Below are 115,343 nucleotides of genomic sequence, written 5' to 3'. Positions count from 1 at the left end.
AGTGTTTGCCACTGGTTATTGTGTAGTACCATAATTCCTTTTTCCTCATCGTGGGCAATTAATTGGTTATTATAAATACCCATATAGCCCCATGCAGACCAAGGAAGTAATACCGTTATTTTCCCATCATGGTATCGAAAAATTTTAGAGGTAGTTCTAAAAAAAACATCATTGCCAAGGTGCACAATGTTCCATACATCGGCAAATTTTTGATCTTCTGTATCCAGTAATTCTTTTAGTGAGGTATATGACAAATTGCCATATTTGTTAGTACCAAAATAGCCAATCTCATCTTGTCCGCCCACGTATAGTTTATTGTCATTCCCAAAATCGAAGGACCAAACTATTGTTTTGTTGGGTAAAGGATATAATTTCCAAAAGCTGCCATCAAAAATGAGCACCCCTTCATTATTGGCAAAATAGCATCGGCCCTGTTTGTCTTGTAATATTTTCCAGTTTTGACGCCCTGCATTATAGGCTTGTTTTGTAAAATTTACTACTTCGCGCTGCCCAATAAATGATTGTCCTTTGCTACAAATCATAAAAGCAACAAGGCAAACCATTAAACTAAGTTTTAGGGGCATACATCGTTGAAAATTGGTTTTTAGGAAAAGCATGATGTAGTATTGATGTACTCAAAATAGGCTTAAATATAGGCTTTTAATGAATAGATGTAGTATTGATGTGGCAAAAAATTTTTATATGGTAAAGGTAGCAATTAGTTTTACAAAACACTATTCAGTTTGGAATTTAATAACTATTTGCCATTTTATTGCTTGCTATGTTGCTGAACAAACTGCCCATATTACATTTTCAAATTACAGGGTTTGGTTTGCCTCTGTTTACTCATTCTAATTCCAATTTTTTATTCTATAAAAAAACAATACTGCCTTTTTGGCGTATTTTTTTGCTTTTTCATTTTTCATTTTTAATTACTTGCTTATGAAATTAAAATTGCCATTTTGGCTACTATTTGCCATTTTTTTAAGTGCAACATTCACGTTGCGGGCACAGGTAATAAAAATAACCGGAAAGGTTATTAATAAAGCTACCGGTGCACCCATTGCAGGTGCTAGTATTGAGGTGAGAGGCACCCCTATTGTAACAACTACCAATGAGGAAGGTAATTATACGCTTTCCATACCTCAAAAGGGTAAGCAAATTGTGGTAAAGCATGTGGGCATGCAAACGGTTACCAGAACTGTAGATGCCGGCGGAGTAGAAAATTTTGCTTTGGAAGAATCAGTGAATGATTTAAACGATGTGGTAGTGATTGGTTATGGTACACAAAAGGTTACGAATATATCCGGTGCCATTTCAACTGTGAAAGCTGCCGATATTGAAAAGGCTAATCCGGTAAGGGTTGAAGATGCCATTCAAGGGCGTGCTTCAGGTGTTAATATCATACAAAGTGGTTCGCCTGGTGTAACTCCCACCGTTTTAATTCGCGGTATTCCTTCTTATTCCGGATCTGACCCATTGGTGATTATTGATGGGGTTCAGCAATCATTGGTTGATTTTAACTCTTTAAGCCCTTCAGACATTGAATCTATTAACGTGTTAAAAGATGCCGCCACCACAGCTATATATGGTGTGAAAGGTGGTAATGGGGTAATTGTTGTTACCACAAAGTCGGGCCGTCGCAACCAAAAAACACAATTCAATTTAAATGCTAGCTATGGTACGCAAGAAGTAGCCAATACCATTGGTGTATTAAATGCTACTGAATATGCAGCTATAGTAAATGAAGGTAGTACAACATCAGGTGGGCCTGTAATTTTTCCTGACTTAAGTAAAGTTGGCGTTGGAACAAATTGGCAAGACCAAATTTTTAAAAAAGCACCATTGCAATTGTATTCTTTTTCAGTAACCGGCGGTTCTGATAAAGTATCATATTTTCTTTCTGCAAACTATGCTGATCAGGCGGGTATTGTAGGTGGTGGAAGTAAAAGTGATTATGCCAGAGGCAATTTTACTGCAAACCTCAACTTTCAGTTAATGCCTAAGTTGAAGTTTATTTTAAATACAACCGGGGTATTGCTAAACTCAAAGGGTGTTGCAGAAAATTCATTTAATAGCATTATTGGTGAAGCCCTAAACTTTGACCCCACTGTACCGGTATACAATACCATACCAAATACCATTGGAACTTACGGCTTCAGTAATTTATTGCTACAGGAAGTGCATAATCCATTAACCGATTTGGCCAATACTTATAATAAAGATGCAGGTAATAAAATTTATGGAAAGTTTGAATTGCAGTATGATGTAGTGAAGAATATTAAAATTACCTCTCGTTTTGGTTATACTGCTTATAATGATAATGCAAAAGCATTTTATCCATTAATATTTTATGGCCCTTTGAATGTTGATAATTCATTGAATGCGGATGGTAGTACTGTTACCGGAAGGCATAATTCAGTTTCGTCAACCCGTAACAGTAATTTTAATTATCGTTGGGAAACTTTTGCTAATTATAATTTTAAGTGGAGAAATGATCATCATTTTGAAACAGTTGCAGGTATCGTATTCTTGCGTAATTCAGGTAATCAAATAGGTGTATCAAGGCAAGATGTTCCATTCAATTCATGGACATTTGCCGATTATACTGCTGCAACAGGCGTAAATACAGCTACTAATACCAATGCACAAACCGGATATTACTATCAATATTTCGGAAAAAATATCTCCTATTTCTCACGTATTAACTATGATTATAAGGGAAAATACCTTGCTTCATTTAGTGCCAGAAGAGATGGTTCTTATGCATTTGGTGCTAATAATAAGTTTGGTAACTTCTTTGCGGGGTCTGCAGGTTGGATAGTTTCCAATGAAAAATTCTTCCATTCTAACTTTGTTAATTACTTGAAATTAAGAACAAGTTATGGTACTACCGGAAATGATGGTAATACCAGTCCGCAAAGTAATACTATTATTACCGGCGGTCCATATAATAATATAGGTAATAGTAATGGATACAGTTTTGGTAATATGTTTACACCCGGTTCTTCCTTGGGTTCGCAAGCTAACCCCAATTTGGCGTGGGAAAAACAAGCACAGTTTAATGTGGGTTTTGATATGAATTTCTTTAATAATCGCTTTTCAATTACTGCTGATTATTTTAGAAAAGATGTAAATGGTTTATTGTTCACACCTTCACAATCATTGTACTTGGGTACAATACCAGCCCCGTTAGCCAATATTGGTTCAACTACAAGCCGTGGAATAGATGCGATGCTTTCATATACTGACCATATTGGAAAATATTTCCACATCAATACCTCAGTAACATTTACCAGCTCTAAAAATTTGGTTACTGCTACTAACTCTGATAATACTGCTCGTTTAGTAGGTGGAAGTTATTTCAATGGACAATCACAAACTGTAACTGTGTTTGAAAAAGGCCAGTCTCCCGGATATTTTTATGGTTATAAAACTGCAGGTTTATTTCAAAGTGCTGCTGATATTGCCAAATGGGCTTCTCAACCAGGCGCCCAACCCGGCGATATTAAATATGTTGATATTAATGGCGATGGTGTTATTGATAGTAAAGACCAAACTAAAATTGGAGATCCTTTCCCCAAATTCACAATGGGTTGGGGATTAAATTTAGAATTTAAAAACTGGGATTTTTCTGCTTTCTTGTATGCATCAGTAGGTAATAATATTTATCGTGCCTATGAACGTAATGCCAGCTTTACTAATAAGTTCAGAAGCATATTGGCACGTTGGACGGGTCCCGGAACTACTAATGATGCCCGCTATCCTCGCTATTCATTTACTGACCCGAATAATAATGCCAGAGTTTCGGATAGATATGTGGAAGATGGCTCATTCGTAAAAATTAAAAATTTAGAATTGGGTTACACTTTCCCCAAATCGTTTGCAAAAAATGCATTTAATAAAGTGCGTATATATATGCAGGTTAAGAATGCGTACACCTTCACTAAATATTCCGGATTCGATCCAGAAATATCAGGTGGCATTTTAAATACCGGAGTTGACTTAGGCGCTTATCCACAAGCTCGTTCTTACAACTTTGGTGTTGATCTGCGATTTTAAAACTTTTATAAAATGCTAACAGTTATGAAAAAATATATAAAAATTTTTACGCTTTTTAGTATGCTAGTCATACTTGCTTCGTGCAAAAGATATATAGACTATAATCCACACGATGCATTTCTGGTAACTGCATTAGATTATTTGCAGTCTGAGTCTGATTATCGTACAATGGAAGTAAGTGTATACACTCCCTTGCAATGGTTAAATCAAGTTGTGCCCATTGGCGATATTGCTTCTGATAATTCTGTTGCAGGTGGCGAAAGCGCTTCTGATGTGTTAGATCTGCAACAAATTGATGATTATACACTAACTCCGGTAAACGGTACATTAACCCAAATTTGGCAATATGCTTATGAAGGGGTGAATCGTGCTAATTATTTGGTACAATATAAAGACAAGAATCCAGCAGGTAATACCATCAATTTTGCCGGTAAAGATGCTATGTATGGTGAAGTATACTTTTTACGTGCTTACTATTATTTTACACTTGTAAAAATGTTTGGTGATGTACCATTGTTTGTTGATAAACGTTTAGACTTCTCCAATTCCGGTACCTTAAAAAGATCGCCTAAAGCTGATGTGTATTTACAAATTGAAAGTGATTTGAACAGTGCCATTGGGGTTCTACCTACTGTACAACTACAACAAGGACGCATTACCAAATATGCTGCTCAGGCATTGTTGGGAAAAGTGTTTTTGTACCAAAATAAATACGATTCTGCAGCAACTGTGCTACAAAGTGTAATCAACGCTAATGCATTTGCGTTAGTAAATAATTTTGCTTCTATATTTTTAAAGTCTGGCGAAAATGGTCCCGAATCTGTATTTGAAATACAATACACCAATACCTCACCGTACTATCAATGGTCAAATGTTTTGCAAGGCCAGGGTAACTATTCCGTACAGCAGTGTGGTGTACGTAATTTAAAAGCTACCTCTCCCTTAATGCCCTATGCACCGGGATGGAGCACTAATTTGCCCACACAAAACTTAAACAATGCTTATGAAAATGGTGATCAGCGCAAAGCTGCCACATGTTTTGATATTGAAGCTTATGTTGCAGCTAATCCTACCTGGGGTATAACTTATCAGGTAGCACCTTATAAAAATACAGGATTATACAATCAAAAGTATTTGCCTCGTATTGGTGAAACCAGTGGTCAGCCTGAATTAAACTATTTGAACAATTTCCGAACCATTCGTTATGCCGATGTTTTGTTAATGGCTGCAGAAGCATTGAATAAAAGCACTTCACCTAATGATGCATTAGCTCGTCAATACTTAAACATGGTAAGAAGAAGAGCCTTTCAGGTAAGCGATGCCAGCCATGATGTTACTGCTTCAGGACCGGCTTTGTATAATGCTATTTTAAATGAAAGAAGATTAGAATTGGCAATGGAAGGTGAGCGTTTCTTTGACTTAGTTCGCACCGGGCAAGCAGCTACTGTATTAGGGCCAAAGTTTGTAGTGGGTAAAAATGAAGTATTCCCCATTCCGCAACAAGAAATTCTGGTTTCGGGTTTAACACAAAATCCCGGCTATTAAACACATAAAATATTTTGTTATGAAAATAATAAAACAAATAACAATTTTTATAATGCTGATTGTTGTTATCAGCGCTTGTAAAAAGGCGTTTACCGATACATCTTTCGTTTCAACGGCTGCAACAGCAAGTAATTTATCGGTAATGTTTAATATTACACAAGATAATACTGGGCTAGTAACCATTACGCCAAATGGTGCAGGTGCCGTAAGTTATGATGTTTATTTTGGTGATACTACTACAATTCCTGTTAGTATTAGGGCCGGCGCAAGTGTGCAGCACATATATAAAGAAGGGAATTACCAGGTTAAAATTGTAGGACACGATTTAAAAGGAGGCACTACTACCTTCACACAACCTTTAGTAGTATCATTTATAGCACCGCAAAACCTACAAGTAAATTTAACAACCAGTAACCTAACGGTTAATGTTAGTGCCACAGCTAAATATGCTACTTTCTTTAAAATTTATTTTGGCGATTCAACCAATGTTACTCCTGAACCTTATACATCAGCGTTGCCTGGGCAGGTTATTACCCACAACTATCTAAATGCAGGCACATATGTAGTAAAAGTAATAGCATTAAGTGGTGGTAGTGAAACTACTCAATATACAGATACTATTCAAGTTTCAAAACAAATAGACTTGCCGGTAACTTTCGAAGATCCAAATACCAATTATACGATGTCTGATTTTGGTGGTGATGTTTCTTCGTTAGCAGTTGATCCTGTGAATAGTAATAATCATGTAATGAAAGTGGTAAAAATTGCCGGAGCGCAAACTTGGGCAGGAACAACTATCGGTACTTCTTTAGGTTTCGCTAACCCTATACCGTTAACAAATAGTAATAAAAAAATGACGGTGATGGTGTATTCACCAGCAGCAGGGTTAGATATTAAATTAAAGGTAGACAATCACTCTAATCCCAACAATGGTCTTTCTGTTGAAACAGACGTTTTGACAACAGTAGCCAATCAGTGGGAGATGCTAACATTCGATTTTTCTAATCCTGCACCCGGTACCCCGGCATTTAAACCTTCCAATACATACGACCTAGCTTCTATTTTCTTCGATTTTGGTAATCCGGGAACAGGTTCCACATTCTATTTTGATGATCTTAAAATGGCACCTGCATCTTTGGCTCAAATTAATTTGCCGGTAACATTTGAAAGTACAACGGTTGATTATACTATGACTGATTTTGGGGGCAATGCTTCTGTATTAACAACAGATCCATTAAATAATACTAATCATGTTATGCAATCCACCAAAACGGTAGGAGCACAAACCTGGGCTGGTACAACCATTGGCACAACTGCAGGCTTTGCACAAAAAATTCCATTTACATCGGTTGCTACTAAAATGTCGGTAAAAGTATATTCACCTGCTGTAGGTTTGGATATTAAATTGAAAGTAGATAACCACGCCAATCCGAATAATGGTCTTTCTGTGGAAACCGATGTACCAACTACGGTAGCTAATCAGTGGGAAAGATTAATATTTGATTTTTCAAATCCGGCATCCGGCACACCGGCATTTAATCCATCCAACACTTATGATCTGGCTTCTATCTTCTTTGATTTCGGTAATCCGGGTAACGGCTCCGTATTTTATTGGGATGATGTTCATTTCTTAGCTCAAATGAATTTACCAGTTGATTTTAATAATCCTGATATGGACCCAACGGTAACGGATTTCGGTAATAATAGTTCTGTTTTAGCACCCGATCCTGCTAATACCGGACTTTGGGTAATGAAAACTACTAAACCTACAGGAGCGCAAACTTGGGCAGGAACAACAATAGGAACTCCGGTTGGGTTTGCAACACCTATTCCATTAAGTGCAACCAGAACTAAAATGACGGTGCAGGTTTATTCACCTGCTGCAGGTATTCCAGTTTTGTTAAAAGTTGAAGACCACAACAATGGCAATAATTATGTGCAAGTTTTGGTCAATACAACTTTAGCCAATCAATGGGAAACACTTACGTTTGATTTTAGCCAGCCTCAAGCCGGAACACCCGCTTGGAGTGCTTCAAATACATATGATAAGTGTTCTATATTTTTCGACTTTAATAATGCAGGTTCCGGTAAAACATTTTATTGGAACAATGTGAATCTTCAATAATAAATGAACTGTATATGAAAACGAATTTTAAATACATGATTGCTGCAGTGGTTGTAACCTTTTTTGCGGTTATAGCCTGTAAAAAAACTGAGTATAGTTTTGGAAGTATTAAAACCCCACAGGATTTGGTAATCAATGTAATTATTCAGGGGCAAGATGCTAATAACCCTACCGGTGATGGTTCCGGCAATGTTACCATTTCGGCTCAAGCTACCAATGCTTTGCAATATAAAATTTATTTCGGCAATGGCGATTCCGTTATGACTTATTCCGGAACTGCTACGTATAAGTACACAACCATTGATACCAATACTTATACCATAACCGTAAATGCCATTGGTACCGGAGGTGCTATTACTACCCTTAGTAAGCAAATTAGGGTATTATATAAGTTTCAAATACCTACCGATATAATGTCTTTACTAACTAATGGTACTTCTAAAAACTGGATAATTGCCAGCGATACTGTTGGGCACTTTGGTGTAGGACCTACCACATCTTTTTTTCCTGATTGGTATCAGGCGCAGCCTAATGAAAAGCCGGCTTGCGCATATGGTAGTGTAATTACATTTACACAGGCAGGCAGCAATTCCATTACTATGAATGATAATAACAATGGTTCTTCTTTCTTAATTGCCGCTGCTACTGCATTTTATGGACAATCAGGTGGTGATGGTTGTTATCCCATTGCAACCGGTGGTACTAAGACTCTTGGTTTTGGAACAGCCAACTCTGGTTCAAACAGTACTAATTCAACCGGCATTCAATTTACAGTTCCCGGTAATGGAATTATTGGTTTTGGAACAGGTGGTAACACATACGAAATTTTATCGCTAACTTCCAATGTAATGTGGTTAAGAAATATTGGAAGCGATGGTAATGCATGGTATCAAATTTTCAGAGCACAATAGCACTGATCTTATTTCAAAATAGTATTATGTTTAAGCTAACAATTTTTAGTGTATTTATTACGTCAATACTGGCGGGTTGTGGGGGTAGCAGTAAAAATCCTACCCCTCCAAACCAAGCTCCCGGTAGTGTAAAAATAACAGCTGTAGTAGCTACTGATAGTAGTGGTAACGTAAGTTTTACCGCATCTGCTACTAATGCAGTATCCTACGATTTTGATTTTGGTAATGGAGTAATTCAAACTATACCATCTGGGGTAACAACGTACAAATACACATCGTCAGGAACATATACGATTAATGTTATTGCGAAAAGTGCATCAGGATTAACTTCTTCTGCTAATATTCAAATTACGGTTGTGGTTAAAATGAATTTAGTTTGGTCAGATGAGTTTAATACACCCGGAAGCCCCGATCCTACCAAATGGACGTATGATTTAGGTGCCGGTGGCTGGGGTAATAATGAATTAGAATATTATACCTCTAGAACCGACAATGCTATTGTTTCTAATGGAACCTTAAAAATTATTGCCAAAAAAGAAAGTTATTCCGGAAGTAATTACACTTCTGCGAGGTTAAAAACTCAAGGTTTATATGCATTTAAATATGGACGAATTGATGTGAGTGCTAAGTTGCCGGCATCAATAGGAACTTGGCCTGCTATTTGGATGCTGGGTAATAATATTTCAACTGTAGGTTGGCCAGCATGCGGCGAGATAGACATTATGGAACAGAATGGCAATAACAAAAATATAGTTTATGGAACTTTACATTATCCCCAGCAAGTGAATCAATATGGCGATGGAGCTACTACTTCCGTTGCAAATGTTTCTACCACATTTCATAAGTATTCGGCTATTTGGTCGCCTGCTACCATACAGTTGCTGGTAGATGATGTGGTATATTACACTTTACCTAACAACAGCAACTTCCCATTCAATCAAAACTTCTTTATTATTTTGAATGTAGCAATGGGCGGTACGTTAGGTGGAACTGTTGATTCGAACTTTACTACTGATCAAATGGAAATTGATTATGTGCGCATTTACCAATAATTGAAACATTTTAAATAATTTAAGCAAGCAACCATTTTTTCATTCAAAACCTGACAATTAAATTATGCGGTCGGTATTCATTTTTATAGTATTTGCAATTGGTATTACGTCATTAGCAGTTGCACAGCCCCGTCAAAAAGGTAAAGTAATTTTTTTCGACGATTTTAAATCATCAAAATTAGATACCAGTAAATGGAATGTGGTGGTTACCGGATTTCATGTGAACAACGAATTACAAGCTTATGTTGATTCTAATGCAACTTTATATGTAAAGAATAATAAATTGGTTTTACAACCTTTGTATTCTCCGGGATTTGTTACACACGATGGGCAATATTTTGATTTTATTTCAGCTCGCATCAACACAAAAGACAAATTTGAATTTGAATATGGTCGTGCAGAAGCACGTATTCAAATTACTAATGGTGCAGGTTTATGGCCTGCCTGGTGGATTTTGGGGAACGATGAATGGCCTCAAACCGGTGAAATTGATGTGATGGAAAATGTAGGTGATGCTGCATGGAGTAGTGCTGCCATACATGGTCCGGGTTATAGCGGCGAAACACCCTTTGTACAACGCTATTATTATCCTAAAAATAACCATGCTACACAATGGCATATTTATGCAGTTAATTGGACACCCGATTCTATGGTATTTGAATATGATGGAAAACCGATGTACACTGTTACAAAAGCCATGACTACTAAATATGGTCCTTGGGCGTTTAGCAATAAAAAATATTTAATTCTCAATTTTGCATTAGGTGGAAACTATCCTGCCGGTGTAAATAAAGTGAAACAACCTTATTTGGGCCTTCCCGAAAAAACTGTGAAGCTCATTCAACAAAAGCAAGCGAAAATGCTGGTTGATTGGGTAAAAGTAACACAATACAATGCCCCCTAATTGTTTCAGTTGGTTTTTTAAGTAGTAAGAAGGATAAGCGTTCATCCAAAATATTTGTTCGGCATGTAGGGTTTTATTAATTTCCATGCCTGCAATATGAGGAAAAGCTTATCCATATTACTACTAACTGTACTTTTAATTTATATGGGTGGTTACCATTTATGGTATGCTTTGTATAAAGTACATCTTAAAGCTGAAATGCATCAATATATTGTTGCTCATCCTGATACAAAAGCAGCCTGTCATTTAGTTTTTAGTTTAAATAAGGCTGGCCATATTGTTCAAAATAATTTTTCATGGGAAGAAAAAAATAAAGAATTTACATGGAGGGGACTGCTATATGATGTAATAGCCATTACTTACAGTAAAACAACGGTGGCCATTTGCTGTTTACCCGATAATGCAGAAAATAATACAGACCTTTTACATTTAGCACTACAAAAAAGTAGAAATGATGCTGGTAAGCAAAATCGGTTAAGCTTTTCGCAAATATTTTCTTTCTTTTATGCTCCGCAGCATATACAAATTAACCTGTTATTGATAACTGAAAATGTTTGGGTTATTAATAATTTTTCCAAACATTCTAATCCGCCTATTTTTATTTTGCAGCCACCCCCTCGAATAGGCTTTTACCTCAGTTAACATTCTGTTATCAAAAATTTCTTATCAAATCTAATTTTGGTCAATGGCTAAAATGTTTATTTTATTTATACTAAAGCAACATGAAAAAGTTATATCTATTCATATTCTCAATGCTATTCATTATTCAACTGAAAGCACAAAACATTCAGGGAAGGGTGGCCGATAACCTTACCAATCAGCCTGTTGTTGGTGCTGTTATTGTACTTCCCAATCAGCAAAAATTAGTTACGGATGATAATGGCATTTTTGTTCTAAAAAACATTTCATCCAATATAACAATTACCGTTAATAGCTTGGGTTATGAGAGCCAACAAATATTGGTAAAACCTTCTAACAAAAATTTACTGATATTACTGACACCTACTACCGACAACTTAAATAAAGTACAAGTTACGGGTTGGGCAACAGGTAAGCGCGATAATCAGTTAACGGAAGCACAATCGGTGGGTGTATTAACTTATCAGGATTTACAGCGCGGTAATGGTTTGTTTCCCGAAACTCAAATGAATACCATTCCGGGTGTATTTATGCAAACACGAGGTATATCGGGTGGTCAACGTATTATTATTCGCGGCTATGGTAATACTACTAATTTTAATGGCTTAGGTTATCAGGTATATTTAAATAATATTCCATTAACCGACGCAACAGGCGTTACCATTTTAGATGATATTGATTTCTCAACCATTGGCCGAGTTGAGGTGTTTAAGGGGCCGGAATCAAGTTTATATGGATCGGGCATTGCAGGAGTGGTTAAATTGTATTCCATTCAACCAAAGCCCAACACAACAAAGTTTTTGGAAGAAAATACTGTTGGTAGTTATGGGCTTTATCGGAACAATACACGCATTGAGTCTGCCGGTAGTAATTCTGTTTTGTTTTTTAACTACGGTCATCAAACGTCAAATGGATACCGTAATCATAGTGCTTCTGCGAAAGATTATGCTTCTTTCAAAGGCGATTTTTATGTAGGCGACCAACAAACTATTTCTACTTATTTATCCTATAGCCGCTCGTACGAAGAATTGGCCGGAGAAATTCCGGGCGATACTTTATATAGAAGAATTACCTGGAGTGACCCAAAATACGTTAATAACAACGCTCATGTATTAATCGAAAGTTTTAGAGCCGGAATTACCGATGATATTAAAATAAACACGCACTTTACGAATCAAACAACTGCTTATACATCAGGTTATACTTTAGATCAGCCATTTGCTGCCGGCTTAAACTCTAATGCAGTTTTAACGTTTGGAGGCAGAACAGGTTTTGTGTATAATGGCAAATCCGGTTCCGTTGGTATTCATGGTATTATTGGCGGACAGTTCGAGAAAACACTTTCATTCAATAAAACTTATAATTTAACTAATGGCGTATTAGGCGGAATTAGAACTGATTTGCAAATTCAGGCACAAACATATAATGTATTTACAGAGTGGAAGCTAAATTTGCCCGCTAATTTTATGTTAAGCGCAGGCAGTAGTGTTAATTTTATAGAATATAGTATTCGTGATATGTTAACCAATACTGCTAATCCAACACATTTGGACCAGTCCGGTTATAAGCGTTTTATGCCTGTCGTAAAACCCAGAATTGCAATATTAAAAATGTTGAATAAAAATAATTCTGTTTATGTTGATGTTAGTACCGGATACACACCACCTACTACCAGCAATGTTGTAATTCCTGCAATTGGAAAGGTGAATTATGGTTTACAACCAGAAATGGGTATTCAGTATGAGGTAGGTGTAAAAGGCAGTTTGTTGAATAATAAACTATCTTATCAATTGGCTTTATTTCAGTTAGATGTAAGTAACAAAATCGTAAATCAATCAGTGGCAGCTACTCAAACAAATCCATTTTATACTTTTGCCGTAAATGTGGGTAAGCAACGCGATAACGGTGTAGAATTGTCGTTGAATTATTTGGCTGTTCAATCTAATACTTCTTTCTTCCGTTCGGTAAAACCATTTGTTACATATACTTATTCTAATTTTACTTATGTAGATTTTAAAAGCGATAATAACAATAATTCCGCAACACTCAATTTTTCAGGAAATAAGGTGGCCGGTGTAGCCCCTAATTTTTTAAATATTGGATTTGACGTTGTAACTGCGCCGGGTATTTACTTCAATAGTACTTTTCAATATGTTGATAAAGTGCCATATACTTACGATAATTTGAATTATGCCGATGCTTATCGATTATTAGGAGCCAAGCTTGGTTTTAGAAAAACATTCCATCAGCATTTTGATATAGATGCTTTTGTTGGCGCTGATAATTTATTAAACAACACCTACTATACGTTTTTATTTTTATCGCCTACTTTGGCTTCACAAACCGATCCTCATTTTATACCGGGTCCTTATACGGCCATGTGGTATGGTGGATTAAAGCTGGCATATCATTTCTAAACTAAGAACTATGAAAATTTTAAACCCAATAATTCTATCATTCACCCTGCTGCTATTAATGGCTTGTAAACAAAAGCAGCAGGATGAAAATTTTAATCCGGCAACAGCTAAAAGAATAGTTTCTGTTTCAAAGCAAATTACAGAAATGCTTTTTGCTTTGGGAAAAGGGAAAGATATAGTTGCATGTGATTTAACGAGTAGCTACCCCGATAGTGCAAAGTTATTACCTAAGGTGGGATATCACCGTTTGTTAAGTACCGAAGGTATTGTTTCTATGCGTCCTGATGTGGTAGTATACAGCCCTAATATTGGTCCGGCAACGGTTATTCCCCAACTACAACAAGTGGGTATCCGTTGTAAAGAATTTTTTGAATCAAATACCTTAGATAGTGCGCAACTTTTATTAACTGCATTGGCCAATTATTTTGGCGTAAAAGGTGTAGCCGACTCATTAAATAAACAGCTGCAACAACAAATGCAAATAGTGTATGCGGCACAAAAACAATGTACTGATACCCCTAAAGTAATGGTGATACAGTTTGGCCAGGCCAACAATGTATTTTTTGTAATGAGTGGAAGAAATGGGCCTGCCGATGCCATTATTCGGTTCGCTGTGGGTAAACCGGCCGTGTATCAGGCTAAAGGAGCATCGCAATTAAGTGCTGAGGCAATTGCCACGGCAAATCCTGATGTGGTAATTGTTACCGATTTTGGTTTTGACAAATTAGGCGGTGTTGAAGGTGTAAAAAAATTACCCGGTGTAGCATTAACCAATGCTGCTAAGAATAATAGAATATATCGTTTTAATGAACACGATATTGTTTATTTTGGTCCACGAAGTGCAGAAAATATTTTATTGCTCATGAAATTATTACACCCGAATCTACATGCTACGTTACCCTAAAATTGCCATAATAGTATTACTTTTTCTACTCGCCATCACCATGGTATTGGCTATTGCATGGGGGGCAGTTCCTATTTCTTTGCATGAAATGTATGAATCGGTTTTATTAGTTATTCAAAACAAAAGTTTGAATAATATACACGAGGCAATTTTTTTAGATATTCGTCTGCCTCGTGTTTTGCTTTGTGCAATAACAGGAGGAATTTTAGCGGCAGCAGGAGTAATGATGCAGGGGCTGTTTCGTAATCCTATTGTTGAGCCAGGACTAATTGGCACCAGTGCCGGGGCTGCTTTTGGGGCATCATTTATTTTCGTTTTATCAGGCACCTTGCCCTTATGGATGCAACATTTATCCGGTGTTTTTTTGGTACCTTTATTTGCTTTCATAGGTGGTATAATAGCAACGGTACTGGTTTATACATTAGCTCGTTCTGCATTTAAAGTTTCTGTTACCAATTTATTGCTTATTGGTATAGCCATTAATGCCATTGCTTTAAGCGGAACGGGTTTTTTAAGTTTTATTTCTCGCGATCCTCAGGCACGCAGTATAACTTTTTGGAACTTGGGAAGTTTTTCCGGGGCTTCATGGTGGCAGGTAATAACTGTTACAGCAATTACTTTGCCTGTTATGTATTTGTTACAGCGTTGTACCAATCAATTAAATGCACTGATGTTGGGTGATAAAGAAGCCGGTTTTTTAGGAGTGCAAACTGAAAAACTAAAGTGGCAAATTTTATTACTGAATACGGCTATGGTAGCTATTGCTACTGCATTTGTGGGCGTAATTGCATTTTTAGGATTGATTGTTCCTCATATTATGCGTTTATGGGTAGGGGGTAATAATAGAGTACTGTTGCCTTCTGCTTTTTTGTGTGGCGCCATTTTATTAACCATTGCCGATATGGCTGCTCGTTTATTAATTGCTCCCGGTGAAATTCCCATTGGAATTATTACCTCGTTGGTGGGTGCCCCTGTTTTCATTATTTTATTAAAGCAAACTCAGTTACTGCAAAAAGGAGGTGGTGGTTATGATTGAAGTGAAAAATCTTGAATTTTCAATTCATAAAAAGCAAATATTGCAGCAAATAGAATTGAAAATTCCCAAAAACAGTTTTACTGTCATCATGGGTGCAAATGGTGCAGGAAAGAGTACTTTATTACAATTATTAGCAGGAAGTTTATTGCCTACTGCCGGAAATATTTTTATGGATGGTGTAGATATGCAAACTATGAATGCCAGGCAGTTAGCACAAAAAAGAGCTGTTCTTTCGCAACAATATTATTTGCCATTTGCTTTAACAGTGCAAGAAGTGGTAATGATGGGGCGATATCCTTTCTTCAACAATCATCCAAAAGCAATAGATGAGAACATTGTAGATAAGGCGATGCAATTAATGGATGTGCGACATTTGAGTAATACCATTTATCAACATTTATCGGGAGGTGAAGCACAAAAAGTACAAATGTGCAGAGTATTAGCACAAATTTTAGATGCCAATGAACAAAATGAAAAATATTTATTGTTGGATGAGCCGGTTTCTCAATTAGATATTAAATACCAGTATCAGTTAATGCAAATTGCCAAACAGCTTACTCGTCAATCAGTTACCGTTATAGCTATTTTGCATGATATTAATATGGCACTGCCTTTTGCCGATACGTTGCATTTTATAAAAGACGGTTGCTTGTTTACAAGCTTATATCCGCCGTATCAAATAACGGATAGTTTAACAAAAGGTGTTTTTGGCATTGGTTCAATGCATCTTCCTATTCCTAATGCTAATTACCCATTCATTTATTTTCAACCCTAATTCTTCAATGCACTACTTATTTATGCAAACCATTGATATTTCTTCAACCGTTGGATTGATTGCCACAGTTGTATTAACCATTAATATTTTGTTAGGTATGTTGTTAAGTTCAGCTTACAAGCGTTCCATACATTGGAAACGAATGCCTGATTTTTTACAACAACTTAGTTTAACCGATCTACATAATTACACCGCATATGTGGCCCTGGTTTTGGTATTGGTACACATAATTTTAATACCATTAGATGCAACAGCACCATTTTCGTGGTTGCAATTATTATGGCCTTTAACCAATTCCCATCAACCTTATATGGCTTTGTTGGGGAGCATCTCTTTTTATGCTTTATTGCTCATTATCATAACTACCCAAAAAATAATAAAAAGCAAAATGGGTTTTAGATATTGGAAAAATGTGCATTTAGTAGCTTACGGTATGGCCTTGTTGTTTATTATTCATGGAATATGGATGGATCAGGAATTGAAAGACCGTACACCTGATTTCTTAGATGCAGAAAAGCTGCTATCAGAAATTTGTGGATTGGTTCTGATAGCAGCTTCTGTTATTCGCTTTCGCTATTATTTGAAAAAACAACTTTAATGAAAAAATTAATCTTTTTCATTGTCCTTTTTAAATAAATCAAGTTTTGCCGATTCAACATATTTGCGGAAGTTATTCCATTCTGAATTAAAAAAGTTTCCTGCTTTTTTAGCTACTTTTTGTACACTTTCTTCGGCTACTTTGTAAAGCTTTTCTTCTTGTTCACCCGGCACTGCATTTTTATATAAAGCTGTACTGCGGGCATTGGCAATATTGCTGTTTACGGTTACTTGCGGTATGGTGCCATAACCTTGTTTTTCCTGTGGTTTACCATTAATATCTTCTCGGATTAATTTAATGGATTGTTCTAAATGCTTCATGCTACGGCTAATGCTATCACGTTTACTGCTGTCAATATTTTGCAAGTTGTTTTTAATATTAGTCATAATGCTTTCTGCAGTAGCTAAACGTTCCGTTAATTCATTTACCTGAACCGTTAATGAATCAATCCGTGCATTAAAGGCCCGTTGTGCTTTTCTAACTTCCATTGAAACAGGGGCATTGGGATCATCATTAACCACAACGGTTGCGGAGTCTTTTAGTTTGCCCCATTGTAATACAACGGTGTATGTGCCCGGGTCAACCGGTAACCCGGGAGGTTCAGTGTTACTATTACCGGTATTTCTGAAACCACCTCTTCTTCCACCGTCGCTTCTTACCCCTTTGCCTTCAAGCCCCCAGAAAAAGCGATTAAAACCGGTATCGGCCTTTACCATTAAGTTTCTTACATTGTTGTGTTGTGCATCATAAATATGTAATTGCAAAGTATCCGGCATTTTTTGTTTGCCTGTATCATTTGCATTTCTTTCGGTATAGAAACTAATAGAAGCACCTCTTTTCCTGTTTTCACCCTCGTAAGTACCCCATATGCTATATTCAATACCGGAAGGGTTTTTCATTTTTGCTTCATAAGCAGTAGGAATGGGGAACGCTACAAGCTTCTGTGTAAAGGCCTTTCCGTTATTGGCAGCCAATTTACGTAATGGTCTTATATCATCTAAAATCCAAATAGCCCGTCCAAAGGTAGCAATGGCTAAATCACCTTCTCTTTCCTGAATGGCTAAGTCATACGTTGAAACAGAAGGATAGTTGTTTTTAAATTGTTGAAATTTTTCGCCATTGTCAAAACTTACCCATAATCCTTGTTCTGTTCCAACAAAAATTAAATTTGGCTCAACCGGATCTTGAATCATACACAAAGCATACCCCGTTACTTTCTTTTCATCAACCAATCTGGTCCATGTTTTTCCAAAGTCAGTTGTGCGGAAAATGTAGGGTTTAAAATCGCCTAAACGATAATTATTGCATACCACAAACGCTTCACCTGCTTTGTAACGTGATGCACGAATTTGCGGAATCCAGCTGCCTTCCGGCATGCCTAGAATTTTTCCACGGAAGTTGGTCCATGTTTTACCGCCATCTTGAGTAAGTTGCACGTTCCCATCATCGGTACCTACCCAAATTACCCCCCGTTGTATATGCGAAGGTTCAATACATAATATAGTGCAATAATTTTCTGCACCAGTAATATCAATAGAGATTCCCCCATTTTTACTTTGATCTTCCTTGGCGGTATCATTCGTTGTTAAATCGGGCGAAATAATACTCCATGATATTCCTTTATTGGTGCTTTTATTTACAAACTGGCTGCCAAAGTAAATGGTATTGTTGTCGAATGGGTCTTGCGCAATGGCGGCATTCCAATTAAATCTGTGTCTTAAAGTACTTCCAACATCCGGTGGTTTTATGCGCCATTGTTCTCCGGTAGCAACGTTATATCTGCCTAATTCTCCTTCCTGGCTCATTGAATATACCCAGTTATAATTATCAGGATCAGGTACTACATCAAATCCGTCGCCACCGCCTACTTCAGTCCAATAACTGTTGCGAATACCGGAATTAATCCAAACATAGGCAGGGCCATACCAACTTCCATTATCTTGTAAACCACCCATTACATGATAAGGTAAAGCATTGTCAACATTAATGTGGTAGAATTGACCAACCGGCAGCTTGCTTTCAAATTGCCAATTTTTTCCTTTATCGCGGGTAATAGCTAATCCGCCATCGTCACCATCAATAATAAATGAGGGATCATAAGGATGAATCCACCAGGCATGGTGGTCGGGGTGAATGCCACTGTAAGGAATTAGGATACGAAAAGTTTTACCGCCATCTTCACTTACACTCACCATTTGATTAATGTTATATAAACGGTTTTCATTTTCAGGGTCAACTCTTATATCTTGAAAATAAAAAGGACGGTTGGTAACGTCGGTTGGATTGCTGTTTACCAGTTCCCATTTAATTCCACCATCATCCGATTTATACAAACCATTTTTGGTGGCTTCCACCATTGCATAAATGCGACTAGGTAAACTACGGCAAATGGTTAAACCAATTCTACCATAATTGCCGTCGGGTAATCCATCAGCTTTGCCTAATTTTTTAAATGTTTTTCCACCATCATAAGTTACATACAATCCACTACCGGGCCCTCCACTGGTAAAGCTCCAAGGTGTGCGGTGATGTTGCCACATAGCCACTAAAAGCTTATTGGGATTACTGGGATCCATTACCATATCGGCAACGCCACTGCTGTCGTTGGTATGTAATATCAACTTCCAGCTTTGTCCGCCATCAGTCGTTTTATACAAACCTCTTTCGCCATGCACGCCGTATGGATTACCAATGGCGCCAACATAAACAACATCGGGATTGTTAGGGTCGATGATAATTCGATGAATGTTTTTTGTTTTTTGCAAACCCATGCATTGCCATGTTTTTCCTCCATCTAAACTTTTATAAATACCATCGCCTAAACTTACAGAGTTACGTGGATTACCTTCTCCTGTTCCAGCCCAAACAACCGATGGGTTGCTTTGTGTAATAGCTACTGCACCTATGTTTTGAATAGGTTCTTTATCAAAAACTGGTGTCCATGAAGCGCCTCCGTTTTCAGTTTTCCAAACGCCACCACTGGCACTTCCCGCATAAATAATGTTAGGATTAGTCCATACCGCATCAATGGCAGTTATACGGCCACTCATTCCGGCAGGGCCAATGGTTCGGGGTTGTAAATTTTTAAATTGGGTAGAAAGATTTACCAGTTGTGCCTTTGCCTGCCAGCAAAACGCTGAAGCCAACAACAGGCCATAGTACAATTTTCTCATGCTGCCAATTTTTTAAGATTTGAAAGGTAGCAAAATTTTTAAAGCTGCATTGAATTATTGGATGAACGTAATACAATTGCCATTTGTATAATTTTTTTGAAAGAATACCACTTGCGGCGTACCTTTTAATTTCAAATACAAAATATTTTTCAATCATGAATGCACAGATGTGCTATTGATTGTAAAGCTTACATACCTTTCAAAATACACCCACTATGAAATCGATTATCCGTATTTTTCTATTGCTATGTTGTATAGCAGAAGTTCCAAGTGTTTTTGCTCAAATTGCTCCTACTTTATTTCAGGAAATCCAATGGCGTATGATTGGCCCGCATCGTGGCGGAAGAACAGTAGGTGCAGTAGGTGTACCCCAACAACCGAATGTATTTTATATTGGGGTAAACAATGGTGGTGTATGGAAAACAAATGATTTTGGCCGAACCTGGACACCCATTTTTGATGAGCAGTCCACCGGATCCATTGGTGATGTTGCAGTTGCTCCTTCCAATCCAAATATAATTTATGTGGGTTCAGGTGAAGGATTGCAACGCCCCGATTTATCCGTAGGAAATGGCATTTATAAATCAACAGATGCAGGTAAAACCTGGCAACATCTTGGCTTAACCGATGTACAGCAAGTGGGTGCCGTTGTAATTGATCCGCTAAATCCGGATCGGGTATTTGTTGCCGCTATGGGGCATCCTTACGGACCTAATGCCGAGCGAGGGGTTTACAGAACTTTAGATGGAGGTAAAACCTGGCAAAAAGTTTTGTATGTTGATGAAAACACCGGTGCAGTTCAGGTAGCCATCGATCCAAAAAACCCGAATATTGTTTTTGCCGACTTATGGGCCGGCAGACAAGGTCCTTGGGAAAACGGCGAATGGAATGGTCCTAATAGTGGTTTATACAAATCAACAGATGGTGGGCAAACCTGGAAAAAAATAAACAAAGGGCTACCAACAACTGAACAAGGTTTGGGAAGAATTGGATTTTGTATTGCACCAAGCAATCCAAACAGAATGTATGCTACTGTTGATGCAGGCCAATATGGCGGTATGTTTAGAAGCGATGATGGTGGTGAAAGTTGGTACAGTATTAGTAATGATGGCCGCTATTGGGGCCGAGGCAGCGATTTTGCAGAAGTAAAAGTTGATCCTCAAAATGAAAATATTGTGTACACCGCCAATGTGGTTGTTTGGAAATCGGAAGATGGCGGTCATCACTGGACAGACTTTAGAGGCGCACCCGGCGGTGATGATTATCACCGTATTTGGATAAACCCAAATAACCCTGACATTATTTTAATAGCTGCCGACCAGGGTGCTATTATTACCGTAAATGGCGGCAAAACTTTTTCTTCATGGTATAATCAACCCACTGCTCAGTTTTATCATGTAAGTACCGATAATGCTTTTCCGTACAATGTATATGGTGGGCAACAGGAAAGCGGCTCGGTAGGCATAGCATCACGCGGCAATGACGGACAAATTACTTTTCGTGAATGGCATCCCGTTGGTGTTGAAGAATATGGTTATGTGGCTGCCGATCCATTAAATCCGAATATTATTTATGGCGGGAAAATAACAAGATACGATAAGCGTACTGGACAGGTTCAAAATGTTGCCCCCGAAGCTATACGCAGTGGTAAATATCGCTTTATTAGAACGGCGCCGGTATTGTTTTCACCCGTCAATCCACATACGTTATATTTTGCCGGCAATGTATTGTTTAAAACCAATAATGGTGGTAATAGCTGGGAAGTTATCAGCCCCGATTTAACCAGAAGTGAATGGGACATACCTGCCAGCGTAGGCATTTATACTACTGCTGCATTTAAAACCATGCCCCGTAGAGGTGTAATTTATACCATTGCTCCTTCCTATACCGATAGCAATACTATTTGGTGTGGCACAGATGATGGCTATATTCAAATAACCAGAAACGGAGGTAAAACTTGGACAAACATTACGCCCGCTTCTATTACATCATGGAGTAAAATTTCATTGATGGATTGCGGACATTTTGATAATAATACCGTTTATGCTGCTGTGAACAGAATTCGTTGCGACGATTTACACCCTCACATTTATATAACGCATGATGGTGGTAAAACTTGGCAGGAAAAAGTGAATGGGCTGCCCGATAATGAACCCATTAATGTTGTAAGGGAAGATCCAAAAGTTAAAGGCTTATTGTTTGCAGGCTCAGAAAATGCAGTTTATGTATCCTTTAATGATGGTGCCCATTGGCAATCTCTTCGTTTAAATATGCCGGCAACTTCAATTCGTGATTTGGTAATTAAGGATGATGATATTGTGGTAGGAACACATGGTCGTTCATTTTGGATTTTAGATAACATTACACCGCTTCGTCAAATTGCACAACAACGCATTACCGTTAGTAATCCTTATTTGTTTCAACCACAAAAAGCCCTGCGTATTCGTTGGGATATGAATACGGACACACCGTTGCCACAAGAAGAACCGGCAGGCCAAAATCCGCCCGATGGAGCAATTATTGACTACTATTTGCCCAATGATTATGCAGGGGCTGTTACATTAACCATTAAAGATATGGCTGGTAACATTGTTCGAAAATATGCCAGTACCGATACACCTTATCATATTCCAAAAGTAAATATTCCCAAATACTGGATTCGACCCCAGCAAATTTTGTCATCAAAACCGGGCATGCATCGTTTTTTGTGGGATGTTCATTACACACCTTTGCCATTACCACCTATTTATCCGATTGCTGCCATTTACGGCAATACAGCACCGTTAGAAACTGCTCCCTGGGTATTACCGGGTAAGTATATTGTTGAGTTGGAAGCCAATGGTAAAAAGTTACAACAAAATATGGAAGTAATTATGGATCCAAGGGTAACAACATCTAAAGCGCAATTGCATCAACAATTTACCTTGGCAAAACAATGTTATGAAATTGGGAAAACTTGTTTGAATAGATTGAATGCCATTCAAGAAAAATTAATGCAATCAAACAACAACGATAATGCTGCTTTAAAAGCTTTACAAGGTAGTAATGGCAGCAGACGAGGAATGGGCTCAGAAATCTCATATCATGCGCTTTTACAACAAAGTCAAAATGTGTTAAGCATGTTAGAAGATGCAGATATGCCGCCAACCGTAGCTATGCAAAATGCAGTTCAACAATTAACTCAGCAGTTGCAGCAATTAGAAAAAAAATGGCAATCGTTAGCAAATTTGTAAATAGTTCAATACTTAAAACCATATAACATGAGAAAATGCTTTGTTAGTTTACCCTTATTCTTGGGGATTTTTTTGGTAACCAATTTGCCTGCGCAGCAAACTAGAAAAGCAACTACTATTGCTCCGGCAATGAATGTAGATTCGGTTTATTTTTCTGCTTTAAAGTTTAGAGAAATTGGCCCTTACCGTGGTGGCCGAAGTGCTGCCGTTACCGGAAGTTTCAGTCATAAAACCACTTTTTATTTTGGCGCAACAGGTGGTGGTGTATGGAAAACAACCGATGGTGGCAGTAACTGGAAAAATATAAGTGATAAATATTTTGGTGGAAGTATTGGTGCTGTTGCTGTTGCACCCAGCGATGAAACAATTATTTATGTGGGTGAAGGTGAAAATTCATTACGTGGTAATGTTTCCGAAGGTTTGGGCGGTATGTGGCGCAGTGATGATGGCGGCAGAAGTTGGAAGAATATTGGATTAAAAGATGGCCGACACATTATACGCATTATTGTAGATCCTAAAGATCCGAACATAGTTTGGGCAGCCCTTATGGGGCATACTTTTGGGCCTAATGAAGAAAGAGGAGTGTATAAAACTACCAATGGCGGCAAAACATGGAAAAGGGTTTTATATGTAAACAATCTTACGGCTTGCTCTGATTTGGTAATGGAACCGGGTAATCCTAATGTATTGTATGCAGGCATGTGGCACGTAGAAAGAACACCATATAGTATGATTAGTGGCGGCGATGGAAGCGGATTATATAAAAGTACCGATGGTGGTGAAACCTGGACGAATTTAACAGAAAAAAAAGGTTTGCCCAAAGGAGTTTGGGGAATTGTAGGTGTTGCAGTAGCACCCTCAAACACCGATAAAGTGTATGCAATAATTGAAAATGCAAAAGGCGGTTTATTTGTAAGTAATGATGGTGGTGAAACCTGGAATTTACAAAGCAATGATAACAATATTCGCCAACGGGCATGGTATTATTCTAAGGTTTATGTTGACCCCAAAAACGAAAATACCCTTTATGTGCTAAATGTTGAAATGATGCGTAGCCGCGATGGCGGTAAAACTTTTCAAGCAATTAATACACCCCATAGCGACCATCATGATTTATGGATTGATCCCGAAGATGGTAATCGAATGATTGTTGCAGATGACGGTGGCGCACAAGTTTCTTTTAATGGTGGGCAAACATGGAGTTCTTTGATGAATCAGCCTACAGCTCAAATTTATAGAGTATCAACAGATAATTCTTTCCCATACAGAATTTTAGGAGCACAGCAAGATAATACAACATTGCGTATTAAAAGTCGTTCTAACGGACCTGGCATTGGCGAAACAGACTGGCAAGCAACCGCAGGGGCTGAAAGTGGCTATGTAGTAGCCGATCCACTTAATCCAGATATAGTGTATGGCGGAAATTATGGTGGTTATTTATCGCGCCTTGACCATCGTACTGGTGAAAATAGAGCAATTAATGTTTGGCCTGATAATCCAATGGGCGCAGGAGCAAATGTATTGAAGTACCGTTTTCAATGGAACTTTCCAATTTTCTTTTCACCTACCAATCCTAAAAAATTGTATGCTGCCGGTAATCATTTGTTTGTAACCGAAAATGAAGGAAGAAGTTGGGAAATGATTAGCCCCGATTTAACTACAAATGATAAAGCCAAACAAGCTTCCAGTGGCGGACCTATTACTCAGGATAATACATCAGTGGAATATTATTGCACCATTTTTACCGCTGCTGAATCAGCTACGGAGCCCAATGTTTTATGGACCGGGAGTGACGATGGATTGATTTATGTAACAAAGGACGGAGGAAAAAATTGGGAAAATGTAACACCCCCCGATGCAGGTAAGTGGATGATGTGGAATTGTGTTGAAGTTGACCCTCAGCAAAAAGGTAAAGCTTATTTTGCCGGTACTAAATATAAAATGGACGATTATACGCCCTATTTATTCAAAACAGAAGATTATGGTAAAACTTGGAAGCGCATCACCAATGGCATTCCGTTTAATTATTTTACTCGCTGCATCAGGGCCGACAAGCAACGGGCCGGATTATTGTATGCCGGTACTGAATATGGATTGTTTATTAGCTATAATGATGGTGAAAGTTGGCAACCATTTCAATTAAACTTACCCAAAGTACCAATTACCGATTTAACCATTAAAGACAATGATTTAATTGTTGCTACCCAAGGCCGTGGGTTTTGGGTATTGGATGATTTGGGTTTATTGCAACAGAAAGAAGCAAAAGCATTGCAACAAAATTTGCATGTGTTTGATGTAACTGATGCTTACCGATTTTCAACCGGTGGTCGCTTTAGAAGAACCTTTACAACACACAATGCTAACATGGGCACAAACCCACCTAACGGGGTTGTATTTAGGTATTTTATAAAAAATGCGGGTGACTCCGGAAAGGTACACATTACTATATTTGATAAACAGGGTAAGCCCATTGAAACATATGGTACAAAAAAATTACCTGTTGATATTACTACCGGAATGAATGAATTTGTTTGGGATATGAATTACCCCGGAGGCAAAAAAATTGATGATATGATTTTATGGAATGGCACTATTGGTAATGTGAAAGCTGCTCCGGGTAAATATATGGCCAGATTTAAATTCATGAAAGATTCCGTTGATGTGCCTTTTGTAATTAAAGGTATTCCTGATCAAAATATGACACAAGAGGATTATGATGCACAAGTGAATTTCTTGTTACAAATTCGAGATAAGTTTAATGAAGTGCAAACTGCCATACAAAATATTAGGACTTTGCGTAAACAAATGAACGATTTTGTTGCTCGGTTAGATACCGGAAAATCGAAAATGCTGAAACCTGTTACGGATAGCATTAATAAGCGTTTAACAAAAATTGAAGAAGCATTGTACCAAACAAAAGCCAAAAGCAGTCAGGATGTTTTAAACTACCCGATTAGAATAAACGATAAATTATCCGGATTATTTAATGTTGTAGCCAGTGGCTATACTGCACCCAGTAAGCAATCTCGCGAAGTGTATGCCGACTTAAGTGCACAAGCCGATGAACAATTGCATTTGTTAGATGCTATTTTGAAGAAAGATATACCTGCATTAAATGCACTAATTAATAAAGAACAGTTGCCTGTTATTGGCATAAAAAATGAAGATTAAATATTTGATTGTTTAATTTTTAAACACGTATGCAATTTTATTTTGCATACGTGGTTTTTGTTTAATAAGGGTATTCAGTTGAAAGGCTGCGGGATGGAAGCGTTAGCCCGCAAACGCAGTGCGGACTATAAGCGTACAGCCCGAACTACTGCTGAATAAAGCACTTTAGCCGATAGCCCATAAACTAACAACAGTTCGCAACGAAATACTTTAATTTTACTGCATTAATAGTTGCAATTAAAAAATTTCATGATAGCGCATTTACAAACATTACAACAACAATTGCAGGGCGAATTGTATTATGACAAAACCATGCGCACTTTGTATGCAACTGATGCATCGGCGTATAGAGAAATGCCGTTGGCCGTGGCTTTGCCCAAAACAGAAAGCGATATAAAATTATTAATTGCTTTTGCATTACAACACAAAACTTCTTTAATACCACGTACGGCAGGTACATCATTGGCTGGCCAAGTGGTTGGTAACGGTATCGTCGTTGACGTATCGAAATATTTTAATGAAATATTAGAGCTGAATGCTAATGAAAAATGGGTACGAGTACAACCGGGTGTAATTAGAGACGATTTGAATGTTTTTTTAAAGCCTTATGGATTGCTTTTTGGACCGGAAACATCAACTGCTAACAGGGCAATGATTGGCGGTATGGTTGGTAATAACTCTTGCGGATCGAATTCGGTGGTTTATAAAAGTACTCGTGAACATATTATTGAAATTAAAGCTATTTTGAGTGATGGCAGTGATGTGGTGTTTGGTGAAACAGACCTGGATTCATTTCATGCAAAATGTGAAATGGATACACTGGAAGGAAGAATTTATAATAACATAAGGCAATTGTTGAGTAATTATGATAACCGTGTTGAAATTGCCAAGCAGTTTCCAAAAAAATCTATTGAGCGTAGAAATACCGGATATGCAATTGATTTATTAATGCAGACGGCACCCTTTGAAGCCGGTGGTCCGAATTTTAATTTTTGCACCTTAATTGCAGGCTCAGAGGGTACTTTGGCTTTCATTACAGAAATAAAGCTAAATGTGGTACCGTTACCGCCTAAAGAAACGGGTTTATTGTGTGTGCATTTTAATACAATACATGAATCGTTGTTGGCTAATTTAATTGCTTTACAGTTTGCGCCTACGGCCAGCGAACTAATTGATCATTATATTTTAGAATGTACGAAAGGTAATATTGAACAGCAAAAAAATCGGTTTTTTGTAAAAGGAGATCCCGGTGCTATATTGGTAGTTGAGTTTAAGAAAAATACACGTGAAGAAATAACGCGGATTGCCGAACAAGTAGAGGCGGCCATGCGTGAAAAAGGATTGGGTTACCATTTTCCGTTATTGTTTGGCGATGATACTAAAAAAATATGGAATTTACGCAAGGCGGGATTAGGATTGTTGGGGAACATGCCGGGTGATGACAAAGCCGTTCCCGTTATTGAAGATACTGCAGTAGATGTGAATGATTTGCCTGATTATATTGCTGACTTCAATAAAATTTTAGAAAAATATGGTTTGTATTCCGTGCATTATGCACATGCAGGTTCAGGTGAACTACATTTACGACCCATTATTAATTTGAAAACTGCCGAAGGAAATGCTTTGTTCAGAACCATTGCAATGGAGGTGGCTGCTTTGGTAAAAAAATATAATGGTTCATTAAGTGGGGAACATGGTGATGGTAGATTGCGTGGAGAGTTTATTCCGAAAATGATTGGTGAGAAAAATTATGCATTATTAAAACAAATTAAAGAAACATGGGATCCACATCATATTTTCAATCCGGGTAAAATTGTTGATACCCCTCCCATGAATACTTTTTTACGTTATACCCCGGGGCAAAAAGATTCGAATGTAGCACCCGTTTTTCGTTGGGGAAACCAAACTGTTTTACAGCATGCAGAGCAGTGCAATGGCTCGGGCGATTGCCGAAAAACACATATATCCGGTGGAACTATGTGCCCATCATTTATGGCAACGCGAAATGAAAAAGATACTACCCGGGCACGTGCTAATATTTTGCGAGAGTTTTTAACGCATTCAACTGCTATTAACAAATTTAATCACAAAGAAATTTATGAGGTAATGGATTTGTGCCTGAGTTGTAAGGGATGCAAATCTGAATGTCCTTCGAATGTTGATGTGGCCAAATTAAAAGCAGAATTTTTACAACAATATTATAAGGCTAACGGAATACCCTTTAGGTCAAAACTTATTGCAAATTTTAGTGTTGTAGCAAAGATTGGATCTGTATGGCCCGGCTTGTACAATGGTATGGTTACCAATCGTTTTTCAGGTAGTTTGATAAAAAAAATGTCAGGCTTTGCTGTAAAGCGCTCAATGCCAACCCTTTCAAAAATAACGGTTAGAGAATGGATGCGTAAAAGAAAGCAACCTGCTTCCAATAATGGTGCTAAAAGAAAGGTTTACTTTTTTTGTGATGAGTTTACCAATTATAATGATGCCGGTATTGGCATTACTGCTATTCAATTATTAGAAAAGCTTGGATATGAAGTGGTAATTCCCAATCATGTTGAAAGTGGACGAGCCATGCTATCCAAAGGTTTGTTATTGAAAGCTAAAGCAATAGCACATCAAAACATTGATTGGTTAAGTGATATAGTGTGCGAAGAAGCACCATTGATAGGTATTGAACCGTCGGCAATACTTACTTTTAGAGATGAGTATATTGATTTGGCAGATGATGATCATTATGAAAAAGCCAAGCAGCTGGCAAAAAATGTTTTTTATATTGATGAGTTTTTAGCTGGAGAAATAGAAAAAGGTTTTATAAGTGCTGCTTTATTTACGAATGCCGACAAAAAAATTGTGCTACACGGTCACTGTCAGCAAAAAGCCTTAACTAATTTGAATGATACCGTAAAAGTTTTATCCTTACCCCAAAATTATACCGTCAATACATTACCGTCTGGTTGTTGTGGTATGGCCGGTTCATTTGGTTATGAAAAGGAACATTATGATTTATCCATGCAAATTGGTAATTTGGTATTGTTTCCGGCGGTTAATAAAGCCGATGCCACAACCATTATTGCGGCACCGGGTACTAGTTGTCGGCATCAAATTAAAGATGGAACAGGTAAACAGGCTAAGCATACCGTTGAGGTTTTATGGGAAGCATTATTGTAAATTTCTTTTTAATGAATGATATAGTACATGAGTATTCAACAAGCATATAATCAGTGGGCAGCACAATATGATACGAATGAAAATAAGACCCGAGATGCGGAGGCCATTGTTTTACAAACATTGTTAAATGATGTAGCTTTTGAACGCTGTTTGGAAGTGGGTTGTGGCACAGGAAAAAATACGATTTGGTTGCAGCATAAAGCCAAGCAATTGTTGGGGGTCGATTTTTCTGAAGCAATGCTGCAAGCGGCTCAAAGAAAAATCAATCATCCCAATGTGCAATTTTTGCAAGCCAATATTCTGGAACCATGGCATTTTGTTCAACAGTCGTTCGATTTGGTAGTTTTTAGTTTGGTATTAGAACATATTGAAGATTTAGAGGCAATTTTTAAAAAAGCAGCAAATGCACTGGTTTCGGGTGGTTATATGTATGTAGGCGAATTACATCCATTTAAACAATACAATGGTTCAAAAGCCAGATTTGAAGATGAAGCAGGTTTGCAGGTATTAACTTGTTACGTACATCATTTTGCTGAATTTATAAATGCCGGATTAAATGCGGGATTTTTCGTAAAAAAGGTGCATGAATATTTTGATGATGGCTTTGATTCTTATCAGCCAAGAATTTTGGGTGTTTTGTTTCAAAAATAATATAATAGTTTGCTTATTGGGTATGGCTTAAAAGTCATTAGCATAAAATTTGATTGCAACAACGAAAATTAATTTCTTATCTCCTTTTGGTAAAATTTGAGCGTGATGCTGTCAATCAATTTTCCCTTTTAAATGTGTATTTTATTTATTAGTTCTCAGCCCGATTAACTAAATATGATACATATATTATAATGAGTCTTTGCTGAGTAACACTACAATTGATATTCCATTGAATAAATGGCTAATTAATTTAGTTGAATTGTACTTTATGCACTTTGATAAAAAAAATCGTGCATTTATTAAATACCTCAAATAATTTTACAATCCATCTGCTTTTGTCGTTTGTCAAATAATTCTGAATGCTTTATTTCATTTTCAATCTACTCCATATTTTGTTCTAATTTGCTGTATGTAATTCTCATGATTTAGCTAAATGATAAATTATGTTGCTTTTTTATCGAAAAGTAAAGTTTAGTAAGCTTTTTGTTGTGTTTCTTTTCATACTTCCAAATTGGGCATTCGCTCAGCAACACATAAACATAGATAACAATTGGAAGTTCCATTTTGGAAATGCTGCTGACGCTTCCAAAGATTTTAATTATAGTATTTCAACTGTTTTTGCTAAAACAGGAGGGGCTGTAGGAACGGCAATTGATCCACAATTCAATGATAGTAGTTGGCGTACTCTAAATTTACCACATGATTGGTCTGTAGAATTACCTTTTGTAAATGTGAATAATTTCGATGTTCAATCGCATGGATATAAACCTGTTGGCGGATTATTTCCTGAAACCAGTATTGGTTGGTATAGAAAACATCTGTGGATTTCAGCAGCCGATTCAGGTAAACAATTTCAATTACAGTTTGATGGAATTTTTCGTAATGCCAATATTTGGGTAAATGGCATTTTTGTAGGCAATAATATGAGTGGATATGTGGGTGCTTATTATAATATTACCAACTTTTTAAAATGGAATAGAGATAATGTAATTGTGGTGCGTGTTGATGCTACGCAATATGAAGGTTGGTTTTATGAAGGTGCCGGTATTTATCGTCATGTTTGGTTGAACACAATGCAACCGGTACATTTTGCAACTAATGGCGTTTACATTCAAACCAAAACCGAAAATAATAATGCTAATGTTACTGTCGATGCCACTATTCATAATGACGCATTTCAACAACGCAATGTAGTTGCTTATAGTTATGTAACTGAGCGAAACGGGAAAATGGTTGCTTCAACTAACAAACAACCTATATCAGTTTCAGCTAATAATATCTTTCAAGTACAACAATCCATTCCTGTTAATAATCCCCGATTATGGAGTTTGACCAATCCTTATTTATATCGTGTAACTACCATCATTCAATCTGGTAATCAAGTATTAGATTCGGTTACCTATCGAATCGGAATTAGAACTATTCGATTTGATGCAGAGAAAGGTTTTTTTCTCAATAATGAAAATATAAAAATTCATGGAGCAAATAACCATCAGGATCATGCCGGCATTGGTACCGCATTGCCTGATGGTATGCAATATTATCGTATTAGATTATTAAAAGAAATGGGGGTAAATGCTTATCGCACCAGCCACAATGCGCCTACCCCTGAATTGTTAGATGCCTGTGATAGTTTAGGCATGCTGGTATTAGATGAACAACGATTATTAAATAGCAGCCCGGAGTATCTACATCAATTTGAAATACTCATCAAACGCGATCGCAATCATCCTTCCGTATTTTTATGGTCAATTGGCAATGAAGAAGGATGGATTCAAACTACTGACATTGGCAAACACATAGCCACTTCACTTATTGAAAAACAAAAACAACTCGATCCCTCACGTACCTGTACTTATGCGGCTGACTTGGGAAATGTATGGAAAGGCGTAAATGAAGTTATTCCGATTCGGGGATTTAATTACAGACAATTTGCTGTAGCCGATTATCATAAGGAGCATCCGCAACAACCCATTATTGGTACAGAAATGGGAAGTACCGTTACTACCCGTGGCGAGTATAGGGTTGATAGTATTCGAGGATATTTGCCTGATGAAGACGTTACTGCACCTTGGTGGGCCAGTACTGCCGAAGCATGGTGGAAATTGGCGGCCAATGCACCCTATTGGATGGGTGGTTTTGTTTGGACAGGATTTGATTACCGTGGTGAGCCCACTCCTTTTCAATGGCCAAATATCAATTCTCATTTTGGCGTAATGGATGTATGTGGTTTTCCTAAAAATATTTATTACTACTATAAAAGCTGGTGGAGTAATGAAGATGTGTTACATATTGCACCGCATTGGAATTGGTTAGGGCAAAACGGTAAACCTATTGACGTTTGGATTTATTCTAATGCTAATGAAGTTGAATTGTTTTTAAATGGAAAAAGTTTAGGAACTAAAACTATGCCTGTAAATGGACATTTACAATGGTCTGTACCATATGAACCCGGTATATTGAAAGCAGTAGCACATAAAAATGGAAGAATATGGAATACCTCTGTTGAAACAACAGGCTTGCCTGCTGAAGTGGTACTTTCTCCTTCAACTACTACTTTAGTAGCCGATGGTACATCCGTTGCCGTTATGAATATTTCCTTGGTTGATCATGAAGGAAGAGAAGTGCCTAATGCCAATAACATGATTCGCTTTTCTGTAGTCGGCGATGCAAAAATTATTGGCACCGGAAACGGTGATCCAAGTAGCCACGAACCTGATAAATGTATAGATGGTGCTTGGCAGCGCAGTACTTTTAACGGTAAATGTCAATTTATTATACAGGCAGGTACAACACCCGGGTTAATAAAAGTTACCGCTTCTGCTGAAGGGCTATGGCCGGGTTCTACAGAAATAATATCAGTATCACCCCAAGCATTAATTAATTTTTCTACCGATAAAAAGTACTCCTTATTTTCTACACAAATGCATTCGCGTAATATTGATAAAATAATTGGAGCTGATATTTCTTTTTTGCCACAATTAGAAGCAGAAGGAAAAAAGTTTTATGATGCTGATACTGCGAAAGATGCTATTCAAATTTTAAAGCAACATGGCTTTAACTACATACGTCTGCGTATGTTTAATAATCCGGCTAATGATAGTGGATATGCACCCGGTAAAGGCTTTTGCGATTTTGCTCATACCTTACAAATGGCTAAACGCATTAAAGCTGCCGGTTTACAATGGCTGCTCGATTTACATTACAGTGATACCTGGGCCGATCCCGGTAAACAATTTTTACCGGCAGCATGGAAAAACTTAAATTTTATACAGTTAAAAGATTCGGTTTATGCTTTTACTCGCAATACATTATTGGCATTAAAAAATGAAAATGCTTTACCTGGTATGATTCAGGTAGGCAATGAAATTAACCATGGTATTTTATGGCCTATAGGTAATATTCAACATCCGGATAGTTTAGCACAATTACTGAATGCAGGTATTGCTGCTGTGAAATCGGTTAATCCTTCTATACCAATTATGTTACATATTGCTTTGGGTGGTCAAAATGATGAATCGGTCTTCTTTTTAAACAATATGTTGGAACGCGGCGTTCATTTTGATGTGATTGGTTTATCGTATTATCCTAAATGGCACGGTACCCTAAATGATTTGGAATATAATTTAAACGATTTGGTACAACGCTATCAAAAAGATGTAATTGTTGTAGAATATTCAGCAAAAAAAGAAGCTGTGAATGATAAAGTTTTTCAACTGCCCAATGGGAAAGGCAAAGGAACATTTATTTGGGAACCTTTAAATACATGGGAATCTATTTTCGATAAAAGTGGGCATGCAAATCACTATTTACAATTGTATGATAAAATGCATGAGCAGTATTTAACAAATATTACCCAATAAACAAAACTGTTCTGCAATAATTTTGTTTTTATTAGTTATGGATTCATCGCTATGGATATTAATTATTTTTTGGATTGCCTTTGGTTTTATTCACAGCCTTACAGCAACCTTATGGTTCAAAGAATGGGTTAAAGCAAAAATGGGACATTGGTTTAAGTATTACCGCCTCATGTATTCATTTTTTGCTTTGATTAGTTTATTGGGAGTTTTATACTATCAATTTCATATTCCTTCTAAAATTTTAATACCGCATGCACAAATTTTATCTATTTCCGGCATGTTGATAGCGACTGCAGGATTGGTACTTATGGGATTATCTGTTCGAGGTTATTTTTTTAATATTAGTGGGTTAGATGTCTTTTTAAAAAAGGAGAAAGTTTCTGTTTTAAATACTGCCGGGATACACCAATTGGTTAGGCATCCATTGTATTTGGGCACGTTATTATTTATTTGGGGGTGGCTTTTTATTGCTCCATCAAGTAGCAATCTCGTTTCTTCTATAATGATTACCTTGTATACGTTTATTGGTATGTATTTTGAAGAAAAAAAATTGCTTAGGGAATTTGGGAGTGCGTATCGCATATATCAACAAAAAGTTCCTATGATTGTTCCTTTACTAAAAAAAACAAAACAAACATTCAATTAACTTTTTTTGCCATTCGTAAATAAAGTTTTATTCTGTAAAGTGCCTTTCGCAACTATGCAAAAGGAGCATCAATACTACTGGCAGGCTTTGAAAACCAATGAGGTCCATCTTCAGCTATATAAGCACAATCTTCCAATCTTAAGCCCATTTCACCCGGAATTACAATGGTAGGTTCAACACTAAAACACATACCCACTTGTATGGGTTGCTTATTGCCGTTTACCATATTACCCCATTCATGGCCATCCATACCTATACCATGGCCGGTTCTATGCGGACAACCGGGTAACTGATATCCCGGTCCGAAACCTGCATCAATTAATACTTTACGTGCAGCATGGTCAACTGCTTCACAAGGTTGTCCAATTTGTGCAGCTGCAAAACCTGCTGCTTGTGCCTTCTTTTCCAAGTTCCAAATACTACGCTGCCTTTCCGTAGGTGGTGCACCAAAAACAATGGTACGAGTAATATCTGAAGTGTAGCCCTCTACCAAACAACCACAATCCATTAACAAAATATCGCCTTTTTTTAAATGTTGGGGTTGAATACTACCATGTGGCAAAGCAGAAGCGGCACCAATAGTAACCAATGCCCCATCTGATGCTGCCCCCATTTTTCGCTGAGCCTGACCAATGATAGCCCCAATATCATTATTCGACATACCTTCTTTTACATTCGCTGCTGCAAACTTTATAGCGGATAATGTAATATCATTTGCTTTTTGCAATAAAGCAATTTCTGCCGGCGATTTAATTAATCTACAAGGAATACTAATAGGATCACCACTAACAAATTGCATGTTGGGTGCGGCTTTGCGCAAACCATCAAAAATAAAAAAACGCAAACGCTCTTCCATGCCAATATTGCCTCCGGTAATGCCATTATCATTCAGTACTTTAATAATTTTTTCATAGGGACTTTCATCTTCTTGCCAAATATGTACACCACTGCCAATGGTGATTAATTCTTTCAACCTATCGGCTTCAAATGCGGGACTTACATAGGTAACATCTCCCTTAACCGGAATAATTGCCACCATAGTACGCTCACTCGGCCACCAGCGAATTCCTGTAAAATAGTTTAAAGAGGTGCCGGCATCTAATATCAAAGCCTGCATATTGTTTTTTTGCAGTAGTTGTTGTGCTTTGGCAATACGTGCCTTTCGTTCACTAACGGTAATGGGTTTAACATCGCTAGTCATATTGTGTAAACTATTCCAGTCGGGGTCTGAATATTTACCACTTTTAACAAAACCTGTAATACCCGAAAAAATGGAAACAGCGGCAGCACTTCCTGCTGAATATTTTAAAAATTTTCTACGTTCTATGCTCATTGAATGGGGGTTTAATGATAAAAATGAATTGCTTATGTCTTAAAGATAGTAAAGCATTGCATTTAACGGCACTATTTCACAAAAAAAGTAAAAAGGCAAAACTGAAAAGTGTTTAAATGAAGTTAAGCTTGTTTTAATATATTTAAATATAATCAAGTGCTGAAAGCCAAAACTAATTCATCTTATATAATACCCCTTTTATGAAATGAAGCGTAAGCCAACATTTCTACTGTTACTTTTCTTTTTGGATTTTAAAAGCTACCATGTAATGGCTGCTTCGGCAGATGATAGTTTACAAATCATTCAATTGTGGAAGCAGTCTATGAAATTGAGTAGTGCACAAATAGCAACCAGAGATGCACTGCTTAATCAAGCTTCTTATATTGCCAAAAAACAAAATCAAATTGAGTTACTGATAAAGTTATATCATTGGAAAGCCAAGTTGTACCTCAACAATTTAGACTATAGAAATGCAATTGCTTTAGCCAATAGTGCAGTGCAGATAGCAGAATTCCACAAAAAATTGCAAACAGAGGCAAGCCGTGATGCTATTTCATTTTTAACTGTAATATATGGAGAATTTAAAGCTGACGATAGTTGTTGGTATTGGACTTATAAAAATAAATTGCTCTCAAAAGAAGCAAATGACTGGTTTAATTATAGTGTAAATCTAACTTTAGAAGCCATATTTCAGCGTGACAAGTTTGATCATTACAAAATTCTTTCTTTATATGATTGATTCTGCTAGGTTTTATGCAAAAAAAAATACACTTGTTGATGATAATATTTTAGCTGCTTACAATAATTCTTATTATCTTAAAATGCAAGGGAGCAAAGATTGGGTTGCTTCACTGGAAATGTTGCTTTCAATAAAACAATATTTTAATGATAAGTAGATAGGTAAACTTAATTATGCACCTTGGAAAAGAATGCCTTTTCAGTTTAGAAATCCTAAAGGTGCTACTTATACTCAAATAGCCAACACTTGTTAGTTGTACTTAGACTATATTATGTAAATAAAAATTTCTAAAACTTGCATAATGTTGATGAAGTTTTAGTTGAGGGGTAAATAGGAATACTAGGATGCTTTTCTAGGCATCCTTTTTTTATTGGGCATTTGTAACATTGGTTAAATTATTGAATTATTAATTGCTATATAATTTATGGGTGTATTAATCTGTACAGTTTTAGTAGTGTTACTATTAAACTTAAATAGCTTATTAAGCTACGGAACTGCCACATAAAATATAGTACGGCTAATCAGCGGCTTATGTGCGGCTTACTAGCGGCTTATGTATGGCTTAATTGGCTATTATTACCAGTTGCATAAATTGTAAATAGCCCCCTCCAAAAAAGTACTTATTTTGTTAATTTTTGCTTTACAAATACAGACCTATTTTGTAATTAATGACAAAAGCAGCGGCTATAAATGTTGTTCAATAGGGTACTTTCATTTCTTTATATTACCTGCAATGCGTATTTTTAAATCATTATTAGTTCATGAATAGTGACTCAAGTAACTCCAATACTATGCCAAAACCTAAATATTTTTGGAAGCTGGTAAATTACCGCAACTTTTACTTGTATGTGTGGATGGCACGGCCGGGGTAATGTAATTTTTGTAAATGGGCAATTAAAGGAGTATTGAAGTTGTAGTTTTTTTTGATGATATTATAGGTTGGCAGCCATAACAACAAAATCCTTCATTTTCTTCTGTGTTTTTTTGAATGCCAATTCATGTAAAAATTATAAAAAATAAATAAAAGGAATGCCAGGCTTTTCGGAAGTTTATGCACGGTAATTCCTAAAACAAACATTCTATTGATGGATAAACACTATAACTTATGCTTTTGAACGAGGTTGAACAGTTGTTGCATTTTGGTACTTGGCAATATGAAATTGGTACCCAAACTCTGCAATGGTCAGATGGATTATACCAAATGTTGGGCTATACCCCCGGCGAGTTCTGCTTAAGTATTAAGCGGGTGTTAGATTTAATACATCCCGACGATAGGGCTACTTCACTAGCGCAAATGTATGTATCTATTCAAAATGGTACTCCTTTTAACACCTTAAAAAGATATGTTCATAAAAACGGACAAATTATTCACGTAAAGTCAATTGGAAAAATAAAATATAATGATAATGGCAAACCAATTGCCATAATTGGGGTATTGCAAAATATAACGGAAAATGAACAATTAAAATCACTATTAAACGAATCAAATGAGTTGGCGCAAATTGGCAGTTTTGAAGTAGATGTGGTTAATAACAAAGTATACTGGTCGCCCATTACCAAACAAATTCGTGAAGTGCCACCAGATTATGAGCCGGATTTACTAACCGGTATAAGTTATTTTAATGGAGAAAAAAATCAGTCAGTTATTGCACAGCGTGTATACAATTGTATAGAAAAGGGAACTCCTTGGGATGAGGAGTTGGAAATTATTACGCATAAAGGCAATCCCAAATGGGTTCGAACTATTGGCCGTGGCGAGTTTAAAGATGGGAAATGTGTGCGGGTATATGGCAGCTTTCAAGATATTGATAAACGCAAACGAATTGAAATAGAATTACTAAAATTATATGAAGAAAGGAATACAATTTTAGAAAGTATAGGAGATGGCTTTTTTGCTGTTAATACAAAATGGGAAGTAACATATTGGAATAGAATGGCCGAGCAATTATTACAGGTTAAGAAAGAAAATATAATAGGTAAAGGTCTGTGGACTGTTTTTGAGAATTATCAACATTCTGATTCCTGGAAATACTATCATCAGGCTATGGCTGAAAAAGTGTCATTTCATTTTAAAGATTTTTATCATGAACTTCAAAAATGGTTCGATATAAGTGTATATCCAACGCCAATTGGTTTATCGGTCTATTTCAGAAATATTACTCAAGAAAAAATAGCCGAACAAGCCATTGTAGAAAGTAATGAGCGTTATGATTTATTAGCCAAAGCTACCAACGATTGTATATGGGATTGGGACTTGAAAAAAAATACCGTTACCCGCCCCGGAAAAATTTTAGAACAATTATTAGGCTATGAACCCCTGAAGCCCGAAGAAGTTGATCCTTTTTGGGCCACCCATGTTCATCCCGACGATTGGAAACGGATAAGTGATGACAGAGCTGAATTGTACAAGAATCCTAATGCTAATTTTTGGGAAGATGAATATCGCTTCATTAAACCAGATGCAACCTATGCTATTATTTATGATAGGGGTTATATTATTCGCGATAAAAATGGAAAAGCCATTCGTATAATTGGTGCATCACGCGATGTTACCCATGAAAAGCAGCATACCAATGAAATAAAAAGAATACAGAGAAACTTACATGCATTAATTAATGCTACTGATGATTTTATTTGGTCTGTAGATGTACATTTAAATTTAATAACAGCTAATTCAGCATTTGTTAATTATATAGAAATTATTAGCGGTGCACCCATAAATGAAGGTGAATATATTTTAAAAAGTGCATTCAATGAAAATGAATTGCAAAAGTGGGAAATGTATTATCACCGTGCATTAATGGGCGAGTCTTTTAGTTTCGAAGATTCATTTGCCGATTTTAAAGGAAATATTAATCACAATATAGTTACGTTAAATCCCATTAAGTCATCAAATGGTGAAATTACCGGGGTGGCTTGTTATGCCAAAAATATTACGGAAGTTAAAAAAGTGGGCATACAACTACAACTGCTAAATGATGATTTAAAGAAACAAACCTTGGCATTGGCGGCTTCTAATGCAGAATTAGAGCAATTTGCTTATGTTGCTTCACACGATTTGCAAGAGCCTCTTAGAATGGTTACCAGCTTTTTAACCCAATTAGAAAAGAAATATTCGAAGCAATTAGATGAACAAGCAAAAATTTATATACATTTTGCAGTGGATGGGGCTACCCGAATGCGCCAAATTATATTAGATTTATTGGCCTATTCACGTGTTGGACGTATTCATGAAAAGGCAGAAAATGTTGCCATTAAAGATGTTGTTGAAGAAATTAAGTTGTTATACCAACAGCAAATTCAACAAAAACAAGCAACCATTCAGTATAATAATTTGCCACAACTTTTTTTACCAAAAGCACCTGTTCGTCAAGTGTTTTTAAACTTAATTCAAAATGCTTTAAAGTATAGTAAAATCAACCAGCCGCCCATTATTCAAATTAATGCAACCAAACAAAATAATGAATGGCAATTTAGTGTACAAGATAATGGAATAGGAATTGACGAAGAATATTTTCAACAAATCTTTGTTATATTTCAACGATTACATACTAAAGATGAATATGGTGGAAGTGGTATAGGGTTAGCCATCACCAAAAAAATAATTGAAAATTTTGGGGGCAAAATTTGGATAACCTCACAACCGGATGTGGGAAGTACTTTCTACTTTACTTTTCCAAATTCGGTGAATGAATATTAAGACCAACTTCAAAGCAAATAACAAACTTTGTTCTTAAAAAATGATTAACTTGTTAATTGAACGCAAGTAACATATTACCGGCTTGGAACACAAAAAATTTTCATTCGAATGCAAAAGGACTCATTAAGTGTAAATAATGAAATGATTGCCCGTGAAAAACTGTTGCTGATGCAAACAGAAGAACTGGCTAAAACCGGAAGCTGGGAATTAAATCTTATTACTAATATATTATATTGGAGCGATGGGGTTTTTAAACTGTTAGAATTTGAGCCTAATGAATTTGAAGTAACCTATGAAAAAGGAATTGAAGTAATACACCCCGAGGACAGAGCATCCGCCATTCAAACAATGCAAGAAGCTATAAAAAATAAATCAGCTTATCAAATACAAAAGCGATTTATCACAAAAAGTGGGAACATTAAGCATATACGCTCTTTCGGAAAAATCATTTTCAATAAACAAAACCAACCTGAAAAATTAGTGGGTGTTTTTCAAGATATTTCTGATGAAATAACCTCTAAACTTCATTTGCAAGAATTAAATGAAAGATTGGAAATGGTATTTCAGGCGGGTTATGAAAGCGTTTGGGATTATAACCCCCTTACCCATGAAATGTTTTTAGGGGAAAGCTTTGCTGAAAATTTTGGCACATCAGCAAACAAAAATTTGAAAGACAATAATGAATACTTCAATTCTTTATACCATCCTGATGAGCGCGATGCTGTTTTGTCTGACTTTAGACATATGGCATTTAAAACTACCGAAACAAAATGGCTGAAGGAATTTAGATTTAGAAAATTAAATGGAGAATATGCATATGTTCGGGATAGGGCTATTATCAAGCGGAATGAAAAAGGACAACCTATTCGTGTGGTAGGTGCTATTCAGGACATTACAGCGGAATTCTACTATAAAGAGTTAGATAAAATTGAAAAAAATGCAATGACATTAAGCTTTGGCGAAAGCATAACGGTAGAGCATTTACTTTCAACATATTTAACCGATTTTGAAAAGATTTTCTCAAACTTAAAAACATCGGTAGTAAAAATTGAGGATGGAAAATTATTGAATATTGCTTCTCCTTCAATGCCTCAAAATTATATTAATGCTGTTAATGGAACATGGGTAGGCGATGAGTCGGGTATTCAATTCGAAAAAAATAGCTTTACGCATACTTCTGTTCATACGCAAAATTTAACGGAAGCTCGTTGGGCCAATTTCACCGGCCTTGCTCAGCAATTTGGCTTAGGTTCCTGTTGGGCACAACCCATCTTAAATTCTTCCGGCAAAATAATTGCTAATTTATTAGTTTACTTTAACAGTGAAAAAGGCTTGTCACCAATAGAAACACAGGCCATAACACGTGCTCAACGTTTGTTAAGTGTTTTATTGGTTAAGTTTGAATATATTGAACATATTCAAAAAAACAATGAACGGTACCAACTCATCAATAAAGCCACCAATGATGCTTTGTACGATTGGGATGTGTTAAACGATGTATTTTATTGGGGGGATAGTTTTTATAGAATATTTGGATTTGAAAAAACAAATAAAACATTTCGGTTAATTGATTGGGCAATTTTAATGCATCCTTACGATGCAGAAGTAAACCAAAAAAGTTGGGAAGATTTTTTAAACGATAAAGTCCAAAATAGCTGGAAAAAAGAATTTAGATTTAAACGTGCGGATGGTGCTTTTGTTTATGTAGAAGAAATTGGGTATTTAATTCGAAATGAAAATGGCCGGCCTGTTAGAATGATTGGCGTATTACGCGATATATCTGCTTCTAAGATAAATGAGTTACAGCAAAGTGTACAACAGCAGTTAGGGCTTTTCTTTAAATCTCAAGCGGGTCTGCAACAACAAATGCAGCAGGTTTTGAACTATTTAGCTAACTATGGCACTTTTCAAATTGCTGAGTTGTGGTTATTGAATTACCAAAAAAATGTATTGCAGTTAGCTTCTACCTATGCAAGTAATGATCAATTTGCTCAATTCCATACTCATTCAAAATATTTACAACAATTGCAAATAGGTGAAGGTATACCCGGTTTAGTTTGGAAAACCGAGCAGTGGCAGGTGCTAGATAATATAACTGAAAACAAACTTTTTATTAGAAGAGAAAGTGCTAAACAAGTACAATTGCAATCGGCTTTAGCTATTCCATTGTTCGATGTAAATGAATTTATAGGGGTACTAATGTTAGCTTCAACAAACAATATTCACATAAATGATATAAAGTATAAAATATACAAACCCTTAGGACAATTTTTGGGTGGGGAAATTAAGCGTAGGCAACAGGAAGAACAATTGGAGTTGTTTTTTGATACAGCAACTGATTATTTGGCCATTTTGGCACCTAATGGTTATTTCATTAAAGTTAATAAGGCATTTTGTACTGCGTTAGGTTATTCTGAACATGAACTAACAGCAAACCCTTTTACTGCATTCGTTCATCCTGATGATGAACAAACAACGCAACAGTACTTTTTACAAAACCCAATTACAATAAATCATAGCAGTAATTTCATCAATCGATATAGAACAAATTCTGGGCAATATATTTCTATATCATGGAAAACATCACTTGCATATGGAGAACAAGGTTTATTGTTTGTATATGGGCGCAATATTACCGAAATGTTGCAACTAGAAGAATTGTTGCAAACCGCTAATCAATTGGCAAAACTAGGTGCATGGGAATATGATGTAAAAAAACAACAATTAAAATGGTCTGAAATGACCAAATTAATTCATGAAGTACCCATTAGTTATGAACCTAATGTAAATGCAGCCTTAGAATTTTACCGCTCCGACTTTCGCAAATTAGTAAGTAACACATTCTATAATGCTATTCAAGATGCTCAATCCTATGATTTAGAAGTGCCCCTGGTTACTAAAAATGGCAACGAAAAATGGGTGCGAATTATTGGGAAATGCGATACCCATCATGGTAACTGTATTCGTGTATTTGGTAGTATACAAGATATTCATGAAAGGGTAATGATGGAAAGCAGGCTAAAGAATATTGCCAATAATACACCGGGTGTTATTTTTCAATACCATCTTAAACCGGATGGCTCTGATAATCTTTTGTTTGTGAGTGACGGTTCAAATAAAATATGGTATTTAACCCCACAGCAATGCATGGATAATATTGAACTTATTTGGGAGGGAATAAAGCAAGGTGGCGATTTTGAGTTGGTGAGGCAATCAATTATAGAGTCAGCAACAAATTTAACACCTTGGCATATAAGTTTTCGCTATGTTTTAAAAGATGGAAGCCTGCGCTATCATGAAGGGTTTGGTAATCCGCAAAAACGTGCAGATGGTTCAATTGTTTGGGATTCGATAATAATGGATATTACCGAGAAACACAATCTGCAAGAGTTGGCTAAACGAACATCCAGAATGGCAAAAATTGGAAGCTGGGAATTGAATTTGATAGACGAAAGTAATGAGCGAATGTATTGGTCATTAATTACCCGCGAAATATTTGAAGTGCCGGAACATTATGTGCCTGCTCTTACTAAAGGGTATGAATTTTTCAAAGGTGAAAATAAATTAAAAATAGAAAAGTGTGTGCAACAGTTAATACAAAATGCTGTTGATTTTGATGATGAATTTTTAATAACAACTTATACCGGGAATCAAAAATGGGTGCGTTGTATTGGGCGCTCCGAATGGGTTCAAAATAAATGCGTAAAAATTTATGGTAGTATTCAAGACATTCATCAACAAAAAATCAATGAACTTTCTTTACAACAACATATTCACGATTTAGCAGTAAGCAACCGCGAACTGGAGCAATTTGCATATGTGGCTTCGCACGACTTACAGGAGCCTTTGCGCATGATAACCAGCTTTTTAAGTTTGTTAGAACAAAAATATCAACACCAGTTAAACGAGCAGGGTAAACAATATATTCATTTTGCTACCGATGGCGCCAAACGAATGCGCCAACTAATTTTAGATGTATTAGAATTTTCAAAAATTGGGAAAACAAAAACCAAAAAAGAAACAATAAACATGAATCAATTGCTTCAAGAGGTATGCGCTATGCAAAAAAACCAAATTGAAGAGTCTGGTGCCATCATACAAATTGGTGAATTGCCTCAAATTTATAGCTACCGTAGCAGTTTAATTCAAATATTTAATAATTTAATTAATAATGCTATTAAATATCGAAAAGCAAATGAACCTCCTAAAGTTTTGGTAAATGCAGTTCCTGAAAAAAGCGGTTGGTTATTTACAATTGCTGATAATGGCATTGGTATTGAATCTGACTATTTAGAACAAATATTTGTTATTTTTCAACGATTACACACACAAGATCATTATTCAGGTACAGGAATTGGATTAGCCATAGTAAAGAAAATTATTGACCATTTAGGGGGTAAAATTTGGGTTGAATCAAAACCCGGTATAGGAAGCAATTTTTATGTTTGGTTGCCCGAACTAGCATAATTCATTAAAAGTTTTTATAAAAGGGATTAATTAAATTACTGACATATAGCTAGCTTAATTTTGTAAAAAAATAAATATCAAATATTACTTTTATGAATGGGCTTTATTCATTATATTTACTTATGATAAATTCATAACCATGAAAAATTTGCATGTTTTATTGGTTGAAGATAATGAAGGCGATGTTTTACTAACTACAGAAGCCTTGCGCTCAGGTAGCATTGTGAAAAAAATTAGTGTGGTTAGGGATGGCAAATCAGCTATTGATTATTTAGTAGATTCGGCCAGTTCGTCAATAGAATTACCCGACTTGATTTTGCTTGATATTAATCTTCCCAAAAAAAGTGGACACCAGGTTTTACAATTCATAAAAAATAGTGAGAACTTAAAACAAATACCGGTTATTATGCTAACTACTTCTTCTGCTGAGCGTGATATTGAAATGGCCTATAAAAATTATGTAAACTGTTTTATTACCAAACCGGTTGATGTACAAGATTTTATAAATGCCGTAAAAGAAATTGAAAACTTTTGGATGAACATTGTTACTTTACCATAGAAAATTTTTTCGGCAATTATGCAAAAACCTTTTAAATCCATTTCCCTTTTAGTCATTGAAGATAATTCCGGCGACTTTATATTATTGGATGAATACTTACGTGATAGGTTTGACGAAGTAATAATTACTCGCACCATTACCTTTAAACAAGCTGCTGATTTATTGCAAGCTGAAAACTCTTTTCAAGCAATTTTGCTTGATTTATCATTGCCGGATAAACATGGGGAACAATTGGTAAAAGAGGTAGTTAAATTAGCAAAAGATATTCCTGTAATAGTTTTAACCGGATATGCCGATATTCAGTTTAGTGTTACCTCACTTTCATTTGGTGTAGCCGATTATTTGTTAAAAGATGATTTGCAACCCGATACTATTTACAAAAGTATTGTTTACACTATTGAGCGAACAAAAGTTGTAAATCTGTTACAGCAATCTGAAAAAAAATACAGTAGTTTATTTCAGCTTAGCCCACAACCAATGTGGGTATATCATCCTCAATCTTTACAAATTATTGAAGTAAATGAGGCCGCTGAAAAAACATACGGTTACAGTCATGAAGACTTTTTGCAAATGGTTATTTCTAACCTGTTTGAAAAAAATGAATTTGAAAAGTTGTTAAACGGTTGCAAGGAAAAACTTTCTGATTGTGAAAAATCAAAACAGCAAGTAGTGTTTAACCACATTACAAAATCTGGCAACAAACTTTTAGTTAATATACTTTTAGCAGCTATTGAATATAATAATATTCCTTGTGTTTTAATGGTGGCTCATAATGTAACAGAACAAACATTGTTGAAACGATCGTTAGAGGAGGCATATGCCAATATTGTTTCAATAGAGGAACAGGAACGTGAAAGATTTGCAGCTGAGATACATGATGGCCTAACCCAAAATTTAATTGCAATGAAAGTATATTTTTCCTTTCTTAGAAACACAGTGGAAAAAGAAAATCAAGTTATTGCAGAAAGCATTAATAACTTGTTGGAAAAATCTATTCGCGATTGTAAAGATATTGTTAGCAATATTAGGCCCAAAGCTTTAATTGATAATGGGTTATTTGCAGGCCTTACAGATTTAATCAGAAATATTTCTGAGGCCAGTGGTATCAAAATAATTTATGATTTTGATTTTGCAGTTGAACCTTATTTTGATTTTAATGCACAACTTAACATTTATAGAATAATACAGGAATGCTTTAATAATTTGTTGAAACACTCCAATGCCAGCCATGCCGAATTATACATTTTTAATGAAAACAATAAAATGAAAATTGTATTTGCTGATGATGGGGTGGGAATTAATGAAGATGTATTACAACGACAAAGTAGTTTTTTGTCTATGAAGCGAAGAACTGCTTTGTTAAATGGCCACTTTCAAGTACAAAATAATACACAAAAAGGTGTGTCATTTACCTTCACTTTCCCCATTAACAATATCGTATCCTCTACCAAGTCGTTTTAAGTAAACATCAAAATACTGCTGGGCTAAATAACTTTTGTATTAATCAATAAATAAATCCGAAATATTAAGACAATTGAAGTTGGTGAAAATTTTGCTTTTCAGAATTTCATGTAACAAATGTCAATTGTACTAAGTTTTCTTTATCTTTTTCAATAACGGGAAAAAGGACACTAACATCCAAGTAAATTCTAAAATAACAAAAGGAATATAATGTATTAAAATACTGGCCATGCAAGAAAGTGCTGCACCAACAATATTTAAAACGATATACCAGTTGCTATCTTTTTTTATAATATTACTCAATTGCATAAAATATGCTAATAGTAACAATAATACTCCCGTAAAGCCTACAAAATCGGCAAAAGTAAAACTCATCATTAAGCTATTTTTTTTTAGGAATAACCAATTCTATCTCGCCAAAACTAAACAACTGGGTAGTTTCAATTCGTTTTGTAATTAATTGTCCTTCTGCATTCACGCCAATAATGTTGGTTTCAAACAACTCATTGTTTTTTTTCAAAGTAACTTGGCAGTTTTTTTTATACAAATTATGGTTGTATAATGCTAAAATGTGCTGAAAATTTTCAGTTTGGAGCAGTGCAAAATAAGTTTGTAAATAATAGCAAAGCTCAATGGCTAATGATTTGCAATTGAATGTTTTGCCGGTAATTTGTTTTAGCGCAACGGGATTCGGTAACCAATCAGGAAATTGGGTTTGATTAATGTTTAAACCAATACCTACCACAGCCCAATTCCAAATGCCTTTTTCAGAAATGCTGTTTTCAATTAAAATACCGCCTGCCTTCCTGTCATTCCAGTAAATGTCATTTGGCCATTTTATGACAGTTTCGTTGGCAGTATAATTGTTAAAAAATTGTTGAACTGCTAAGGCCATGGCTGCACTAAAATAAAATTGTTGCGGTAACGATAAGAAGCGCATATTTAAAATGGCCGATAAGGTTAAGTTGCTATTGGGTGCAGTTACCCAACTTTTGCCTCGTTGGCCTTTACCTGCCGTTTGTTCGTGCGCAAAAATTACTGTTCCGTGCTCCGCCAAATTGCTTTTAATGTACTGAAGGGCATAGTTATTGGTGCTATCAATACTGCTAAGTTCAATCAGACGTTCTCCAATGGTAGGTATAATGCTGTTAGATGACAAAAGATTGTTACTTTTGACACAAATATATAAATGAACAAGTTGGTGTATGCAAACAGCTATAAAATGCAACTTCAATTCAAGTAAAATTGCAATTTGCGTTAAACTGTTTTAAAGTTCAATTGTTTTATTTATATTCAACTAAAATTCATTTTTTCACTAAAATTTATCTGATTATTGGCACCTCTTTCAGCAATTAATAACCGAAAAACATCAAAGGTTTCGCGGCTTAACCGGAATTCAAAAATTTTTAAAACAATTATTAGCGCCATTCAGGAAAAAAAAGGTTCTAATATAACCAGCCTGGATTTGAGAAGTATACCGGAAGCGGTTGCCGACTTTTTCATTATTTGTGAAGCAAGCAGTAATACTCAGGTAAAAGCAATAGCTGACTTTGTTGATTACCAGGTAAAACAAATTTGCGATGAATTGCCTTATCGCCAGGAAGGTCAGCAGTTAGCTCATTGGATACTAATTGATTATGTAAGTATAGTAGTGCACATTATGCAGCCCGATGCTCGCAAATTTTACCGCTTGGAAGAAATGTGGAGCGATGCACCAGCTATGGCACACAGCGAAGAATAACCCTAATTTTGACAGAGAAAAACTTAAAATTGAAGCGCAAATTATATGGCACAAGAAGATAATAAACCTAAATTTCCATTTTCTGATAAAGGTGACGGTACCCCAAATAAAAAGACTCCTAAATTCAATATCTATTGGATTTACCTGATAGTTTTTGCCATTTTAATTGGTTCCACTTTTTGGGGAAGGTTTACACCCGAATCAGCAAAAATTAGCCAACAAGACATGGAGCAAAATATGTTGGCTAAAGGTGATGTTGAAAAATTAGATTTAGTTAGAAATAAAGAATTGGTCCGTGTTTACATTAAACCCGATAGTCTTACCAAACCCTTTTATGAAGAAAAATTCAAGCGTAAATTAAATCCTGCCGACTTTAAAAATGTGCCGGTGTTTGAATTTAAGGTAACCGATTGGAAAGTGTTTAACGATCAAATGGATCAATTCTATAAAGCTCATCCAGAAGTACAACAAGTTCCAACCTACCCAACCGATGATGCCGACTGGTTTGGCGGCCCTATTTTCAGCACGCTAATTTCAATGGCTTTAGTAATTGGGGTATGGATATTGTTTATGCGTAAAATGGGTGGTGGCGCCGGTGGTGCCGGTGGTGCCGGTGGTATTTTCAGTATCGGAAAATCAAAAGCTACTTTGTTTGATAAAGGCGCTAAAGTCAACATCAACTTTGGCGATGTGGCAGGTTTAGATGAAGCTAAGGTAGAAGTAATGGAAATAGTAGATTTCTTGAAAAATCCAAAAAAATATACTGCCTTAGGGGGTAAAATTCCCAAAGGTGCCTTGTTAATTGGTCCTCCTGGAACAGGTAAAACACTTTTGGCAAAAGCAATGGCTGGTGAAGCACAAGTACCTTTCTTTAGCCTAAGTGGTAGTGATTTTGTAGAAATGTTTGTAGGTGTGGGTGCAAGCCGTGTTCGCGATTTATTTAAGCAGGCCCGCGAAAAAGCACCTTGTATTATTTTTATTGATGAAATTGATGCTATTGGTCGTGCTCGTGGAAGAAATGCCATTATGAGCAATGATGAGCGTGAAAATACTTTGAACCAATTGTTGGTTGAAATGGATGGTTTTGGTGGTGATTCTGGTATCATTATTTTAGCTGCCACTAACCGCCCCGATGTATTAGATAGTGCTTTATTACGTCCCGGTCGTTTTGATAGGCAAATAACTATTGACAAACCTGATTTAAAAGGCCGTGAAGCCATTTTTAAAGTACACTTAGCACCTATTAAAGTATCAGAAAGTTTAGATATCTATAAATTGGCTGAACAAACCCCCGGATTCGCCGGTGCCGATATTGCTAATGTTTGTAACGAAGCCGCTTTAATTGCAGCACGCAAAAACAAAACTGCAGTTGAAATGATTGATTTTCAGGACGCCATTGATAGAGTTATTGGCGGATTGGAAAAGAAAAACAAAATTATTGCTCCACACGAAAAAGAAATTATTGCATACCACGAAGCCGGTCATGCTATTTGCGGTTGGTTCCTGGAATATGCTTATCCATTGTTAAAAGTAACCATTGTACCACGTGGTACAGCTGCTTTAGGATATGCGCAATACACACCCAAAGAACAATACTTATACAGCACCGACCAATTGATGGATCAAATTTGTATGACATTAGGCGGTAGGGCTTCTGAACAAATTTTCTTTGGTAAAATTTCAACCGGTGCCTCAAACGATTTACAACAAGTAACGCGCATTGCATACAGCATGGTTACTGTTTATGGAATGAATGATAAAATTGGTAATGTAAGTTTCTATGATCCTGCTCAGGAAAACACCTTCACTAAACCTTATAGTGAAGAAACCGGAAAAATGATTGATGAAGCTGTTCGCAATATTATTAATGAGGCTTACAAAAAAACACTCGATTTACTAACCGAGAAAAAAGCTGAAGTTGAAAAATTAGCCAAAGCTTTATTAGATAAAGAGGTGCTACACAAAAGTGATGTGGAAGAACTGATAGGTAAACGACCATTTGATGAAAAGAAAATTTTAGATAACCCCGTTGAACCTGATCCCATTGGCGGTGTTCCTCCTACCAATATACCCGCGGTTTCCGGTGATGGTATATCAGGTAATAACGAGGCAGAACAAAAAGATGCATAAACCATGAAGGTATCTTCTGCAAAAGAAAACATACTAAAAAAAATACGGCAGGCACTGGCGCAACCGGTGCCTGTTCCCTTTCCGGAAACAGAAGGCAGTGATCCGGAGTTTGTTAAACCCGATGATTTAGAATTATTATTTGCTGAAAACTTTACGCAATTATCCGGTCGCTTTTCATTTTGTGCCAACCATCAGGAACTGGTACAACAATTACAAACTTTAGTTAATACACGTAATTGGCCGCAACTGTTTTGTAATGAACAGCAATGGATAAACACCTTACAACAAAACGGGTTTAATCATCTTCAAAGTAACGACTTACATAATTGTGCAGCAGCCATAACAGGTTGTGAAAGTTTAATTGCCCGAACAGGCAGTATATTATTAAGCAGTGCCGGCGAAAGTGGGCGTACAGTAAGTGTTTACGCGCCTGTTCACATTTGTGTTGCATACACACACCAATTAGTGTTTGATGTGAAAGATGGATTGCAATTAATAAATACGAAGTATAACGGCAATTGGCCATCGTTGGTAAGCCTTGCTACCGGACCCAGTCGTACTGCCGATATTGAAAAAACCTTAGTTGTAGGTGTACATGGGCCCAAAGAAGTATTTTGTTTTTTGGTAGATGCGGCAGGTTAAACCCTTTTTATGCTCAACAACATGAACGATTTTCCCAATAAAAAAATATTCTTTCTTTCCGATTTTCATTTAGGAGCGCCTAATTATGCCGACAGTTTGGTGCGTGAAAAAAAAGTGGTGGCATTCTTAAATAATATTAAAGACGAAGCTGCTGAAATTTTTATTGTTGGCGATATTTTTGATTTTTGGTATGAATATAAAACGGTAGTACCCAAAGGTTATACACGTTTATTAGGTAAATTGGCAGAATTAACCGATGCAGGTATTCCGATACATTTTTTTGTGGGTAACCATGATATGTGGATGAAAGATTATTTTCAAACAGAGCTGAACATACCGGTTTACTTTGAACCCAAAGTATATCAATGGAATGGTAAAACTTTTTATATAGGCCATGGTGATGGCTTAGGTCCCGGAGATTATGGTTATAAGTTTATCAAAAAAATATTTCGTAACCGTTTATGCCAATGGTTATTTGGGCAGTTGCACCCAACCTGGGGTATAGGTTTAGCAAATTATTTAAGCAGAAAAAGCCGAGCTAAAACCGGTAGCAGCGAAGATCATTTTCTTGGTGAAGAAAACGAGTGGCTTATTACTTATTGTAAAGAAATGTTGACCAAACACCATTACGACTATTTTATTTTTGGTCACCGTCACTTGCCTATTGATTTTGCGTTGAATGATAATAGCCATTACATTAATCTTGGCGATTGGATTCAATATTTTACCTATGCTGTGTTTGATGGCACAAAGGTAGATTTAAAAAAATGGGAAGAATAATTGACGAAATACCCCACTATTACTTAACCTCATATTGAATTTAAATATTGTTAGCATATTCAAAATTTCATGCAATCAATATACTTGTATAATTTATTCCATGTAGTTTTACAATTACTATGAGGCAGTTTTTACAACAAATATTTTGGGGCAATAGCATACGCAGTTATTTGATAGTATTGGCTACCATTCTTTTTGCGTTGCTGATAAAACGATTTATTTCTAAATATTTAGCCCGTATTATTTATCGTATTTTTTCAAGAAAAGGCAAGGTCAATCACCGCGATGCATTCATCAGCCTGATTCTGCCGCCTTTAGAATTGTTTTTATTCTTATTCATTGCCTTTACAGCTTTTGATGCTTTAAACTTTCCGAAAGAGTTTGATTTTCACATTTATAAAGTTACCTTTTTTGAAGCGATTGACAGTTTAACCAATGCATCGCTCATTATTGTATTTATTTGGCTTTGCCTTAGGGTAATAGATTTTGTTGCTTTATTAATGGCTGATAAAGCACTCGTATCAAAAGAAGCCGCCGATCGACAAATTTTGTTCTTCTTTAAAGATTTTTTGAAAGTATTATTGGTTTTGGGGGGTATGTTAATGGTTTTGAAGTTTTCTTTTCATCGTGATATAAGCGGATTGTTAACCGGACTAAGTTTAGTGGGCGCAGCTGTTGCATTTGCTACAAAAGAAAGTATTGAAAACTTAATTGCTTCATTTATTATATTCTTTGATAAACCTTTTCGGGTAGGCGATTTTGTGAAAGTGCAAAGCTTTTCCGGAACGGTTGAAAAAATAGGGTTACGTAGTACTAAAATTCGTTCCGCCGGAAAAACACTGTTAACCATTCCAAATAAACAAATGGTAGATAGTGTGGTAGATAATGTTACCCTTACTACTCAACGTATGGCTGAATTGCGCATGGAGTTGGGATTAACCACCACTTCACAACAAATACAAGATTTATTAAATGCTATTCGTGCGTATTTACAACAAAATTCGCAAGTTGCCAGTTGTATGGTTAATTTGGTGGATGCCGGAAAAAAGGCCCACATTATTAGTGCATTATATTATGTAAAGATGCCACAGGAATACAGTGATTTTTTATTATTGTGTGAAGGAGTAAATTTGTTCGGTATTCAAAAAGTACAGGATCTGGGTATTGATTTGGCTGCAGCTAATACAGAGGTGCATGTAAAGAATATTAGCGACAATGCATCATGACTAACTTTCTAAATTGGTTTTAATTTCCAATAAAAAACTACGCATTTTTTCCAGTAATTGTACCAATTCAAATTGTTGGTTAGCTTTATTTTTATTGGCTTTTAAATATTGTTTAGCGCCTTCAATACTTAGTTTTTTATCGCGTAGTAAATAATAAATCAGGGCAATGTTTTTTATGTCTTCAAAACGAAACAACCTGTCTCCTTTTCGGGTTTTTCTCGGTTTTAAAATATCAAATTCATTTTCCCAATAACGAATTAAGGAGGTGGTAACATTAAACCACTTGGCAACATCACCAATAGGATGATATAATTTTTGCTGCAATGTAGCATCGTCAGGTAACTGAATGGCTTCTGCCGAAGTTAATAATACTTTATGCGATTTTCTTCCCCGTTTGGATTTATTGGTCTCTACCAACGGTAGGGCATTGGCGGTTGAGACTATTTCAGTATTTTGTGCATCCGTGGTGTTTGTTGTTTCAACAGCAGGTGAACTTACAGGAGCCGTTTTTTGTTTAATTTTTACCTGAATTTGGTTGTTGGCAAAAATTACTTTGCCTTTTCCGTTATTTTCAGGAACCGGGTTTCCAAATAAATCTAACTGTTGTGCAGCCATGCGGTAAAATTACCAACATTTCGTAAAAGCATTCAAGATGGGTTAATAAAATTATTGTATTTATCTTGCAAGTTCTATGCAAACAATTACAACCATAGCAGTTTGTGGTGCAGGTACCATGGGCAGTGGTATTGCACAGTTGTGTGCACAAAAAGGCATACAAACCATTGTGTTTGAGGTAAATGAAGCAGTATTAGCCAAAAGTCGTGATGGTATTGCTAAAAATTTAAACTTACTGCAACAAAAAGGCAAACTAGATGCACAACAAGTAACAGATATTTTCAATAGTCTACAGTTTACGCATGAAATACAAAACTGTAAAGCCCCTGTTATTATTGAGGCCATTGTTGAACAACAAGAAGCCAAGGCCTCATTATTTAATCAGTTGTTAGCAATAAATAGTAATAATTGCATTTTAGCAAGCAATACCTCTTCCATATCCATTAATGCACTAGCGAAGGCAATTAAAAAGCCGGAATTATTGGCAGGCTTACATTTCTTTAACCCTGCTACCATTATGCAGTTGGTTGAAGTAATAAAAGGCACTCATACACTTCCAGAAATTATAGATACCTTAATGGCGTTAAGCAAACAATTAGGTAAAACACCGGTACTTTGTAATGACGCTCCGGGCTTCATTGTTAACCGAGTTGCAAGGCCCTATTATTTAGAAGCATTGCGGTTGGTAGAACAAGGATTGGCAACAGTTGAGCAAGTTGATGAAATTATGGAAGCATCGGGCTTTAAAATGGGGCCGTTTAAGCTAATGGATTTAATTGGTATTGACATTAATTACGGTGTAAGTTGCATTGTTTGGGAGGCTTTGGGTAAACCAACCCGTTTGCAACCCTCTGCATTGCAGCAACAAAAACTAACATTGCAACAATTAGGTAAAAAAACAGGGAAGGGGTTTTACGAATATTAAAGTAGGCTAAGAAGAGTAAATCGGTAACTATGAAATGTGTGGCTTTAAATGCACTTTTTTTACAACCCAATGCAATGGAAGGGTATGGAAATTATGTGCATGAAATATTTAAGCGACTGGTGCAGCAACATCCGGAAACGCAATTCATTTATGTATTTGATAGGCCCTATGACGCGTCTTTTATTACTTCCGACAATATATTACCGTTAGTAGTTAGTCCAAAAGCAAGGCATGCACTTTCATTTAAATATTGGTACGATGTAAAAGTACCTTTGGCTCTGAAAAAATATGCGCCGCAAGTTTGGATACAGCCTTATGGATTTGCATCGTTAACCTCTAAAATACCACAATTATTGGTGGTACACGATTTGGCCTTTAAACATTATCCCGATTTTATTCCTAAACATCATTTGTATTACTATCGGTTTTATACCCCCAAGTTTTTAAAAAAAGCAGCAAAGGTTATTACGGTGTCAGAGTTTTCTAAGGCCGATATTGTTCAGCATTATCCTAATGCGGCAGCGAAAACATCAGTGATTTATAATGCTGCCAAGCCGGGTTTTCAACCGCTTTCTTTTGATGAAAAACAGCAGGTAAAAGCACAATATGCTGAAGGTTGCGAATACTTTTTATTTGTGGGGGGTATTCATCCCAGAAAAAACTTAATGAACTTATTAAAAGCCTTTACCATTTTTAAAAGATGGCAAAAAAGCAACATGAAATTAATTGTGGTGGGAAGGCTTGCCTGGGATTATGAAGCGGTAATGAATAAAATAGAAACTTACAAACACCGCAACGATGTGGTGATAATGAATTATGTATGTGATGAAGTATTACAGGCGCTAATGGCTTCGGCTTATGCATTGATATATCCTTCCTTTTTTGAAGGATTTGGTGTTCCTGTTATTGAGGCTATGCAAAGTGAAACACCTGTAATTTGCAGTAATGCAGGCAGTTTACCGGAAATTGCAGGCGATGCTGCTTTAATGGCTGCACCGGATAATGTGGAAGCACTGGCACAGCAAATGATTTTGATGTACAAAGATGAAATAAAACGATCTCAATTAATTGCAGCGGGTAAACAAAGGGCAGCTCAATTTAATTGGGATAATAGTGCCCAACAATTTTGGGAGGCTATGGTAAACATTGCAGCAAAATAGTTTTGTGGCTGCCGGCTATTCTATATGGCACTTCAAACGATTATTGTACTTTTGCGCTTTTAACTTCAATACAGTATTCGTATGCATCAATCCGACATTCAAATTCAAGTAAACTTAGATACCGATAAAATTCCTTCAAAGATTCAATGGCGGGCAACCGATAGTACTGCCGAAGATTGGCAACAAGCTAAAGCCATGATGTTGGCATTTTGGGATGGTATGGATAAAAGTGCCCTGCGTATTGACTTATGGACCAAGGACATGATGGTTGATGAAATGGCCGATTTTTATTATCAAAACCTAATGTCAATGGCCGATACTTTTGGTCGTGCTACTCAGCATAAAGAACTGGTAGAGGAAATGAAAACCTTTGCCAAAAACTTTTACCAAAAATTCCGCCAATTACAAATGGAACAAAATAAATTGGTTTAACGCATTAAAAACTTTTTTTATGAACTTGGAAGAAAAAATTATGGCTGAAATGAAAGAGGCCATGAAAGCGAAAGATGAGGCTTTATTACGTGGATTACGTGCCATAAAAGCTGAAATTATTAAAGCGAAAACGGAACCCGGCGCCAATGGTCAAATTTCAGCCGAAGCAGAATTAAAACTTTTGCAAAAATTAGTGAAGCAAAGAAAAGACTCATTAGAGATATACCAACAGCAAAACCGCGCTGATTTAGCCACCAAAGAGTGGGAAGAAATTACCGTTATAGAAAAGTTTTTACCCCAACAATTATCACCTGAAGCATTAAAAGCAGCAGTTCAGCAAATTATTAGTACAGTAGGTGCAACTTCTGCAGCCGAAATGGGTAAAGTAATGGGTGTAGCATCTAAGCAATTAGCTGGTCAGGCAGATGGTAAAGCCATTGCTGCTTGTGTAAAAGAATTATTACAATAACCAACCCATTCTCAATATGCTAGCATTGGCACATTTATTGGCTGTATCATGTATTAACAAGGATTAAATATGTATTTATGCTAATAGATGTGTTGATGCTTATTTTATGTTTATTGGGCATTTACAAGGGTGTAAAGCGTGGCTTTGTTTTAGCCATATTTTCAATCATTGCTTTAATAGTTGGTTTGGTTGTAGCATTTAAAACCTTTGAATGGGTGGCCATTTGGCTGAAAGCGCAAACTGCCTTAACAACACGTTGGTTAAGTTTCATTGCTTTTTTATTGGTACTTATAGCAGTAATTATTGTTATTCATTTGTTGGCGAATGTATTACAGCGCACTATGGAAATGCTGTGGATGGGTATGTTAAACAAAGTTTTGGGTGCAGCATTATACGTATTTATGTATGTTAGCATTGGTGCTATTATTATATTTTATGCCACGCAATTACCTATTTTAAATAGCCAGGTACGAGAATCTTCTAAAACATTAGGTTTTATACAGGCATATGTTCCCGCTTTGCTACATAAAGCAGCATCAGTTGTGCCGTTTTTGGAAAACAGTTTGCAAAGGTTACAATCCGTTTGGTAGGTGGTAATTATTCAGGTTTTCTCAAACTTTTTCAATTAAATTTTGTAAACTGCACAATACCAATAGGAATACAATAACTTAGCTGAATAATTATCAGCAAAAAACGGCATTCAAAACGGCTAAACTTGGTTTTTTCCATATAATTTGCTTTTATTTGTAAATAAACACGTAGTAGCATTTGGTTAAGAAAAGCAACATGAAGTACGAATTACATCAAATAGAAAAGTTTAAGTTTCTCGAAGAAGGCGAGGGTGAACCATTACTATTACTACATGGCCTGTTTGGTGCGTTAAGTAATTTTTCCGATTTAGTTGAACACTTTCGCAAAACCCACAAAGTTATTGTACCTATTTTACCCTTATTTGAACTGGATATATTCCATACCACCGTTCATGGCTTGGCCAAATTTGTACATAAGTTTATTGAAATGCGTGGTTATGAAAATATTAATCTTTTAGGAAATTCCTTAGGTGGCCACGTTGCCTTAGTGCATATTTTAAAACATCCCGAAAAAATTAAAACATTAACCCTTACAGGCAGTTCAGGACTTTTTGAAAATGGTATGGGCGATAGCTACCCCAAACGTGGCGATTACGAATATATTAGAAAAAAAACCGAGTTAACTTTTTACAATCCGGCAATGGCAACCAAGGAATTGGTAGATGAAGTGTTCGAAATTACCAATAACCGGTTAAAAGTTATTAAAATTATTGCTTTGGCTAAAAGTGCCATTAGAAGCAATTTAGGCGAAGAATTGAACCAAATTAAACAGCCCACTTTACTTATTTGGGGTAATAATGACACCATTACTCCTCCGTTTGTGGGCCAGGAATTCAATAAGCTGATACCCAATAGTGAATTGCATTTTATTGATAAATGCGGACATGCACCTATGATGGAAGTACCCGATGAATTCAATAAAATATTAGAGGCTTTTTTAGCTAAAACAAAACAATCTGCCGCTCAAATACGTTAGTTTCAGAAATAGCTTTTTTGGTTAAATTAATCGGTATGTTGGTTCAGGAATATAAACGCACATATTATCCCATTCTGCAATTAACCGATACGGCTAAACAAGCTGTTGGTTTAATGACAGATTATTTTGTTGAACATTGGCCGGTTTGTAGTAATGGCATATTTGTAGGCATTCTGAATCGCGATTCTTTGGCTTCAGTTTCAAAAGACTCTGAACTTACTGAATTAATAGATGAATTCATTCCGGCAGCTATTTTAAATACTGACTTTATTTTTACTGCTGTAAAGATTGCTTCTTTAAACCACCTTACTTTAGTTCCGGTAGTAACAACTGAAAATAATTTAGATGGAATTGTAACAACAATTGATTTGTTGCAGGCTACTGCCCATTATACCGGCATAGAACTTCCCGGTGGTATCATTGTTTTGCAAATGGAAAGAAAAGAATATTCCTTCGGAGAAATTAACCGCTTGGTAGAAACAAATGATGCATTTATTACGCAGTTAAACTCTAGCATCAATAGCAACAACGGGTTATTAGATGTTATCATTAAAATAAACAAAACGGAAATAAGTGATGTGGTAGCTACTTTTCAACGCTATGAATACAATGTGCTATATTATTTAGGCGATGAATGGTACACAAATGAGTTGAAGGACAATTACAACAACCTAATGAATTATTTAAATGTTTAGGCATCCTTTCTGCATTCATTTAAAACTGAACGGTGCCCCCTTGTTGTTAATTTTTCCTGCGTTTTCCAACAAATAGCAGTTAAACCTTACTTTTACCGCCCAAAAATCACATTTTTTGCTATTATGCGCTATTGGTGCCTTGTAATTTTATTATGCAGTTATTTACCTACGCAGGCACAAATTTCTGACTCCTTACAACAACCTATTGAATACATTATTGGCGGTATTTCCATTTTTGGGAATAAAAAAACCAAAGACTACATCATTTTACGAGAAGCTACTTTAAAAAAAGGCGACCGCGTTGCACCAGACCAATTGTCTCAAAAATTAATTGAATCGAAACAATTAATTTATAACACCGGTTTGTTTGTTGATGATAGTGTTTATGTAGATAGACTGCAAGGCAATGTTGCTTTTATTCATATTCGGGTGAAAGAAAGGCTGTATTTTTTACCCTTGCCTTATTTTAGATTAGTTGATAGAAACTTTAATGAATGGTGGGTGCAACAAAACCGAAGTTTAAGTAGAGTGAATTATGGTATAAAGTTTAATTACAACAATTTTACCGGACAAAACGATAATTTAAATATTTGGTTAATTAATGGCTACAACCAACAAGTAGCACTTCGTTATAACCTACCTTTTTTTGATAAAGGCTTGAAACAGGGTATTAATGTAGGTTTTGGCTATTCTAACCAGCGCGAGGTTAATTATGCTACCAGCTTAGCAAACCAGCAATTGTTTTTTAAAAACGATAATAACTACGCTCGAACATTTTACAGGGTTGATGCTACTTACTCCTACCGTCCCGATCAGTTTCAACGGCATTATTTTCGTGTTTCATATGATAGTGATAATATAGCAGATACTGTTGCTGCCTTAAACCCAATGTTCTTCCCTAATGGTGCAACTCAGGTTAAATACATTGATTTTACTTACTTGTATCAATACTTTAATACAGATTACAATGTTTATCCCAGCAAGGGATGGCAGGCACAAGCCAGCTTATATAAACGCGGTATTGACAAAACTACCAACATGTGGCAAGTGGGTTTATATGGATTATTTGCAAAACCTATTTTGCCCAAAACTTTTATAGTGGCCGATGCTTCTGCCACCATTAAATTCCCCTACAATCCTTATTTTTTTAGTCAGGCTTTATTAGGTTATGGCAGTTACCAAATGCCCGGGCTTGAATATTATGTGGCCGATGGAATGGCGGGGGGCTTAGCACATTTTTCATTAAATCACCAGTTTTTAAAATACATTTTTAAAAACCCGATTAAAAGCAAAACCCACGATAAAATTCCATTTCGTTTTTATGCCAAAATTTATACTGATGTTGGTTATGCTTACAACCCATACATTAACAACAATTTGTTGAACAATAAATTACTGCACACATGGGGTTTTGGTTTAGATATTGTGTCCATTTACGATTTTGTTTTTCGTCTAGAATATAGCTTTAATCAACTCGGGGGCAAAGGGCTATATTTGCATGCAAATAATGGTTTTTAAAAAAGTAAAGCAAAATTTAAAACCAATTCGGTATATCAAAATGCGTATACAAAGCGTTTAAGTAGCAATCTGTAAAAGTGCGCAAAATTGCTATTACAAACTAATTACACATGAAAGTAGCTATTTATAGCCGTGGTTTAGACATTGAGCAGGGTAATCCCTTGCAACAATTGGTTCAACTATTGGTGCAACATAAAATTGGCATATTAATTTACCGCCCTTTAATGAATAGGATTAATCTGCCAGACGATTTGTTGAAACACATTGCCGCCTTTGAAAGTGCTGAGGATTTTGATGCAGAAGTTGAATGTCTCATTAGTTTAGGGGGCGATGGCACCATGCTGGATGCGGTAACATTAATAAGAAATACCAACATTCCAATATTGGGCATTAATTTTGGTCGTTTGGGATTTTTGGCTAGTATAGGTCCCGATGATTTATTAAGTGCAGTTGATGCTTTGCTGAATAGAACATTTGTGGTAGATAAAAGAAGTTTATTGCATATTGACGCAAATGTGCCACTATTCAATAATGCACCCTTCGCTTTAAATGAATTCTCAATTCATAAACGTGATACTTCGCCAATGATTAAAATTCATACTTATTTAAATGGTGAGTTTTTAAATACTTATTGGGCCGATGGTTTAATTATTGCAACGCCCACCGGTTCAACAGGCTATAATATGAGTTGTAACGGGCCTATTTTATATCCTGATTCTCCCAGTTTTGTTATTACCTCTGTTGCGCCTCATAATTTAAATGTACGGCCCATTGTGGTTGCCGATACCAGTGTCATTTCATTTGAAGTGGAAGGCAGAACTGACCAATTTATTTGTGCCTTAGATGCCCGCAAAGAAATTGTTGACATTAACACACAAATTGCCATACGTAAGGAAAAATTTTATGTAAACCTTATTCGTTTAAATGAAAACAGTTTCCTTTCAACCCTGCATAACAAACTTACCTGGGGGCTTGATAAAAGAAATTAACACTTGATAAAGTTATTTTATGATAAAATGAAATACTTTGCATTTATATTTACATTCGGAAATACAACCACTTAATGATTAAAAGATATTGGCTGCTATTTGCCTTATTCATCTTCTTCGCCCTGCCTGTACAAGCTCAATTGTATGATAGCTTTGTGCATGATGGAGAATTTGGTGCATCAATTGGATTAGACCATTACTTTGGCGATTTAAACCCTACCGGAAAATTAAATAAACCCAAATTTGCGGCAGGTTTATTCTATCGCAAACAAATTAATAATTACGTTGGGGTTCGTCTTTCGGGTAACTACCTGTTTTTAGGTTATTCCGATAAGTATAGTGATAACCCTTTTCAACGCCGTCGTAACCTTAGCTTTAACACCGACATTTGGGAAATGGCAGTAAGTGGCGATTTTAACTTCTTCAAATTCATTCCGGGTGTGCCTGAATATAGTTTTACTCCTTATGTAAGTTTAGGTGTTGGCATATTTTCTTACAACCCCTATACCTATTTAAACGGCACAAAAGTTTATTTACGCCCATTAGGTACTGAAGGTCAAGGAAGCCCTCTTTACCCTAATCGTAAACAATATGGCACTACTGCTTTGTGTATACCATTTGGTATTGGTGCCAAATATGCTTTAAATGAAAAAATGAATGTTTTTGCAGAAGTAACCTACAGATTTACCTCTACCGACTATATTGACGATGTTAGTACTACGTATGCACCAGATGCCTTTCCGGCAGTAGATGCCAATGGAAATCCCACAACTTGGTTTTTATTGCAAGATCGTAGCTATGAAACCGGAACAGTTATTGGAATAAAAGGTCGCCAGCGTGGCACCAGTTTAAAAAACGACTCTTATGTTTCATTGCAAATAGGGGTATCTTTCAATATTCAATCCTATAAATGCCCAACCCATTAAAATTTTAATTGGCCCTTTAAAGCCAATAAAATTAAAATTTGCTGAAAATTTAAACTAAGAATTAGCAAATACAAAAACATTAACCGGGGCGCCATATTTTTATTTGCAATACCATTGCTTTCCATACATTTGCCGCTACAAATTGTAAAAGGTGTTTCATGCCTGCTTTGCTGCAACAAATTGATAAAACTAAATTACCCCGCCATATCGCTATTATTATGGATGGAAACGGGCGTTGGGCCGAAGAAAAAGGCCAGGAGCGCTTGTATGGTCATTTTCATGGGGTTGAAAGTGTTCGCAACATTGTAGAAGGCTGTGCTGAATTGGGAATTGAATACCTTACGCTGTATGCCTTTAGTACAGAAAATTGGGACAGACCTCAGCCGGAAGTAGAAGGCCTAATGACTTTATTGGTTGAAACCATTCGTAATGAAGTGCCCACTCTTTGTAAAAACAATATTCGATTGCATGTAATTGGTGAATTAAGCATGCTACCTGATTTTGCCCGAAATGCTTTACAGGAAGCGCTTGACCTTACTGCTGCCAATACTGGCCTTAACTTGGTTATGGCTTTAAGCTATAGCAGCCGCTGGGAATTGGTTAATGCGGTTAAAAACATTGCCAAAGATGTAAAAGCAGGTAAAATTGAACCGGAAACCATTACTCAAGATACACTACAACAATATTTAAGCACTAGTAATTTACCCGATCCCGAATTAATGATTCGCACCAGTGGCGAATACAGAATTAGCAATTTTTTATTATACCAGTTGGCTTATGCTGAATTATATTTTACCAATACCCGTTGGCCCGACTTTAGAAAAGAAAACTTATATGAAGCCATTATTGATTTTCAAAATAGGGAACGCCGTTTTGGAAAAATTAGCCAACAAATTAAAGCGGAAGAATTACACAAATAAAAATTTAATGCACTTTACTAATAAATTTTACGGTCAATTTAACAAACACTTACAATTATTCCCTTTAATTTGCTCCAATTAATATATGCTGAAACAACTGTCTAATGCTACTTTTTTATGGTACAATAGATCGGCAACCATACCAAAAAACCCTATTCGGATGCAGAAAACGCTTAAGCTTTTGACACTTGCTTTTTTTCTTAGTTGCTTTCACCTGTCTGTGTTTGCCCAACAAAAGGCTGATACGACTATTACATCTATTGACGCCGATTTGATTAATATTTTCAATCAAAAAACACCTAAAAAATATAAAATTGAATCTATAAAAGTAACCGGCAACAAATATTTCGATGAAAATTTGCTAATTTCCATATCCGGTTTAAATGTAGGCGATGAGGTAGTAATTCCCGGCGGCGATAATTTTTCCCGTGCTATTAATAAGTTGTGGAGTCAAAACTATTTTTCTAATGTAGAAATTTATATTACCAAACTGCATGGTACTAATATAGACATTGAAATTAATGTAACTGAGCGTCCTCGTTTATCAAAATTTTATTTTAAAGGCATTGGAAAAGGAGCTATTGACGATTTAAACTCTAAAACAGGTTTGGTACCGGGAAGGGTTGTAACCGAAAATATGAAGCGTACCGCTTCTGAAGCTATTCGAAAATACTTTTTTGATAAAGGTTATCAAAACGCTCATGTAACTATTCAGGAAATTAAAGATTCTACCCGCTCCAATTCCATGGATTTGGTATTTCTGGTTGATCGTGGCGGAAAAATTAAGATTAGCGATATTTATTTTGCAGGTAATGAAAATGTAGATGCTTCTAAACTGAAGCAACAAATGAAAGGAACCAAAGAAAAAGGGCATCTTACTTTATTTCCATCTATTGATACTAATGGTTTCATTAAACCCAAACCCTACTCTTTTCAACAATACATGCACGATAAAGGCTTCCTGAACTTTACCGATACGCGTAAAGTGCTCTCGCCCTACATCCGGGTAAAACCATTCGTTTCTGCCAAATACAACGAAAAAAAGTATAATGAAGATAAAGATGCCATTATAGACTATTATAACTCAATTGGTTATCGCGATGCGCAAATTACCCGCGACCAGGTGTTTAAAAACTCAAAAGGTAATTTAGATATTGATATTCAGGTAAGTGAAGGACATAAATATTATTTTGGCAATATTTCCTGGAGAGGGAATACCATTTATTCCGATTCAATTTTATCGGTAATTCTTGGTATTAAGAAAGGGGATACCTATAACATGGAAATTTTAAACAAGCGTTTGGGTAAAGGTGGTGGTGCACCCGATGGTAGTGCGGATATTAGTAGTTTGTATTTAGATAATGGTTATTTGTTTTTCCGTGCTGATCCTGTTGAAACTGCTGTTTATAATGACACTATTGATTATGAAATTAGAATGGTAGAAGGTCCGCAGGCTACTATTAAAAATGTACGTATTGCTGGAAATGATAAAACAAAGGAATATGTAATACGCAGGGAATTGCGTACCATTCCGGGCGAAAAATTTAGCCGTGCCGATTTAATTCGCTCTCAGCGTGAAATTGCCCAATTAAATTATTTTAACCAGGAAAAAATTGGCATTAACCCTGTGCCCAATCCCGATGATGGAACAGTTGATATCAATTATACTTTAGAAGAAAAATCGAGCGATCAGCTGGAGTTAAGTGCCGGTTGGGGGGGGGCTATTGGGTTAACCGGAACAGTGGGCGTTTCTTTCAATAACTTCTCAATTAAAAATATTTTCAGCAAAAAAGCTTGGGATCCCTTACCCATGGGTGATGGTCAAAAACTTAGCTTTAGGGTACAAAGTAATGGTCGTGCTTTCCGTTCTTATAACTTTTCATTTACTGAACCTTGGGTAGGCGGTAAAAAACGCAACGCCCTAACTTTTTCTATTTATGATACCAAGTTCGCCAATGCCTACGATCCGCTTACAGGAACGTATACTGCTGCAGCTGCCGGACGTTCTTTCTTAAAAACAACCGGTGCATCTGTTGCCTATAGTAAACAGCTAACTTGGCCCGACGACTATTTTTCACTTTCATTTTCTGTGAACTATACACGTTATCAATTGGTAAACTATGCTATAAGCCAACAGTTAAAATTACGCGATGGTACTTTGTTTAATAATGGTATTTCCAACAACTTTAACTTTAAAGTGGCACTACAGCGTTCATCGGTTAACCAACCCATGTTCCCAACTTCGGGTTCAACCTTCTTGGCTAGCTTAGCAGTAACACCACCTTATTCGTTATTTAACCCATCCGTTGTTTATCAAAACGATCCATATAATTTTATTGAATACCATAAATGGCGTTTTAACGGAGAATGGTACGTGCCTTTAAGCAAGGGTACCGGCGAAGACCACAACAAAATGTTTGTGTTGAAGTTGGCTGCTAAGTTTGGATTTTTGGGCCGTTACAACCCGCAATTACAAATTTCGCCGTTTGAACGTTTTCAGTTGGGTGATGCCGGTTTAAGCAACCAATATGCATTAATTGGATACGACATCATTTCGCAACGTGGTTACCCGGTTTATGAAAGTTCTAATCCTCGCATTAATCCCGACCAAACCGGAGCAAGCCAATACTTTACCATGTTTAACAAGTATACGGCCGAGTTGCGTTATCCGTTAAGTTTAAATCCAAGTAGTACTATTTACGCCGAATCGTTCTTCGAAGCAGCCAATGGTTGGTACGATTTGAAATATTATAATCCATTCCAGTTGCGTCGTTCAGTTGGTGTGGGTATGCGTTTCTTCTTACCCATGTTTGGATTGTTAGGATTTGACTATGGTATTGGTTTAGACCGTTATACACCAGGTGCAAGTCTTAAGGATATTTCTAGATTTACCTTTATGTTAGGATTTGAACCTGAATAACTTTCAAATGAATTCATTTAATTTGTGCGAAACCATTCAAACCAATTATTTTTTGGCATACAATACAATTAACCTGTTATGAAAAAAATATTGCTATTGATGATAAGTTGCTTTTTACTAAGCACCATGTTTGTAAACGCACAGCGCTATGCAGTAATTGATACAAAGTATATTTTAAATAAAATGCCCGAATATATTCAGGCTAACAAACAAATTCAATTAATTAGCGAGCAATGGCAAAAAGAAATTGATGATAAACAAGCCGCACTTGACCAAATGTATAAGAATTATGCAGCAGAGCAGGTAATGTTAAGTGATGAACTTAAAAATAAACGTGAAGCAGAATTATTTAACAAAGAAAAAGAAGTACGCGATTTACAAAAAAAACGTTTTGGTTACGATGGTGATGTATTTAAAGAAAGACAACGTTTGATTAAACCCATACAAGACAAAGTTTACAATGCTATTCAAAAAATTGCAGTGGAAAAAGCTTATGATTTTGTATTGGATAAAAGTGAAGGAATTACCGTTATATTTGTCGACCCAAAATTAGATAAGAGCGATGACGTGCTCCGCGTTTTGGGTATTAAACCATAAAATTTTTTACAAAAAGCAAACAAAAAACAACCTATAAAACAAAAAAAATGAAGAAAGTAATAGTATTAGTTGCCGCCTTTGGTTTGACTATGGTTATGGCGGGTACCTCAATGGCACAAAACATTAAAATTGGCATTTTTGACGAGCAAAACGTTTTAGCTTTAATGCCCGGTATTCAAAAAGTAGATACCTTATTGAATCAATACATGACCGATTCATTAAACGAGCAGAGAGATTATGCTATTAGTGAGTTTAAAAGAAAAGATAGCATTTTTAAAGCTGATTCAGCTAAAATGAATTCAAGCATGAAATCAATTATGCAACGCGATTTGGCTGATCAATTTGCAAAATTGCAGAACTGGCAACAATATCAAAACCAAATGATGCAGCAAAAACAAGGTCAATTATTGCAACCTTTTTATGATATTATTGGTAAAGCATTTCAGGAAGTAATGGCAGAGCAAAAATACAATTACGTATTTAAGCCCGATGCTTTGTTATATGCAGAAAAATCGGAAGAATTAACACTACGTGTATTGGCAAAAATGAAAATTCCTTTACCTAAAGAAATCCAAGATCAAATAAAAGCTTTGGGTATTAGCACAAGTGGTACTTCAAACCCGTCACCTGCTAAGGCTCCGGTAAAACATTAAAATTCGTCCATAAAAATATATTCAAAAAAGCATCTGCGCTGTAAGAAAGCCCAGATGCTTTCTTACTTTTGAACTATGCAAGATAAAAAAGGGCCCATTGGGGTTTTCGATAGCGGCTATGGAGGATTAACCATTTTAAAAGAAATTTCTGCTTTATTACCGCAATACGATTATTTGTATTTAGGCGATAATGCTCGAACTCCTTATGGATCCCGAAGTTTTGAAACAGTTTATCATTATACCTTGCAATGCGTAAAATGGTTTTTTGAACAAGGGTGTTCCTTGGTTATTTTGGCTTGCAATACAGCATCTGCCAAGGCATTGCGCACTATTCAACAAAAAGATTTACCTGTATTGGCTCCTAATAAAAGGGTAGTAGGGGTAATTAGGCCAACCGCCGAAATTATTGGCCAATTTTCTCTTTCAAAGCAAATTGGTATTTTGGGAACACAAGGCACAGTGCTTTCACAATCATACCCTATTGAAATACAAAAATTTTTTCCTGAAGTAACCGTTTGGCAGCAAGCTTGCCCCATGTGGGTACCTTTAATTGAAAATAATGAACACTTAAATGAAGGGGCTGATTATTTTGTTGAGAAATACATTCAACAACTATTACAGCAAAATGCCAATATTGATGCAATTTTATTAGCGTGTACACATTATCCTTTATTGTATCCGAAAATTAAAGCGGCACTTCCTGCACACATTCAGGTAATTATGCAGGGAAATATTGTGGCGCAAAGCCTGCAAAATTATTTGCAACGCCACCCTGAAATAGAAGCAAAATGTACCCAAAATGGGCGGCAAGCCTTTTATACAACAGATGATGATGGAATTTTTGAACAACAAGCTACTTTATTTTATGGCAGTGAAATAAAGGCACAACAGATTGATTTGGGTTAAAATAGTATGCAATTAAGCCTTTTTTACGGGTAGAAACTGTATAAAATTGAACGTTTGGATACTGAATTCAAAAAAAACTGCCTGAAAATTACCAATTTTAATCGGCTACCCTTACCTTTGCCATCCTTTCACAAAACGAGTGGTATGGTGGCCACAGTTGAAGTTGAAAAAATTATTTTTGGGTTAGCAAAACAAAATTATTATGAAACGTACATTCCAACCTCACAAGCGTCGCCGCAAATCGGTACATGGCTTCCGCAAGCGTATGCAAACTGCTAATGGAAGAAAGGTGTTAGCCAGTCGCAGAAGGAAAGGTCGCAAGAAGTTAACTGTATCTAGCGAAAAAGGTTTAAAATAGCAATTTCAAAATTCTTTATATCTTTAAAAGCCTCACCCAAAACACGGACGAGGCTTTTTTTATTGAAAACATGATAGCATGACTAGCGGGCTTTATTCTTATTCAAAACCCGAAAAACTAAAAAGCCGAAAGCAAATAGATGCTTTGTTTGCTAATGGTCAACAATTATATGCTTACCCTATTAAAATTTTTTACACCCTTACAATTAATGAAGCACTGCAACCAAACTTGTTGCAGGCAGGTGTAGCCGTTAGCAGCCGTTATTTTAAAAAAGCGGTTCATCGCAACTATATTAAACGCCTGTTACGTGAGGCTTACCGATTGAATAAAGTTGAATTAAAAACTACAGTTTATCAAAAGCAAGTACGGTTGAACTTGTTTATTATTTATGTGGGCAAAGAAATGCCTGAGAAAGATAAATTACCGCAGGTAGTGAAGAAGTTGTTGCTTCAATTAAATCAAAAATTGCATGAAATGGATATTGAACATACTTAGTTGGCCATTTATTTTATTGATTAAGTTTTATCAATATGTAATTTCTCCCAACATTGGACCCAAGTGTAGGTTTACACCTACCTGTTCGCAATATGCCATTGAAGCATTAAGAAAATATGGTATAATAAAGGGTGGCTGGCTTTCATTAAAACGCATTAGCAAATGCCACCCTTGGGGAAGTCATGGGCACGATCCTGTGCCGTAATTATTTTTTAGGCTGCTGTGTTTGTGGTGCAGTTAAGGCTTTAAGTTTGGCAAGTTGTTCCCGAATTTCGTTCAAAGTATAAAAACGGTAAACTTCCGGATCTTTATCACCTACTTTTTCAATAGAAGTCATTTGGTGAAATGGCGGAACCACAAATGCATCAGTATTGGTTGTAAGTTTTACGGCTGTATTCGGTGTAACAAAAAAGTTGCGATTGGCCGCAGATACATTTTTTCCTTCAATAAGTTGGCTTATTGAATCAATACCCTTTTCAAGTGTAGCTTGTTTAATGGTATCAACAGTTGTTTTTGGAGCAGCATAATTTTGATAAGCACCTGCGATAGTATCTTTTCTTGCATTTAGCATAAAAAAGCCATTATCATTTAAAGTAACAGGAGTGCTTGTACCATCTTCTGCTTTTATGGTAAGTGTTAATGGACCTGAACTGTTAAATTCTACTGTTTTATCAGTTGCACCTGAGCCCCCGGCCAAAGTAATGGTTTTACTATCTGCATTTACATTAATATCACCTGTAGCAACTATCATTACTTTTTTTGTGTTGTTCGATGAGCATGCTGCAAATAATACAGCAGAAAATGCAACGTAGGTAATTTTTTTAAGCATTGTTTCAATGATTTTGTGTGTTAAAAAAAGTATTTGCTTTTAATTATTTTCGGCATAAATTTTTTCAATTTCTGCTGCATATTTTTCCATGATAACTTTTCTACGCAGGCTCATTTTGGGTGTCATTTCGCCGGTATCAATTCCCCATTCAACAGGCAATAATTCAAACTTTTTAATTTGTTCTACATGGTTAAACAGCTGATTGTATTTATCAATAATTTTTTGGTATTGTTCAACCACTTTAGGTTCCCGAATGGCTTGTTCTTTACTGGAAAAAGGAATATTGTTGTCTTTCATCCATGATTGTAAAGTGGAAAAGGATGGTACAATCAGCGCCCCTACAAATTTTCTTTCGGGGCCAACAACCAATACTTGTTCAATAAAGCCGCTCTCTTTTAATTTATTTTCTATAGGTTGTGGTGCAACATATTTACCACCGCTGGTTTTAAATAATTCTTTTTTTCTGTCGGTAATTTTTAAAAAACCTTCATCCCATTCACCTATATCGCCAGTATGAAGCCAACCATCAATTACTGCTTCTGCTGTTAAATCGGGGCGTTTGTAATAGCCAACCATAACACAGGGACCCGATACCAAAATTTCACCATCAGGTGCCAATTTCACCTCAATGCCTGAAATAGGAGGTCCAACTGTCCCAAATTTTTTACCGCCTGGTGTTTTTCTGTTTACACAGATAACCGGACTGTTTTCGGTGGGGCCATACCCTTCATATACAGGAATTTTTGCAGCATTAAAAATGCGCAATAGTTTAACCTGGCAAGCGGCACCTCCGGTAACAATATATTTTACATTGCCACCTAATGCGGCGCGCCATTTGCTAAAAATTAAACGATTGGCTAATGATAATTGCATATTATACCACCAACCTTTATTAATACGATTATCATATTGAGTACCTAAAGCAACTGCCCAAAAAAACAATTTGCGTTTAATACCGGTAAGTTGGCTGCCGGTATGCATTATTTTTTCAAATACTTTTTCTAATAAACGGGGAACTGTGGTAAAACCGTCGGGTTGTACTTCTTTTAAATTATCACCTATAGTATCTAAACTTTCTGCGTAATAAATAGAAATGCCGCTGTATAAATAAATATAGGTAACTGTTTTTTCGAAAATATGGTTCAGTGGTAAAAAGCTTAATACTTTGGTTTCAGGAGCATCTTCAAACGGAAAACTTTCTTTACTAAACATTACATTGCTGTAAATATTACTATGGCTTAACATTACACCCTTTGGTGTACCGGTTGTGCCTGAAGTATAAATAATGGTGGCTAGATGAGAGGTTGGAATTTTTGAACGAATGTTTTGTATGGCTTGAAGTTGTGTTTCTTCTGTCACCAATAATTCACGCCAATTTCTGGCCCCCTCAATATTATTGAAAGTGAAAATGTGTTGTAAGGTAGGTACATTGGCTTGAACACCTTTAATCTTATCTAAAAGGTCGGCACTGCTAATAAATATGGTGGTAACTTTTGAATCGTTTAAAATAAATTCAATTTCAAGTGGGTTGGTAGTAGGATATAACGGAACCAAAATAGCACCACATTGTTGCACGGCCAAGTCGGTAATTACCCATTCAGGGCGATTGTTACTAATAATAGCCACTTTGTCGCTGCCTTCAGGTGTAAAATCGTTTCCACTAATACCTAACGAGTGAATGCCGGCGCTAAGTTGCAATGATAATTGCTGAATTTGTTGAGTGCTATAGCTGCGCCAATGACCGTTTTCTTTTGCAGCCAACATGGTTTCTTTAGGAAAATACTGTAATTGGTGGTCAATTACATCGAATAAGCGTTTGGGTGTAAGCATAATGGCAGATCGTTAATACTAAATGATTTTTTTGTTTGCAACAAAATACAATTTAAGAAAACCACATTAATTAAAAAAACAGAACCTGCTTTAATAGTGGTTTAGGAACGCAAACTTTATAAATTCTTAATTAATTTACTGATGATAAAATTGCCCCAAGGGTATTTTAAATATTCGATTGCTTTGATATTGTTTAAAAGCATTGGCTTCTGAAGCATGTTGCTGTACCCAGGTTTGGTATTGAGCGGGACTGGCAGCAGCACCAAATATCCATTGATTGTAGGCTTCAAACATACCATCTCGTAAAAAATATTGCCATTGATCAAATAAACGAGAAGGGAATTGTTGGTTTAGGCCGCCATTATACCAATCTAAAACAAATCGGGTTCGTACAGCCAATAAATTATCGGGTGTAACACCTGTAGCAATTTGATAAATACTGTTTTTTAAAACCTGCATATAAGCCAAAGCAAAGGGAGTTTTTTTATAATCACTTGTCCATTGTTCGGGTTTAAATTGCGTGTATAATTTTTTGTAAGCATCTAACAATGTACTTTTCATGCTGGCAGTGCGTGTTGTGTAGCTTTCGAGGTTTACAAAAATTTCGCCATAATACATTACCCAAAATAAATTGGTATTGCTTTGGCTGTAATACATAGCGGCATTGAAGTAATTGCTGCTATAATTAGGGTCGACTTCAATTCCTTTTTCCCAATATTGAATAGCTTTATCTAAATTTTTGTTCATGGCCAATAATTCGCCATACTCATTATATAAAACACCACTGTTGGGAAATTTTTTGATGCCTTTTTCATATAGGTCAGCACCTTGTTTGTACTCGGCAATGGCTTTATAACACATGCCTAAAATTTGATAGGCTTGTTCGTCGGCACCGGGTTGATCAATAATTTTTTTGCTAACATTAATTGCGCTGGCGTAATCGCGGTTTAAGAAATTAGCAAAAGCCAGATCTTTTTGAATGTCTAAATTTTTAGGGTCTTGTTGCAAAGCATTATTCAAAACCATAATGGCATTATCATAGTCGCCTTGTTGCAGCAATTGTTTACCATCTTTATACAATTGTGCGGCATCTTGTGTTTGCGCCAATGCTGCAATGCTAAATATGCCGAACAATAAAAATAAAGCAACACGTTTCATAAAAATACTTTTCTGGCTTTCGCGAAAATACATTTATTCATAAATTAAATGTGTTAATAATCCATCGCGTAACTTAGGCTCAAACCAAGTGCTTTTGGGTGGCATTATTTCATTATTGTCGGCAATGGCAAATAATTGGTCCATCGTAACAGGATAAAGGCTAAAGGCTACTTTCATTTCACCACTATTTACCCTTGCTTCCAATGCTTCCATACCTCTTATTCCGCCTACGAAATCAATGCGCTTATCGGTACGTTGGTCAACAATGTTAAAAATGGGTTCTAAAATGTTTTGTTGTAAAATACTTACATCTAAAATTCCAATGGGGTCGGTAGTAAAACTGCCGGGCAATGCATTTAATTCATACCAATTTTCGTTAATATACATGCCCATTTGGTGAGGCTTTGTTGGCTTAAATGCTTTTTTGCCTTTGAGTAGAACTGTAAAATTTTTTTGTAATGCTGTTAATAAACTCTCTTCATTGTGGTTGTTTAAGTCGGTAATTAACCTGTTATAGTCTAAAATAGCCAATTGATTGGCAGGGAATAAAGTAGTTAAAAAAAAGTTGGCGCCCTGAGGTATGTTACCGTTAAACGATTTTCTTACTTTGGCTGCAGATGCGGCACGGTGATGACCATCGGCAATGTAAGTAACGGGCACTTGTTGCTGAAACAAATTTGAAATAGTATTTATGGCAGTGTCATCATTTACAATCCAAATAGTGTGGGCAATTCCATCATCTGCAACAAAATCGTAAACCGGGGCTTTGGTATGAGTCCACTGTTCAACAAAAGCATCTATATCATTTACATTTCGGTAAGCTAAAAACACATTACCGGTTTGCGCACCGGTTTTGGTTATGTGGTTAATCCGGTCCTGTTCTTTATCAGGACGTGTAAATTCGTGTTTCTTTATAATGTTGTTATCATAATCATCAACAGCACTCGTACAAACAATACCGGTTTGACTTTTACCGTTCATGATTAATCGATAAATATAATAGCAAGGTTTGCTTTCGCGGAATAAAACTTCTCTTTTAATAAACGCATTTAAATTTTGTTTGGCTTGTTCATATACCTCAGGTGCATGCACATCAATGTTTTCCGATAAATCAATTTCACTTTTAGTAATGTGTAAAAATGAATGTGGATTGCCTTGTGCTTCTATTTTTGCTTCTGCACTGCTTAATACATCATAGGGTTTGCTGGCGACAAATTTTGAGTATTGCGGCTGCGGGCGAAGGGCTTTAAAAGGTTGAATAATGGCCATGCTATTGTTAATTGATTTAAAAAACTTGTTTATGAAATTATTTATCCGTGCTTTTGAGCAAAATATTGGGCTAATTCGCAAAATGCCTGAACGCTTTCTAACGGTAGGGCATTATACATACTTACTCTTATGCCACCAACGGTTCTATAGCCTTTTACACCTACCATTCCATTTTCGGAACAGGTTTGCAAAAATGAAGACAGTAAGTTTTCATCTTTCATAAAAAATACTGCATTCATTAAACTTCTATCTTCTTTGGCAATAGATGATGTAAAAATGGGTAAGCTGTCAATGGTATTGTAAAGCAATGCAGCCTTTTGTTTACTACGCTTTTCCATTTCAGTTAATCCTCCTTCTGCAACTATCCAACGAAGGGTAAGTAAAGCAACATAAATAGCAAATACCGGCGGTGTATTTAATAATGATTTTGCTTCAATATGTTTTTGGTAGTGCATAATGGGTGGAACAGGCTTTTGTATAGAACCTGCCCAATTCTTTTTTATTACAACCAAGGTAACCCCTGCAGCGCCCATGTTTTTTTGTGCGCCGGCATAAATAAGTGAACATTGGTTAAAAGGCATGGGCTTGCTAAAAATATCACTACTCATGTCGGCTACCAGTGGCAAGTTTGTTTCCGGTAAACTATGCCATTGAGTACCTTCAACCGTATTGTTGGTTGTAATGTGTAAATATTTGGCGGTGTTGGGTAGTGATAAGTTCTTGGGTATGTAAGTATGCTTTTTATCTTTTGATGAAGCTGCAATGTGCACATTGCCAAAAAAACCGGCTTCCTGAATAGCTTTACTTCCCCAAATGCCATTGTCGCAATAGGCAGCGGTATCGTTGGGTGTTAGGAAGTTCATTGGAATTTGCATGAACTGAGTAGTGGCACCGCCATGTAAAAACAAAACTTCGTAATCATCATTTAGTTGCATTAGTTGCTTTACCAACGCTTTGGCTTCTTCAATAACAGCAATAAACCAATCGGTACGGTGACCAATTTCCAAAATTGATAATCCAATTCCATTAAAATCGTGCAATGCTGCAGCAGCTTGTTCTATTACTTTTGCAGGCAAAATGGAAGGGCCTGAATTGAAATTATGTTTTTTCATGATTACTAAAAAGTGCTGCAATTTAATTAAATAGCGGCAAAGCAATGCGTTAATAAATTCATGAAAACAAATGGTAGTTAGTCGTGTTCGGTAATTCCGCCACTAATTATAAATTTCATAGCTTCGGCAGCATTCATATTATTTACAATACGAACTCTTTCTTTTGGAACAATGTAAGTAATACCACTAATGGCATAAGAGTGTGGTACATATACAACAATATGATCGGGCAAATTAAATCCTAATGCATCTTTGCTGGTTATAAAACCTAAACGCCATACATCATTGGCATCAACATTTACCATAACTGGTTTATCAAACTTCTTTTTATTACCCGAAAACGCTTCAAAAAAATCTTTTACTGAGGAGTAAATAAATTTTACGCCGGGCGTATGTTCTAAAATGGTATCGAAAGCTTCTACAATTTTTGAAAAGATGAATGACGAAGAGATACGGCCAACCAATAGTACAACTATAACTACAACAATAAAGCCAACACCCGGAATGCGTTTTAAGCTGCCATCAGGATTTTCCTTAATTAAATCGGGGAAAATACTATGAATAATATTGGGTAAAATGCCATCAATAAAATTAAAACCACTCACCACCAGCCAAATAGTTATACCTATGGGTGCTAAAACTGCCAGACCTTGTAATAAGTGTTTTAAAATATTACGCAGTAACAATTGAAAAACCAAAGAAATCCGGCTTTTTTTCATACCACAAGTTTACAATAAAATGGGTAATAAAGCACATAAATCAGTAAACAGATTTGTTTTATAAATATTCATATTCGGTTACTTGAATTTTTTTTCAATGTCGTTCATGCGGTTTTCTTTGTTTATAAGTAATACTTTATTCGTATTTATAAAAAAATGAAGAAAAATATTGATAGAAACTTTGGTAACATTAAAAGTTTCCATAGTTTTGCGCCCGTTATGGAAAATGAAATGCGGATGATTACAAAAGCCCATGAGCTATTTATGCGCTACGGCGTTCGTAGTATAAGTATGGATGAAATTGCCTCGCAGCTGGGCATGAGTAAAAAGACCTTATACCAATATTTTACTGATAAGGATAATTTGGTAGAACAGGTAATACAAGTTGAAATAAAAAGAAATGCAGAGCGGTGCACTTTTCAATGCCAACAAAGCGAAAATGCCATACACGAGGTTTTCTTGGCTATTGAAATGGTGGAAGACATGCTGAAAAATATGAATCCGCTGCTGTTGTATGAATTGGAAAAATATCATCCCAAAGCTTTTCGGCAATTTTACGAGCATAAAAATAAGTTTTTGTATCAGGAGATTACCCGCAATTTAAAACGAGGCATTGAAGAAGAGCTTTATCGTTCTGATATAAAAATTGATATTATGGCTGCTTACCGAATAGAGTCAATTTTCTTAATATTTAATCCTGCATTCAATCAATCTATAGGTAGTAAATACAGTTTGGCAGAATTGGCTGAAGCCATCACGCAGCATTTTTTATACGGAATTGCAACCACAAAAGGCCAAAAGTTAATTACAAAGTATCTCGAAAAGGAATTCAATCGCATATAAACTAAAATATCTAAAACGTAAACTTATAAATGAAGGGTATGAAACAAAAATTAATGATACTGCTATTTGTTACCATTAGCAGTAGTATTGTGTTAAGGGCCCAAACCGGTGAGGGAATACATGCATTCTCATTACAACAATGCATAGAATATGCACATAAAAACAATGCTCAAATTAAAAATGCATTATTAAATGTTCAAATACAGCAGCAAATAAACCGTGGGGTAACGTCGGCTGCATTGCCGCAATTAAATGGAGGGATTAGTACGAATTATTATCCCAATGTGGCAGTTCAGAGTTTTCCCAACTTTATTGCTGCAGCTACTTATGGAGTATTGGTACAGGAAGGAGTAAAAAATGGAGCAGGAAATCCAATCGTTGCTCCATCAGATTTTGGGTATGTGCAGGCGCAATTCGGTACACCTTACAATGCTACTGCAAGTGTTGCCCTCTCACAAATTTTGTTTGATGGTCAGGTATTTGTTGGGTTACAAGCACGTGCTACATCTATGCAATACCAACAAAAGAATGTTGAAGTAACCGAAGAAAATATTAAGGCCAATATTTATAAAGTATACTATCAGTTAGTGGTAAGTAAAACCCAGGTAGCATTGCTCGATGCTAATATTGAACGCTTTCAAAAGTTGTTACACGATACACAAGAAATGTATAAAAACGGGTTTGCAGAAAAACTAGATGTTGATAAAACTTCCGTACAACTAGCGAACCTGCAAACCGAAAAACAAAAAACCTTAAACAGTATTGCTGTTGGTTATTTGGGCCTAAAAATTTTACTTGGCATGCCGGTTAAAGATTCGCTTATCCTTACTGATAATATAAATGAAGATGCAATAAAAGATAATGTATTAAATGATACAGCTTATCAGTACATCAATAGAAAAGATTTTCAATACTTACAGTTAGTAAAAAAACTAAACCAATACAATGTAAAGCGATATCAAATGAGTTATTTGCCAACCGTAACCTTATCCGGTTCATTTGCGAAACAGGCTTTTCGTAGCCAGTTTAATTTTTTTGATAAAAAAGGTGATTGGTTTACCGCTTCGGCAATTGGTTTAAATATCAGTGTGCCTTTGTTTGATGGATTTGCAAAAGATTCAAAAATTAAGCAATCGCGATTAGAGCTTAAACAAACCGATAACTCTTTAGATGCCTTGAAACTTTCTATTGATAATGATGTGAAAACTGCTCAACTAAACTTTGCTAGTGCTTTAGAAACACTCGATTTTCAAAAGAAAAATATGCAGTTAGCAGAAACCGTTTACAACCAAACAAAAAAGAAATACGAGGTTGGAACAGGAAGTAACACAGAAATAACTTCTGCAGAAACAGACCTAAAAACAGCCCAAACCAATTATGTTAATGCATTGTACGATGCTGTAATTGCCAGAGTTGATTATTTAAAAGCAACCGGAAAATTATAATTCATTCAAAAAAATAAATTTATTATATGCAAAAAATATTTCAATACACTATAATTGCTACAACTGCTATTACAATGGCTGCTTGTTCGGCAAAGTCATCTTCTTCTGAAGTACAAAATGAAAAGCAGCAATTAGCAGATTTAAAAAAACAACAGCAAAAAATAAATCAACAAATTAGCGATTTAGAAAAAAAGCTAGCACAGCAAGATACCAGTTTTGCCAATACTGAAAAAGCGAAGTTGGTTGTTTTATCAACTGTTGTGCCTCAAACATTTATTCATTATATTAATTTACAAGGACGTGTTGATGCAGTTAACATTGCTTATGTAGCTCCCAAGGGTGCGGGGGGTGTTGTAAAAGCTTTATATGTGAAGAAAGGTGATAAAATTCATAAAGGGCAATTACTATTGCAATTAGATGACGCCATAGCTAAACAAAGTTTAAATGCTGCACAGCAGAATATTGCTACTGTTCAAACACAGCTTGATTTTGCTAAAACATTGTATCAAAAACAAAAGAACCTATGGGATCAAAATATTGGTACGGAAGTACAGCTTATTACTGCAAAAAACAACGTAGCAAATTTAGAAAGTCAGTTGGCTACTTTGCAAAAGCAATTAGATATTACTAAGCAACAATTAGAGTACACGAAGGTTTATGCAGATATTGATGGAGTGGCTGATGATGTAAATGTTCGTGTTGGTGAATTATTTACCGGTTTCTCCGGAACAACTCCACAAATTAAAATTGTGAATACCAGTGATTTAAAAGTTACTACACAAGTGCCTGAAAATTATTTGGGTAAAGTGATGGTGGGTTCGCCTGTTAAAATAACCTTACCCGATATTAATAAATCAATTGATGCCACTATTAGCGTTATTGGAAATTTAATTGATGCTAATAACAGAAGTTTTTTTGCTGAGGCAAAACTACCTTCCGGAAAGGAATATTATCCTAATCAAGTAGCTGTTGTAGCCATTCAAGATTATAAAGCTAACAATGCTATCACTGCACCTATTAATACTATACAAAATGATGAAAACGGAAAATATGTTTTAGTAGCTGTAAAAGAGGGCGGGCGTTTGGTAGCCAGAAAACATTCTGTAAAAATTGGCATGATGAATAGCGATAATGTAGAAGTTTTAAGTGGGTTACAACCTGGTGATCAAATCATTACCGATGGATATCAAAGCTTATACGATGGTCAATTAGTTACTACAAAATTGTAGTACTGCTATTTTATAGTTAACCTTATACATACAGCTTTAAAATAAGTTTATGAGTTTATTAGAAGATATAAACAGCAAGTTTAAAGAGTTTGCGCCAACTACATGGAGTATTAAAAACAAAACGGCCATGTATTTAATCATGCTCTTTGTAAGTATTGGCGGAATTTTTCAATTTATTACATTGCCTAAAGAGCAATTTCCGGATATTGTTATTCCCACTATTTATGTGCAAACTATTTATGTGGGTAACTCGCCTAAAGACATTGAGAACTTGGTTACCAGGCCAATTGAAAAACAAATTAAGGGTATTACCGGAGCAAAAATTAAAAAATTTACCAGTACATCTCAACAAGATTATTCTGCTATTACTGTTGAATTTGAAACGGATGTAAAAACTGAAGTAGCACTACAAAAAGTGAAAGATGCGGTTGATAAAGCCAAGCAAGATTTACCTACCGACTTAACACAAGAGCCTACCGTATTAGAAGTTAGTTTTAGTGATCAACCCATTATGTATGTAAACATTAGCGGCGATTATGACTTGCAACAACTAAAAAAATATGCTGATGATGTAAAAGATGAACTGGAAAATATACCGCAAATTAATCGGGTAGATGAAGTGGGTGCACCTGATCGTGAATTTCAAATTAATGTAGATAATTTTAGAATGGAGGCAGCCGGTATTACATTCGATGACATTACTAATGCCGTACAGCGAGAAAACCTTGATATTTCCGGTGGTTTATTAGATGTAGGAAATATGAAGCGCAATCTGCAAATTAAAGGTCAGTTAAAAACCGCTGCAGATATTTCTAAAATAATTTTACGTAACCAAATGGGTGCTCCGGTTTATTTAAAAGATATTGCCCACATTAAGGATACCACCAAAGAAAGTGAAAGCTTTGCCCGTTTAGATGGGAAAAATGTAATTACCTTAAATATTATTAAACGTTCAGGTGAAAATTTAATTGAAACAAGTGATGCGGTGAAAGCTGTTGTTGAAAAAATGAAAGCATCATCACTTCCAAAAGATTTAAAGGCTGTTATCACCGGCGATCAAAGTATTAAAACAAGAAGCTCATTCAATGATTTAGTGAACTCTATTGTAATTGGCTTTGTACTGGTTTTAATTGTACTCATGTTCTTCATGGGCGTAGTCAATGCATTCTTCGTTGCCTTATCTGTTCCGCTAAGTATGTTTGTGGCATTTGTATTTTTGCCCGGTGCAGATTTAATTGTAGGTTCACACGTTACCTTAAACTTTATAGTGCTTTTTGCATTGCTATTTGGTTTGGGAATTATTGTGGATGATGCAATTGTAGTAATTGAAAATACGCATCGAATATTTACGCAAGGAAAAGGTAAAATACCTATTCAAACATCAGCCAGAATGGCAGCTGGTGAGGTATTTGTGCCTGTATTAGCCGGTACACTTACTACATTAGCCCCCTTCTTTCCATTATTATTTTGGCCGGGTATTATTGGTAAGTTTATGATTTATCTGCCTACCATGCTCATCTTTACTTTAGCTGCATCTTTAGTAGTAGCATTTATCATGAATCCAGTTTTTGCAGTTGACTTTATGAATCATCCTGAAGGGGAAGAGAAGCCTCCCAAAAAAGAACTATTTAAAAAGAGTTCTTTTTGGGTTGCTATTGTTATTGGTATTTTGTTAGATGTTATTGGATTAACTTTCTTTGGCAACTTGTTACTCTTCTTCATGATACTGGTAGTGTTTAATCGGTTTGTATTAGATGATGCCATTCATTATTTCCAAAATCACGGCCTACCATGGATAATGAATCACTATGAAAACCTTTTGCGATGGGCATTGTACGGATGGCGTCCGGTAAAATTATTGTTAGCAACTATTGCCTTGTTTTTTGTTGCATTAATTGGTTTTGTTATTGCTATCAGTACAAACCATGTAGGTATAACATTTTTTCCGAAGGGCGATCCAAACCAAATTTATGTTTATTTGAAGCTTCCGGTTGGTACTAATGTGTTGTACACAGATTCTATTACACGTGTGTTGGAAGGTCGTGTAAATAAAGTATTGGGTATTGATGAAGCCAAAGGCAAAACGAACCCAATTGTAGAAAGCGTAATTAGCAACGTAGCTGTTGGTGCTGCCGATCCTATGAGTGGTGATAGAAGCACACGTAGTGAATTAGGTAGAATACAGGTTTCATTTGTAGAGTATGAAAAGCGTCACGGCATTTCTACGGCACCATATTTAGATGAAATTAGAGCTGTAATGAAAGGCATACCCGGTGCAGAAATTACAGTTGATCAGGAAAGCTCGGGGCCACCAACCGATCCTCCAATTAATATTGAAATTGCCAGCGAAAATTTCGATAATTTAATTGGTACTGCTACATCGTTGAAAAATTATTTAGACTCGATACAAGTACCCGGAGTTGAAGAATTAAAAATGGATGTTGATTTAAAAAATCCGGAACTTACTTTAACCATTAATCGCGATAGGGCTTTAACGGAAGGTATTTCTACTGCACAAATTGGGCAACAAATTCGAACTTCTTTATTTGGTCGCGAGGTTTCTAAAATTAAAGAAGGAAAAGATGAATATAAAATTCAATTACGCAGTCAGGATTATCAGCGTCAAAATTTAAACGACTTGTTGAATATGCGCATTTCTTTCCGCGACATAGCTTCCGGTGGTGCAATTAAAAATATACCTATTAGCGCATTAGTGAAAGTTGAACCAACCAATACTTTGGGAAGTGTAAAAAGAAAAGACCAAAAGCGTTTAATTACGTTACGCTCCAATGTATTAACCAATCAGGGTTACGATGCAACCGGAGTAAATCAGGTGTTGAAAAAATATATTGATCAATTCAAGCCAAAAGTTCCTGCTGGTGTTACCATTAAACAAACCGGTGAGGGGGAACAACAAGCTGAAACAGGTGCGTTTTTAGGTAAAGCATTACTAATAGCATTAGGTTTAATTTTAATTATTTTAGTACTGCAATTCAATAGCGTTAGTAAGCCAATTATAATATTAACAGAAATTATTTTCAGTGTAATTGGAGTGTTGTTGGGTTTTGCTATTTCCGGTTTACAAGTATCGGTGGTAATGACTGGCTTAGGTATTGTTGGTCTTGCAGGTATTGTAGTTAAAAATGGAATTTTAGTAATTGAGTTTGCCGATGAATTACGTGGGCGTGGAATGAAAACACGTGAAGCTTTAATTGCTGCAGGTAAAACACGTATTATTCCGGTATTATTAACTGCTTTAGCTGCTATATTAGCATTTATACCTATTGCAGTTGGTTTTAATATTAATTTCATAACGCTGTTCTCAGAATTAAACCCGCACATTTATTTTGGCGGTGATAATGTGGTGTTCTGGAAGCCTTTGTCATGGACCATTATTTTTGGTTTGGCTTTTGCTTTCTTCATGACATTAATTATTGTACCTTCTATGTACTTGATAGCAGAGCGTTTACGCAAACCTATGCGCCGCATGTTTGGTGGTAAATGGATTAGCTTTTTAGCTATACCGCCATTTACAATAATTTTCTTACTATTAATCATTATAACATTAATTAACCACAGGCGGCATGTTCAAAAAAGAAAGCGCCTGCAATTGAAACATGTTAATGAAGCTTTCATAGGAAGCTGGTTTTAATACCTCAGTTTTTTCAAAAAAGGTCGTTATGATATTTTCATAACGACTTTTTTGTTTTTAGTTCTATTCAAAATGCTGCAAAACCTTTTGTATTTTCACTCAAAATTTTGGTATGATTCAAAACCATAAAATTGATTACCGGATTATTGGTGAAGAAATGCAATATGTTGAAATTGAGTTAGACCCTAATGAAACCGCTGTTGCTGAGCCGGGTGCTTTTATGATGATGGAAGAGGGTATTGCCATGCAAACTATTTTTGGAGATGGCAGTAAACAGAATAACGGATTGTTAGGTAAATTATTTTCGGCCGGAAAGCGGATGCTGGTGGGTGAAAATCTGTTTATGACTGCCTACACAAATGTTAGTGCAGGGAAAAAGCATGTAAGCTTTGCTGCACCTTACCCGGGCAAAATTATTCCTCTCGATCTCAATCGATTGGGCAACAAAGTAATTTGCCAGAAAGATGCATTTCTCTGTGCAGCCAAAGGGGTAAGTATTGGCATTGAGTTTCAAAGAAAATTAGGAACGGGTTTGTTTGGCGGGGAAGGATTTATAATGGAAAAATTAGAAGGTGACGGTATGGCATTTGTACATGCGTGCGGACATGTTGAACAAAAAGAGTTGCAACCGGGCGATTTACTTAAAATAGATACAGGTTGTATTGTTGGGTTTACGGCAACGGTGCAATACGACATTCAGTTTGTTGGAGGTATTAAAAATACATTATTTGGCGGTGAAGGAGTTTTCTTTGCCACACTCAGGGGGCCGGGAAGCATATGGATACAAACTTTGCCGATTAGCCGCTTGGCAGGCCGTATTTTACAATATGCAACATTTAAAAGGAAAGAAGAAGGAAGTGTACTTGGCGGTTTGGGTAATTTATTGGATGGTGATGGCTGGTAAAATTATTGTTATGACTTATGATATTCAACAAGCATTGTTACAAACCTGCCTACATTACTGGCAAGAAAATGTAAAGAAAACGGAGTATTGCTTTACCTTATTGTCTGAACAACAGGTTTGGCAGCAATACAATAGCGTTAGTAACAGTATTGGAAATTTGGTATTGCATCTTTGCGGAAATATCAGCCAATATATACTGGCAACCTTAGGAGCGCAGGATTTTCAACGCAATCGGAATGCAGAGTTTGAGCAAAAACCCCAATTATCTAAAGCTGCATTGTTAACGCAATTGAATGCGGTTATAGCGGCAGCCGTTCAAGTAGCAAATAATTATTCTTTTGATTGCTTGTTGAAAAATTATTCCGTTCAAATTTATGAAATGAGCGGTATTGCCATTCTTGTTCATGTAACCGAACATTTTTCTTATCATACCGGTCAAATTGCTTTGTTAACCAAACAAATGACCGGAAAAGATTTGGGTTTTTATGCTTCCTTAACTTAAATCGAATTTCTTTTTCTTCTGTCAACATCATGTTGTATGGCTCAAGTGAAATGACTGAAATGTATTAAATTTATGCCTGATGAAAAAGATAAATGCAATAATAATTCTGTGTTGGATACTACTGCCCATTACAATAATGGCACAGCGCAAAAAAAGATGCTCTTGCTTTATATACTGATTCAGCACAGCAAATATATTTTCAGCAACAAGCCAATCAATTGAAACAAATTGAATTAGAACGGCAAGCTGATTCTTTAAAAAAGATAAACCTCTTTCTTGAATTACAAAATTTTTCCGCTACAAATCAACAACAAAAACAAGTCTTGCAGCAACAACTGGATTTGTTGAAACAAAAAGACAGTCTTCGTGTGGCCGTTCAAAAACAAAAAATTGATTCCTTAAAAAAAAATAATGCATGGTTTTGCTGTAGCTCCTTTTGGCGATACCTTGTTTACTGTTTATACTTCATTAGGTAGTTTTTCTGCTGCCGACAGAGCAAATGCTATTAACAATCGAATTCAGGCATTGGCCGATAATTATAATTTTGCTGTTGATTCGCTAGGTATTGTGGATAATGAAAGTACGGTAGATATAGTGTTTCATGATTTAGTTGTGATGAGTATTACAGAAAATGATGCGTTATGGGAGAATACGGGTAAACTGCAATTGGCAAATTCTTATCTGTTAAAAATTAAAACTGCTATTCAGAATTATCGTCAGGAAACAAGTTGGCAAAATATTCTTAAGCAAATTATTCTGGCATTAATTGTAATTATTGTATTGCTATTTGTTGTACGTTATGTTATAAAATTATTTGTAAAAATTGAAACAAATATTGCTTCAACGCATCATGCACAAATTAAGGGGGTTAAAATAAAAAACTATGAATTACTATCTGTTGAACAGGAAATAAATCTAATTAAGTCTGCGCTGCGTATCATAAAATGGATCATCATTTTTATTGCTATTTATCTTGCCTTTCCCTTAGTATTTGGAATTTTTCCATGGACAAAAACAATAGCTACAAGATTATTATCCTATTTTGTTGATCCGTTAAAAAAAATTTTATTTGGTATTTGGGATTATTTGCCAAACTTAATCACCATTATAGTTATACTGTTTGTATTTAGATTGGTTTTAAAAGGCATTCGTTACCTTAAAAAAGAAATTGAAAAGGGCTCTTTATCTATTCCGGGTTTTTATGCAGATTGGGCAAACCCTTCTTATCAAATTATACGTATTCTTTTGTTTGCTTTTTTGCTTATTGTAATTTTTCCTTATCTGCCGGGTTCAAACAGCCCGGTATTCAGAGGCGTTTCAGTTTTTTTGGGTGTGTTATTCACTTTTGGATCTTCCGGTTCGCTCAGTAATATTATTGCAGGGTTGGTATTAACTTATATGCGCTCATTTAAATTGGGCGATCGTATTCGAATTGCAGATATTACAGGCGATGTGATTGAAAAAACCTTGTTGGTTACACGCATCAGAACCATTAAAAATGAAATAATTTCTATTCCCAATGCTACTATTTTAAATAGCCATACCATTAATTACAGTAGCGATGCGCCGGAACGAGGTTTAATTGTGCATACAACCATTACCATTGGGTATGATGCTCCATGGCGGCAGGTGCATGCTTTATTAATTAAAGCTGCATTGGCTACAACGTATGTTGAAAAAAATCCCGAACCTTTTGTATTGCAAACTTCGTTGAATGACTTCTATGTAAGTTATCAGATTAATGCTTATACGAAACAACCCAATAAACAGGCAGAATTATATTCCCTTTTGCACGCCAATATACAAGATACTTTTAATGAAGCAGGTATAGAAATTATGTCGGCGCATTATACCAATTTGCGAGATGGAAATCAGACCACTATCCCTTCTGATTATCTGCCTGATAATTATACTGCACCGGGTTTTATAGTAAACACCAAAAATATGAATGCGGATAATGCTGAAAATATATCATAAATCCGTCAGAATTGCTATTCGGTATTTTTATAACTTTCTATTGAACTAAAGCCTAATTTCGTTGGCACAAAGTTGGTATGTACTATGGACCGTTTGACCCAAAAAATTTCTGCAACAGGCTATTTTTCTGAAGATAGTTTACAGGCTTTTTTACAACAATGGCAACAATGGAAATTGCCCAAAGATTATTTACTGCTAAAAGAAGGCATTGTTTCAGATTATATTTATTTTGTATCTTCCGGATTGGCTCGTATTTATTATTTTAAACATGGCAAAGAAATTACCGAATGGCTGGCCATGGATGGTACTTTTTTTCTTTCTATTACCAGTTTTTTTAAACGTACACCCAGCAAATTGAATATCCATACCATTGAGCCATCTGTTATCATGGGTATACATCATGATGATTTGATGCATTTGTGTGATGAATACCATGATGTGGAACGCTGGTTGCGTAAATTGTTAACCCGCTCCTTAATTTCTTCTCAGCAAAGAATGGATGCCATACAATTTGAAACCGCCTTACATCGTTACAGGCGTTTGGCCGATGAGCATCCTACTATTTTACAGCGGGTACCATTATCTTATATCGCTTCATTTTTAGGTATTACACAGGAAACACTGAGCCGTATTAGGGCGCATCGTTAGTTTTTTGATAATTGTCAATGAAACATGTTCACAATCAATTGAACTTTATATTTCATTAACAATCAATTATGAAATTTTCTACACTATTGCCTGCCCTTGCTATCCTTTGTAGCACACCCACACTATATGGCCAATCAGGTAAAGCTAATGATTTAATAGCACGGATGACCTTGGAGCAAAAAGTTGAATTAGTAGTTGGAATGGGTATGCGTTTACCCGGTCCTACTGCTGCATCCGATAAAAAAGATACGGCTAAACATGCAGCGCCTGGTTTTCAGTTACCACCATCATTACCACAAGATGCTTCTATTCCTGAAAAAGTACCTGGTGCTGCAGGACGTACACATGCTATACCAAGTTTAGGATTGCCTTCTTTAACCTTATCCGATGGGCCAGCCGGGGTACGTATTAACCCTCTTCGTCCCAATCATCCCAATCAAACCTACTATGCAACAGCATGGCCGGTAGGTACTTTATTGGCATCATCATGGGATACCAGTTTGGTGCAAACTGTAGGGAAAGCTTTTGGACGCGAAATTCAACAATATGGTATTGATGTAATTCTAGGACCGGCTATGAATATTCAGCGAAACCCTTTGGGTGGCAGAAATTTTGAATATTATTCAGAAGACCCAGTAGTTTCGGGGCATATTGCTGCTGCAATGGTTCGTGGCATTCAACAAAATGGTGTGGGAACTTCTATTAAACATTTTGTTGCCAATAATCAGGAAACTAATAGAAATAGCATAAATACAATTATTAGTGAGAGGGCTTTACGCGAAATTTATTTGAAAGGATTTGAAATTGCCGTAAAGGAGGCGCAACCCTGGACTGTAATGTCTTCTTACAACTTAATTAACGGCACTTATACTTCTGAAAGCCATGATTTATTAACTGATATTCTTCGGAATGAATGGGGCTTTAAAGGCTTGGTAATGACAGATTGGTTTGGTGGGAAAGATGCCGTTGCACAAATGAAAGCTGGCAACGATTTATTAATGCCGGGTACTATTTTACAATACAATGCTATTCTTAAAGCTGTAAAAGATGGCACATTAAGCGAAGATGTTATTAACAGAAATGCAGCACGAGTAGTGGATTTAATTCTCGAATCACCCACCTACAAAAAAATTCCTTATACCAATAAACCTGATTTAAAAGCAAATGCACAAATTTCTCGAAAAGCTGCTACAGAAGGAATGGTATTATTACAAAACAACAACGCACTGCCGTTAACAATTAAAAACAATAAACAAATAGCACTCTTTGGCAATACTTCGTATGATATTATTGCCGGGGGTACCGGTAGTGGTGATGTAAATAAAGCTTATACCATTTCATTGGATAAAGGGTTATTAAATGCAGGATATAGCATTGACAAAAACCTGATTGAAGCTTATACCACTTATATAACAACCGAAAAAGCCAAACAACCTAAACCAAGATTCTTTTTTGAATTAGTACCACGAGTTAAAGAAATGAATTTAGAGGAGCCTTTGTTGCAAACAGAAGCACAACATGCTGCCGCTGCAATAATTACTATTGGCCGCAATGCCGGCGAAGGAGCTGACAGAAAAGTAGAAAATGATTTTACTTTATCTGTAGAAGAAAAAAACATGATACAAAAGGTTTGTGAGGCTTTTCATGAACAAAACAAGAAAGTAATAGTTGTTTTAAACATTGGCGGAGTTATTGAAACAGATAGCTGGCGCAGTTGGCCCGATGCCATTTTATTAGCTTGGCAACCCGGTTTAGAAGCAGGCAATGCTATTGCTGATATTATTAGTGGCAAAGTAAATCCTTCAGGAAAATTAGCAGTTACTTTCCCCATTCGTTATGATGATGAACCATCTGCCAAAAACTTCCCCGGAAAAGAATTACAGCCTAATGAACACAAAGGGTTTTCTTTATTTGGTGTGCCTGCAGAGGTAATTTATGAAGAAGGTATTTATGTTGGATATCGCTATTTTACAACCTTTCATGTAAACACTGCTTATCCTTTTGGTTATGGATTATCCTACACTCAATTTAATATGAAGCCGCTTCAGTTAAGTGCTAATGTTATGAAGCAAAATGTTGTTGTTAAGGTAAATGTTACGAATACAGGTAAAGTTGCCGGAAAAGAAGTGGTTCAGTTATATGTTTCTGCACCCCATAGTAAAATCGGTAAACCTGCAGAAGAACTAAAGGCTTTTGCAAAAACACCATTGTTACAACCCGGACAGTCAACAACCATTTCTTTTTCTTTAACTTCCGCTGACCTAGCTTCCTTTGTAACTGATCAATCTGCTTGGATTGCTGATGCCGGAACTTATACCATTAAAGTTGGAAATTCATCAGCTAATATTTTGCAAACAGCTACCTTCCAATTACCGCAACAAGTAATTACCGAAAAAGTAAAACATTTAATGGTGCCCCAACAACCAATAAACGAATTGGGGAAAAAATAAATAAACCTAGTAAAGTTAATAAGTGCAATTCCCAACTTCAACCAATAATTGCAATATAAAAGGCAACGTTCAAGGTTGCCTTTTATTTTATAAATTCTTTGCATTGTTTCAGGCAAGTAAAATACATTTACCTTTAGAAGGTATTCTATAAACATACTAAAAATAATTTATGCAATTTTCGGCTCAACAAATAGCAGACATGCTTCAAGGTGTTATTGAAGGTAATAATATGGAAACGGTATCTGCCCTATCTAGAATAGAGGAAGGTAAGCCTGGTTCATTATCATTTTTATCTAATCCACTGTATACACAATATTTGTATACCACAAAGGCTTCTATAGTAATAATCAATAAAGATTTTGAAGTAAAGGAACCTGTTACCGCAACTTTAATTAGGGTTGAAAATGCACAAGCAGCATTTGCGAAATTGTTGGAATTATACAATCAAATAAAACTTAACAAAACTGGTATAGCCCCTAACTCCCAAATTGAAGATACAGCCACTGTAGGTGAAAATGTTTATGTAGGTGCATTTGCATATATTGGTGAAAACACAAAAATTGGTAATAATGTAAAAATATATCCGCAAGTGTATATTGGTGATAATTGCATAATTGGCGATAATACCACTTTGTTTGCAGGGGTTAAAATATATTCTGAAACGCAAATTGGCAAAAATTGCATCATTCACTCAGGAACAGTAATTGGTAGTGATGGCTTTCGGTTTGACCCACAAAATGAGGGTAATAAAAAAATTGCACAAATTGGAAATGTGGTTATAGAAGATGATGTGGAAATTGGTGCTAATTGTGCTATTGATAGAGCGACGCTTGGTTCTACTATTTTAAGAACAGGGGTTAAATTCGACAATTTAATACACATTGCACACAATGTGGAAGTAGGTGCAAACACTTATATTGCAGCACATGGTGTTATTGCAGGCTCTACAAAAATAGGTAAAAACTGCATGTTCAGTGGGCAGGTAGGTATTGTAGGCCATTTGCAAATTGCTGATAATACCATCATTACAGCCCAATCAGGTATCTCTAAAAATATAACAAAACCAGGCGAAGTATATATGGGATCACCTGCATTTGATGCAAACAAGTATCGTAAAGCTTACATTCATTTTAGAAATTTGGAACAATTAGCCCAGCGTGTAACTGCTCTTGAAAAAAGTAAATGATTTTGATAATTAAATCTTAAGTGAAACCATTGCATTTAATTCCGGATCCCAAACCTTTAAACGCAGACAGGCAATAATATCTTTTGGATGTAAAGTAGTTACTGTGGCTTTTTGAAGTGCCGGTATTTGTTGCATGGCCTCGGGTAAGCGGTAAAAAGGAATTTTACAATTAAGGTGGTGAATATGATGATAGCCAATATTGGCAGTAAACCATTGCCATAATTTGCCCATTTTCATATAGCTTGAAGATTCCAATGCAGCTGCTGCATAACTCCATTCAGTATTGGGCCGATACTTTGCCCCAGGGAAATTGTGTTGTGCATAAAATAAATATGCCCCCAACATGTGTGATAAAAAGAAAGGTAGAAAAAATACAAAAAACCAAATTTGCCAACCAAAGTGTACCCACAAAAAAATGGCAATGCTAAAATGAATAAGCAACACTACTGCGGAATCCCAATGTCTTTTCTTCGAACTCAAAAATGAGCGAACACACATACCAAATATAAACATTGTAAAATAGGAGAAGAACATATTAAGAGGGTTCCTTATGGCTAAATAAATTTTTTGTTCTTTTTTGTTTGAAGCATAAAACTTTTGTTTAGTCATAATGGGATAAGAGCCAATACTGGCACTGTATAACTTTGCATTATTATTGTGATGATGATTATGTGAGCGTTTCCAAATGCTAGGAGGGGTTATCATATAAGCACCAAAGATGGTAAACAAAATATTGGCGCTAAAAGATTTATTTAAAATTGTATGATGCTGAAAATCATGAAATATGATGAACATTCGTGACAACAGCAGGGCACTTAGTATGCTAAAAAATAATTTTACTATTATACCTGGCAGTAGAAAAGAAGCAACTAAACTAGCAATTAATAAAATTGTAGTAGAAAGGGTGAAATACCAACTTTTCCAACGAATTTCTTTGGAAAACGGTTTGGTGGATAGAATTAATTCCTTTTCGTAGGAAGTATGCATTAAACAAACGTATGAAAAGTGCGTTGATAAAACATAAAATTGCCGTTAATTCCTACACATATTTTCCTTTTATAAGTATTTTAATCTTTTGGCGGCCTCCTGCAGTGTGGTTTCTTTTTTTGCAAAGCAAAATCGCAATACTTTTTCATCGGTTTTATTGTGGTAAAATGCCGATACTGGTATAGCGGCTACACCTACTGTTTCTACCAACTCTTTTGCAAAAGCAGTATCACACTTATTAGAAAGTTTAGAATAGCTGTAGCATTCAAAATAACTGCCATGAGAGGGAATATAAACAAATCCGGTTTCTTTCATGAGAGATCTAAATAAATCACGTTTTTTTTGGATTTCAATACATAGTTGAACATATTTGTTTTTTCCCTGTAAATAACTTGCCAACGCGTATTGTTTCGGCGTATCACAACTAAAGCAATTAAACTGATGCACTTTTCTAAATTCTTTCATCAATGCCTCGCCAGCAATACAATAGCCTAATTTCCAGCCTGTACAATGGTAAGTTTTTCCAAAAGATGCAATTACAAAACTTCTTTCCAGTAAATCGGGGTAACGCAACATGCTTTGATGCATTATACCATCGAAAATTAAATGCTCGTAAACTTCATCGCTAATAATGATTATGGGCGTATTTGCTACCAAATTGCTTAGTTGTTGAATATCCGTTTCAGTTAATACGGCACCGGTAGGATTATGGGGCGAGTTGATAACAATTGCTTTGGTTTTGTTGTTTATTTTCTTGGCTACTTCATTCCAGGGAATGGCGTAGTTGGGATATTCTAAAGCAATAAATACAGGAGTAGCACCATTTAAAATGATATTAGGTACATAGCTATCATAAGCAGGTTCAAAAACAATTACTTCATCTCCCGGCTGTAAGATAGTGGTAAGGGCTGTATAAATGGCATAGGTGCCACCAGGTGTAATGGTTATAGAAGTTTCAGCATTTATATAAGTATGATATAAATAGTAAACTTTTTCGGCAATGGCTTCCCGTAATGCGGGTATGCCATTGGTATGTGCATATTGGTTAAAACCATCTTTCATTGCCTGGTTAACTGCTTCCACTAATGCTTCATCCATCATAAAATCGGGGAAGCCTTGCCCTAAATTTATGGCATTATGTGTATTGGCCAATTGACTCATTACAGTAAAAATGGTAGTGCCTACCTGAGGTAATTTTGATTGAATTTGCATAGCAGTAAAATAATAATGTAATTTAATAAACTTAAGGTGCTATGGTGCCGGCAACTCGTTTCAGTTCTATTTCCGCAGCTTTGGCCGCATAACTTAAATTCACCAGTTTATAACCAGCTTCTTCAAAACTTTGTTGCGCTGCTCGTACTTCCAAAATAGTGGCTTGGGATAAACTAAATCGTTGCAAGGTTAAATTAACTAACTGCTCTGATAAATGATTAATGGCATATTGGGCAGCAATTAAGTCTAATGTATGAATATACATTTGATAGGTTTTGGCCAAATCGGTTTGGTAGTTTAAAATAATGGCTTCTTTTTGTGTTTTAGAAATTTGGGTGTTAATGGCAGCTGTTTGTTGTTGCCTTTTTAAGATACTTCCATTATAAATTGGTACAGACAAATTTAAACCTACATAAGGCCCATACTGTTGGTTTAACAAAATTTGTCCACCATTGCTGGTACTTCGTCCATAGTTAATGCCTCCATTTAAACGCAATGAGGGGTAGCGTAATGCTGCTGTTTGCTTTTCAGCCAACTCATTAATGGTAATTTGTTGTGAGGCAGCAATAATATCAGGGTTTTGTTGTAATCGGGTTAAAATATCATCGAATTTTATATTGTTTTCGATGGCTATGGAGTCGGTAAGAACGATGGTTGAATCGGCAGTAAGGCTTAGTAGGTTTAGTAAATCGGCCTTGGTTTGTTCAACTACAATTTTTTGCGATTGGAAGTCTTGCTCCTTGCTATGTAAATCAATTTCAGCTTGAAATAAATCGGCATCATTGGCATAACCTACACTACGTTTGGCATTAATAATTTCCAGTTGTTTTTTTGAAACATCAATACTTTTTGAAAGTGTGATTAAATAACTATTTTGTCTTACGGCATCGAAATATTTCGTCATTACAGCAGCAATGGTATTTTGCACCTGCGAATTGAAGAATGATTCGCTTTGTGCTTCAATAGCTTCTAATTGTTTTTTGGTGGCAATTACTCGGTAGCCGTTGGATAGTAGTATGGAACCGGCTACACCTGCATTAAGGTTATTGCTAATGGCTCCATTTCGGGTTAAATCTCTGTCGCCGGTTGCACTGTTAATTTTTTGATTAATATTTACAATGCTTTCCTGATTGGTGGCAGTGCCCGTAACTGTAGGTAAACCACCTGCAACACCAATGTTGTTATTGACTTTTGCAATATCAATATTGCTTTTGGCAATTTGAATATTGTAATTCTGTTTCAAAGCCAGGTTTACGGCATCTAAAACTGAAAGTGGGTGTTGAGCCATTACCTGTAATACACCACAGCCCAAGGCCAATAAAAAAAACTTTCTCATAATGCATGAAATTAGCGTTGGTGCAGGGTTGTATCAAATATATTTTATGAACGGATGAGAGGCTTATTGTACCAATGTTCCCACATTCATGCCTTCTACCACTTTTAAAAGGTTACCGGGTTTATTCATATCGAAAACAATAATGGGTAATTGATTTTCCATACAAAGTGTAAAGGCTGTCATGTCCATTACTTTCAAGTTTTGGTTAATACATTCTTGGAAGCTAATGGTTTCAAAGCGTTTGGCATTTGGTTCTTTTTCAGGATCGGCATTATAAATACCATCAACTCTAGTACCTTTTAGAATAACATCGGCTTTCATTTCAATGGCCCTAAGTGAACCGGCAGTATCAGTAGTGAAATAGGGATTGCCGGTACCTGCACCAAATATTACCACTCTGCCCTTTTCTAAATGTCGCAATGCTTTACGACGAATATAAGGTTCAGCTACTTGTTCCATGTTAATGGCACTTTGTAAACGGGTATAAACACCAATTTTTTCAAGCATGGCTTGCATGGCCATAGCATTAATAACGGTGGCTAACATACCCATATAATCTCCATGCGCCCTTTCAATACCACTTTCAGCCTCATTCATACCCCGATAAATATTACCGCCACCAATAACAATTGCTACCTGAACGCCCAGGTTAGTAACCAATTTAATGTCTTGGGCGTATTGTTCGATAATTTTTGGGTCAAAGGGGTCGCCGTTTTTAACATCGCCAACAAGGGCTTCGCCAGATAATTTTAGCAGAATTCGTTTGTACTTAGGCAGCATATAAAAGGTTGTTGATTAAATGAATGCTATGTGCAACTATTACAATGCAAATAACCTGATTTTTTGTAGAAGTTACAAAACGAAAAAAGGGAACCTTTTTGAAAGTTCCCTTTTTTACTAAAATGGGTGGAAATATTTATCCTAATGCAACGCGTTTAAAAGCAATTACTTTTAAGTCTGCATCAACTGATTTTAAATAGTCGCCAACGCTTTTGCTACCATCTTTTACAAAAGCTTGTGCCAATAATGTTTGCTCTTTGAAGAAGGCGTTTAATTTACCCTCTGCAATTTTAGCAATCATTTCGGCGGGTTTACCGGCCATTTTAGGGTCGGCCGAAATTTGTTCGGTAACAATAGCTCTTTCTCTTTCAACTACATCGGCAGGTACAGAGTTAGCATCAATAGCAACGGGGTTCATAGCGGCAATTTGCATGGCTACATCTTTACCGGCTTCTGCAGCAGCTTTGTTTAAACCTACTAAAACACCCATACGGTTTGCTCCGTGAATGTATGAGGCAACATAAGGAGCTTCAACTCTTTCAAACTTTTGAATGCCAATTTTTTCGCCAATAGCAGCCAGTTTATCATTAATTAAGTCGGCTACTTTAGCACCATTAACGGTAACTTCATTTAATTCGTCAATGCTTTTTACGTTGTTAGCCACTGCTGCATCGGCAATAGATTGAGCAAAGGCAACGAAATCGGCATTTTTAGAAACGAAGTCGGTTTCGCAGCTAATGCAAACAATAAAACCTGTTGTATTATCTGCATTGGTTTTAGCAATAATTACGCCTTCTTTTGCCTCGCGGTCGCTGCGTTTAGCGGCAACTTTTTGGCCTTGTTTGCGTAACCAGTCAATAGCTGCTTCAAAATCGCCATTGGTTTCGGTAAGGGCCTTGCGGCAATCCATCATACCGGCACCGGTTGCTTGGCGTAGTTTATTAATATCGGCTGCGGTTATAGTAACAGTACTCATTGTAATAAATTTTGTTCGGTTAAAAATTGTTGCAAAACTACCTGTACCTATTTCAACAATTGCTAAATGTTTTGTTATGAAATGTTGAAGAATGTAAAGGAAGTTGCAGTGTGCGACGCAACGGAAGTTGAATAAAGTGGCAACAGCCGGGTTCATAAAAATAATGGCAAATGAACCCGGTTTTGTTACAATTTATTATCTACCACCACCAGCGGGACGGCGGCTATTGGGTACTCTGCGTTTGGGGGCGCCACCGGCTTCACCACTGCGGCCTCCTCCTTTACGTGCACGGGCAGCTTCGCTTTGTGCTTCGGCTTCCAGTCTGCGAGCTTTGATTTCTAATTCGTTGGCTTCTTCGTGCGTATCTTCTTCCTCTTTACTTGCTTGGCGTTCTGCTAATCCTTCAGCAATGGCTGCGGTTAAGTAATTGGTAATAATGGCTATGGATTTTGTAGCATCATCATTTGCAGGAATAGGGAAATCCACTTTATTAGGATCGCAATTGGTATCAACCATGCCAAAAGTGGTAATGCCTAAGCGTTTAGCTTCGGCTAAACCAATGTGTTCAACACCAATGTCAACTAAGAAAAGGGCTGCGGGTAAGCGGCTCATTTGTGCAATACCGCCTAACACTTTTTCCATTTTATCTTTATCGCGACTAAGGGTTAAGCGTTCTTTTTTGGTAAGACTTTCAGCGCTACCATCGTTCAGCATTTTTTCAATGCTCTGCATTTTTTTAACGCTTTTACGAACAGTGTTGAAGTTGGTAAGCATACCACCTAACCAGCGTTCAGTAGCGTAAGGCATGTTAACGCGTTTGGCGCATTCGGCTACAATTTCTTTAGCTTGCTTTTTAGTAGCTACGAACATTATTTTTTTGCCGTTTTTGGCAATTTGCTTCATAGCGGCGGCTGCTTCCTGTAAATGGTCAACAGTTTTATTAAGGTCGATAATGTGAATGCCTTTTTTTTCTGCATAGATGAAGGGCAACATTTTAGGATTCCATTTCTTTTTTAAATGGCCAAAATGTACACCGGCATCTAACAACTGCTGCTGTAGTGAAGTATTATTTTCCATTGTGTTTGTATAAATAGTTTGAATGATAAAGTTTTTTGTATCCAAAACCAATTAACGTTTACTGAATTGGAAGCTTTTGCGAGCTTTTTTGTGACCGAATTTCTTACGTTCAACACTGCGAGGATCACGTTTTAATAAGCCGGCAGCTTTTAATGCAGGTCTGAATTCGGGATTTACTTCCAATAGTGCACGGGCAATACCTAGCTTAGCAGCTTCGGCTTGGCCTTTTAAACCACCGCCTTGTGCATTAATAACAATGTCAAATTTATTGGTTACTTCGGCAGTTTTTAAAGGAGATTCTACCTGGTTTTGCAGGTAAACTAACGGAAAGTATTCTTTATAGTCTTTATCGTTCACGGTAATTTTACCTTCACCCTTACTAATAAATACACGGGTTACGGCTTCTTTACGGCGTCCAACTGCGTTTTTTTGTTTTTCCATTTATTTGGAATTGATGGTTGAAAAATGAGTTTAAAATTTTAATTCTTTAGGTTGTTGTGCACTATGCGGATGTTCGTTGCCTGCATATACAAACAACTTATTGAACATTTTACGGCCTAAACGATTTTTGGGTAACATACCTTTAACGGCTCTTTCTAAAACCGCTTCAGGTTTGCGTCTTAATAAATCTTTTGCGGCTTCTTCTTTTTTACCACCAGGGTAACCGGAAAAGTTGATGTACAATTTTTCATCCATTTTGTTGCCGGTAAATATTAATTTATCAGCATTAATAACAACCACATAATCGCCACAGTCTACGTGTGGAGTATAATATGCTTTGTTTTTGCCCCTTAAAACGGCTGCAATTTTGGAAGCAAGGCGCCCTACGGTTTGATTAGTACCGTCTACAACATACCAGTTGTGCTTAACGGTAGCCGCGTTTGCATGCTTGGTAGTGAAATGAAGATGACTCATAATAATGATTTGTTTTAATGATGCCGAAGCTATCCCTTCGGCGAATAGCCCAATTTTTGGGATGGCAAAGGTAGCATGAATGCTTTGAGATTTGCAATTTTATGAGCTCTTTTTTTATCGTGCGTTTATAACTAATTGATTTTCAATAAAAATTTTGTCTCTATTTTTTCTTTATGCCTTTCAACAGGCATTTTTCGGGCATTTTAAGTGGCCGATTAAGGGTAATAGGGCATTAATAGCAACTTTAGGCACTTTACTAAATTAGGATAATATTGTGGTTTTGAATTAGTGGGTTAAATTTTAAAAGTCAATTCCAATCCACTTTCGTTTGTTTTTTTCATATTTCTGAAAGTTGAACTTGTATAATTTGCCGGGGCGGTGTGGTACATCTTGCTCCATTTCACCAATATCAATGAGTAAACCCATTGTGGCAAATTTTTTGCGGAAGTTGCGGCGGTCTAATTGTACGCCTAAAATGGCTTCATATAAATTTTGCAGTTCGCGTAGGGAGAATTTTTCGGGTAATAAATTAAATCCTAAGGGATGTTCTTGAATGCGTTTTTGTAACCATTGGTGGCAGGTATCTAAAATTTCTTTATGGTCGAATGCCATTTCTTTGATTGAATTTACGCTATGCCAGTGCAATTCATTGTCTAAAGTTTTTAACTCGTGGTGTTGAATATTCAATAACGAGCAGTAAGCCACTGTAAGAACTCTGCCCCCCGGGTGGCGGCTGGGTTTACTAAAGGTACGTACTTGGTCAAGATAAACATTGGTCATGCCGGTTCGGGTTTTTAAAACCCTGTAAGCGGCATCATCTAACTCTTCATTGTCTTCTGCAAAATCGCCTAAAAGCGACCATTTGCCTTTATACATTTCAAGGTCACTTCTTATCAGCAATACTTTTAATTCTTCTCCGTCAAAGCCAAAAATTACACAGTCAACCGTAATGGGTACTCGAGGGTATGAATTAACTAGGGCTTTTACATCAGTAATTAATGGGCGCTGCACAGTTGGTTCGGTTAGAACACTTTTGGGTTTCATTGTTGGCAAGTATTAAGTTCATCTTCTAATTCAGAAGAAAATAATGCGGCGTTAAAGGTAATACTTTTAAACGACGTGTAAATTTTACATAAGCACAAAAACGTGTATTTATGGGTAAGCAAGTATTTTTGAGGCTAATTCCAAAAACAATGTACACTGCCGAAAATGTTCATGCATTAAATGCGTTAACTAGAAAATGGATGCAAGTTGAAGCTTTGCCCAATGCTATAGAGTTGGCTGCCGCCGATATTGAAAGCTTGCGCAATGTGTTGCGTTTTCATGAATATCAATACTATGTAGTTGATAACCCATTGATTAGTGATTTTGAATTTGATCGTTTATATAAACTTTTAGAGCGTACAGAAAAAGCACATCCTAATTTAATTTCTTCGGTTTCGCCAACCCAAAGAGTGGGAAATAGCCTGAATCAGAATTTTGTAACGGTACCCCATTTGGTGCCCATGCTTAGTTTAGAAAACAGCTATAATAAAGCCGATTTGTTAGATTGGGATAGAAGAGTTCAGGAAATTGCCCATCAGCCTGACATTGAGTATACCCTAGAACCCAAATTTGATGGGGCGGGCATTTCATTGGTATATGAAAATGATATTTTGGTACGTGCACTTACCCGTGGTGATGGAGTGGAAGGAGAAGATATTACCACTAATATTAAGCAAATACATGCTATTCCATTAACTGCACCATTTTCTACATATGGTATACAACTGATAGAAATTAGGGGGGAAGTTATTATGACGAAGCAATCATTTGCCTTATATAATGAAAAATTAGCCGAGCAGGGCATATCGCCCATGGCTAACCCTCGAAATGCGGCGGCAGGAAGTTTACGCATGAAAGATCCAAAGGAAGTAGCCAAAAGAAATTTGCAAGCTTTTTTATACCATGTTAGTTTTTATACCAAATTGCCCCAGGTAAGTGGCACAGCATCTAAATTATTAAACACACATGCAGGCATGCTGCAGTTGCTATGGGAATGTGGTTTGCATTCGCCAGTAAAAGAAAGGAAATTGGTTAAAGGAATTGATGCAGTAGTGCAACAAGTAGAGGCTTTTGAGCATTTGCGTGATGAGCTGCCTTATGAAATAGATGGCATGGTAATAAAGGTAAACAATTTGGCATTGCAAGAAACGTTGGGAATGACCAGTCATCACCCACGGTGGGCCATTGCCTACAAATTTAAAGCACGTCAGGCTACTACCGTTTTACAGTCGGTTGAATTTCAGGTAGGTCGTACAGGGGCGGTTACGCCTGTTGCCAAGCTGAATCCGGTGGCAATTGGCGGGGTAACGGTATCTAGTATATCTATTCACAATGAAGATTACATTAAGGAAAAAGATTTGAAAATAGGCGATACCGTTTTAATTGAACGAGCCGGCGATGTAATTCCACAAATTGTAAAATCAATACCCGAATTACGAACCGGACATGAAAAAGCAATTCATTTTCCAAAGCATTGTCCGGTATGCCATAGCCCCCTGTTTAAAGAAGAAGGGGAAGCTGTATGGCGTTGTGTAAATATTGAATGTAAAGCCCAAGTATTAGAGCGTATTATTCACTTTGTGAGTAAGGATGCAATGGATATTAAAAGCCTAGGCGAAGCCAACATAAGAAGGTTTTATGAGTTGGGTTTATTGAAAGATATTCCGGGCATTTATCGGTTAGATTTTGCAAAAATTGCGCAGTTAGACGGGTTTGGGAAAAAATCGGTTGAAAATTTGCAAAATGCCATTGAAGCTTCCAAAAAACAGCCTTTGCATCGGCTAATTTATGCTCTGGGCATTCGGTTTGTAGGTGAAACCACTGCTAAAACCTTAGCTAATGCGGTTACTCATTTACTTGAGTTGGCCAAAATGAGTAACGAACAATTACAACAATTGGAAGATATTGGCGTTAAAGTAGCAGGAAGTATTCAGCATTTTTTTAGCAATGCCCAAAATTTGGCTATGCTGAATGAATTAAACGGTTATGGGTTGCAGTTTAATAATGAAAAGCGTACACAAACCCATAACGGTAATTTGCAAGGGCAAACTTTTTTGTTTACCGGAACACTTACAAAATTCAAGCGTTCAGATGCAGAAAGTATGGTTGAGCAACGGGGTGGCATTATAGTTGGCAGTGTAAGCAGTAAGTTAAATTACCTGGTTGTGGGCGAAGATGCCGGTTCAAAACTGGAAAAAGCAAAAAAGATTAATACAATTAAGATAATTGATGAAAATGAATTTCTATCTTTATTGCAACAATAAACAACCTTAACTATGTTTGAACACCTACCCAACGAAAAGTGGCGTCAATTTGATTTCCCAAATTCGAATGCCCTTCAAAAAAAGTATATGGTAAGCAACATGGGAAGAATTGCCTCTTTTACTGAAAATTTTAAAAAAGATGGCACCCTGCTTAAAGGTTCAGCGATTGAAGGATATCGTATCATTCGCCTGAAAGTAAAAGATAGCTACACACATTTTCTGTTACACCGAGCCGTTGCAGAATTGTTTTTGAAAAAGCCTAAGGCCAATGAAAAATTTATTATCCATCTCAATCACAACAAAAAAGATAATAGGGCCGAGAATTTAAAATGGGCTTCACAAGAAGATGTAATTGAACACAACAAAAACAATCCACGTGTAAAAGCAGCTCGTAAAAAAATTCAGCAGCGTACTGCCGAGTTGAAAAAAGGATTGAAGTTGACATTAGCACAGGTAAAAGACATTAAAAAAATGTTGGCTAATCCAAAACGTAAACTTACTTATAAGCAAATGGCTGAAAAGTATGGCGTTAGTGAAATGGCTATTACCCGTATAAAACGTGGTGAAAACTGGGGTCATGTTAAAGTGTAACAACAGTATTTAGTTTATTTATAATTATAAAATCTGCGTTAGCGGAACACCATTGCTGTGCTTCGTTAACTTTTTTATTGCACTATGCTTAATAAATCAACACTTTTGTTTTTAAAGATTCTTGCCAAGCACAATAACCGTGAATGGATGCAAGCAAATAGGCAGGCCTATGAAGCTGCTCGTGCCGATTTTTTGCAATTTACCCAACAGATACTTACAGGTTTTGCAAAGTATGAAGCCGACTTGCTTCCCTTACAACCCAAAGATTGTGTGTTTCGCCAAAACCGTGATGTTAGGTTTAGTGCAGACAAAAGCCCTTATAAAATCAATATGGGTGCTGCATTTTCAAAAGGCGGAAAAAAATCAGTATTGGCGGGCTACTATTTTCATTTAGAACCGGGTAAAAGTTTTGTAGGCGGTGGTCTTTGGATGCCCGATAAAGTGCTCGTACAAAAAGTGCGACAGGAAATTGACTATTGTTGGGATGAATGGCAATTAATGCTAAAACATAAATCGTTTCAAAAATATTACGACGATTTTAGCCGAGAACCGGAAATGGTTTTGCAACGTGAACCCAAAGGGTATGATAAAAATAATCCGGCTATTGCTTATTTAAAAATGAAAAGCTGGGTAGCTGCACAACCTTTATCCGATGCATCCTTAACCGAACCCAACTTAGTTAAAAATGTAATTGATGCGTTTAAAGCATTACAGCCATTTGTGCATTTTATGAACAGAGCCATAGAGGGTTAATGTATAAACGCAACAGAAGGTTTTACATAGTTCCACGCTTTACCTAAATAGGCTATCACCTGTGTGGCAATTAAACTTTCTTCTGCTTCTGTCTCTAAAGCCAAATCAGCCGCAGTACCGTGCAAGTAAACGCCCAAGCGTGCTGCAATGCATGGCTCATATTTTTGTGCCAGCAAAGCAGTAATAATTCCCGTTAATACATCGCCGGAACCACCTTTTGCCAATCCCGCATTGCCGGTAGTATTAAAAAAGCCTTTTCCTTGATGGGCTATTAATGTATGGTGACCTTTTAACACAATGGTTAACGGATATTGTTGCGTTAGTGCTAAAGCCTTATGCAGGCGCTCAAAATCATTCGCACATTTTCCAAAAACCCGATCAAATTCTTTGGGATGCGGTGTTAAAATACTTTCATTAGGTAAAAGTCCCAACCACTCTGTATTTTCAGCCAATATAGAAAGTGCATCCGCATCTATAACCATGGGTTGTTTAAAATGTGATATTAAATTGAACAATATTTGCTGTGAAGCATCATTTACTCCCAAGCCTGGTCCAATTCCAATAGCGGTGTAATGATTAAGATTGTCAATTATATTACTGCGTAGTAATAGCATGGCCTCCGGATAACAGATGTTTAATGCAGTTGCTCCTGATTGGGGTATTTGTGCAGTTACTAAACCGGTCCCACTACGTAATGCCGCACCCGTTGCCATGATAGCTGCGCCCATTTTTTCTTCACTACCGGCAATAATTAGTGCATGACCAAATTGCCCTTTATGAGAAAAGGTATCTCTAGTGTGTATGCATTGCTGAATATCTTCCAGTTCGGTTAGTTGTAAGTTTGTATCTATGGTGCTTAAGTAAGCCGGATGTAATCCAATGTCTAATATTTGCACCTGGCCAAAAAAAGCTGCATTTTCAGGAATTAAAAAACAAAGTTTGGCGCATTGAATAGTAAGGGTATAGTTGGCTTTTACAATATTGGTACTTTCAGTATGTTGGTCAATATACATACCGGTGGGTACATCAATAGCTATTACTATAGCGTTGACTGTATTAATATGTGCTGCAATTAAAGCATATAAGCCTGAAAGGGGTTTGTTTAAGCCTACTCCCAATAAGGCATCAATTACAATAGATTCATCAGGTATAGGTGGTAATAAATTTTCCGATGAAATATATTGAATGGGTATTCCCAAAACATGTAATCGATGCAAATTTTCTTGAAAATTATCGGTACCCGGTTTTCCAAATTCTGCAATGAAAACTTTGGGTGTAAAGCCTGCTTCATGCAATAGTCTTGCAATAGCTAAACCATCACCACCATTGTTGCCTTTGCCACAAAAAATATAAATAGGTTGCTTTAAAAAAGGTTGTTTCAATATCCATTGTGTACAAGCTTTCGCTGCTATTTCCATTAAGTCAATAGAAGCAATGGGCGTATTGGCAATGGTATAAGCATCCCACTCTTGTAATTGCGCGGCAGATAATAATTTCATGCAATAAAGTTATTATAAAAAAACACCTTCTCGCAAATTTCTATTTTTGAGAAGGTGTAAAAAACAAGCACTAAAAAAAGCGCTACAACAAATGATTCGCCAATAAGTATTCTGCAATTTGTACTGCATTAGTTGCAGCACCTTTGCGTAAATTATCGCTTACTACCCACATATTTAATGTTTTGGGTTGTGTTTCATCGCGACGAATACGACCCACAAAAACCTCGTCTTTTTCATGTGCCCACAATGGCATGGGATACAATTGTGCTGCATCATCTTGTTGAACTACAATACCCGGTGCGTTGTTCAATAAATTAATAATATTGGGCAGTTCAAATTCTTTTTCAAATTCAATATTCACACTTTCACTATGGCCGCCAATTACAGGAATTCTTACAGTTGTAGCTGTAACACGAATATTATCGTCCTGCATAATTTTTTTGGTTTCATTCACCATTTTCATTTCTTCTTTCGTGTAGCCATTTTCTAAAAACACATCTATTTGAGGAATTACATTCAAATCAATAGGATATTTATATGCCATTTCGCCCTGTACGCCTTTGCGTTCATTCATTAATTGGTCAACAGCTTTTTTGCCGGTACCCGTAACACTTTGATAAGTGCTTACTACAATTCGTTTAATAGTGAAGGCTTTATGTAATGGTTGCAATGCTACTACCATTTGAATGGTTGAGCAATTGGGGTTCGCAATAATAAAATCATCTTTAGTTAATACAGCGGCATTTACTTCTGGCACTACCAATTTTTTGGTAGGGTCCATTCGCCAAGCACTTGAATTATCAATTACTTTAATACCTGCTGCTGCAAATTTGGGTGCCCACTCCAATGAGGTGCTGCCTCCGGCAGAAAACAATGCCACGGCAGGTTTTGCAGCAATTACTGCTTCCATGCCAACAACAGCATAAGGGTTTCCTTTAAACATTACCTGTTTGCCAACGGATTTTTCCGAAGCAACGGGAATTAATTCACTAACGGGGAAGTTTCTTTCTTCCAATACCTGTAACATTTTTGAGCCCACTAAACCGGTAGCTCCAACTACGGCTACTTTCATTTTTTGTTTTTTTGGTGATAGAATAATGTTTGCTTGCTCTAATTGGTTGTGTACATTTTACAATGAAGCATAAAAAAACCTTCCAACAATGGGAAGGTTTTTTATTTATGTTGTCTATACACAAAAAAGTACCTTCCCGTTAAACAGGTTTTTTGGTACGTTTGGTATAGATATTTGTATTCATTGCGGTTGCGAAATTAGAGCCAAAATTCATTTTGCCAAAATTATTTTCATGTACCTTCACTTTTAAATTGAAAATTATGATACGATCTGCAATTGCCGGTATTGGAATGTATGTACCAGAACAAGTAGTAACGAATAGCGATTTGTTACAATACATGGATACCAGTGATGCCTGGATTCAGGAAAGAACGGGAATTAAAGAAAGAAGATTTGCCCATCGTACCAAAGAAACTACCACAACAATGGGTGTTGAAGCCGCTAAAATTGCTATTGAGCGTGCTGGCTTAACCCCACAGGATATTGATTTTATTGTTTTTGCCACTCTCTCGCCCGATTATTATTTTCCCGGATGCGGGGTATTATTGCAACGTGGCTTAAAAATGAAAGAAATTGGTGCATTAGATGTGCGCAATCAATGTAGTGGGTTTGTATATGCGTTAAGTGTTGCCGATCAATTTATAAAAACAGGAATGTATAAAAATGTATTAGTAGTGGGTTCGGAAAAACATAGTTTTGGATTAGATTTTAGCACTCGTGGACGTAATGTGAGTGTAATTTTTGGTGATGGAGCCGGTGCCGTTGTGTTGCAACCTACTGAAGAAAACAACCGGGGAATTTTAAGTACGCACCTGCATAGTGATGGTGAATCGGCCGAAATACTGGCTATGTATAATCCAGGCACACATGCTAATCATTGGGGTACTCAAAACTATGCAACTTTTGATGAAGCCCCCATTGGTAAAATGTTTATGAGCCATGCCATGATTGACAATGCACAAAATTTTCCTTATATGGATGGTCCGGCTGTATTTAAAAAGGCAGTAGTAAAATTTCCTGAAGTTATCAAGGAAGCCTTGCAAGCTAATAACTATAAACCTGCTGATATTGACATGTTAATTCCTCATCAGGCTAATTTGCGTATTGCACAATTTGTGCAACAACAGTTGGGCTTAACAGACGAAAAGGTATTTAACAATATTCAATACTATGGAAATACTACAGCTGCCTCAATACCCATAGCCCTTTGTGAAGCATGGGAGCATGGTAAAATACAAAAAGGTAATTTAGTTTGCTTGGCTGCTTTTGGTAGTGGTTTTACTTGGGCTAGTGCTTTGTTAAAATGGTAATTCATTATAATGGATGCCTTGTAATTTCTCTTTGTTAAATCCCATGTAATACTTGAAAGCATGTCACGTAAAATCTTATACTTAATAAATCCAATTTCAGGTACTTCAAAAAAAGATGGAATAATACACTTGATTGAAAAAGAAACGAATGCTAGGAAAATTGCATTCGAAATTTTGCCTACTTCACCCATTGCAAACTATGATGTAGTTAAAGATAAAATTGAACAGGAAGATTTTACGGATGTAGTAATATCGGGTGGAGATGGTACTGTTAACCAAGTTACTCGTGCTTTGCGCCATTGCAAAGTAAATTTTGGTATTATACCATCAGGTTCAGGTAACGGGTTAGCCTTTGCGGCAAATATTCCAAAAAAAACTAAGGCTGCATTGTCCGTAATTTTTGAAGGAAAGCCCATGCCGGTTGATGCATTTACCATGAATCAACATTACTCTTGCATGTTAAGTGGGTTAGGCTTCGATGCTGAAGTGGCACATCGGTTTGCCATGAATTCCAAACGTGGTTTATTTACTTATACCAAAGAAAGTTTAATCAACTTTTTTAAAGCACAGCCTTTTCAGTTTGAAGTTGTATTGAATGACTTTTCTTTTTTCACGGATGCTTTTGCCATAACCATTGCCAATAGTAACCAATTCGGTAATAATTTAACCATAGCCCCTGCTGCCAGTTTAAATGACGGGCTGTTAGATATTGTAATTATTCAAAAAATGAATAAAGCAAAAATACCTTTTGCACTATTAAAACAAATTAAAGGAAATAATAAATTGCAAGAACTGGTAAATGAAATTACACATAAAAATGTTATTTATTTTCAAACTGCTTCTATTACCATTCACAATTTAAAGCATGCTCCTTTGCACATTGATGGAGAGCCAATAGAAACAAGCGACTCGATTTTTGTGAATACTATTCCAAGTGCTTTTTCATTGATTCAACCAAATAGATTAAATTAATTTTTATGCATTTTTTTGCATAAAAAATGTAACTGCTTTGTTGATTTTTTTTATCTTACCATTTTATTACTCTACACTTTTAAAACAGTGTGATTAAGTAATTCATTTATTCACTTATAATAAAATCAATATGAAAAAAGTATTAGTTGCTCTTGATTACAATCCTTCTGCTGAGCAAATTGCCGAGAAAGCTAATGAGTTGGCCCAATCTATGAATGCAGAATTGTGCTTAGTGCATGTTGTTGCAGATGCCAGTTATTATGCAGTTGATTATTCACCCATTATGGGATTTGGTGGTTTTAACACTGTGAATAATATTGAAATGGTAGAAGAGTTAAAAAAACAAGCTGAACATTTTTTAACTGCTGCAGCAAAACACTTAGGCAATAATAATATTAAAACAATGGTATTAGAAGGCGATACTGCCTCTGCTATTTTAGATTATGCAGATGAGTATAATGCCGATGTAATAGTTTTAGGCTCGCATAGTTTAAGCGCAATTGATACTTTGTTACTAGGTAACGTTACGGCAAAAATTTTAAGGCAAACCAAAAAGCCATTATATATTGTTCCCAGCAGTAAATAATTTAAAATAGATATATATGGCTGAAATAACCCTGCAAGAACAACTACAACATTTCGGCACCAACATACAATCAGGCCTTACTAACGAACAGGTAAACGGCTTGCAGCAAAAGTATGGATGGAATGAAGTGAAAGAAAAGAAAACACCAGCCTATCTACTTTTTTTAAAACATTTTTGGGGTTTAACTGCCTGGATGCTTGAAGCTACAGTTATTGTTTCATTTTTATTACATCGAAATTTTGATGGGTGGTTAATTGCAGGGTTACTGCTTTTTAATGGGATTGTTGGTTTTTGGCAGGAAATGCGTGCTGCAAAAACGGTAGAATCGTTAAAAGCAAAGCTTACTGTAACGGTTAGGGTTTTGCGTAATGGCTATTGGGTGAGTTTACCCTCAAAGGCTATTGTTCCCGGCGATATACTCCGCATTCGTACCGGTGATTTTTTAGTAGCGGATATGTTGGTGATAAATGGACACTTACAGGTTGACAAATCTGCGTTAACCGGTGAATCTGCTTTAATTGACGCAAAAGAAAATGAAACTATTTATGCAGGGTCCATTGTTAAAAATGGTGAGTGTACTGCTTTGGTTATTGCTACTGCAACGAATACGCTGTTTGGGAAAACAGAAGGTTTAATCATGTCGGCCAAACATAAAATGCACATGGAAGAAGTGGTTGGGAAAGTAGTGCAAATTTTATTTTCAATTGTGGTAGTTGTATTGGGTATAACTGTGGTAAATGCATTATTGGGTGGTGAATCGTTTATAGCTACTTTGCCATTAATACTAATATTGTTAGTGTCGGCAGTACCTATTGGTTTACCGGCTATGTTTACCATTAGTATGGCCAAGGCTTCGCAAGAATTATCTGAAAAAGGTTTATTGGTTAGCCGATTAAGCGCTACTGAAGATGCCGCAACGTTAACTACTTTGTGTATTGATAAAACCGGAACTATTACTGAAAACAAATTATCTCTACAAGATATTAAACCTATACCCAATTTTACTGATAAGGATGTTCTACTATATGGCACTTTAGCTTCGGTTAAAGCGAATAATGATGCCATTGATGATGCTTTTTTTAATCGGTTGAGTAAAGAAGGCATAAGTTTATCGGATTATCAACAACAATCTTTTGTGCCCTTTTCTGCGGCCAATAAAAGAACAGAAGCAACCATTCAGCATTATAATGAAACCTTTGTTATACTGAAAGGAGCTTATTTAACTATACAAGAATTATGTACTCATCCTGAGCATATATTAGATAAAACTGTTGATGCCTGGGCTACAAAAGGTTTTAAAACCATTGCAGTGGCCATTAAAAAAAACAATACAACTGAATTAGTAGGTATTGCTGCTTTATATGATCCTCCTCGTCCCGACTCGGCCGAAATGTTGGCTGCCATTAAACAATTAGGTGTAACAGTAAAAATGCTAACCGGGGATGCCCTTCCGGTTGCTAAGGAAATTGCCTTACAGGCGGGCGTAGGTAAAAATATTGTTGCCATTAATGAGGTTAGGGTTATGTTGCAGCAATCCGGTTCCGTTATTGCTCAATATGATGGTTTTGCGGAAGTTTTGCCGGAGGATAAATACAATATTGTAAAAAGCTTGCAACAGCAAAAACAAATAACGGGAATGACGGGTGATGGTGTGAATGATGCACCTGCTTTAAAACAAGCTGAGGTTGGAATTGCTGTAAGTTCTGCTACCGATGTGGCTAAACAAGCTGCCAGTATTATTTTGTTACAAAACGGATTGAAACAAATTGTTGATTTATTAAGAGTAGGAAGAATAACACATACCCGAATTGCAAACTACACCGTTAATAAAATTGCTAAAACTTTACAAACCATTTTGTTTGTATGCATTGCTTATTTGCTAACAAAAAAATTTGTTGTCGGCCCCATTGATATGGTATTGATGTTGTTTTTAATTGATTTTGTGGTTTTGGCATTGGCAACCGACAAAGTGCAATGGAGTAAACAACCGGCTAATTGGAATATAAAGCCAATGGTAATGAAAGGCTTTGTATTAGGTATTTTACTTTTTGCGGAATGCTTGTTTTGGTTTTTATGGGCTTCTCATCAATTTAAAATCAGTAATGCGGAGCTTGCTCATTCTCTAGGTTTTGCTACACTTTTTTATTCAGGCATATGTTCAGTAATAACAGTGCGCACTAATGGGCGATTTTATAAAGAACCCATCAGTAAAACCTTACTATGGGTAATTATTGCTGATATTGTTTTGGTATTAATTTTATTGCCTATTGGCTTTACCGGATTTGCTGCTTTGCCCATTGTTCCTGCTGCATGTACACTGGCTTTCTTTTTATTTTGCAACTTAGTAATTAACGATTCAGTTAAAGTTATTTTGCTGAATTACTTTGCCAAGAAACAGCAGTAATGAAATAAAAAATTTTAGTTGCTTTTTTGTAATCTAAGCATTATCACATCATGCCCACCAACCGTGTTGCTATATGGCTTATTGGTATTCCCTTCTGTAGTGTTGGTCCATAAATTTTTAATATTATAAATATTGGTTACAGCGTTTAGCGTAGCTTTTGATAATGTATCAACAATGGGGTGTTGTTTCCAATCCATACTAAATTTTACCGGTTTATTGCTTCTATTCAAAAAACAAACAGCCCAGTCACCATTTTGCAAAGGTTTTAACCAGGTTTCAACACTGTCTTTTTCTGTATATGCAAAACCTTCAATACCTAAAGGATCTTGGTCAACAGCAATTACATTTTTATTGATTAACACATTTTTAGTGGCTACCGTCATCTTTCTTAAATCATTACCCGCCATTAAAGGTGCAGCCAATATGCACCACATTGAAAAATGAGCACGATTTTCCGCATCCGTTAAACCATTGCCCACTTCTAACATATCAGGATCATTCCAATGTCCGGGTCCTGCATATGCACGAAGTCCTTTTTGTAAATCAATAATTTTTAAAACACCTAAGGCTTGCCAGGTGCCCATGTTTTTAGTACCTGCAAAAACATTGGATATGTCACCGGTAGTTCGCCATAAATGGCCAACATTGCTTGCCCATTCCCAGGGTTTGTTTTGTCCCCATTCACACAAACTAAAAACAATGGGGCTGCCGGTAGCTGCCAAAGCCTTGCTCATGGTAGTGTAAGCCTCTTTAGCATTAATACCTTCCGTATTACACCAATCAAATTTCAAATAATCTACTCCGTGAGCTGCATAATAACGAGCATCTTGATATTCATACCCTCTGGTGCCGGGGTAACCCGCACAGGTTTTAGTACCTGCACAATTGTATAAGCCAAATTTTAAACCTTTGGCATGTACATAATCTGCTAAGGCTTTAATACCATGTGGAAATTTTTTGGGGTCGGCAACTAAATTCCCATCCTTATCACGTTCCATGGCCATCCAACCATCATCCAGCACTAAGTACTCATAGCCTGCATCTTTCATGCCACTACTCACCATTATGTCTGCAATATCTTTTACCAGTTGCTCATTTATGTTGGTTGCAAAAGTGTTCCAACTATTCCAACCCATTGGCGGTGTTAGTGCCAGCCCTTGCATTTTTTGAGTATAAGCTTGCAAACAAGAGATTAATCCCAAAAAGAGTAGGTATTTTTTCATAATAATTCTTTTAAATATTATTCTGCAAGTATTGCTTCTATTTGCTTCAACTCTTCATTGCTAAAGCTATAATGCTTTAATGCCTTTAATGAATCCGTTAATTGCTCCGGTTTACTAATGCCAACTATTACAGAAGTAATTCTTGGGTCTTTTAAAATCCATGCTAAAGCCATTTGTGCCAAGCTTTGGTTTCTTTGTTGTGCAACATTATTTAAAGCATTAATCTTTTTTATTAATTCAGGTGTAATGGTATTTTCTTCAATGGCACCATTGCCTCTATGACTGGCTGCTCTGCTGTTTTCAGGAATGCCATTTAAATATTTGTTGGTTAATAATCCCTGTGCCAAGGGTGAAAATGCAATACAGCCAACTCCATTTTGTTCCAGTGTTTGTAATAATCCATCTTCAACCCAACGGTCAAGCATAGAATATTTTGGTTGGTGAATTAAACAGTGTGTACCCATTTTCGCAAGTATATCAACAGCTTTTTGTGTTGTTTCGGGCGGATAGCTGGAAATGCCAACGTATAGGGCTTTGCCTTGTTGTACCATTAAATGTAAGGCAGCCATTGTTTCTTCTAAAGGAGTATTGGGGTCGGGCCGATGATGATAAAAAATATCTACATAGTCCAAACCCATTCTTTTTAAACTTTGATCTAAGCTGGCCATTAAATATTTCTTTGAGCCATAATCACCATAAGGGCCTTCCCACATTTTCCAGCCGGCTTTGGTACTTATAATTAATTCGTCGCGATAAGGTAAAAAATCAGTCTTGAATATTTTTCCGAAATTACTTTCGGCAGCCCCAGGAGGAGGACCATAATTATTAGCTAAGTCGAAATGGGTAATACCATTGTCGAATGCTAAACGTAAAATACTTTGTGCATTTGATAAAGGATCAATGTCACCGAAATTATGCCATAGGCCTAATGATAAGGCAGGCAATAATAATCCACTTTTACCGCACCTGCGATATTCCATTTGTTGGTAACGATTTTCATTAGGCAAGTAAGACATACGTATTGTTTTTATTTTAAAACTGATGTGTGAAAAATGTTCAACCGGTAAAACCTAAAGGTAAGATTCTGTATTTATTCACTAAGAAAAGAAACTAATTATTGACCTACATCAAATTGTTTACACCAATACACTTAGTTTTTTGTGATTCAGGGTTTTGTCAGTACCTTTTCTGCAATGTGAATTCCTAAATTGCTTGACAATGAAAAAAATGCTGATTCTGCTCTTTGTTATTTTACAAACCAATGTAACAATAGCAAATCGGAATACCTTTTCAGAACATCCTACTTTACCGATTGGTGCACCGGCACCGGATTTTAAACTGCCTGCTACCGATGGTAAATGGTATTCATTATCATCTTTTAAAAATGCAAAAATATTAGTGATAGTATTTACCTGTAATCATTGTCCCACTGCACAAGCTTATGAGGATAAAATTATAGCATTAACGAATCGATATAAAGACAAAGGCGTGGCCGTTGTTGCTATTATGCCCAACGATCCAAAATCAATTCGGTTAGATGAATTGGGTTATACAGATTTAAGTGATTCATTTGATGAAATGAAAATTAGGGCTGCGGAAAAGCATTTCAACTTCCCTTATTTGTATGATGGCGATAATCAAGAAGTTTCAAAAAAATATGGTCCGATAGCTACGCCTCATGTATTTATTTTTGATGCAGAAAGGAAACTGCGGTATTCAGGGCGCGTAGATGATACAGAAAAGCCCGGGAAAACGCCAAAACATACCGATGCAGCTAATGCTATTGATGAAATGCTTGCCGGCAAACCCGTTACCGTTAGTACAACAAAAGTGTTCGGCTGTTCCATAAAATGGGCTGAAAAAAGTAACTGGATTACTTTGGCTCAACAACAATGGGCTGCGGAACCGGTAAGTTTAAGCGCCGTTCCTATTGATTCTATTAAAGCCCTATTAAAAAACACCTCTAATAAATTACGGTTAATTAATGTTTGGGCAACCTGGTGCGGACCTTGTGTAACTGAGTTCCCCGAATTCATTACTATGAATAGAATGTTCCGAGGGCGCGATTTTGAGTTTGTTTCCATAAGTGCCGATGATCCTTCCAAACAAGCTAAAGCATTGGACTTTTTAAAATCGCAACAAGCTTCATCCAAAAATTATATACTCAATACAGATGATAAATATGCTTTAATAAATGCCATTGACCCAAAATGGCAAGGTGCTTTGCCTTACACTATACTTGTTGAGCCGGGTGGTAAAATTGTATATGCACATGAAGGTGCCATTGATCCTGCGGCATTAAAAAAAATAATTGTTGATAATGCATATATTGGGCGATACTATTAAACCAATAAACTTTTTGTAGTTAAAAAAAATAGAATGGGAAAAATAATAAAATGGGGCATCTTAGGTTGTGGAAAAATTGCCGTAAAATTTGCTTCTGATTTAAAATTGGTAAAAGATGCTCAACTGAGTGCAGTAGCTGCTCGTTCTTTGTCATCTGCTGAAAGTTTTGCGAAAAACTTCAATGCTGATAAAGCTTATGGCAGTTATTTAGATTTAGTAAATGATGCAGCTATTGATGTAATATATGTTGCTACTCCGCATAGCTTTCATTTTGAACATACAATGTTATGTTTACAACATGGTAAAGCGGTATTGTGTGAAAAACCATTTGCAATCAATACTAAACAGGCCAAAGCCATGATTGCATTGGCAAAGCAGCAAAAAGTGTTTTTAATGGAAGCTTTATGGACTAAGTTTTTGCCGCACTACCAACAATTAATGCAAATTA

At 36.3% G+C, this 115,343-nt stretch carries 92 protein-coding genes (1 of these 92 only partly in view); 67 read left to right on the top strand and 25 right to left on the bottom strand.

Annotated elements, in window-relative coordinates; all coding sequences use genetic code 11:
* A protein-coding gene (locus ACP5P5_RS06220; RefSeq protein ID WP_428285242.1) for a ligand-binding sensor domain-containing protein crosses the window boundary here: on the bottom strand, positions 1–617 show its 5' portion. Its footprint begins 2,365 nt before the window's first position; only the first 617 of its 2,982 coding nucleotides appear in the window; its start codon is at positions 615–617; its stop codon lies off the left edge, out of view.
* A 325-nt stretch (positions 618–942) separates the two neighbouring features.
* Here ACP5P5_RS06220 and ACP5P5_RS06215 point away from each other — a divergent pair, with 325 nt between their 5' ends.
* The 12 genes from ACP5P5_RS06215 (at position 943) to ACP5P5_RS06160 (ending at position 16,968) form a co-directional block, all read left to right on the top strand.
* Positions 943–4,062: a SusC/RagA family TonB-linked outer membrane protein gene (locus tag ACP5P5_RS06215; RefSeq protein ID WP_428285241.1), complete on the top strand. Its 3,120-nt coding sequence runs from the start codon at positions 943–945 to the stop codon at positions 4,060–4,062.
* 60 nt (positions 4,063–4,122) lie between these two features.
* Positions 4,123–5,607, top strand: a complete 1,485-nt coding sequence (locus ACP5P5_RS06210; protein WP_428285240.1) for a RagB/SusD family nutrient uptake outer membrane protein — start codon at positions 4,123–4,125, stop codon at positions 5,605–5,607.
* A gap of 19 nt (positions 5,608–5,626) precedes the next feature.
* Positions 5,627–7,732, top strand: a complete 2,106-nt coding sequence (locus tag ACP5P5_RS06205; RefSeq protein WP_428285239.1) for a hypothetical protein — start codon at positions 5,627–5,629, stop codon at positions 7,730–7,732.
* Positions 7,733–7,746: 14 nt separating this feature from the next.
* Positions 7,747–8,643, top strand: a complete 897-nt coding sequence (locus ACP5P5_RS06200; protein ID WP_428285238.1) for a PKD domain-containing protein — start codon at positions 7,747–7,749, stop codon at positions 8,641–8,643.
* A gap of 26 nt (positions 8,644–8,669) precedes the next feature.
* Positions 8,670–9,695, top strand: coding sequence for a family 16 glycosylhydrolase (locus tag ACP5P5_RS06195; RefSeq protein WP_428285237.1), 1,026 nt, complete (start codon positions 8,670–8,672; stop codon positions 9,693–9,695).
* Positions 9,696–9,759: 64 nt separating this feature from the next.
* The gene (locus tag ACP5P5_RS06190; RefSeq protein WP_428285236.1) at positions 9,760–10,599 is read left to right on the top strand and encodes a glycoside hydrolase family 16 protein; all 840 of its coding nucleotides are present in this window, start codon (positions 9,760–9,762) and stop codon (positions 10,597–10,599) included.
* 96 nt (positions 10,600–10,695) lie between these two features.
* Positions 10,696–11,241, top strand: coding sequence for a hypothetical protein (locus tag ACP5P5_RS06185; protein WP_428285235.1), 546 nt, complete (start codon positions 10,696–10,698; stop codon positions 11,239–11,241).
* Between the two features lie 80 nt (positions 11,242–11,321).
* On the top strand, positions 11,322–13,655 hold the full coding sequence (locus ACP5P5_RS06180; protein WP_428285234.1) for a TonB-dependent receptor: 2,334 nt from the start codon (positions 11,322–11,324) through the stop codon (positions 13,653–13,655).
* Positions 13,656–13,665: 10 nt separating this feature from the next.
* Positions 13,666–14,559, top strand: coding sequence for a heme/hemin ABC transporter substrate-binding protein (locus ACP5P5_RS06175; RefSeq protein WP_428285233.1), 894 nt, complete (start codon positions 13,666–13,668; stop codon positions 14,557–14,559).
* Entirely contained in the window at positions 14,543–15,595 is a 1,053-nt protein-coding gene (locus ACP5P5_RS06170) for a FecCD family ABC transporter permease (RefSeq protein ID WP_428285232.1), read from the top strand. Before ACP5P5_RS06175 ends, ACP5P5_RS06170 begins: the two co-directional genes overlap by 17 nt.
* Positions 15,588–16,370 carry an ATP-binding cassette domain-containing protein gene (locus tag ACP5P5_RS06165; RefSeq protein ID WP_428285231.1) on the top strand — a complete coding sequence of 261 codons (783 nt, stop codon included), beginning with the start codon at positions 15,588–15,590 and terminating at the stop codon, positions 16,368–16,370. The genes ACP5P5_RS06170 and ACP5P5_RS06165 overlap by 8 nt, the downstream gene beginning before the upstream one ends.
* Positions 16,371–16,377: 7 nt before the next feature.
* Positions 16,378–16,968 carry a ferric reductase-like transmembrane domain-containing protein gene (locus ACP5P5_RS06160; protein ID WP_428285230.1) on the top strand — a complete coding sequence of 197 codons (591 nt, stop codon included), beginning with the start codon at positions 16,378–16,380 and terminating at the stop codon, positions 16,966–16,968.
* Between the two features lie 8 nt (positions 16,969–16,976).
* Here ACP5P5_RS06160 and ACP5P5_RS06155 read toward each other — a convergent pair whose 3' ends face one another.
* Positions 16,977–20,141 (bottom strand): VPS10 domain-containing protein, encoded by a 3,165-nt coding sequence (locus ACP5P5_RS06155; RefSeq protein ID WP_428285229.1) that lies wholly within the window; start codon positions 20,139–20,141, stop codon positions 16,977–16,979.
* Positions 20,142–20,356: 215 nt separating this feature from the next.
* On the opposite strand from ACP5P5_RS06155, the gene ACP5P5_RS06150 reads away from it, so the two are divergent.
* The 6 genes from ACP5P5_RS06150 (at position 20,357) to ACP5P5_RS06125 (ending at position 34,873) form a co-directional block, all read left to right on the top strand.
* Positions 20,357–23,374 carry a VPS10 domain-containing protein gene (locus ACP5P5_RS06150; RefSeq protein WP_428285228.1) on the top strand — a complete coding sequence of 1,006 codons (3,018 nt, stop codon included), beginning with the start codon at positions 20,357–20,359 and terminating at the stop codon, positions 23,372–23,374.
* A 27-nt stretch (positions 23,375–23,401) separates the two neighbouring features.
* Complete coding sequence (locus ACP5P5_RS06145; protein WP_428285227.1) at positions 23,402–26,545, top strand: WD40/YVTN/BNR-like repeat-containing protein; 3,144 nt, start codon at positions 23,402–23,404, stop codon at positions 26,543–26,545.
* A gap of 249 nt (positions 26,546–26,794) precedes the next feature.
* Positions 26,795–29,713: an FAD-binding and (Fe-S)-binding domain-containing protein gene (locus ACP5P5_RS06140; RefSeq protein WP_428285226.1), complete on the top strand. Its 2,919-nt coding sequence runs from the start codon at positions 26,795–26,797 to the stop codon at positions 29,711–29,713.
* 27 nt (positions 29,714–29,740) lie between these two features.
* On the top strand, positions 29,741–30,364 hold the full coding sequence (locus ACP5P5_RS06135) for a class I SAM-dependent methyltransferase (RefSeq protein ID WP_428285225.1): 624 nt from the start codon (positions 29,741–29,743) through the stop codon (positions 30,362–30,364).
* A gap of 443 nt (positions 30,365–30,807) precedes the next feature.
* A complete protein-coding gene (galA, locus tag ACP5P5_RS06130; RefSeq protein ID WP_428285224.1) occupies positions 30,808–34,227 on the top strand; it encodes a beta-galactosidase GalA in 3,420 nt (1,139 codons plus the stop codon).
* A gap of 37 nt (positions 34,228–34,264) precedes the next feature.
* Positions 34,265–34,873 carry a methyltransferase family protein gene (locus ACP5P5_RS06125; RefSeq protein ID WP_428285223.1) on the top strand — a complete coding sequence of 203 codons (609 nt, stop codon included), beginning with the start codon at positions 34,265–34,267 and terminating at the stop codon, positions 34,871–34,873.
* Between the two features lie 52 nt (positions 34,874–34,925).
* Here ACP5P5_RS06125 and ACP5P5_RS06120 read toward each other — a convergent pair whose 3' ends face one another.
* The gene (locus ACP5P5_RS06120; protein WP_428285222.1) at positions 34,926–36,206 is read right to left on the bottom strand and encodes a M24 family metallopeptidase; all 1,281 of its coding nucleotides are present in this window, start codon (positions 36,204–36,206) and stop codon (positions 34,926–34,928) included.
* 205 nt (positions 36,207–36,411) lie between these two features.
* Here ACP5P5_RS06120 and ACP5P5_RS06115 point away from each other — a divergent pair, with 205 nt between their 5' ends.
* From ACP5P5_RS06115 to ACP5P5_RS06090, 6 genes are all read left to right on the top strand, one after another.
* Positions 36,412–36,945, top strand: a complete 534-nt coding sequence (locus tag ACP5P5_RS06115; RefSeq protein WP_428285221.1) for a hypothetical protein — start codon at positions 36,412–36,414, stop codon at positions 36,943–36,945.
* On the top strand, positions 36,938–37,102 hold the full coding sequence (locus tag ACP5P5_RS06110; protein WP_428285220.1) for a hypothetical protein: 165 nt from the start codon (positions 36,938–36,940) through the stop codon (positions 37,100–37,102). The genes ACP5P5_RS06115 and ACP5P5_RS06110 overlap by 8 nt, the downstream gene beginning before the upstream one ends.
* A gap of 948 nt (positions 37,103–38,050) precedes the next feature.
* Positions 38,051–40,645, top strand: coding sequence for a PAS domain-containing protein (locus ACP5P5_RS06105; RefSeq protein WP_428285219.1), 2,595 nt, complete (start codon positions 38,051–38,053; stop codon positions 40,643–40,645).
* A gap of 108 nt (positions 40,646–40,753) precedes the next feature.
* On the top strand, positions 40,754–45,112 hold the full coding sequence (locus ACP5P5_RS06100; protein ID WP_428285218.1) for a PAS domain-containing protein: 4,359 nt from the start codon (positions 40,754–40,756) through the stop codon (positions 45,110–45,112).
* A gap of 139 nt (positions 45,113–45,251) precedes the next feature.
* Entirely contained in the window at positions 45,252–45,671 is a 420-nt protein-coding gene (locus ACP5P5_RS06095) for a response regulator (RefSeq protein ID WP_428285217.1), read from the top strand.
* Positions 45,672–45,689: 18 nt separating this feature from the next.
* Positions 45,690–47,132, top strand: coding sequence for a PAS domain S-box protein (locus tag ACP5P5_RS06090; RefSeq protein WP_428285216.1), 1,443 nt, complete (start codon positions 45,690–45,692; stop codon positions 47,130–47,132).
* A gap of 129 nt (positions 47,133–47,261) precedes the next feature.
* Here the strand turns inward: ACP5P5_RS06090 and ACP5P5_RS06085 are convergent, their stop codons facing one another.
* The gene (locus ACP5P5_RS06085) at positions 47,262–47,510 is read right to left on the bottom strand and encodes a CBU_0592 family membrane protein (protein WP_428285215.1); all 249 of its coding nucleotides are present in this window, start codon (positions 47,508–47,510) and stop codon (positions 47,262–47,264) included.
* A 4-nt stretch (positions 47,511–47,514) separates the two neighbouring features.
* Complete coding sequence (locus tag ACP5P5_RS06080; protein ID WP_428285214.1) at positions 47,515–48,291, bottom strand: biotin--[acetyl-CoA-carboxylase] ligase; 777 nt, start codon at positions 48,289–48,291, stop codon at positions 47,515–47,517.
* A 174-nt stretch (positions 48,292–48,465) separates the two neighbouring features.
* Here ACP5P5_RS06080 and rsfS point away from each other — a divergent pair, with 174 nt between their 5' ends.
* The 5 genes from rsfS (at position 48,466) to ACP5P5_RS06055 (ending at position 53,651) form a co-directional block, all read left to right on the top strand.
* Positions 48,466–48,873 (top strand): ribosome silencing factor, encoded by a 408-nt coding sequence (gene rsfS / locus ACP5P5_RS06075; protein WP_428285213.1) that lies wholly within the window; start codon positions 48,466–48,468, stop codon positions 48,871–48,873.
* A gap of 45 nt (positions 48,874–48,918) precedes the next feature.
* Entirely contained in the window at positions 48,919–51,003 is a 2,085-nt protein-coding gene (ftsH, locus tag ACP5P5_RS06070) for an ATP-dependent zinc metalloprotease FtsH (RefSeq protein ID WP_428285212.1), read from the top strand.
* A gap of 3 nt (positions 51,004–51,006) precedes the next feature.
* Complete coding sequence (locus ACP5P5_RS06065; protein WP_428285211.1) at positions 51,007–51,645, top strand: LutC/YkgG family protein; 639 nt, start codon at positions 51,007–51,009, stop codon at positions 51,643–51,645.
* Positions 51,646–51,654: 9 nt separating this feature from the next.
* Positions 51,655–52,425, top strand: a complete 771-nt coding sequence (locus ACP5P5_RS06060; protein ID WP_428285210.1) for a UDP-2,3-diacylglucosamine diphosphatase — start codon at positions 51,655–51,657, stop codon at positions 52,423–52,425.
* 119 nt (positions 52,426–52,544) lie between these two features.
* The gene (locus ACP5P5_RS06055) at positions 52,545–53,651 is read left to right on the top strand and encodes a mechanosensitive ion channel family protein (RefSeq protein WP_428285209.1); all 1,107 of its coding nucleotides are present in this window, start codon (positions 52,545–52,547) and stop codon (positions 53,649–53,651) included.
* On the opposite strand, the gene ACP5P5_RS06050 is transcribed toward ACP5P5_RS06055, so the two are convergent.
* A complete protein-coding gene (locus ACP5P5_RS06050) occupies positions 53,652–54,266 on the bottom strand; it encodes a MerR family transcriptional regulator (protein ID WP_428285208.1) in 615 nt (204 codons plus the stop codon).
* 76 nt (positions 54,267–54,342) lie between these two features.
* Between ACP5P5_RS06050 and ACP5P5_RS06045 the strand changes: the two genes are divergently transcribed.
* The 18 genes from ACP5P5_RS06045 (at position 54,343) to yidD (ending at position 70,000) form a co-directional block, all read left to right on the top strand.
* A complete protein-coding gene (locus tag ACP5P5_RS06045; protein ID WP_428285207.1) occupies positions 54,343–55,191 on the top strand; it encodes a 3-hydroxyacyl-CoA dehydrogenase family protein in 849 nt (282 codons plus the stop codon).
* A gap of 29 nt (positions 55,192–55,220) precedes the next feature.
* The gene (locus tag ACP5P5_RS06040; RefSeq protein WP_428285206.1) at positions 55,221–56,351 is read left to right on the top strand and encodes a glycosyltransferase family 4 protein; all 1,131 of its coding nucleotides are present in this window, start codon (positions 55,221–55,223) and stop codon (positions 56,349–56,351) included.
* An 81-nt stretch (positions 56,352–56,432) separates the two neighbouring features.
* Positions 56,433–56,783: a gliding motility protein GldC gene (gene gldC / locus ACP5P5_RS06035; protein WP_428285205.1), complete on the top strand. Its 351-nt coding sequence runs from the start codon at positions 56,433–56,435 to the stop codon at positions 56,781–56,783.
* Between the two features lie 19 nt (positions 56,784–56,802).
* A complete protein-coding gene (locus ACP5P5_RS06030; RefSeq protein WP_428285204.1) occupies positions 56,803–57,252 on the top strand; it encodes a GatB/YqeY domain-containing protein in 450 nt (149 codons plus the stop codon).
* Between the two features lie 77 nt (positions 57,253–57,329).
* On the top strand, positions 57,330–57,842 hold the full coding sequence (locus tag ACP5P5_RS06025) for a CvpA family protein (protein ID WP_428285203.1): 513 nt from the start codon (positions 57,330–57,332) through the stop codon (positions 57,840–57,842).
* Between the two features lie 196 nt (positions 57,843–58,038).
* Positions 58,039–58,818 (top strand): alpha/beta fold hydrolase, encoded by a 780-nt coding sequence (locus ACP5P5_RS06020; RefSeq protein ID WP_428285202.1) that lies wholly within the window; start codon positions 58,039–58,041, stop codon positions 58,816–58,818.
* A 35-nt stretch (positions 58,819–58,853) separates the two neighbouring features.
* Positions 58,854–59,513, top strand: a complete 660-nt coding sequence (locus tag ACP5P5_RS06015) for a CBS domain-containing protein (protein ID WP_428285201.1) — start codon at positions 58,854–58,856, stop codon at positions 59,511–59,513.
* Positions 59,514–59,636: 123 nt separating this feature from the next.
* Positions 59,637–61,031 (top strand): POTRA domain-containing protein, encoded by a 1,395-nt coding sequence (locus ACP5P5_RS06010; RefSeq protein ID WP_428285200.1) that lies wholly within the window; start codon positions 59,637–59,639, stop codon positions 61,029–61,031.
* A 110-nt stretch (positions 61,032–61,141) separates the two neighbouring features.
* Entirely contained in the window at positions 61,142–62,020 is an 879-nt protein-coding gene (locus ACP5P5_RS06005) for an NAD kinase (protein ID WP_428285199.1), read from the top strand.
* Between the two features lie 74 nt (positions 62,021–62,094).
* A complete protein-coding gene (locus ACP5P5_RS06000) occupies positions 62,095–62,946 on the top strand; it encodes a DUF6089 family protein (RefSeq protein WP_428285198.1) in 852 nt (283 codons plus the stop codon).
* Positions 62,947–63,104: 158 nt separating this feature from the next.
* Positions 63,105–63,866: an isoprenyl transferase gene (locus tag ACP5P5_RS05995; protein WP_428285197.1), complete on the top strand. Its 762-nt coding sequence runs from the start codon at positions 63,105–63,107 to the stop codon at positions 63,864–63,866.
* 160 nt (positions 63,867–64,026) lie between these two features.
* Complete coding sequence (locus ACP5P5_RS05990; protein WP_428285196.1) at positions 64,027–66,786, top strand: BamA/OMP85 family outer membrane protein; 2,760 nt, start codon at positions 64,027–64,029, stop codon at positions 66,784–66,786.
* A gap of 78 nt (positions 66,787–66,864) precedes the next feature.
* Positions 66,865–67,383, top strand: coding sequence for an OmpH family outer membrane protein (locus tag ACP5P5_RS05985; protein ID WP_428285195.1), 519 nt, complete (start codon positions 66,865–66,867; stop codon positions 67,381–67,383).
* A gap of 47 nt (positions 67,384–67,430) precedes the next feature.
* Positions 67,431–68,036, top strand: a complete 606-nt coding sequence (locus tag ACP5P5_RS05980; RefSeq protein ID WP_428285194.1) for an OmpH family outer membrane protein — start codon at positions 67,431–67,433, stop codon at positions 68,034–68,036.
* A 75-nt stretch (positions 68,037–68,111) separates the two neighbouring features.
* Positions 68,112–68,942 carry a glutamate racemase gene (gene murI, locus ACP5P5_RS05975; RefSeq protein ID WP_428285193.1) on the top strand — a complete coding sequence of 277 codons (831 nt, stop codon included), beginning with the start codon at positions 68,112–68,114 and terminating at the stop codon, positions 68,940–68,942.
* A 202-nt stretch (positions 68,943–69,144) separates the two neighbouring features.
* Positions 69,145–69,300, top strand: coding sequence for a 50S ribosomal protein L34 (rpmH, locus tag ACP5P5_RS05970; RefSeq protein ID WP_074419624.1), 156 nt, complete (start codon positions 69,145–69,147; stop codon positions 69,298–69,300).
* Between the two features lie 78 nt (positions 69,301–69,378).
* Positions 69,379–69,795 carry a ribonuclease P protein component gene (gene rnpA, locus ACP5P5_RS05965; RefSeq protein WP_428285192.1) on the top strand — a complete coding sequence of 139 codons (417 nt, stop codon included), beginning with the start codon at positions 69,379–69,381 and terminating at the stop codon, positions 69,793–69,795.
* Positions 69,770–70,000 carry a membrane protein insertion efficiency factor YidD gene (gene yidD / locus ACP5P5_RS05960; RefSeq protein WP_428285191.1) on the top strand — a complete coding sequence of 77 codons (231 nt, stop codon included), beginning with the start codon at positions 69,770–69,772 and terminating at the stop codon, positions 69,998–70,000. Before rnpA ends, yidD begins: the two co-directional genes overlap by 26 nt.
* On the opposite strand, the gene ACP5P5_RS05955 is transcribed toward yidD, so the two are convergent.
* From ACP5P5_RS05955 to ACP5P5_RS05930, 6 genes are all read right to left on the bottom strand, one after another.
* Complete coding sequence (locus ACP5P5_RS05955; protein ID WP_428285190.1) at positions 70,001–70,624, bottom strand: hypothetical protein; 624 nt, start codon at positions 70,622–70,624, stop codon at positions 70,001–70,003. It lies immediately after the preceding gene.
* 39 nt (positions 70,625–70,663) lie between these two features.
* Positions 70,664–72,454, bottom strand: coding sequence for an AMP-dependent synthetase/ligase (locus ACP5P5_RS05950; protein WP_428285189.1), 1,791 nt, complete (start codon positions 72,452–72,454; stop codon positions 70,664–70,666).
* A gap of 135 nt (positions 72,455–72,589) precedes the next feature.
* On the bottom strand, positions 72,590–73,612 hold the full coding sequence (locus tag ACP5P5_RS05945) for a tetratricopeptide repeat protein (protein WP_428285188.1): 1,023 nt from the start codon (positions 73,610–73,612) through the stop codon (positions 72,590–72,592).
* Positions 73,613–73,645: 33 nt separating this feature from the next.
* A complete protein-coding gene (locus ACP5P5_RS05940) occupies positions 73,646–74,881 on the bottom strand; it encodes a DUF1015 domain-containing protein (protein WP_428285187.1) in 1,236 nt (411 codons plus the stop codon).
* 41 nt (positions 74,882–74,922) lie between these two features.
* Positions 74,923–75,993 carry a 3-phosphoserine/phosphohydroxythreonine transaminase gene (gene serC / locus ACP5P5_RS05935; RefSeq protein ID WP_428285186.1) on the bottom strand — a complete coding sequence of 357 codons (1,071 nt, stop codon included), beginning with the start codon at positions 75,991–75,993 and terminating at the stop codon, positions 74,923–74,925.
* 77 nt (positions 75,994–76,070) lie between these two features.
* Complete coding sequence (locus ACP5P5_RS05930) at positions 76,071–76,712, bottom strand: DUF502 domain-containing protein (protein WP_428285185.1); 642 nt, start codon at positions 76,710–76,712, stop codon at positions 76,071–76,073.
* 156 nt (positions 76,713–76,868) lie between these two features.
* On the opposite strand from ACP5P5_RS05930, the gene ACP5P5_RS05925 reads away from it, so the two are divergent.
* The 10 genes from ACP5P5_RS05925 (at position 76,869) to lpxD (ending at position 91,548) form a co-directional block, all read left to right on the top strand.
* On the top strand, positions 76,869–77,555 hold the full coding sequence (locus tag ACP5P5_RS05925) for a TetR/AcrR family transcriptional regulator (RefSeq protein WP_428285184.1): 687 nt from the start codon (positions 76,869–76,871) through the stop codon (positions 77,553–77,555).
* Positions 77,556–77,593: 38 nt separating this feature from the next.
* Entirely contained in the window at positions 77,594–79,000 is a 1,407-nt protein-coding gene (locus ACP5P5_RS05920) for a TolC family protein (RefSeq protein ID WP_428285183.1), read from the top strand.
* A 26-nt stretch (positions 79,001–79,026) separates the two neighbouring features.
* Complete coding sequence (locus ACP5P5_RS05915) at positions 79,027–80,229, top strand: efflux RND transporter periplasmic adaptor subunit (protein WP_428285182.1); 1,203 nt, start codon at positions 79,027–79,029, stop codon at positions 80,227–80,229.
* A gap of 49 nt (positions 80,230–80,278) precedes the next feature.
* Positions 80,279–83,881, top strand: coding sequence for an efflux RND transporter permease subunit (locus ACP5P5_RS05910; protein WP_428285181.1), 3,603 nt, complete (start codon positions 80,279–80,281; stop codon positions 83,879–83,881).
* A gap of 112 nt (positions 83,882–83,993) precedes the next feature.
* Positions 83,994–84,785 carry a TIGR00266 family protein gene (locus ACP5P5_RS05905; RefSeq protein ID WP_428285180.1) on the top strand — a complete coding sequence of 264 codons (792 nt, stop codon included), beginning with the start codon at positions 83,994–83,996 and terminating at the stop codon, positions 84,783–84,785.
* Positions 84,709–85,287 carry a DinB family protein gene (locus tag ACP5P5_RS05900; RefSeq protein ID WP_428285179.1) on the top strand — a complete coding sequence of 193 codons (579 nt, stop codon included), beginning with the start codon at positions 84,709–84,711 and terminating at the stop codon, positions 85,285–85,287. Before ACP5P5_RS05905 ends, ACP5P5_RS05900 begins: the two co-directional genes overlap by 77 nt.
* 411 nt (positions 85,288–85,698) lie before the next feature.
* On the top strand, positions 85,699–87,264 hold the full coding sequence (locus ACP5P5_RS05895) for a mechanosensitive ion channel family protein (RefSeq protein ID WP_428285178.1): 1,566 nt from the start codon (positions 85,699–85,701) through the stop codon (positions 87,262–87,264).
* Between the two features lie 84 nt (positions 87,265–87,348).
* Positions 87,349–87,912: a Crp/Fnr family transcriptional regulator gene (locus ACP5P5_RS05890; RefSeq protein ID WP_428285177.1), complete on the top strand. Its 564-nt coding sequence runs from the start codon at positions 87,349–87,351 to the stop codon at positions 87,910–87,912.
* A 68-nt stretch (positions 87,913–87,980) separates the two neighbouring features.
* Positions 87,981–90,362 (top strand): glycoside hydrolase family 3 N-terminal domain-containing protein, encoded by a 2,382-nt coding sequence (locus ACP5P5_RS05885; RefSeq protein ID WP_428285176.1) that lies wholly within the window; start codon positions 87,981–87,983, stop codon positions 90,360–90,362.
* A 169-nt stretch (positions 90,363–90,531) separates the two neighbouring features.
* Entirely contained in the window at positions 90,532–91,548 is a 1,017-nt protein-coding gene (gene lpxD, locus ACP5P5_RS05880; RefSeq protein ID WP_428285175.1) for a UDP-3-O-(3-hydroxymyristoyl)glucosamine N-acyltransferase, read from the top strand.
* 9 nt (positions 91,549–91,557) lie between these two features.
* Here lpxD and ACP5P5_RS05875 read toward each other — a convergent pair whose 3' ends face one another.
* Positions 91,558–92,343, bottom strand: coding sequence for a fatty acid desaturase (locus tag ACP5P5_RS05875; protein ID WP_428285174.1), 786 nt, complete (start codon positions 92,341–92,343; stop codon positions 91,558–91,560).
* Here ACP5P5_RS05875 and ACP5P5_RS05870 point away from each other — a divergent pair.
* On the top strand, positions 92,333–92,524 hold the full coding sequence (locus ACP5P5_RS05870; protein ID WP_428285173.1) for a hypothetical protein: 192 nt from the start codon (positions 92,333–92,335) through the stop codon (positions 92,522–92,524). The two genes, ACP5P5_RS05875 and ACP5P5_RS05870, sit on opposite strands and share 11 nt — an antisense overlap.
* Positions 92,525–92,604: 80 nt before the next feature.
* Here the strand turns inward: ACP5P5_RS05870 and ACP5P5_RS05865 are convergent, their stop codons facing one another.
* The 8 genes from ACP5P5_RS05865 to ACP5P5_RS05830 form a co-directional block, all read right to left on the bottom strand.
* Positions 92,605–93,747: a methionine aminotransferase gene (locus tag ACP5P5_RS05865; RefSeq protein WP_428285172.1), complete on the bottom strand. Its 1,143-nt coding sequence runs from the start codon at positions 93,745–93,747 to the stop codon at positions 92,605–92,607.
* 31 nt (positions 93,748–93,778) lie between these two features.
* Positions 93,779–95,083, bottom strand: coding sequence for a TolC family protein (locus ACP5P5_RS05860; protein ID WP_428285171.1), 1,305 nt, complete (start codon positions 95,081–95,083; stop codon positions 93,779–93,781).
* A 63-nt stretch (positions 95,084–95,146) separates the two neighbouring features.
* Entirely contained in the window at positions 95,147–95,863 is a 717-nt protein-coding gene (gene pyrH, locus ACP5P5_RS05855) for a UMP kinase (protein WP_111294816.1), read from the bottom strand.
* Positions 95,864–95,999: 136 nt separating this feature from the next.
* Complete coding sequence (gene tsf / locus ACP5P5_RS05850) at positions 96,000–96,839, bottom strand: translation elongation factor Ts (protein WP_428285170.1); 840 nt, start codon at positions 96,837–96,839, stop codon at positions 96,000–96,002.
* Between the two features lie 195 nt (positions 96,840–97,034).
* Positions 97,035–97,916, bottom strand: coding sequence for a 30S ribosomal protein S2 (gene rpsB / locus ACP5P5_RS05845; protein WP_428285169.1), 882 nt, complete (start codon positions 97,914–97,916; stop codon positions 97,035–97,037).
* Positions 97,917–97,967: 51 nt separating this feature from the next.
* Complete coding sequence (rpsI, locus tag ACP5P5_RS05840) at positions 97,968–98,357, bottom strand: 30S ribosomal protein S9 (protein WP_428285168.1); 390 nt, start codon at positions 98,355–98,357, stop codon at positions 97,968–97,970.
* Positions 98,358–98,387: 30 nt separating this feature from the next.
* Entirely contained in the window at positions 98,388–98,831 is a 444-nt protein-coding gene (gene rplM / locus ACP5P5_RS05835; RefSeq protein ID WP_428285167.1) for a 50S ribosomal protein L13, read from the bottom strand.
* 300 nt (positions 98,832–99,131) lie between these two features.
* The gene (locus ACP5P5_RS05830) at positions 99,132–99,875 is read right to left on the bottom strand and encodes an NUDIX hydrolase (RefSeq protein ID WP_428285166.1); all 744 of its coding nucleotides are present in this window, start codon (positions 99,873–99,875) and stop codon (positions 99,132–99,134) included.
* 149 nt (positions 99,876–100,024) lie between these two features.
* Between ACP5P5_RS05830 and ligA the strand changes: the two genes are divergently transcribed.
* The 3 genes from ligA to ACP5P5_RS05815 all read left to right on the top strand — a co-directional run bounded on the left by ligA (position 100,025) and on the right by ACP5P5_RS05815 (position 103,483).
* Positions 100,025–102,139 carry an NAD-dependent DNA ligase LigA gene (gene ligA, locus ACP5P5_RS05825; protein WP_428285165.1) on the top strand — a complete coding sequence of 705 codons (2,115 nt, stop codon included), beginning with the start codon at positions 100,025–100,027 and terminating at the stop codon, positions 102,137–102,139.
* A gap of 12 nt (positions 102,140–102,151) precedes the next feature.
* Positions 102,152–102,730, top strand: coding sequence for an HNH endonuclease (locus ACP5P5_RS05820; protein WP_428285164.1), 579 nt, complete (start codon positions 102,152–102,154; stop codon positions 102,728–102,730).
* A gap of 105 nt (positions 102,731–102,835) precedes the next feature.
* Positions 102,836–103,483 (top strand): DUF2461 domain-containing protein, encoded by a 648-nt coding sequence (locus tag ACP5P5_RS05815; protein WP_428285163.1) that lies wholly within the window; start codon positions 102,836–102,838, stop codon positions 103,481–103,483.
* Here ACP5P5_RS05815 and ACP5P5_RS05810 read toward each other — a convergent pair.
* Positions 103,480–104,982, bottom strand: a complete 1,503-nt coding sequence (locus ACP5P5_RS05810; RefSeq protein ID WP_428285162.1) for an NAD(P)H-hydrate dehydratase — start codon at positions 104,980–104,982, stop codon at positions 103,480–103,482. The two genes, ACP5P5_RS05815 and ACP5P5_RS05810, sit on opposite strands and share 4 nt — an antisense overlap.
* An 82-nt stretch (positions 104,983–105,064) precedes the next feature.
* On the bottom strand, positions 105,065–106,054 hold the full coding sequence (locus ACP5P5_RS05805; protein WP_428285161.1) for an aspartate-semialdehyde dehydrogenase: 990 nt from the start codon (positions 106,052–106,054) through the stop codon (positions 105,065–105,067).
* A gap of 260 nt (positions 106,055–106,314) precedes the next feature.
* Between ACP5P5_RS05805 and ACP5P5_RS05800 the strand changes: the two genes are divergently transcribed.
* The 4 genes from ACP5P5_RS05800 (at position 106,315) to ACP5P5_RS05785 (ending at position 111,326) form a co-directional block, all read left to right on the top strand.
* The gene (locus tag ACP5P5_RS05800; protein WP_428285160.1) at positions 106,315–107,364 is read left to right on the top strand and encodes a 3-oxoacyl-ACP synthase III family protein; all 1,050 of its coding nucleotides are present in this window, start codon (positions 106,315–106,317) and stop codon (positions 107,362–107,364) included.
* A 60-nt stretch (positions 107,365–107,424) separates the two neighbouring features.
* Complete coding sequence (locus ACP5P5_RS05795; RefSeq protein ID WP_428285159.1) at positions 107,425–108,336, top strand: diacylglycerol/lipid kinase family protein; 912 nt, start codon at positions 107,425–107,427, stop codon at positions 108,334–108,336.
* A gap of 130 nt (positions 108,337–108,466) precedes the next feature.
* The gene (locus tag ACP5P5_RS05790; protein ID WP_428285158.1) at positions 108,467–108,922 is read left to right on the top strand and encodes a universal stress protein; all 456 of its coding nucleotides are present in this window, start codon (positions 108,467–108,469) and stop codon (positions 108,920–108,922) included.
* A 16-nt stretch (positions 108,923–108,938) separates the two neighbouring features.
* Positions 108,939–111,326 (top strand): plasma-membrane proton-efflux P-type ATPase, encoded by a 2,388-nt coding sequence (locus tag ACP5P5_RS05785; RefSeq protein ID WP_428285157.1) that lies wholly within the window; start codon positions 108,939–108,941, stop codon positions 111,324–111,326.
* Between the two features lie 14 nt (positions 111,327–111,340).
* Here the strand turns inward: ACP5P5_RS05785 and ACP5P5_RS05780 are convergent, their stop codons facing one another.
* Entirely contained in the window at positions 111,341–112,549 is a 1,209-nt protein-coding gene (locus ACP5P5_RS05780; protein WP_428285156.1) for a glycoside hydrolase family 27 protein, read from the bottom strand.
* A 17-nt stretch (positions 112,550–112,566) separates the two neighbouring features.
* Complete coding sequence (gene mgrA / locus ACP5P5_RS05775) at positions 112,567–113,565, bottom strand: L-glyceraldehyde 3-phosphate reductase (protein WP_428285155.1); 999 nt, start codon at positions 113,563–113,565, stop codon at positions 112,567–112,569.
* Positions 113,566–113,767: 202 nt separating this feature from the next.
* On the opposite strand from mgrA, the gene ACP5P5_RS05770 reads away from it, so the two are divergent.
* Positions 113,768–114,895 carry a redoxin family protein gene (locus ACP5P5_RS05770; RefSeq protein WP_428285154.1) on the top strand — a complete coding sequence of 376 codons (1,128 nt, stop codon included), beginning with the start codon at positions 113,768–113,770 and terminating at the stop codon, positions 114,893–114,895.
* 33 nt (positions 114,896–114,928) lie between these two features.
* Positions 114,929–115,343 (top strand): Gfo/Idh/MocA family protein (locus tag ACP5P5_RS05765; protein WP_428285153.1); only part of this gene is annotated, 415 nt, incomplete at its 3' end.

This window comes from Hydrotalea sp. (genome assembly GCF_049968455.1).
Classification (GTDB): Bacteria; Bacteroidota; Bacteroidia; order Chitinophagales; family Chitinophagaceae; genus Hydrotalea.
Note: the sequence above shows the minus strand (reverse complement) of the source record. Positions and strands in the feature narration are given on the sequence as shown.

Bases quoted from the DNA above. Each gene is read 5' to 3' on its own strand.
- ACP5P5_RS06215 (WP_428285241.1), top strand. From the start codon at position 943: ATGAAATTAAAATTGCCATTTTGGCTACTATTTGCCATTTTTTTAAGT.
- ACP5P5_RS06210 (WP_428285240.1), top strand. From the start codon at position 4,123: ATGCTAGTCATACTTGCTTCGTGCAAAAGATATATAGACTATAATCCA.
- ACP5P5_RS06205 (WP_428285239.1), top strand. From the start codon at position 5,627: ATGAAAATAATAAAACAAATAACAATTTTTATAATGCTGATTGTTGTT.
- ACP5P5_RS06200 (WP_428285238.1), top strand. From the start codon at position 7,747: ATGAAAACGAATTTTAAATACATGATTGCTGCAGTGGTTGTAACCTTT.
- ACP5P5_RS06195 (WP_428285237.1), top strand. From the start codon at position 8,670: ATGTTTAAGCTAACAATTTTTAGTGTATTTATTACGTCAATACTGGCG.
- ACP5P5_RS06190 (WP_428285236.1), top strand. From the start codon at position 9,760: ATGCGGTCGGTATTCATTTTTATAGTATTTGCAATTGGTATTACGTCA.
- ACP5P5_RS06185 (WP_428285235.1), top strand. From the start codon at position 10,696: ATGAGGAAAAGCTTATCCATATTACTACTAACTGTACTTTTAATTTAT.
- ACP5P5_RS06180 (WP_428285234.1), top strand. From the start codon at position 11,322: ATGAAAAAGTTATATCTATTCATATTCTCAATGCTATTCATTATTCAA.
- ACP5P5_RS06175 (WP_428285233.1), top strand. From the start codon at position 13,666: ATGAAAATTTTAAACCCAATAATTCTATCATTCACCCTGCTGCTATTA.
- ACP5P5_RS06170 (WP_428285232.1), top strand. From the start codon at position 14,543: ATGCTACGTTACCCTAAAATTGCCATAATAGTATTACTTTTTCTACTC.
- ACP5P5_RS06165 (WP_428285231.1), top strand. From the start codon at position 15,588: ATGATTGAAGTGAAAAATCTTGAATTTTCAATTCATAAAAAGCAAATA.
- ACP5P5_RS06160 (WP_428285230.1), top strand. From the start codon at position 16,378: ATGCACTACTTATTTATGCAAACCATTGATATTTCTTCAACCGTTGGA.
- ACP5P5_RS06155 (WP_428285229.1), bottom strand. From the start codon at position 20,141: ATGAGAAAATTGTACTATGGCCTGTTGTTGGCTTCAGCGTTTTGCTGG.
- ACP5P5_RS06150 (WP_428285228.1), top strand. From the start codon at position 20,357: ATGAAATCGATTATCCGTATTTTTCTATTGCTATGTTGTATAGCAGAA.
- ACP5P5_RS06145 (WP_428285227.1), top strand. From the start codon at position 23,402: ATGAGAAAATGCTTTGTTAGTTTACCCTTATTCTTGGGGATTTTTTTG.
- ACP5P5_RS06140 (WP_428285226.1), top strand. From the start codon at position 26,795: ATGATAGCGCATTTACAAACATTACAACAACAATTGCAGGGCGAATTG.
- ACP5P5_RS06135 (WP_428285225.1), top strand. From the start codon at position 29,741: ATGAGTATTCAACAAGCATATAATCAGTGGGCAGCACAATATGATACG.
- galA (WP_428285224.1), top strand. From the start codon at position 30,808: ATGTTGCTTTTTTATCGAAAAGTAAAGTTTAGTAAGCTTTTTGTTGTG.
- ACP5P5_RS06125 (WP_428285223.1), top strand. From the start codon at position 34,265: ATGGATTCATCGCTATGGATATTAATTATTTTTTGGATTGCCTTTGGT.
- ACP5P5_RS06120 (WP_428285222.1), bottom strand. From the start codon at position 36,206: ATGAGCATAGAACGTAGAAAATTTTTAAAATATTCAGCAGGAAGTGCT.
- ACP5P5_RS06115 (WP_428285221.1), top strand. From the start codon at position 36,412: ATGAAGCGTAAGCCAACATTTCTACTGTTACTTTTCTTTTTGGATTTT.
- ACP5P5_RS06110 (WP_428285220.1), top strand. From the start codon at position 36,938: ATGATTGATTCTGCTAGGTTTTATGCAAAAAAAAATACACTTGTTGAT.
- ACP5P5_RS06105 (WP_428285219.1), top strand. From the start codon at position 38,051: ATGCTTTTGAACGAGGTTGAACAGTTGTTGCATTTTGGTACTTGGCAA.
- ACP5P5_RS06100 (WP_428285218.1), top strand. From the start codon at position 40,754: ATGCAAAAGGACTCATTAAGTGTAAATAATGAAATGATTGCCCGTGAA.
- ACP5P5_RS06095 (WP_428285217.1), top strand. From the start codon at position 45,252: ATGAAAAATTTGCATGTTTTATTGGTTGAAGATAATGAAGGCGATGTT.
- ACP5P5_RS06090 (WP_428285216.1), top strand. From the start codon at position 45,690: ATGCAAAAACCTTTTAAATCCATTTCCCTTTTAGTCATTGAAGATAAT.
- ACP5P5_RS06085 (WP_428285215.1), bottom strand. From the start codon at position 47,510: ATGATGAGTTTTACTTTTGCCGATTTTGTAGGCTTTACGGGAGTATTA.
- ftsH (WP_428285212.1), top strand. From the start codon at position 48,919: ATGGCACAAGAAGATAATAAACCTAAATTTCCATTTTCTGATAAAGGT.
- ACP5P5_RS06065 (WP_428285211.1), top strand. From the start codon at position 51,007: ATGAAGGTATCTTCTGCAAAAGAAAACATACTAAAAAAAATACGGCAG.
- ACP5P5_RS06060 (WP_428285210.1), top strand. From the start codon at position 51,655: ATGCTCAACAACATGAACGATTTTCCCAATAAAAAAATATTCTTTCTT.
- ACP5P5_RS06055 (WP_428285209.1), top strand. From the start codon at position 52,545: ATGAGGCAGTTTTTACAACAAATATTTTGGGGCAATAGCATACGCAGT.
- ACP5P5_RS06050 (WP_428285208.1), bottom strand. From the start codon at position 54,266: ATGGCTGCACAACAGTTAGATTTATTTGGAAACCCGGTTCCTGAAAAT.
- ACP5P5_RS06045 (WP_428285207.1), top strand. From the start codon at position 54,343: ATGCAAACAATTACAACCATAGCAGTTTGTGGTGCAGGTACCATGGGC.
- ACP5P5_RS06040 (WP_428285206.1), top strand. From the start codon at position 55,221: ATGAAATGTGTGGCTTTAAATGCACTTTTTTTACAACCCAATGCAATG.
- gldC (WP_428285205.1), top strand. From the start codon at position 56,433: ATGCATCAATCCGACATTCAAATTCAAGTAAACTTAGATACCGATAAA.
- ACP5P5_RS06030 (WP_428285204.1), top strand. From the start codon at position 56,803: ATGAACTTGGAAGAAAAAATTATGGCTGAAATGAAAGAGGCCATGAAA.
- ACP5P5_RS06025 (WP_428285203.1), top strand. From the start codon at position 57,330: ATGCTAATAGATGTGTTGATGCTTATTTTATGTTTATTGGGCATTTAC.
- ACP5P5_RS06020 (WP_428285202.1), top strand. From the start codon at position 58,039: ATGAAGTACGAATTACATCAAATAGAAAAGTTTAAGTTTCTCGAAGAA.
- ACP5P5_RS06015 (WP_428285201.1), top strand. From the start codon at position 58,854: ATGTTGGTTCAGGAATATAAACGCACATATTATCCCATTCTGCAATTA.
- ACP5P5_RS06010 (WP_428285200.1), top strand. From the start codon at position 59,637: ATGCGCTATTGGTGCCTTGTAATTTTATTATGCAGTTATTTACCTACG.
- ACP5P5_RS06005 (WP_428285199.1), top strand. From the start codon at position 61,142: ATGAAAGTAGCTATTTATAGCCGTGGTTTAGACATTGAGCAGGGTAAT.
- ACP5P5_RS06000 (WP_428285198.1), top strand. From the start codon at position 62,095: ATGATTAAAAGATATTGGCTGCTATTTGCCTTATTCATCTTCTTCGCC.
- ACP5P5_RS05995 (WP_428285197.1), top strand. From the start codon at position 63,105: ATGCCTGCTTTGCTGCAACAAATTGATAAAACTAAATTACCCCGCCAT.
- ACP5P5_RS05990 (WP_428285196.1), top strand. From the start codon at position 64,027: ATGCAGAAAACGCTTAAGCTTTTGACACTTGCTTTTTTTCTTAGTTGC.
- ACP5P5_RS05985 (WP_428285195.1), top strand. From the start codon at position 66,865: ATGAAAAAAATATTGCTATTGATGATAAGTTGCTTTTTACTAAGCACC.
- ACP5P5_RS05980 (WP_428285194.1), top strand. From the start codon at position 67,431: ATGAAGAAAGTAATAGTATTAGTTGCCGCCTTTGGTTTGACTATGGTT.
- murI (WP_428285193.1), top strand. From the start codon at position 68,112: ATGCAAGATAAAAAAGGGCCCATTGGGGTTTTCGATAGCGGCTATGGA.
- rpmH (WP_074419624.1), top strand. From the start codon at position 69,145: ATGAAACGTACATTCCAACCTCACAAGCGTCGCCGCAAATCGGTACAT.
- rnpA (WP_428285192.1), top strand. From the start codon at position 69,379: ATGACTAGCGGGCTTTATTCTTATTCAAAACCCGAAAAACTAAAAAGC.
- yidD (WP_428285191.1), top strand. From the start codon at position 69,770: ATGAAATGGATATTGAACATACTTAGTTGGCCATTTATTTTATTGATT.
- ACP5P5_RS05955 (WP_428285190.1), bottom strand. From the start codon at position 70,624: ATGCTTAAAAAAATTACCTACGTTGCATTTTCTGCTGTATTATTTGCA.
- ACP5P5_RS05950 (WP_428285189.1), bottom strand. From the start codon at position 72,454: ATGCTTACACCCAAACGCTTATTCGATGTAATTGACCACCAATTACAG.
- ACP5P5_RS05945 (WP_428285188.1), bottom strand. From the start codon at position 73,612: ATGAAACGTGTTGCTTTATTTTTATTGTTCGGCATATTTAGCATTGCA.
- ACP5P5_RS05940 (WP_428285187.1), bottom strand. From the start codon at position 74,881: ATGGCCATTATTCAACCTTTTAAAGCCCTTCGCCCGCAGCCGCAATAC.
- serC (WP_428285186.1), bottom strand. From the start codon at position 75,993: ATGAAAAAACATAATTTCAATTCAGGCCCTTCCATTTTGCCTGCAAAA.
- ACP5P5_RS05930 (WP_428285185.1), bottom strand. From the start codon at position 76,712: ATGAAAAAAAGCCGGATTTCTTTGGTTTTTCAATTGTTACTGCGTAAT.
- ACP5P5_RS05925 (WP_428285184.1), top strand. From the start codon at position 76,869: ATGAAGAAAAATATTGATAGAAACTTTGGTAACATTAAAAGTTTCCAT.
- ACP5P5_RS05920 (WP_428285183.1), top strand. From the start codon at position 77,594: ATGAAACAAAAATTAATGATACTGCTATTTGTTACCATTAGCAGTAGT.
- ACP5P5_RS05915 (WP_428285182.1), top strand. From the start codon at position 79,027: ATGCAAAAAATATTTCAATACACTATAATTGCTACAACTGCTATTACA.
- ACP5P5_RS05910 (WP_428285181.1), top strand. From the start codon at position 80,279: ATGAGTTTATTAGAAGATATAAACAGCAAGTTTAAAGAGTTTGCGCCA.
- ACP5P5_RS05905 (WP_428285180.1), top strand. From the start codon at position 83,994: ATGATTCAAAACCATAAAATTGATTACCGGATTATTGGTGAAGAAATG.
- ACP5P5_RS05900 (WP_428285179.1), top strand. From the start codon at position 84,709: ATGCAACATTTAAAAGGAAAGAAGAAGGAAGTGTACTTGGCGGTTTGG.
- ACP5P5_RS05895 (WP_428285178.1), top strand. From the start codon at position 85,699: ATGCATGGTTTTGCTGTAGCTCCTTTTGGCGATACCTTGTTTACTGTT.
- ACP5P5_RS05890 (WP_428285177.1), top strand. From the start codon at position 87,349: ATGGACCGTTTGACCCAAAAAATTTCTGCAACAGGCTATTTTTCTGAA.
- ACP5P5_RS05885 (WP_428285176.1), top strand. From the start codon at position 87,981: ATGAAATTTTCTACACTATTGCCTGCCCTTGCTATCCTTTGTAGCACA.
- lpxD (WP_428285175.1), top strand. From the start codon at position 90,532: ATGCAATTTTCGGCTCAACAAATAGCAGACATGCTTCAAGGTGTTATT.
- ACP5P5_RS05870 (WP_428285173.1), top strand. From the start codon at position 92,333: ATGATGAACATTCGTGACAACAGCAGGGCACTTAGTATGCTAAAAAAT.
- ACP5P5_RS05875 (WP_428285174.1), bottom strand. From the start codon at position 92,343: ATGTTCATCATATTTCATGATTTTCAGCATCATACAATTTTAAATAAA.
- ACP5P5_RS05865 (WP_428285172.1), bottom strand. From the start codon at position 93,747: ATGCAAATTCAATCAAAATTACCTCAGGTAGGCACTACCATTTTTACT.
- ACP5P5_RS05860 (WP_428285171.1), bottom strand. From the start codon at position 95,083: ATGAGAAAGTTTTTTTTATTGGCCTTGGGCTGTGGTGTATTACAGGTA.
- pyrH (WP_111294816.1), bottom strand. From the start codon at position 95,863: ATGCTGCCTAAGTACAAACGAATTCTGCTAAAATTATCTGGCGAAGCC.
- tsf (WP_428285170.1), bottom strand. From the start codon at position 96,839: ATGAGTACTGTTACTATAACCGCAGCCGATATTAATAAACTACGCCAA.
- rpsB (WP_428285169.1), bottom strand. From the start codon at position 97,916: ATGGAAAATAATACTTCACTACAGCAGCAGTTGTTAGATGCCGGTGTA.
- rpsI (WP_428285168.1), bottom strand. From the start codon at position 98,357: ATGGAAAAACAAAAAAACGCAGTTGGACGCCGTAAAGAAGCCGTAACC.
- rplM (WP_428285167.1), bottom strand. From the start codon at position 98,831: ATGAGTCATCTTCATTTCACTACCAAGCATGCAAACGCGGCTACCGTT.
- ACP5P5_RS05830 (WP_428285166.1), bottom strand. From the start codon at position 99,875: ATGAAACCCAAAAGTGTTCTAACCGAACCAACTGTGCAGCGCCCATTA.
- ligA (WP_428285165.1), top strand. From the start codon at position 100,025: ATGTACACTGCCGAAAATGTTCATGCATTAAATGCGTTAACTAGAAAA.
- ACP5P5_RS05820 (WP_428285164.1), top strand. From the start codon at position 102,152: ATGTTTGAACACCTACCCAACGAAAAGTGGCGTCAATTTGATTTCCCA.
- ACP5P5_RS05810 (WP_428285162.1), bottom strand. From the start codon at position 104,982: ATGAAATTATTATCTGCCGCGCAATTACAAGAGTGGGATGCTTATACC.
- ACP5P5_RS05805 (WP_428285161.1), bottom strand. From the start codon at position 106,054: ATGAAAGTAGCCGTAGTTGGAGCTACCGGTTTAGTGGGCTCAAAAATG.
- ACP5P5_RS05800 (WP_428285160.1), top strand. From the start codon at position 106,315: ATGATACGATCTGCAATTGCCGGTATTGGAATGTATGTACCAGAACAA.
- ACP5P5_RS05795 (WP_428285159.1), top strand. From the start codon at position 107,425: ATGTCACGTAAAATCTTATACTTAATAAATCCAATTTCAGGTACTTCA.
- ACP5P5_RS05790 (WP_428285158.1), top strand. From the start codon at position 108,467: ATGAAAAAAGTATTAGTTGCTCTTGATTACAATCCTTCTGCTGAGCAA.
- ACP5P5_RS05785 (WP_428285157.1), top strand. From the start codon at position 108,939: ATGGCTGAAATAACCCTGCAAGAACAACTACAACATTTCGGCACCAAC.
- ACP5P5_RS05780 (WP_428285156.1), bottom strand. From the start codon at position 112,549: ATGAAAAAATACCTACTCTTTTTGGGATTAATCTCTTGTTTGCAAGCT.
- mgrA (WP_428285155.1), bottom strand. From the start codon at position 113,565: ATGTCTTACTTGCCTAATGAAAATCGTTACCAACAAATGGAATATCGC.
- ACP5P5_RS05770 (WP_428285154.1), top strand. From the start codon at position 113,768: ATGAAAAAAATGCTGATTCTGCTCTTTGTTATTTTACAAACCAATGTA.